Consider the following 115,343-nt stretch of genomic DNA (forward strand, 5'->3'; position numbering starts at 1 on the left):
TCTGTTGGATCGTCTGCTTCAACTCCTGGCCAGCGTCGTTGATCCGTCGTGCCAATACAGCTTTCAGTATCCACTCTGTTGGATCGTCTGCTTCAACCAGCAGACGCCGTGCCTGACGCTTGCTGCTCAGGCGTCTTTCAGTATCCACTCTGTTGGATCGTCTGCTTCAACGAGCCGCTGCTGTCGCCGCGGGGACGCAGCTCAACGCTCTTTCAGTATCCACTCTGTTGGATCGTCTGCTTCAACAGCTGGATTACGAGAGCCTGTCGGCACACCCGATGTCTTTCAGTATCCACTCTGTTGGATCGTCTGCTTCAACCCACCTGTTTCCGGCGCCTGCGCCAAGTGTTCAACTCTTTCAGTATCCACTCTGTTGGATCGTCTGCTTCAACCGTGCCGTCGGCAAGGCCCTGGCCAGAGAGCGTGGCCCTTTCAGTATCCACTCTGTTGGATCGTCTGCTTCAACCTCACGGCTGAATATGCCAGCCGCTCCAATCATATGGTTGCTTTCAGTATCCACTCTGTTGGATCGTCTGCTTCAACCCGCATGCGCGCGGCCTGGGGCACGGTGAGCGAGACCCTCTTTCAGTATCCACTCTGTTGGATCGTCTGCTTCAACGTCAACAACGGCCGCACGAACTGGCCCGTCACCCACTCTTTCAGTATCCACTCTGTTGGATCGTCTGCTTCAACTCCAGCCGCGCTGGATGAGTTCGGCGACGATGGAGGTCATCTTTCAGTATCCACTCTGTTGGATCGTCTGCTTCAACTCGTCCCCGTAGGGCTGGCAGATGCGCTGCTCACTCAGCTTTCAGTATCCACTCTGTTGGATCGTCTGCTTCAACCCCAGCGTTCCGGCTCTTCGTCTTCGCCCTGTTCCTCTTTCAGTATCCACTCTGTTGGATCGTCTGCTTCAACCGCAGGTCCGCGTTGGCCCGGGACATGACGATGGCCGTCTTTCAGTATCCACTCTGTTGGATCGTCTGCTTCAACGGCGGCCCGCTTGGCCGTCAGAAATTCGTCCAGCACTTTCAGTATCCACTCTGTTGGATCGTCTGCTTCAACCGATCCGAATGCCCGGTCCGGTCGCCCAGCTGTCAGCTTTCAGTATCCACTCTGTTGGATCGTCTGCTTCAACCTCCGCGAAGGGCAGCTTGTAGGAGCCCTTGAGTTCCTTTCAGTATCCACTCTGTTGGATCGTCTGCTTCAACCCATCGGAGACGAAACGGTGGACAAGACGCGCCAGGCTTTCAGTATCCACTCTGTTGGATCGTCTGCTTCAACCTACCTGAAGCGCTACCATCCGGCAGCCTTCTACTCTTTCAGTATCCACTCTGTTGGATCGTCTGCTTCAACGCCCGGACGTTCACCGGGCAGGTGCCGGTGTTGCTCCTCTTTCAGTATCCACTCTGTTGGATCGTCTGCTTCAACCCGCTGTACACCGTGGCCCCGGGCAGGACGCGCAACTCTTTCAGTATCCACTCTGTTGGATCGTCTGCTTCAACCGTTCATCGATGGTCCCTCCGCAGACGATGTCCACGTCTTTCAGTATCCACTCTGTTGGATCGTCTGCTTCAACTCGCCGCCCGCAGCCCGGGCCGTGTCCAGGCTGAAGCCTTTCAGTATCCACTCTGTTGGATCGTCTGCTTCAACCCCAGCGCTGGCTGGCCATCGAGCCCCATAGCATCGACTTTCAGTATCCACTCTGTTGGATCGTCTGCTTCAACCACGGCTCCTGGTCGAAAAAGCCCCAGGTGCCGTCGCTTTCAGTATCCACTCTGTTGGATCGTCTGCTTCAACGCAGGCGGGCCGTCAACGTCGAAAGCGCAACTGCCATCTTTCAGTATCCACTCTGTTGGATCGTCTGCTTCAACGCCCCACAGCCCCAAATACCGCAATGCATCTGTAAGCTTTCAGTATCCACTCTGTTGGATCGTCTGCTTCAACTGCTCTTCCGGTGGCCGGAAGAGGCGCCGGTGAAGGCCTTTCAGTATCCACTCTGTTGGATCGTCTGCTTCAACTCGCCTGGTCCTCACGGCCGCCCACTGTGCGGACATCTTTCAGTATCCACTCTGTTGGATCGTCTGCTTCAACTCAGCGCCGCCCAGCGGGAGGCCCTGGCGGAGAGCCTCTTTCAGTATCCACTCTGTTGGATCGTCTGCTTCAACTTGGATCATGGCCGCGGCCGAAAGCTGCGAATGCCTTTCAGTATCCACTCTGTTGGATCGTCTGCTTCAACTTGCCGGTGGTGCAGACCCTGCAGCAGGACCGGCTCTTTCAGTATCCACTCTGTTGGATCGTCTGCTTCAACCCCGGCCAGCCCGGCCTGGGCAATGACGTCCAGCTCGTCTTTCAGTATCCACTCTGTTGGATCGTCTGCTTCAACTCCAGGGCCGTCTCTGTGTCCACGCCCAGGTCTTCCACTTTCAGTATCCACTCTGTTGGATCGTCTGCTTCAACCACCAGGCGTCCCCACATTTTGGAGACCGTGGTCAAGTCTTTCAGTATCCACTCTGTTGGATCGTCTGCTTCAACCTGAGCAGGCCGTTGGTGGCCCACTGCTCACGGCCCCCTTTCAGTATCCACTCTGTTGGATCGTCTGCTTCAACCCCTGGCGGCCACCCCCTGGCGCTGGGCACAGCCCCTCTTTCAGTATCCACTCTGTTGGATCGTCTGCTTCAACCTTCTACCTGGCCGTGTGAAACTGTCTTGACTTTTGGATCTTTCAGTATCCACTCTGTTGGATCGTCTGCTTCAACACCGACCACCGCCTCCTTCCAACACATGCACTGGACATGGACTTTCAGTATCCACTCTGTTGGATCGTCTGCTTCAACCCTCCAGCATATCAACCAAGCCACTGGCTGCTCCGTCTTTCAGTATCCACTCTGTTGGATCGTCTGCTTCAACCGGATGGTGGCGGCGGCGATGGTGGTGGCTGCCTGCCTCTTTCAGTATCCACTCTGTTGGATCGTCTGCTTCAACCCGCATTGCCTGCAACTGACTGGCATTTGGATCTGTCTTTCAGTATCCACTCTGTTGGATCGTCTGCTTCAACGCCGGGCCTCCTGCAGAAGACTCTCGGTCGTCTCCACTTTCAGTATCCACTCTGTTGGATCGTCTGCTTCAACGACATGACAGCATGGCTCACGGCAGCAGGCTATGCATCTTTCAGTATCCACTCTGTTGGATCGTCTGCTTCAACCGATGTCGGTGAACGCCCCAACCGTCTTCGGACTGACTTTCAGTATCCACTCTGTTGGATCGTCTGCTTCAACCATGTCGGCAGGCGCGGTTTTGGCCTCATCCCATGACTTTCAGTATCCACTCTGTTGGATCGTCTGCTTCAACGCGGCTTCACCTTTGACGGCCAGGTGAAGTGGTTGCACTTTCAGTATCCACTCTGTTGGATCGTCTGCTTCAACCTGCGCCGCGTTCAGGCCCTGGAGTCGGCCCTGGGCTCTTTCAGTATCCACTCTGTTGGATCGTCTGCTTCAACGGTAGACCGTGCGCAGGCCCACTTCATCGGCGCGGACTTTCAGTATCCACTCTGTTGGATCGTCTGCTTCAACGTTCGGGAGCGCATTAACGGATTTAAGGAGTGGCTCTTTCAGTATCCACTCTGTTGGATCGTCTGCTTCAACACAGTTGCCAGGCGGTCGGCCCAGTAGTACGCCCGCATCTTTCAGTATCCACTCTGTTGGATCGTCTGCTTCAACTGCCCAGCCAGTGCAGCTGTTGCAACGCCGGTCGGCTTTCAGTATCCACTCTGTTGGATCGTCTGCTTCAACCCATGCCCCGGAAGGAAACCTGGCTGGAAAGCCGCTGCTTTCAGTATCCACTCTGTTGGATCGTCTGCTTCAACTGCCCGGCATCCAGGGCCTCCTGGGGCTGGCCAAACTTTCAGTATCCACTCTGTTGGATCGTCTGCTTCAACGGGCTCCGCGGCCAATTCCATCGTGGCCTACCTGCTCTTTCAGTATCCACTCTGTTGGATCGTCTGCTTCAACTAGCTCCGGCGGCTTTATAACCCTTTACAATGCCCAACTTTCAGTATCCACTCTGTTGGATCGTCTGCTTCAACCCACAGCCTCCCAGGCTGTAGTCCAGGTGCTCTGCACTTTCAGTATCCACTCTGTTGGATCGTCTGCTTCAACGGTATCGCTGTCGCAGTGGACAGTAGCGACGTGACCGTCTTTCAGTATCCACTCTGTTGGATCGTCTGCTTCAACTTACCAGGTGCTGGTCAACGCCCTGTTGTGGACAGACTTTCAGTATCCACTCTGTTGGATCGTCTGCTTCAACCCGCGGATCCGGCCCGGGCAATGCGCACCGTCTGGACCTTTCAGTATCCACTCTGTTGGATCGTCTGCTTCAACGCTGCAGGCCTACCGGCGGGAGGTGCAGGCGCTGAACTTTCAGTATCCACTCTGTTGGATCGTCTGCTTCAACGCGCCGTTGTACTGGCGAAGCAGCGGCCCCAGTTGCTTCACTTTCAGTATCCACTCTGTTGGATCGTCTGCTTCAACCGAAACCGACTGCCCGGCCAACAGGGCCGCCATCACCTCTTTCAGTATCCACTCTGTTGGATCGTCTGCTTCAACTCAACGGAGATGATTTTTCGGTCAGAGAGTTGTTGTACTTTCAGTATCCACTCTGTTGGATCGTCTGCTTCAACAACGGACGACAGCGGTCGGCCCTGCTCTTTCACCTGGCACTTTCAGTATCCACTCTGTTGGATCGTCTGCTTCAACACCTGCGGGCCGGGCCAGGCCTGGAGCATGAGGTAGTCTTTCAGTATCCACTCTGTTGGATCGTCTGCTTCAACCAGGCGGGCCGTCAACGTCGAAAGCGCAACTGCCATCTTTCAGTATCCACTCTGTTGGATCGTCTGCTTCAACAGCTGCCCATGAACGACCGGCTGGCCATCTTCACCTCTTTCAGTATCCACTCTGTTGGATCGTCTGCTTCAACGGGGGACGCAACACGCGCCCGAAATTGGTGAAATTTCTTTCAGTATCCACTCTGTTGGATCGTCTGCTTCAACTAGAGAATGAGCTTTGGAGAGCGGCCCTTTGGGCTGCCTTTCAGTATCCACTCTGTTGGATCGTCTGCTTCAACCCGGGCCCTGGTGCTGGACTCCGGCGCGGCCAGGCCCTCTTTCAGTATCCACTCTGTTGGATCGTCTGCTTCAACCGGTCTCGGAGGGTTTCGCCTACACCGAGCTGACGTCTTTCAGTATCCACTCTGTTGGATCGTCTGCTTCAACGGCTGGTATTTCGATGGCATTTCCTGCTCGATTTGTCTTTCAGTATCCACTCTGTTGGATCGTCTGCTTCAACAGGACGTGATAAGCCCCACAACCCGCCGGGCCAGCCTTTCAGTATCCACTCTGTTGGATCGTCTGCTTCAACTGGATTTGATGTGCATATTGCCTCCTTTTGGTCTTCTTTCAGTATCCACTCTGTTGGATCGTCTGCTTCAACCAGTTGCAGAGCGCGACGGATTGCGTTCTGAGCGGCCCTTTCAGTATCCACTCTGTTGGATCGTCTGCTTCAACGGTTCGAGGATCGGGCGGTCTCCTTCCGGGTATGGGCTTTCAGTATCCACTCTGTTGGATCGTCTGCTTCAACAATTGTGAGCGGGATTCTGGAGCTGCGGGATTTGCTCTTTCAGTATCCACTCTGTTGGATCGTCTGCTTCAACCTCGCATCCGGCCCCTGCCCGGAATGTGGCGGGAACTTTCAGTATCCACTCTGTTGGATCGTCTGCTTCAACAACCGTGAACGAGAAAGCAACCTATCGCAACCATCTCTTTCAGTATCCACTCTGTTGGATCGTCTGCTTCAACCCATTTCATCTATATTATCCATCGCAGCACCTCCACTTTCAGTATCCACTCTGTTGGATCGTCTGCTTCAACACGGCGTGGTGCAGCTGGAAGCAGGTCCGGGTAGCCTGCCTTTCAGTATCCACTCTGTTGGATCGTCTGCTTCAACCATCAGCGAAAGCGTGGAGCAGGCCCTGACGGTGTTCTTTCAGTATCCACTCTGTTGGATCGTCTGCTTCAACCTGAGCCGCAGCGCCCGGGACAACTACCTACGGGCCTTTCAGTATCCACTCTGTTGGATCGTCTGCTTCAACCGGTGCTCCAGCTTTCCCAGGACGTACCTATGGAACCTTTCAGTATCCACTCTGTTGGATCGTCTGCTTCAACCCGGCCCCAGCACCTGAACGTCGCCCTTGCCCATGCCTTTCAGTATCCACTCTGTTGGATCGTCTGCTTCAACGTAGGCCACGCTCTCCACGTCCAGGTCGTTGTAGATGCTTTCAGTATCCACTCTGTTGGATCGTCTGCTTCAACGCATCTCATCTACGATGCGGAGGCGCCCGAACTCAACTTTCAGTATCCACTCTGTTGGATCGTCTGCTTCAACCAGGTAGAGCTGCCGGACGGGCGCACCGGCTGGTGCCATCTTTCAGTATCCACTCTGTTGGATCGTCTGCTTCAACGCCCGGGTTGGCCGGGCAGCGGGTGGACGTCAACGTCTTTCAGTATCCACTCTGTTGGATCGTCTGCTTCAACATGGCCCGGTGGCTGGCCGCTGATGAAGAGGGCCATCTTTCAGTATCCACTCTGTTGGATCGTCTGCTTCAACGGCGCATCCACCCAGATGGTCCCCTCCGGAAGCTCACTTTCAGTATCCACTCTGTTGGATCGTCTGCTTCAACGATGCCCTGGTGGCCCCGGAAGCGCGCTTCATCCAGGCTTTCAGTATCCACTCTGTTGGATCGTCTGCTTCAACCCCCGCCACCGCCCGCACCCCCGCGAAGCCGCACACCTCTTTCAGTATCCACTCTGTTGGATCGTCTGCTTCAACCAAAAGCCCTCGGAGAGCGTCCAAGTTTGCCATCATCTCTTTCAGTATCCACTCTGTTGGATCGTCTGCTTCAACAGAGGTCGGATAGAGGCCCAGTCTTGGCGTCGCTGCCCTTTCAGTATCCACTCTGTTGGATCGTCTGCTTCAACGCAGGAAGATGTATTCGAGGCCCTGGCCGGCGACGCCCTTTCAGTATCCACTCTGTTGGATCGTCTGCTTCAACCTGGCTGCAGCCGGGGACCTACTATATTTTGGCCAGCCCTTTCAGTATCCACTCTGTTGGATCGTCTGCTTCAACGCACGTAGATGTTCATGCCGGCGCGCAAGCTCCACACTTTCAGTATCCACTCTGTTGGATCGTCTGCTTCAACAACATTTGGACTCCCGGCCTGGGCCATCCCGTGTATCTTTCAGTATCCACTCTGTTGGATCGTCTGCTTCAACCAGGGGCTGAAGTCCAAGTTCCAGGAGGTTGTTCAGGCTTTCAGTATCCACTCTGTTGGATCGTCTGCTTCAACTCCTCCTGAGGATCAATTAGGACGGCGCAGAGGGGTCTTTCAGTATCCACTCTGTTGGATCGTCTGCTTCAACCACGCCAGCGCTGCAATGGCGCCTATGACAATCAATATCTTTCAGTATCCACTCTGTTGGATCGTCTGCTTCAACACCTTATCCAGTAAGCGTTCCTGTCGCTCCTGCGGAGCTTTCAGTATCCACTCTGTTGGATCGTCTGCTTCAACTGAACAGCGCCTACCACGACTGCGATTTTGTGCTGGCCTTTCAGTATCCACTCTGTTGGATCGTCTGCTTCAACTTCAGCTGCCCCCGTTGCACCGTTGCCACGTCGCCGCTTTCAGTATCCACTCTGTTGGATCGTCTGCTTCAACCTTGAAACCCCAGCTGGACGAATACATCCGGATGGAACTTTCAGTATCCACTCTGTTGGATCGTCTGCTTCAACTCAATGCCCGCCTGGAGCGGGAACGAGAGTTCTAAAACTTTCAGTATCCACTCTGTTGGATCGTCTGCTTCAACAAATTCGCCCCCCCAGGGCGTCCGAAGCCCTGGGTGTCTTTCAGTATCCACTCTGTTGGATCGTCTGCTTCAACCCCGAAGTTTCGGATCGGGGCAGCGGCCGACAATTTGCTCTTTCAGTATCCACTCTGTTGGATCGTCTGCTTCAACAGGACTGCGAGCGGTACCGCAGTCAGCTCAGATTTTTCTTTCAGTATCCACTCTGTTGGATCGTCTGCTTCAACCTGTGGAACCTGTGGGATGCAGCGAACGGAATCCACTTTCAGTATCCACTCTGTTGGATCGTCTGCTTCAACCGTTGATGTAGGAGTCGCTTAGTATATCAGCCCCATACTTTCAGTATCCACTCTGTTGGATCGTCTGCTTCAACGGCCCAGTACACCACTTTCCATAGTCGGCGATACAGTCTTTCAGTATCCACTCTGTTGGATCGTCTGCTTCAACCAATATCGTTCCACGCCGTTCTGACGATTTCGGTTAACTTTCAGTATCCACTCTGTTGGATCGTCTGCTTCAACGCGGCTGGCCGCCCGCCATGGCCCCTGCTTCTTCCACTTTCAGTATCCACTCTGTTGGATCGTCTGCTTCAACCTGCGTTCCGCAAGTTCAGCGGCAGGCAGATCCACCACTTTCAGTATCCACTCTGTTGGATCGTCTGCTTCAACCCCGGCGGGAACTGCGCCAGGCCCGGATTGAACAGGAGCCTTTCAGTATCCACTCTGTTGGATCGTCTGCTTCAACCTCCATCACCGGGTCATACAGATAAAGAATCGCAACTTTCAGTATCCACTCTGTTGGATCGTCTGCTTCAACCACTTCCTGGGCTGGCACCAAGGTCGGCGTAAAGGTCTTTCAGTATCCACTCTGTTGGATCGTCTGCTTCAACCACACAATCCGGGGAATCAGGAGCCGGATGGCCTCCACTTTCAGTATCCACTCTGTTGGATCGTCTGCTTCAACCGTTCGAGCGCGCGCGGCAGGACCAGTCTGGACGCTCTTTCAGTATCCACTCTGTTGGATCGTCTGCTTCAACCCGGCGGCCTGGAGTACACGGACCGCGAGTTGCTCCACTTTCAGTATCCACTCTGTTGGATCGTCTGCTTCAACCCTTCGGATCAGCTGAGACCACTGCCTTCACTGTGTCCTTTCAGTATCCACTCTGTTGGATCGTCTGCTTCAACCGGCCACAGCGGGCCAGGTAGTCGGGGTCAGCGCTGTCTTTCAGTATCCACTCTGTTGGATCGTCTGCTTCAACCGACGCGCCCCTGCTGCTGGCCGCCTATGGCCGGGTCTTTCCTTTCAGTATCCACTCTGTTGGATCGTCTGCTTCAACGCGAAGCAGCTCGTCCTACAGAAGCGGAAGGGATTCTCTTTCAGTATCCACTCTGTTGGATCGTCTGCTTCAACGAAAGTGCCGTGGATGTAGCCGTGATCGCCGAAACTCCTTTCAGTATCCACTCTGTTGGATCGTCTGCTTCAACAGGTCGGTGCAATGGCGCATCAGGTCATCCTCCTGTCTTTCAGTATCCACTCTGTTGGATCGTCTGCTTCAACGTAGCCACCCTGGCCGGGCAGGTGCCGGTGCTGCTGCTCTTTCAGTATCCACTCTGTTGGATCGTCTGCTTCAACTCCAGACCCCATATTGTTCCTGGCTATCCGTATCCTCTTTCAGTATCCACTCTGTTGGATCGTCTGCTTCAACTGGCCGTGTTGGCGTGGAAATAAAGGATGTATGGCCTCTTTCAGTATCCACTCTGTTGGATCGTCTGCTTCAACCCGCGGCCATGGCCGACCTGCGGCTGGACGCCGAGGATCTTTCAGTATCCACTCTGTTGGATCGTCTGCTTCAACCCTGCCGGCTGGGGAAAATCCTGACTCGTGGTTGCCTCTTTCAGTATCCACTCTGTTGGATCGTCTGCTTCAACGTTGGCCATGTTCGTGTCTGATCGTGATCCTGTCACCTTTCAGTATCCACTCTGTTGGATCGTCTGCTTCAACCGGCGCCTGCCAGAACGAGTTCGAGGCCCGCAACTCCTCTTTCAGTATCCACTCTGTTGGATCGTCTGCTTCAACTCCGCTTCCATTGTGACCTCCTGGCCTGGCTCTGCCTCTTTCAGTATCCACTCTGTTGGATCGTCTGCTTCAACCTATGAGAATGACGATCATGTCGCGTTGGAATTGCTCAACTTTCAGTATCCACTCTGTTGGATCGTCTGCTTCAACCCGCCGCCCGCAGCCCGGGCCGTGTCCAGGCTGAAGCCTTTCAGTATCCACTCTGTTGGATCGTCTGCTTCAACTTGCTGCTCATTTCCTATGCTCCTTCTCCAGCGCCGCTTTCAGTATCCACTCTGTTGGATCGTCTGCTTCAACGGCGCTGAAATGCACACCTGCCTGTTCACGCTCAATCTCTTTCAGTATCCACTCTGTTGGATCGTCTGCTTCAACCATGAGGTCCGCTGCCTCCTGGGACTGGGGGATCAGCCCTTTCAGTATCCACTCTGTTGGATCGTCTGCTTCAACGCGGGTCGAGCTCCGCAGGAATCTCATCCGTGTCGGCCCTTTCAGTATCCACTCTGTTGGATCGTCTGCTTCAACCCCTGGAGCGGATGCGGGAAGAGGCGTAGGTGTATCGCTTTCAGTATCCACTCTGTTGGATCGTCTGCTTCAACCTCGCAGGCGACGAGGGTGGTGCCGGAGCCGAGGAAGCTTTCAGTATCCACTCTGTTGGATCGTCTGCTTCAACCCCTCCCGCCCGGGTTCGTTCGGTGGAGCGGGTGGGCTTTCAGTATCCACTCTGTTGGATCGTCTGCTTCAACCCACCGCCCCAGGGTTGCTGGAGGAATCGATGGCGTCTTTCAGTATCCACTCTGTTGGATCGTCTGCTTCAACTGGCTGGCCCCAGCCGAGCGGCGGAAAAGTCGGAAACATCTTTCAGTATCCACTCTGTTGGATCGTCTGCTTCAACAGAACAAAGTGTACGACCTGAGACAGGTCTACGGCTCTTTCAGTATCCACTCTGTTGGATCGTCTGCTTCAACACTCCTGATAGAAACTGATGGCCGTGCTCCAGGCCTCTTTCAGTATCCACTCTGTTGGATCGTCTGCTTCAACTCCATCAGATCGGAACGGGTGACGGCGATCATGGCCCTTTCAGTATCCACTCTGTTGGATCGTCTGCTTCAACCACCAATCTCCTGATCGTCTGATGGCCGCGATAGAAGCTTTCAGTATCCACTCTGTTGGATCGTCTGCTTCAACACACCACTTCGAACTTCGGTTTGTGATCCCATGTGTCTTTCAGTATCCACTCTGTTGGATCGTCTGCTTCAACCGTAGCGAATAGCAACCAACCGACCACCCGCATACCACTTTCAGTATCCACTCTGTTGGATCGTCTGCTTCAACCGCCGGCAGCCTGCGCCGCAGCGGGCCCGATCGATACTTTCAGTATCCACTCTGTTGGATCGTCTGCTTCAACCCATGGCCGTCAGCTTCTGCGTGAACGTCTCCGCCTCTTTCAGTATCCACTCTGTTGGATCGTCTGCTTCAACTGCGGCCAGGTGACGCCATACCCCCCGTTGGTCCCGGTCACTTTCAGTATCCACTCTGTTGGATCGTCTGCTTCAACCGCTCGCCCAGCTCGGCATCGACTACGCCGAGCTGATCTTTCAGTATCCACTCTGTTGGATCGTCTGCTTCAACCGCGGCGGCCGCCGATGAAGGCGTGCTGGATGCGGCCCTCTTTCAGTATCCACTCTGTTGGATCGTCTGCTTCAACCACATGTGGCCGGACTGCATCGTTCGCCGCTATTCTCTTTCAGTATCCACTCTGTTGGATCGTCTGCTTCAACCCAGGCTTTCCCAGATCCAGCTGAATCTCCAGCGCCGTCTTTCAGTATCCACTCTGTTGGATCGTCTGCTTCAACCCCAAGAATGCCTCGTAAGGATCCGCCTCTTCCTCCTCTTTCAGTATCCACTCTGTTGGATCGTCTGCTTCAACCCGGATGAACCTGTGGAAATATCGTGATTGTCATCTTTCAGTATCCACTCTGTTGGATCGTCTGCTTCAACCTTCCCAGGCGGCCGCTGGCCCCGCCTCACTCGGCAACTCCTTTCAGTATCCACTCTGTTGGATCGTCTGCTTCAACTTGCCACCACGCACCTGCAGATAAAAAGTGGCGCCGCTTTCAGTATCCACTCTGTTGGATCGTCTGCTTCAACACTATGACCGCCTCGACACCTACCCTTCGTCCCCTTCTTTCAGTATCCACTCTGTTGGATCGTCTGCTTCAACCTCGGAGATGGAGGCAACAACGGCGGAAAACTCCTGAACTTTCAGTATCCACTCTGTTGGATCGTCTGCTTCAACCGCTGACTGACGGCGCCTATCGGGTGGTCGCCGAACTCTTTCAGTATCCACTCTGTTGGATCGTCTGCTTCAACTGCCAAATCGTCCTCATACTCGGCGACCAACACCTGCCTTTCAGTATCCACTCTGTTGGATCGTCTGCTTCAACCCAGACACGGAAAAGATTGGGGAATCCTGGCCGAATCTTTCAGTATCCACTCTGTTGGATCGTCTGCTTCAACAATCCACCAACCCGGCCAGTACGTCGCCGGTGGTACTTTCAGTATCCACTCTGTTGGATCGTCTGCTTCAACGAAGGTGCGGGATGCCCAGCTGGACGGTCTAGAGCCTTTCAGTATCCACTCTGTTGGATCGTCTGCTTCAACCAGCCAGCCTCGGACGGCGGCCACGGCCAGCACGACTTTCAGTATCCACTCTGTTGGATCGTCTGCTTCAACGCTTTTCATCAGCTGCCGGCCGCAGGAACGGACGGGCTTTCAGTATCCACTCTGTTGGATCGTCTGCTTCAACCAATCCACCAACCCGGCCAGTACGTCGCCGGTGGTACTTTCAGTATCCACTCTGTTGGATCGTCTGCTTCAACTGGTGGACATGGTGATCAGTGCAGCCAACTGGTTCTCTTTCAGTATCCACTCTGTTGGATCGTCTGCTTCAACCCCCGCGTCAACGCCGCTGTCACCGCTGAGATCCGAACTTTCAGTATCCACTCTGTTGGATCGTCTGCTTCAACTGAGCTGGGCCTGGATGAATTCGGCGATGCCGAGACCTCTTTCAGTATCCACTCTGTTGGATCGTCTGCTTCAACCACGGCCAGCCCCGGGCCAGCCACCCGTCGGGCCACTTTCAGTATCCACTCTGTTGGATCGTCTGCTTCAACAGCAGATAGTCCGTGGACACGTCGAACATCTGCGCCACTTTCAGTATCCACTCTGTTGGATCGTCTGCTTCAACTGTTCATGGAAACCTCCTTCCTGCTAATCGACAATCCGCTTTCAGTATCCACTCTGTTGGATCGTCTGCTTCAACGGACGTGACCGTCTGGCTGCTCACCAATCTACCCGTCTCTTTCAGTATCCACTCTGTTGGATCGTCTGCTTCAACAGTCAGACGCCTACATCCATCTGGATGATTTCGCCGTGTCTTTCAGTATCCACTCTGTTGGATCGTCTGCTTCAACAACCGCATTCTGGCCGGGATCCGTTCTACGGTGCGCCTTTCAGTATCCACTCTGTTGGATCGTCTGCTTCAACTCCCGGCCAGCTCCTTCAGTCGTGTCGGCTTCGGTGCCTTTCAGTATCCACTCTGTTGGATCGTCTGCTTCAACTCAAGGTAAGGAAATAAGAGAACAAATTCACACGCAAACCTTTCAGTATCCACTCTGTTGGATCGTCTGCTTCAACTCGTCCGCCACCTCAAGGTGGGAGCGAACTATCGCTATCCTTTCAGTATCCACTCTGTTGGATCGTCTGCTTCAACCGCCCGTCGCCCCGAATTGCCGCGCCCATGACCGGTGACTTTCAGTATCCACTCTGTTGGATCGTCTGCTTCAACGTGGCGCTGGCCGCCGTCAACCTGCTGGAGGCCCTTGACTTTCAGTATCCACTCTGTTGGATCGTCTGCTTCAACCCCCGTCTTCGCCACACGCACCGGGCAGGCCGTGGACACTTTCAGTATCCACTCTGTTGGATCGTCTGCTTCAACGCACTGGTAGCTGCTGGCCACGGTGTCAGTGCATCAACCTTTCAGTATCCACTCTGTTGGATCGTCTGCTTCAACCCCACGGTCTCCGGATGTTCATGTCCCAACCAGACTTCTTTCAGTATCCACTCTGTTGGATCGTCTGCTTCAACGTGCTCATGCCGGCACCTCCTGGAGCATGGCCGCTTCCCTTTCAGTATCCACTCTGTTGGATCGTCTGCTTCAACGCCCCTCTACCTGCACCAGCAATACGGTGGCCCCTTCCTTTCAGTATCCACTCTGTTGGATCGTCTGCTTCAACGGCCATCTCCACCCCGCTGGCCGCGGTGGCCGGGGCCCTTTCAGTATCCACTCTGTTGGATCGTCTGCTTCAACCGGCGAGGGGGTCAGAATCCACCGAATCCCCGGAAGCTTTCAGTATCCACTCTGTTGGATCGTCTGCTTCAACCATGGCGCTGAGCGATTTCGTCCAGTGGTTCGGAGAGCTTTCAGTATCCACTCTGTTGGATCGTCTGCTTCAACCGGATGTGCTGATCCTGAACCAGGATGCCTGGTTGGAGCTTTCAGTATCCACTCTGTTGGATCGTCTGCTTCAACTCTGGCGCAAGTTCCCGCGCAACATGCTCTTCGCCCCTTTCAGTATCCACTCTGTTGGATCGTCTGCTTCAACTAGTCGCGGCGAGCTCAATCCACCCACGTGCGCGTGGCTTTCAGTATCCACTCTGTTGGATCGTCTGCTTCAACAGGCAATCATGGCCAACAGTCAGTTGGCCGATACCCACTTTCAGTATCCACTCTGTTGGATCGTCTGCTTCAACCGCGGCCTGGAGTATACGTACCGCGAGCTGCTCCACTTTCAGTATCCACTCTGTTGGATCGTCTGCTTCAACCGCTGCGCCAGCCGCTGGCCCTGTACCTGGCGCTTTTCTTTCAGTATCCACTCTGTTGGATCGTCTGCTTCAACACCACCGCCTCCTTCCAACACATGCACTGGACATGGACTTTCAGTATCCACTCTGTTGGATCGTCTGCTTCAACCCTGAGGCCATGTTGGAGGCCGCTGTCGTTATCGTTTCTCTTTCAGTATCCACTCTGTTGGATCGTCTGCTTCAACAAACACAAGACAGTGTTCTCGTTCTACGGAAAAACCACTTTCAGTATCCACTCTGTTGGATCGTCTGCTTCAACCATCCGCCCCCATTGCGGCCTGCTGATTCGGCTCCGCCTCTTTCAGTATCCACTCTGTTGGATCGTCTGCTTCAACCGGAGGAGGGAGGCGAGTCGTGAATCGTTGCAACTCCCTTTCAGTATCCACTCTGTTGGATCGTCTGCTTCAACCTGTCAGAACAAATGGACAACTTGAAATTGTCAGCCCTTTCAGTATCCACTCTGTTGGATCGTCTGCTTCAACCTCCAGGCCATCTGCCTGCGCCATTATGACGGTGACTTTCAGTATCCACTCTGTTGGATCGTCTGCTTCAACTACGGTGGCATCTAACAGAACCAATCCGGATGCGTCAACTTTCAGTATCCACTCTGTTGGATCGTCTGCTTCAACACTACGCCCCCCTCGACAGCCGCAACATTGCCATGTTCTTTCAGTATCCACTCTGTTGGATCGTCTGCTTCAACCGTTGACCGTCAGCCGCTCGTACACCTCCGCGCCCCTTTCAGTATCCACTCTGTTGGATCGTCTGCTTCAACGAATGGCTCACCCGCATTGAAAGAGATAACCCCTCTTTCAGTATCCACTCTGTTGGATCGTCTGCTTCAACTACAACATAAGCGCAGTTATGTTGTAAATAGCCTTCACTTTCAGTATCCACTCTGTTGGATCGTCTGCTTCAACCGGCCAACAACGACGGCGCGCCATCCGCCTACGCCCCTTTCAGTATCCACTCTGTTGGATCGTCTGCTTCAACAACAACTCCGCCTGGTTCGCCGATTTGTTGCGACAGTCTTTCAGTATCCACTCTGTTGGATCGTCTGCTTCAACCATCAAGGCGTGCATCCCCAACCAGGCGCGTGTGCGCTTTCAGTATCCACTCTGTTGGATCGTCTGCTTCAACCTCCGGCCAGTGCTTGTGAAGCACGGCCAGACAATACCTTTCAGTATCCACTCTGTTGGATCGTCTGCTTCAACAGAAGGAGCGCCAGCGCCTGGAGCTAGACAACGTGGCTTTCAGTATCCACTCTGTTGGATCGTCTGCTTCAACCTCGCCCTCTTCGCGCAGCCGACGCCAGTTGAAGCGTTCTTTCAGTATCCACTCTGTTGGATCGTCTGCTTCAACCCTCCTGCCCACGGCTGCCCAAGTTCACGAAGAGCCACTTTCAGTATCCACTCTGTTGGATCGTCTGCTTCAACACCGCGCCACCGAAACGCACGGACCGGCGCAATTTCCGCTTTCAGTATCCACTCTGTTGGATCGTCTGCTTCAACGCGCTGGCCGGACGCCAACGTCGGCCTGGATTGCGGCGCTTTCAGTATCCACTCTGTTGGATCGTCTGCTTCAACGCCGGCCCCGCAGCCACACATGACGCCGGCCCGGCACTTTCAGTATCCACTCTGTTGGATCGTCTGCTTCAACCTTCTCGAAACCTCTGGCCGGAAATGCGCCGCATTGTTGCCTTTCAGTATCCACTCTGTTGGATCGTCTGCTTCAACGCAGCCGGTGCGCCAGTGGCATATCGAGGCCGTGCCTTTCAGTATCCACTCTGTTGGATCGTCTGCTTCAACCGCGCAGACCCTGGGCGTGCGCCTGGGCGAGTACATCAATCTTTCAGTATCCACTCTGTTGGATCGTCTGCTTCAACGTTCTACACGGTGCCGGTAGCCGTCGCCATCTGGTTCTTTCAGTATCCACTCTGTTGGATCGTCTGCTTCAACCTTGTTGAACTCGTACGTGTGGCAGTACGGTTTCGAGCTCTTTCAGTATCCACTCTGTTGGATCGTCTGCTTCAACGAGGAATTCCTTGGCATGTGCGAACGCCCCTATGTCTTTCAGTATCCACTCTGTTGGATCGTCTGCTTCAACACATCATCGGCCCCCTGCAGCGGCTACACCAGCACCTCTTTCAGTATCCACTCTGTTGGATCGTCTGCTTCAACCGACACCCGGGCCAACCTGATCCTGGTGGAACGGGGCAACTTTCAGTATCCACTCTGTTGGATCGTCTGCTTCAACCGCTGCAGATGAGATACCGACGCCCCGGCCCCTGGACTTTCAGTATCCACTCTGTTGGATCGTCTGCTTCAACTGAGCCCGTGTTGACGCCGACCGGTTGGGCTCGCATCTTTCAGTATCCACTCTGTTGGATCGTCTGCTTCAACTCAGGATGGGCTGGATCGCCTGCCACAGGTTCTGCACTTTCAGTATCCACTCTGTTGGATCGTCTGCTTCAACCAGATGCCAGGCGGTCGGCCCAGTAGTACGCCCGCATCTTTCAGTATCCACTCTGTTGGATCGTCTGCTTCAACGAGCGGTGGTTGCCCATGCTGGCGTATCCCCCTTGACTTTCAGTATCCACTCTGTTGGATCGTCTGCTTCAACGAGCAGCAACAGGTGGCCGTCGCCGGCGATGATGCGGTGCTTTCAGTATCCACTCTGTTGGATCGTCTGCTTCAACCGCCTATTACCTGTACCGGCATCCCGACCGTTGGGTCTTTCAGTATCCACTCTGTTGGATCGTCTGCTTCAACCCGATGATGGCGCGCAGGGCCTCAGGGTCCGGGTTACCTTTCAGTATCCACTCTGTTGGATCGTCTGCTTCAACTTCAAATCCCGCCTCCTGCTCCTCCAGCCAGGCCAGCACTTTCAGTATCCACTCTGTTGGATCGTCTGCTTCAACATAGATGCGATTGCGTTCCTCTTCCAGCGCTGCCTCTTTCAGTATCCACTCTGTTGGATCGTCTGCTTCAACTCGTGAGGCGGTGGAGGCGGCCATCGCCGAAGCGACCAAACTTTCAGTATCCACTCTGTTGGATCGTCTGCTTCAACGGTGACCGACAACGCCGGGAGCACCACCTACACCGACTTTCAGTATCCACTCTGTTGGATCGTCTGCTTCAACCCCGCTACCGCGCCCTGTCGGCCTGGTTCGAGTGGCCTTTCAGTATCCACTCTGTTGGATCGTCTGCTTCAACTATGGGGCTCGATGGCCAGCCAGCGCTGGCCGTCCACCTCTTTCAGTATCCACTCTGTTGGATCGTCTGCTTCAACGCCAGGTCGCCCAGGGGGCCGCCGTTCTGGCGCTCCCTTTCAGTATCCACTCTGTTGGATCGTCTGCTTCAACCCCGGCGCAGGCTGTTGGCGATCCGCGGCCCGTTGGGCCTCTTTCAGTATCCACTCTGTTGGATCGTCTGCTTCAACCACGCCCCTCCCCCCGTCCCCGCCGCCACAATCGCCACTTTCAGTATCCACTCTGTTGGATCGTCTGCTTCAACATTGAGACACGCCTTGCGCCGCCTGGCGTTGCTGGACTTTCAGTATCCACTCTGTTGGATCGTCTGCTTCAACCCGCCCACGCACACCACACCAAACCTTCTTTGCAACCCTCATCCTTAAGAAAAAACGCATGTAGAGGCTCTCAACGGCTCCCGCCAACGGCCGATTTCGTTGCATCTTATCCGCTCAGTCCATTTTTTCGCAATTTGCTTTTTGCCCCATTCCGGCCTCCTTTTGCGACACCCCAGAAAGCGGCCCTCCAGAGGCGGATCGTACATGTGTTCCAGATCGCGGCCCAGTGGCGACCCTCCCCCGCATTTAAGAAGCCATGGACGCAGACCGTTTGCGACGGGGCGTGTTCTCATGCGCTTCAGGCCGCTACCGCGAGCGCCCATGATGCACTCCCCCATGCCCCTGGGCTGCGATGGGGCTGCCAACACCAGGGCACACTGTATGGGCGTCGACCAAGAGCAACATGACCATCAGATCGTATCGTTGCAGAACCGCCGAAATTCACAATCCACACACTGCCGCACCGACCGCGGTGGGCCGGGCATGCGTTGCTCCATGATCATCTCCCGGATTTCGGTCACCAAACGAGTTGCCTTCCGCCGCAGGTGCGCTGTGAACGGTACCGAAATGGCCTGCCGGCTCGGAATGAGGTAGATGTAACCCTCCGTCGCTGGTATGCCCCATGCCTCCTCCAGCATCAGGCCATAACAGACCAACTGGAGCCGAAAATGGTTACCCGGCTTCCGCCGGCTCAGCTTGAAGTCCACTGGAATGGCCCGCCGCTCATTGCCACTGCCCGTAACAATGACCATGTCGATCTGACCGCTACAGCCCAGGCGAGTGGAAACCACGGATACGTGGTAGTGGCGCTCCCCTTGCTCCAAACCATAGGCCCGCAGACTGCGGCGATCCTCCAGGCGGGTGACCCGACTCTGTGCTTCAATGCCCGCTGCCATTTTGTAGGTAACCGGCCGTACATCTGACAGGCAGTACCGGTAGTACACCACTCGCGGACAATAGTCAAACTGTTTGAGATCGGTGACTTCCAGCAACCAGGGATCTTCCCAGCTGGGGAGAGCACCGCGGGGATCGGCAGTCCCTTCGGCAGGAGCTCCCCCATAAGCCCCTGTAAGTAGTTGTTTGGATGCCATGACCGCTCACCTCCTCCCGGATCCCGGCTCTTTGCCGTCTACCGCCGGGCCCGATTGCTCGATGGAAAGCCGGCTGCGCCAGTCCTGTCGGCAAATGGGGAATAGTTCCACCTTGCCGGCTGCGTTTCCCAGGCGCTGCTGGATTTTGAGCATTAACTCTTCCTGGTGATTGCTGCTCAACTCGCCGACAAACGCGCTGTATTGGATTCGATCCAGGCCATAGTCCAGGCAGAAATCGGCAATCCGGGTTCGCACCCGGTCATCTGGGATGTCGTAGATCAACAGGCATCTCATGGGCTTACCTCCGAACAGAGCCTACCAGGATGCCACAAACGCCGTGTAAGCGGGCCGTTCTCCACGCAAATATACGGCAAGATGTCGGGCTTGCATCTGGATGATGGCTCGCAACGGGTGCCGCTTGCCCTCAAACGCTTCCGTCGCTTCCAGTCGGTTCAGCACCTTTTCGGCCAGGTTCCGCCGGGTCTCTCCGGTCAATTGCCCCCGCTCGTCCAGCTCCACAGCCATCCCCCGATTGAAAATCGCCATGACCGTCCGATCCACCACCGTCTGTCGAAATTCCTCCACCAGGTCGTAGACCAGGCTGGCCTTGCCCGGCCGATCCACATGCAAAAAGCCGGCGTAAGGATCCAGGCCAGCCAGGACCAGTGCCCGTTCCACCTGGCTGTAGAGAATGCCGTAGCCATAGTTGAGCGCCGCGTTGAACGGATCCCGGGCACCCTGGGTACGTCGTCCCGGCCAACCTACCTCCGGCAGCAGCAGCCGGCCAATGCCGGCCCAATATTTCTGGGCTGCCCGCCCTTCTGCCGAAAGAATTTGGCCGCGACACGCGTCCACCGTATCCCCTGTACACCGTTCCAGATCGGCCAGATGATCCAACACTTCATCGGCCAGCAACCGAACCTCCTGGTAAATCTCCGGCTGGCGGGTTTTACGGTATTTACTCATGTACTTCAGCAGATTGGCCTGGTTGCGGATCTTGCCTGCCGCCACAGCCCTGGCCACATGCAACCCCCGGCCATCGCCCCGAGCCTCCAATTGAGCGCGCCGGGTCTCTACGGTGGCTGCCAGCCCTGCACTGTACAGGCTGCCCAGCGGCTGTCCCCGGGCATCCAAGAAATGGAGGGGGATCCCTGCTTCCACACAGGCGGCCACCACGTCGCTGCTCAGGCTGACACCGCGACCACTGATCAGGACGGTCTCCAGGTGCATCAACGGCGCCTCCACGCGCTTTTCTCCCTGGCAGGTGACCCGCAAACGTCCCTGATGTTTGGCGATAAAGCTGCCAAATTCATCGACGATCAGATGTTGTATGATTGCCATGGCTGGCTCCCGGGGTTAACCCTTTCTTGACACTTCCGAGAACAAATCTACCATTCCCCCGGCTCTGACAGCTTCGTCGCGTCCTGCCCAGAGCCGCAGCGCACCGCACCCCTTCACCACGTTCTTGCCCACATGGATCACGCTGGACCAGAGCAGCCATGGTAACAAGGGTTGCCAGTCTGTGGTCCGGTAAATGGCCCGGCCCACGAGACCGCCCAGCACCTGGGGCCGTTTCAGGCGGCCGGAATAGCCTTTCAGATCCCACCATCGAGTCTGATCCATCACCAGCGCGACCTGGTCGGCGTGGGGGTAAATCTCTCGTTTTAACTGGATATCCGGCCGGCCACCGCCATATTGCGCACAGACGTCCAACACCCGCAGGACGCTCTGTTTGATGAGGGGAAAGAAGTGGGGCGCTTCAACCGTCTGGCGGTTTTGGATGAGGCGCAGCGGGGTCAGGAATTCCACGGACAGGTGGTTATCGCAGGCGGCCAGCTCGTCCAGCAGGCGTGCCGCTGCATCCAACACGTGGTCATGGGTGATGAAGACGGTCGGTGGATCCACCACCTGTCGGCCAGGCCGAAGCAGGGACTGCTCTTCCCCGCTGAAGGGGTTGACCGCGTCGATGGCTTCGATGGTGAAGCGGCCGCGCTGGCCATCCGCAAGTCGGCGCCCCACACCGCCCTGCTCGCCCATGGCCTTGACGGCCAGAACCAGATAGGGCAGGTAGAGCAGATTGTCGCCCAGGAGCAACAAGGTGAAGTGGAACCGCTCGCCGGGGGCATAGCGGGTGGTGGCGTCCAGAGGGGGCTCAATGACGTACGGGCGCCGTACATCGCCGGATGGGCTGTCGTCCTGTTCCAGGCTCAGGATTTGGCAGACCGGGCAGAGGGAACGGTGCAGGGGATCGGTGCCTTCGGCACGCCATTCGGGACAGAAGTGACGGCGCAGGGTCGTGGCAAAGGCGCCCCGCAGGGCGCTGCCCTTGAATTCGTTGAAGACAATAGGCGTCTCGGCCCGCACGGTGAAGCGCAGCCGATGGACGGTGAGGGGAATGGCTGGACCTATGGATGTCGCTGTCATGGTGGTTCTGGGCCTTTGGGAATGGGCTGGCGGACTGGAACGTCCCTTCCGGTCCGCCAGCCGTCGAGACTCACAGTCGCCGGTACAGGGTGTAACCCCGGCTGCTGCGTTCCATCCGATAGGGCAGGATCACATGGCGCAGGATGCGGTCGGAGCCGACCCGCAGCTTGGTGGTGGTGTAGATGTTTACCTGGTCGAAGCGGACGTCGCTCGCGCAGTCATCCATCACCTGGAGGGTCCCATCCAACGCGAAGCCGGCCTCGTTGTCCTGAGTCAGCAGGGTGAAGTCATCCGGCAGCTCGTCGGCCTGGGTGGGCGGGGCTACCGCCTGGATGAATCCCCCACGTTTTCCCAGGTAGTGGATCTGGGTCAGCCAGCGGGCCCAGTCCTTTGCCTCGCTGTCGGCCTGGAACGCGATTTGAAGCTCTCCCTGCCACTGGACATACTCCCGAAAGCCGATGGTGCGGCCCATGACGGGGAAGAGTCCGGTGTCTGGATCGTAGGCTGCCGACCGATTCGGTTTCAGGATCTTGGTGAAGGTGTTGTTGACCACGATCCGCTCCGGTCCTCGGACGGCTACCTGGCCACTGCAGATGGTTGGCCAGAGGGCTTCCCCCAGGTCAACCCCGCCATCCCGGATGACCACGTCCAGCAGGGCCATTTTGAAGGCAAAGGGCGTGGGCAGCAGGAGGGACTTCCCCCCGGTGGAGGTGGCCGTCGAAACCTTCAGCGACAGGAGGCTTACCGGCTGATAGGTCGTGATGAACCACATGGTTCTCACCCTACACCGTCAACGCATGGGGCCGCCCATCCTTGAGCAAGGCCTGCAGGATTTCGGCCAGTTCTGCCAGGGAACCGAAGCTGGCCACCTGCACCCGCCCCTCGTGAATCTGGTTGAGGGCCTGGGCGATCTGCCCGATCTGTTGGTCAAAGCGGCTGTTGAGGGGGCTCACCAGGGGCGCCGGTGCCGGCCCAGTGCTGTAGGCCACAGCCCCCATCACATCCACGATATGCGGGTTCTGGGTATTGCGCATGGCGCCATTGGGCTGGACGAAGGCATAGAGCAGGCTTTCCAGCAGGGCGGCCAGGCGCGCCTGGCGCTCTTCTTCATCGAGGGTGTACTTCTGGCTGATGTCGTTGTAGCCGATGCGGTGGGCTTCCACGTTGCAGACGATGGCGTATTGACCGCTGCTGGCAGGGCGGTGGAAGATGGCCTGGCCCAGGTTACCAGATCGCTCGGCCTTCTCTGTGGGGATTTCCCGCCGGTCCGGGTCATATTTGACGTGGAAGTACTGGTCCGTGGTCACCGCTTCAGGAATACCCACGGCCCAGCCGAATTCCACCACACTCTTGCGGGGAACCGACTGGTTGCCCTCGGTGATCAGGTTGCCTTCCAGATCGTCCAGGGTGCAGGTGAGCAGTCGGTCCACCACCTGGACCGGCGTGGGTTTCTCCGCCCGGATCCACTGCTGGAAATCGGGGTCGGCGGACATCCGGTTGGCGTCGAAGATCTGACATGCCGCGCAGAGGGGCAGGCCCCGCTCCCGGCTGATGTGGTAGAGGTGCTCTGCCTGGATGTGCTTCAGCATGTCCCCGCTGATGGCGTTGACGTTGTGCATGCGCCCATCCTCGCCGATGATGTTGACCATGCGAGTCTGGGTCTGGTTCCCTTCGCCCCCTTCGTTGTTTAAGGAGTGGAGGTTCAGGATGGCCTTGGCGGAAATGGACAGGTTGTAGATGGTGGTCATGGGGATTACTCCATTGCTGTCAGATGAGATTTTGCCGGACGGATAGAATCAAATGGATGATGATCGGCCTGGCTCGATGCCCGTGACGCCGGGGGGAAGGGCGCTCCCAGCCGGCAGCAATGGGCTGCTGAGCGATATGCCGTAGAGGTACCGTTTACGCCTGGGCCACCTCGCCTTCGGGCGTGGCTGTCCCCAGCTCCTCCTCCGGTTTGACCCGAGGATCTCGCGCGTAGCCGAAGGCAACCAGCAGGTTGCAGACGGTCTTGGAGCCATAGGTGTCCACCAGACGCACCACACTTTCAATGTCCTGGGTAGTGACCAGCCGGCGACGGGCGGCTCCCTTGGTCCGCTCGTGGACCCGTAAGGTCTCGTCGTTGTAGCTTTGGATGAATTCGGACAGGGCCTGGATGAAGTCATCCGGATATTGGGCCTTGCGCAAGAGATCCTGTCCCAGTCCATAGCGAACTTCGAAGCGCCGTTGGTTGCGGTCCAGATAGATGGGCGTGACGGTGCTCATGCGAATGGCATAGGCCACGTTGCGGAAGCCTTCATCGGCCAGGATGGGGGATAGTTCCGGGGTGGTCATGTCGAATAACCTCCTTAGATGAAATTCACTGAAAGGACGGACGTAGTAATTTTTCCGATCCAGCGCACTCATTAGGTATTGGCTGTAACCGGCCAGGAATGTGAAAAAGGGCTTGAGGTCGTTGCCGGCGACGAAGTCCCGGTATGCCTGCAGCAGCGCGTAACCTTCGCTGCGATCTTCGTCAATCGCCCGGATCCGCTCCCGGTGCTCCTGCAGGAGGGCAATGTAGGTACGGGCATCCTCGGACGTGCGGATGTGGGGCATCCAGTCTGGCAGGCCCAGGAAGGCCAGGTTCATCATGGTGTACGAGTTGGCACTGAGGAGCTGGTAGGTGGCCACCTCCATGCCGTTCACCACATCGGTGACCCGGCCGTCGTCAAAGATGTCCAGGGCGTCATCTTCCAGGCTCTGCTCCAACAAGACTTCGGTGTAGAGGAGGACGGTCATGATGTCCTGCTTGATCGGCCCCTCGTTTCGGATGCGTTCCCGGAAGCGGCTGAAGACCCGCCGGTGGTAGCGCATCCGCAGCTCCCGGGGGGCCAGGACGTAGGTTTTGCGCAGGTCGGCGTTGGTGGCCCGGGTAGGCACGGCGGCGGCCCAGAGCCCCACAGCCTTCAGGTACTCCAGCAGCCAGAAGAGCTTCTCGTTGCCCATGGAGAGCCTGTTGGCCTTGGGCTGGTTCTGCCCTTTGCCCATGTGGGGGTTGAAAAGCTGGGACGCGGTGACCGTATCCTTATTTTTGAAGTCGCTCTCCTTCACCGCCTTCTTCCAATCCGCGGCGATGGCATCCCAATCTGCCGTGGGCGAGGAGAAGAGCTCCAGGACGGTCCGCATGTTCAGCCCTGGGAACTGTTGGCCTGTACGGAGCCACTGTTCCACCAGGCCGTTGTGGATGTGCTGGGCCTGCATCCGGTAGTCACCCAGGTAGGTGACGATGGTCCAGTCGGGTTCCGGTGCCAGGTCGGCCAGGGCTTGGGCGGCGACATCGTCGGCCTCGACCTGCTGTCGCAGTTGCTCCTGCTGCTCCAGAAATCGGCGGAAGGTTTCCCACGTCTCATCCACGCTGCGGGCTGCGGCAAATTCCAGGCCCTCCGGCACCTTATGTCTTCTTTCATCGGTGACGAATGGGATATGCTGGTGTGCTTCGGCCAGCCACGCTTCCTGGATGGGTACGCCGGTGTCAATGGCGTAGTAGCTGCCCGCATCCCGCAGGATTACCTCGGCTTGTGGGGCGTGGCGCTGCAGCAGCTCCTGGAGCACTGTCGCCACGCCAAAAGCCAGCAGGGCATCGCTCAGGGTCCGGGTGGATTTGGGGATGTAATAGTGCTGGTAGTCCATGACTCCTCTATTCCATTTCTTGTGACAAACCATCACACAACCGCAACACGCGCACGATGTAGAAATAGAGCAAGAGTTGCTCGAACTGTTCCGGTTGGATCAGGATCCGGTCCAGCGGGCCGCCAGGTCCCTTGGTGGTCAGCGGTTTGGTGGGCTGGGAAAGCCCTGCCTGTTCCAGCGCCTGAAGCAGGGCCGGCTGGGCGCCGGGATGGAGCTCATACGGCGTGTAGTCCGCGGTCGTGGGGCTGTGGTGTCGGGCGATGGCGGTCAGCGCGGCCCGAGTCAGGGACGGTTGGCCGCACTGCTCGACGACGATGCGGGCCGCCGCAACCGCACTCTCCCCGGCATGGCGGGGGCGCTTCTGCCGGCGGTCTGCCAGTTGTTTCGCCTCCCGGCAGGCCGGATCCGCCGGATTCCAGTCCGTATGCACCGCCATGAAATGGGCATCCTGGATCGGCTTTCCGATCGCCTCCTGGTAGAGCCGGACCCAGCGCTGCCAGCCTTTGTCCAGCTTGCCCAGGTCGTGGCAGGTGATGGCCAGGCGAATGGCCCGATCCAGGCTGTCGGGCGCCAGGGCCCCGGACTTGCCCAGCCGCTGCTGGATGTAGGCGTAGCTCTCTCGAAGGGATGGCTGCTGGTTGTTGAACGGCCGCTGATAGATCTGGAGCATGCGCTGGATGTGCTGTTGGTAGGATTCCAGGGTGTAGAGATATTCACCTCCCCGGCGGCCGTGGCGAAATTCTCCCGGGGGCGATGCCCAGGGCGAGGCCGTGCCAGGAGGCACGATGCGAAACCCCACCTCCGCATCGTAGGCGCAAAAGGCGCTGTTGATCACCACCACCGAGGAGGCGTTGAGCAGATCGCGGTCACGGATCTTGCGCCAAGCGAAGCGCTCTTCCTGGGCGATGTCCTCCTCTGGGTTGTCCACGGGCTGCGGATAGGCCATCAGCCATGGAAAGTCTTCGAACTCGCCCAGCTCGACCATTTGGCTGTACTCTTCCAGCTCCCGCCAGATGCGGTAAACGCTGCCCCGGTGCAGGCTAAAGCCCTGGGCGGTGAAGGGGTTGCCCACTGCTTCCGGCTGGGGGGCTGCCAGCACGGTGATGCTGTCGATGCGACGAATCAGCTTCTGGCGTTGGCTGGGGTCATGTTCCTCCATGGCGCCGAAGATCTCCCGCCACAGCAGGCCTTGTTGTTGGTCCATGGCTTTGAGCAGTTGCCGGTCCATCTCGGTGTGGACCTCGTCGATGATGGCCTGCTCTTCCTGGAAGTCGATCTCCTGGCCATGGCGTTTTTGAAAGCTCTGCCAGGATACCTCACAGAGGGAAGCGGGATAGGGCAGGTAGTCCGGCTGGGGCTCCCCGTCCCTTCCTGGTCGGGCCGGCACCGGGTAGATGTGGACGTGACCTTCCTCACCGGGATAGCGAGCACATCGACCAGCCCGCTGGAGGATGGCGTTGGCCGGGGCCACTTCCGTGTGGAGGCGGTCGCAGGTGATGTCCAGCCCTACTTCTACCACCTGGGTGGCCACCAGGATCAAACTTTCCACCCTTCGCTCGGAATACGCCTTGCCGAATTCCCGGGCGAGCTCCACCTCTTTTTGTTGCCGATCGGCCTGGGTGAAGCGGCTGTGAAGCAGGCGCACCTGGATGCCCGTGCCCTGGGTCCGTTCCCGCAGGGCCTGGAACAGCTCCTGGGCCCGTCCCACCTGGTTGCAGACCACCAGGGAGCGGCTGACGCCCGGCTCGGCGTGGGCCGACAGGACCGCTTCGGCCGTGAGCGGCTCCTGGTGCAGGTAGTAGTGACGACGCCTCGGCTTCTTGCCGTTGCCGCTGGCGATCTGGAGATATTCGCCCTGGGTGACGGTGATTACCTCGGCATCCAGTCGAGTAGCCAGGTCCGCCAGCATGGTGCTGGAGAAGGTGGCCGTCATCAGCACAAAGGGGACAATCCCCTTCAGCGCAGCCAGAAGTTGCAGGGTGGTCACCAGGGCCCCGCCCGCCCCGCTCTGCGCCTCCACCGGAAAGAGGTGGAACTCATCGAAGACCAGATAGGCCGAGTAGACGGCCGCGGCGTTCATGTTGGCCCGTTTGGGCGAGAGGGAATAGGGGACGGCCAGGGCGCTGCTCAAGGTCTGGTCGATGGTGGCAAAGATCAGGTCTCCGGTCAGCATGGGATCCTCGGGCCGTTCGCCCGTCTGGATCGTCACGGTGAGGGGGCGTCGGAAGCGCCGCTGATACCGCGCAGCCAGCCCGGAAAACTCCTCTTCAAACTGGTTGGCCAGCACCCGCATGGGCACAGAGTAGATGCACTTGCGGGGGAAAGCATGGGCCGGCAGGTCAAAAAAAGCCTCGATGAACGGGGCCAGCGCGGCCCGGGTTTTGCCGGTGCCCGTTGGCGCCTGGAGGATAACCGACCGGCCTGCCTGGATGCACGTTTTGACCCGTTGCTGATAGGGGTACAGCTCCACGGTCTACTCCTGGACTCTTTCTGAATTTTGCCAGCCTGTATTGGTTCTGCTGCACAAAGGTCAAATGAGGACGCTGACCCACGCAGATGAACGCTGATTCAGGTTACTCTCTCCTGCATTTCTTTGCGCCTTTGCACCTTTGCGCCTTTGCGTTGAAAAATGCCCTTTTTGCAGGGGAGTCATGGCTTACTCGGTAAAAAAGTCCGCCAGGGTGGAGGAGGTGTTCGTCCCGCCGGCTGCGGATTGGGCGGAAACGTTCCATCCGTACTGTTCGGCCATGGCTTTGGCCTCGCCGACCAAGGCCTCCCGCAATGTCTCCGGGGCCAATACCTCGCAGTCGGCTCCCCAACCTCGTATCCAGGGAAGCATTTCCTGGGGCTCAGCGATCTCCGCTTGCCAGATCAAATAGCCGTCGGGCAGCTCTTGGACCTGTTCGCTGCGATGCCAACGGGTTTCCTTTACCCGTTGAACCACCCGGGGATGGAACTTCAGCTGGACGGTGACGGGTTCTCTTTCTGCGTACCAGATACCCCAGGCATCTCGCAGCAGATCCCGAGGATCGAAGTCCGGAGGAATGCGGTAGGGTGTCTGGGTCTTTTCGATGCGGAGAATGCGTTCCACCTTGAAGGTAATGGGGTGATCTCGGGCGCCGTGTACCCCCAGAACGTGGATGGTCTGACCCACGGCGTAGGGCTCAATGAAATAGGGCGCAAAATCGAACTCCCGGACCCGGCCATCTGGCCCCCGATACCAGAGGTGGACACGTCGCTCTTGGGCCCAGCTCAGGGTCAGGGTCTCCAACACTTCCAGGAAGCGTGGATCGTGGCGTTGGCTCTCTTGATCCATCACGTCGGCCGAGCGGTTGAGGTGCTCTTGGATTCTGGGCGCCAATCGGCTTAGGGACGAGGCCAGTTTCCGTAGCGCTGCGGCCGCGTGGGGATTATGCTTATCGGTCCGGGTCGCCAGAAGCCGTGCGGCCAGGTGTAGGGCCATGGCTTCGTGCAGGTTGAACCGGACGTTCACGAGATAGCTGTTGAGGTCGATTTTCCACCGGCCGTCATCTTCCAGGTAGATATGGCCGGGCAGGTCGGGCAGGTAACGGGTGATGGTCGAACGGTGGACCTTCAATCGCCGGGCGATTTCAGCGGGCCTGAGCCCTTCTGGGTGGGCACAAAGGAGTGCCTCGATTTCGCCCAGACGTGCCGCTTTGTTGGTGGCTCTGCTCATCTTACACTCTTTCTCCAGTTGGCGTAAAGTTCTGTGTGGCCTTTCTGTTTTTTAATATAGCACAGGCGTTGTCTAAAAGTCGCAACACCCGTCAAAATTCCCCTGGACTCCTGCAACGGCCGGCCCCAGGATCCCCTTTCCTCCTTCAATCTTCTTGCTGAAAGGGCCACAGCCGGCCCTTGTCATCTTCGTATAGGAGAATGCCCGCCTCTTCCAGATTGGGCAGCATGCGGGTTACCGTGGACGGGGCCACATCCAGGTGTCGGGCGATTTCCCGAGCGGAAAGGCCGGGCCGTTCTTCCAGGAGCTGCCGGACGTTTTCGTACGTGTCCATTCGGCTGCGCCAGAATCCCATGGTATACCTCCCATTCATGTTGAAGACATTGGACTCAACCGATGCTCATGATGGGATCCTGACAGATGGGTGTTGCAGGTAACGCAACAGTGCAAACAGAATTCGCGGCCACGGGGGAAGATGATGGGGGGGGCTGTGGACATTTCGCACGTTTCGCGTTTTCGCCCCCTGGTTGACAACCCTCCCCATTCGATGTATTCTGGTATCGGTACCCCAAGGGCGAACGCCTATCTACACACCGGATACAGCTGCCACCCGACCTGTGTCCTGGTCTTGTCGATCCTGTTGGACAATTTCATCATTGCTACATCTCTAGGGAGGAAAACATATGCGCACGAGATGGTTACTACCCCTGCTCCTCGTGGTGTCCCTGGTTTTCGCTGCCTGTGCGGCCCCAGCCGCCACGCCGGCCCCGCCGGAGACAGCCCAGACCGAGGGGGCCCAGGCTGAAGGCGGTCAGGCGGAGACGGGCGGCCTGCCCTTTGAAGGGGTCGAGGTGAACCTGCTCACCTTCACCGGCCCCCAGATCGCCGAGCCCCTCCAGCGCCGGGCGCCGGACTTCCAGGCCCTGACCGGCGCCAAAGTCAACGTGGTCGTCGTTCCCTTCAGCGACCTCTACCAGAAGATCCTCACGGACCTGGCCACCGGGACCAACGCGTTCGACGCCTTCGTCTTTGCCCCCCAGTGGATGGTGGACTATATCGAGCCGGGGTATCTGGAAGATCTGACCGACCGGGTCAATGCGGATCCCGATATCCAGTGGGATGACGTGGCCCCCTTCTTCCGGGAATTCAGCGCCACCTACAACGGCCGCATCTACACCATCCCCCTGGACGGTGATTTCCAGATGGCCTACTACCGCATCGATGTGTTGGAGGAAGCCGGCCTGGAACCGCCCCAGACCTGGGATGACTATCTGCGCATCGCTGAGGCCGTCCACGGCACCGATATGAACGGTGACGGCGAGGGTGACTACGGCTCCTGCATCTCCAAGAAGCGCAACGCCCAGGCCTACTGGTTCATCTACTCCATCGGCGGCGGCATGCTCCAGAGCCAGGGCACGGCCCAGGGCGCTTTCTTCGACCTGGAGACCTTCGAACCCCTGGTGAATAACCCCGCCTTTGCCCGGGCCCTGGAGATCTACAAGGCTACCACCCAGTTCGGCCCCCCCGATGAGCTGAACCTGGACGTGGGTGACACCCGGGGTCTCTTCACCAGTGGCCGCTGTGCCCTTTCGGTGGACTGGGGCGACATCGGCACTCTGGCCATCGACCCGGAGACTTCGGTGGTGCAGGACAAGGTGGGCGCCATCATCCTGCCCGGCTACACCCAGGTGCTGGACCGGGAGACCATGGAGCTGGTGGACTGTGACGAGAACACCTGCCCCTACGCCATCGACGGCGTCAACCATGCCCCCTTCGCGGCCTTCGGCGGCTGGTCCGGCGGTATCAATGCCGCGGCCGACGAGCGGGTGAAGGATGCCGCCTACGCCTTCTTCTCCTACATGAGCCAGCCGGCCCAGTCCAATGTGGATGTGACCATCGGTCGCACGGGCTTCAACCCGTATCGCATCTCCCAGTTCGAGAATATCGATCTGTGGGTAGAGGCAGGCATGAGCGAGGAGGCGGCCCGCAATTACCTGGGCGCCATCAAGGCCAGCCTGGACAGCCCCAACATGATCCTGGACCTGCGCATCCCGGGCAATCAGCGCTACCAGCAGGTGGTGTTGGATCTGGCCCTGAGCCAATACCTGGCCGGCGAGATCACCCTGGAGCAGGCCATGCAGAATATCTACGACGGCTGGGAAGAGATCACCAATGAGCTGGGTCGCGAGTCGCAGCTGGCGGCCTACAAGGCTACATTGGGGATTACGGCTGGCGAGTAACCATGTCGGGACGACAACCGCTGCCGGGCTCGACGATATCGTCGGGCCCGGCCCGAGCTTTCATGGCGACGCGCAGCGCCTGGGCCCAGATGAATCGCTGGATCGAGCAGGTTTCCAGATCGATTTTCATCTGGCCGGCGGTGCTCGTCCTTTTGTTCTTTTCCATCTTTCCCCTGGTTGTCTCCCTCTACCTCTCCTTTGCCAGGGTTCGATTCGCGCGTGGGGGAGTCGAAGTTCAATTTGTGGGCCTGGCCAACTACCATAAGCTCCTATTCGGCAGTGAACAGGCCCACCTGTTGGGTGTCCTGGCGTCACCATCGCCGCTGGGGTGGCTGGTTTTCCTGGCCCTGCTGGCCGGCACGGTCTTCCTGCTGGTCAACTATGCCCGCAGCACCGGCCGCACGGCCCTGGGCCTGGTTTTGCGGACCGCCTTCGCCGTGCTGTTTCTGGCCCTGGCCTGGTTGGCGGTCAGCACCTTGAACCGGGACGGTCGGCCGGGCACCCTGATGGTGACCCTGGTCTACGTCTACGTGGGGATCGCTTGCCAGTATCTGATCGGGCTGGGGCTGGCTCTGCTGACGGCCCAAGACTTGCCTGGTCGCCGCTTTTTCCGGGTGGCCTTTATGCTGCCCATGATGATCACGCCGGTGGGCGTGGCCTACATGTTCCGCATGCTGGCCGATACGGGCCGGGGCCCCTTTGCCCCCATCTGGCAGGCTATGGGCCTGGGCGACTTCTCCTGGGTCAATGATCCCTGGGGCGCACGGGCGGCCGTCCTGATCGGCGATATCTGGCAGTGGACGCCCTTCATGTTCATCGTGCTTCTGGCGGCCATCGAGGGACAGGCCCAGGAACCCATCGAGGCGGCCGTGGTGGACGGCGCCAGCCGCTGGCAGATCTTCCGGCACATTACCCTGCCCCAGATCCTGCCGGTGAGCACGGCCCTCATCCTGATCCGCATGATCGAGGCGTACAAGATCATCGACCTGCCCAACGTGCTGACCAACGGCGGTCCGGGTACGGCCACCGAGTCGCTGACCCTGCATGCCTTTATCGCCTGGCGTACCCTGGACATCGGCAGTTCCGCAGCCATCGCCTACCTGCTCATGGTGCTGGTGACCGTCATGAGCGTGGCTTTCGTGCAGTTCGTCCGCCGGCGAACCACGGAAATCGTCTAGGGGCGACGGCGTACGCGTGATTTGTGGTGCGTGGTGCGTCGAGGAACGGCCAGACGACCTTTCAGGGGGTCAACAAGTTCATGCATCACCAGGCACGATGCACCACATCAAAATATCAGGCCGAAATATCACGCCGAGATATAACATAGAGATACCCGAGCATTGATCTTCGCCATGGTCAAGCGATTTTTTCACCGCACAAGTGCATTTCGCCCTTCACCCTTCGAACGCACCCTGTCGTACCTGGTGTTGGGCTTCTGGTCGCTGGTGGTCCTCTTCCCCCTCTACTGGCTGCTGGTGACCTCTTTCAAGTTGCCCATTGACGTCAATACGGGGCCGAAATATATTCCCTTTGTGGACTTCCAGCCCTCCCTCCATGCCTGGCGCTACATCTTCGTCGACGTCTGGAATGACACGGCCCGTCCCTATGCCAACACGGTCATCGTCGGAATTACCAGCTCGGTGTTGGCGCTGGCGTTGGGAGCCTCGGCCTCCTATGCCCTGGTTCGTTTTGAGTACCGGCCGCGGCTGGGGATCATCGGCCTTTTCATCGGCTGTGTGCTGCTGGCCATCGTCTTTGTACGCATGGGGGTGTCCTGGCCCCTGGCCACTGTGGTGGCTATCGCCCTCTTCCTGTTGTTGGCCCAGACCATCGGCCGCCGTTTCCGCCGGGCCCTGGCCAACAACGACATCGCCTTTTGGATGATCTCCCAGCGTATCCTGCCACCGGTAGCTGTGGTGATCCCGGTCTACATCCTCTTCCAGCAGCTGCACCTGCTGGATACCCGCATCGCCCTCATCGTGACTTATCTGGCCGTCAACCTGCCCATCGTGGTCTGGCTGCTGCGGGACTATTTCCAGTCCATCCCCATCGAACTGGAGGAGTGCGCCGCCATTGACGGTGCTTCTCGACTCCGCATCTTCTGGGCCATCGTCCTGCCCCTGTCGGTGCCGGGGCTGGTGGCGACCTTCCTGTTCGTCCTGGTCTTCGCCTGGAACGAGTATCTGCTGGCTCTGTTCCTCTCCAGCGCCAACGCCCAGACCATGCCCCTGACCGTGGCCGCACAGAACGCCACCCGCGGCCCCCAATGGTGGTACATGTCCGTCCTGATCCTGATCATGATTCTGCCGGTGATCGTGGCGGCCATCGTACTGGAGCGCTTCATCGCCCGGGGGCTGCTGGTAGGCGCCATCAAGGGATAAAGTACAAAAAGACACCGTTGCACTACTACCCCATCTTCCACCATACCGCGGATTGAGACCCATGACGACGACCATCCATTTGACCCCAGAGCTGTTCACCCGGCAGGAGCACCTGCTGGTGGAACACGGCTCCCTTTCGGCGACCACCTTTCGGTTCGAAAGCGGCGTCAGCGCCGTCCGCCTGCGGAGCGATACAGGCGAGCTGGTGATGCTCCCCTTCCAGGGGCAGCAGATCTGGTCCGCCGTTGTCGCCGGCCGCAACCTGACCATGAAGTCCATGTTCGATCAGCCCCGGCCCACCCGCCAGTACCTGGAGACCTACGGCGGTTTCCTGCTCCATTGTGGCGTCACGGCCATGGGGGTGCCTGGCGAACAGGACACCCATCCCCTCCACGGGGAGCTGCCCAACGCGCCCTACCAGAAGGCCCATGTGGTGCTGGGGGAAGATGAGCAGGGGCTCTACATCGGGCTGGGCGGCGAGTACCAGCACACCGTGGCTTTCAGCACCAACTATGTGGCCCGGCCGCTGGTCAAGCTCTACGCCGATCGGCCCCGCTTCACCATGGGCCTCCAGTTCACCAACCTCAAGCGCACGCCCATGGAGTACATGTACCTGGCCCACGTGAACTTCCGGCCGGTGGACCACGGGCGGCTGGTCTACAGCGCCCACGCCACGCCGGAACATGTCCGGGTGCGCCGGAGCATCCCCTCCCACGTGCGGCCCGGCCCCGGCTATGTGGAGTTCCTGCAGGAGCTGGCAGAACACCCGGAGAAGCATCACGTCCTGGCGCCGGAACTGGCCTTCGACCCGGAGGTCGTCTTCATCATCGACTACCTGGCCGACGCCGACGGCTGGGCCCACAGCATGCAGGTCCACCCGGACGGCAGCGCCGACTACCTCCGCCATCGGCCGTCGGAGCTGGACAAGGGCGTGCGCTGGATCTGCCGCACGCCGGACCAGGACGCGCTGGGGCTGGTGTTGCCGGCCACGGCCGAGCCGGAAGGCTATACGGCTGAGAAGGCCAAGGGAAATATCCGCACCCTGGGCCCAGGCGAAAGTTTCCAGTGTGAAATGGAGGCGGGCGTCCTCTCGCCCCAGGAAACGACAGCCATGGCTGCCCACATCCAGCAGATCCTGGAGCAGTCCGCCTGAGCAATGAACAATGGAGAATGGAAAATGGAGAATGGAAAATTCGAAATTTCCCTTCTCGATGAATAATTTACTCTGCCGTCCCCATCAGGCCTGTCATCGTTATTTTTACCATAATGAATTTCAAGGAGAACGTTCACATGGCCAACATCCAAAACATGGTGGTCAACCCGCCCCAAAATCGGCTCATCGGGGAGATGCCCAAGATCGGCATCCGTCCCACCATCGATGGCCGCCTGGGCGGTGTCCGGGAATCCCTGGAAGAACAGACCATGGCCATGGCCCGGGCCGTGGCCAACCTGCTCAGTGAAAATCTGCGCCACTACAACGGCCTGCCCGTAGAATGCGTCATCGCCGATACCACCATCGGCGGCGTGGCCGAAGCCGCCCGGACGGCCGAAAAGTTCCGCCGGGAAGGCGTAGGGGTTTCCATCACCGTGACCCCTTGCTGGTGTTACGGCTCTGAGACCATGGACATGGATCCGCTGATCCCCAAGGCTGTCTGGGGCTTTAACGGCACTGAGCGCCCTGGCGCCGTCTACCTGGCTGCGGTCTCCGCTGCCCACAACCAGAAGGGCCTGCCCGTCTTCAACATCTACGGCCGAGATGTCCAGGACGCGGGTGACACCTCCATTCCGGAGGATGTACAGGAGAAGCTGCTGCGCTTTGCCCGGGCCGGGCTGGCCGTGGCCAACATGCGGGGCAAGTCCTACCTGGCCATGGGCGGCGTCTCCATGGGCATCGCCGGCTCCATCGTGGATCACGCCTTCTTCGAACGCTACCTGGGCATGCGGGTGGAGACGGTTGACATGGTGGAGTTCGTGCGGCGCATGGAGCGGGGCATCTACGATCCCGAGGAGTTCCAACGGGCCCTGGCCTGGGTAAAGGAGAACTGCCGGGAAGGGAAGGACTACAACCCGCCGGAGAAACAGCAGAGCCGGGCCGAGAAGGATGAAGCCTGGGCCACCTCGGTCAAGATGGCCCTGATCGCCCGGGATCTGATGGTGGGGAACCCCCGTCTGGCCGAGCTGGGCTACGGCGAGGAAGCCCTGGGCCACAACGCGCTGGCCGCCGGCTTCCAGGGGCAGCGCCAGTGGACCGACCACCTGCCCAACGGTGACTTCCTGGAGGCCATCCTCAACTCTTCCTTCGACTGGAACGGCATCCGGCCGCCCTACATCGTGGCCACGGAAAACGATGCCCTCAACGGCGTCTCCATGCTCTTCGGCCATCTGCTTACCAACGCCGCCCAGGTCTTCGCCGATGTTCGCACCTATTGGAGCCCCGCGTCGGTGAAACGGGTCACCGGCTACGAGCTCACCGGCCGGGCCGCGGGTGGCATCCTCCACCTCATCAACTCGGGGCCGGCCGCGCTGGACGGCACCGGCGAGCAGAGCATCGACGGCAAGCCGGCGATGAAGCCCTACTGGGAGATTACGCCCGAGGAGGCCGGCAAATGTCTGGATGCCACCACCTGGCACGCGGGCATGCTGGAATACTTCCGGGGCGGCGGCTGGTCCACTCGCTTCCGCACCCGTGGGGATATGCCTGTGACCATGTGCCGCCTCAACCTGGTCCAGGGGCTGGGGCCGGCCATGCAGATCGCCGAAGGGTGGACGGTGGAGCTGCCCGACGAGGTGCACACCATCCTGGACGAGCGCACCAATCCCACCTGGCCCACCACCTGGTTTGTTCCCAACATCACCGGCAGCGGCCCCTTCCGGGATGTCTACACGGTGATGAACAACTGGGGCGCCAACCATGGGGCCATCAGCTACGGCCACATCGGCGCTGACCTCATCTCCCTGTGCGCCATGCTGCGCATTCCGGTGTACATGCACAACGTGCCGGAGGAGCGCATCTTCCGCCCCAGCGCCTGGACGGCCTTCGGGGCCAATGAGCCCATGGGCGCGGACTTCCGGGCCTGTGCCAATTTCGGCCCCCTCTACGGCTGAGCCAGGCCTGCCGCCAGGAAAGCTCACCTTCTGAATCGAAAGGCCCCGGTCCAGCTGGGTACCAAACCCTTGGACTGGGGCCTTTCGCGCGCGGCGCCTGGGGCTTGCCGGCTGGCCGACTTGTCCGTACAATGGCCAACCGGATCTGGGTTGGATCCCCAGATTTCACAGATGAACACAGAGTCAGTACTGCGCGATGGTGGCCCATTGGCGGAGGGAGCATCCTCAGATGGGACGCCGTCCCGTCTGGCCCGACTTCTGCGGATGCCGACTCCGCGTCGAAATCGTGAAAGACAGGGATGTGTTTTCAGCTCTCTCTGTGTCATCCGTGTCATCTGTGCCAATGTGTGAAATCTGTGGTTTCTACAGTGGCGTCATTTCAAACCGATTCGGAAAAAACGATCGCGAGGACAGAACATTGTGAGCGCCGTATTGTGGGATCTGGACGGCACCATTGCCGACACGGAGATATTGCATTTCCGGGCCTGGCGCGATGTCATGGCGCGCCACGGCGTGGCTTACGACTTTGCCACCTTTCAGGCCGGTTTCGGGCGGCCCAACAGTGAAATCTTGCCGGAGTTGCTGGGAGAGGAAGCCACGCCGGAGCGGGTGGCCCAGATCAGCGCGGAGAAGGAACGCCTGTTTCGGCGTCTGCTGCAGGAGGAAGGGGTGGAGCTGTTGCCGGGCGTCCAGGAGTGGCTGGAGCGCTTTCAGGCAGCCGGGGTGGCCCAGGTGATCAGCTCGTCGGGGCCCATGGCCAACATTGTGGCCACGGTGGCGTGCCTGGATATCGGGGACTTCTTCCGGGCCCTGTTGACCGGCGCAGTGCTGCCCCGGGGCAAACCGGACCCGGCCCTTTTTCTACTTTCCGCCGCGGCCGTGGGGGCGGAGCCCCAGGAGTGCCTGGTGCTGGAGGACAGCATCCACGGCATCCAGGCAGCCCGCCGGGCCGGCATGGCCAGCGTCGCTGTGGGAAAGCTCACCGCCACGCCAGAGCTGGCCGCCCTCCTGGAAGAGGAAGGGCCACCCACCCTGGCCGTGGCCAGCCTGGCCGATCTGACGTGGGAGCAATGCCAGCAGTTGTGGGCAGCGGCCCGTCTGGAAAAAGGCCCGGGGCGTCAAAGCGTCGGCTGATAAAGCCAATCGCCTAATCACCCAATCCCCATCACGTATTCCGATACGCGTACGTCCGCCGGTAGCCATAATCGGTGCTGAAGCTGCCGAAGGCCTTCTTCCCCACCTGGCTGAGGGGATAGCGCCACAGGGAGCGCAGTCCCCGGCGGGCAATCTGCCAAGGGCTGTAGGTCTTGCGGCAGAGCCAGTCGTAGGCCTCCCGGAGCTCGTCCACGGTGAAGTTCTTGGGCACAAAGGTCACGTGGGCCGTGTCGTAGTACTTCCACGGCATATCCAGGAGCCGGTTTTCCTGTTCCAGCTGCTTGCGGAAGGGCGTCTCTGGGAAGGGCGTCAGGATGGTGATGCTGACGCTGTCCAGCTCGCTGGTGCGGATGAAGTCCCACATGGCCTGGAAGGTGGCCGGCGTGTCCTCGTCAAAGCCCATGACAAAGAGGCCCACCACGCCCACGCCGGTCCCCCGGATGATGCGGATGGCCTCCTCCGCGCCGCTGGCCAGCCCCTTGGACTTGCCGCCCAGCTCCCGACGGTTGTCCGGGTTGACGCTCTCGAAGCCGATGAAGTGCTTGTCCAGGTGGGCGGCCCGGCTCATTTCCAGCAGCTCGGGATGCTTGGCAATGCTCATCTCCGACTGGCAGGTCCAGCCCTGGAGATCCAGCTTGCTGAGGGCCTCGAAGAGTTCGGCGCAGTAGTCCGGCGCGGTGGTGAAGTTCAGTCCGAAGTTGTCGTCGGTGAGGAAGAAGCGCTTGATCCCGCGGCGCTGGATCTCGTCCACCACCTCCTCCACCGGGCGCAGGCGCATTCGCCGGCCGCTGACCCGGATGGCCGTGCAGAAGGAGCAGTTGCGGGGGCAGCCCCGGGTAATCTCCAGGTAGGGGGTCCAGTAGTTTTTGTTTTCGTCCACCATCTGGATAACCCGGTCGGTGATGGTGGCGATGCCGTCCAGGTTGGCCCACTCTTCGTCCCGGTAGACGGGCTTCATCCCTTTGATGCCCTCGGCGGCGAAATCCTGGATGAGCTGCTGCCAGGTGAAGTAGCCTTCACCCACCATGGTGCTGTGGGCAAAGGTCTGGACATGTTCCGGCAGCAGCGTGGCGTGGACGCCGCCGATGGCGACGCCGGCCCCCTGCTGCATGGCCCGGCGGGCGATGACCTCGGCCCGGTCGATGTCGGTGGTCATGGCCGAGATGCCCACCAGGTCGCCCTCCCGCAGGGTGTCCAGTGGCAGATCGTAGAGGTTTTCATCCCAGATTTCCACGGGGATTTCCTCGGGCACCAGCGAGGCCAGGCGCATCAAGGTGTATGGGGAGCCAGGGGCCTTGCCGAAGATGCGGCCATCACGTTTGGGTCGAATTAAGACAACACGTCGCATAATTCCTCCACTGTCGCTACGATTGCGCAATTGACCACGAACGGTGATATGCCCGACGAGCACAATACTCACCGCGACAGGGATGCCCACCAACTTGCGCTGGTGCCCATCCTGTGTTTAAAAAAATAAAAGAGACCTTCCCTTGCCGCGCGCCAATCAGGTGCCCATCATACCATAGAGAGAATGACTGGCCAAGGATTAATCTGAATTGTTTGATAAAAATTCCCGGCCGTCACCTGCCCCCGGCGAAGTAGGGAAGGACCAACAGGGTGTAGACAAAACCCAGGATAGCCCCCACGATGACCTCGGTGGGGGTGTGCCCCAAAAGTTCCTTGAGCTCCTGTTCGCTGATAGGCTGACCGCTGAACAGCTCCCGCACGATCTGGTTGACCACCCGGGCCTGTTTGCCACTCTCCTGGCGGACCCCACGGGCATCGTACATCACGATCAGGGCGAAGACGGTGGAGACGGCAAAGAGCGCGCTGTCCAGCCCCTCCCGCAGGCCCACGGCCGTCGCCAGGCTGGTCACCATGGCCGAGTGGCTGCTGGGCATCCCCCCGGTGCGCACCAGCACGTGGAGGTCAAAGTCGCCCTCCCGGATCCACTCGTAGATAAATTTGAACAGTTGGACCCCGGCCATGGCGCTGATGGGAATCCACAACATGGGATTGGCCCAGAGCGCGTCGACCACGGTGTTCAGCTCTCTTGCCATTCTTCCAACGGGACTGTTTCGTCGTTCGGCTGCCACTGGCGAACCCGCAGCTCCGCTTCGTCCAGTTTGCGGGTGCAATACGCGGCCAGGGTCGCGCCCAGCTCGTAGAGGGACAGGGTCTCTTCCAGGGGCAGATCGCCGTTTTCCAGCGCCGCCAAAATCTCTTCCAGGCGGGCAAACGCCTCTTCGTAGGTGGGTTCAGATTGTGTTTGACTCATCGCTGCTCACTAGCCTTCCTGGCTCCCGCCATGGGGTCTTGGTTTCCCGGTCGCCTCGCCCTTCAACGGATATATGCTTCTGCATGTCAAGATCAGTATACCAAAAGAGCAGTATACCAAAAGAACGTGCAAAACCAGGAACCCTGTGGGGCTGATTCCATCGCGGGGGCGGGGGAGTTGTGCGCCAGGTTCGCCTTGTGTTACGGTATACTTGTCGTTACGCTGTTTGCTGCACGTGTGATCCGATCTGACTGTTGCCGGGAGAAATGCCCATGTGCCCATCCCAGCCATCCCACCAACGAGACACCGCTAGAGATGACCGGCCAGCCGGCCAGGATGAGGCCGCGTCCACTTTGCCGCCGGCTCCTCCGCCGACTGTCGTCTGCCTGGAGCCAGATCTCTTCTTCGCCGCCCGGCTGGAGGATGTGATCCGGGCCGCGGGGGGAAAACCGGTGACGGTGGAGACGCCCGAGGCCTTCGTGGCAGCCGTGGACCGGACCTTTCCCGTCCTGGCCCTGGTGGATCTGAACACACCCGGCGACTGGTACCGGGCCATCGAACGCTGCAAGATCCGCCCCCACACCCGCCAGGTGCCCATCTACGCCTTCGGCAGCCATGTGGATGTGGAGACCCTGAAGGCCGCCCGGCGGGCCGGCGCCGACCACGCCTGGGCCCGCAGCCGCATGATGGAGCAGCTGGTGGACGTGGTCACCCGGCACGTGCAGCCGCCCGTGCGCTACCCCGAAGGCTGGGACGATGTGCTCCCCGAGGAAGCCCGGGCCGGGGTGGAAGCGTTCAACCAGGGCCACTTCTTCGAGCAGCACGAGCACTTTGAGGAGGCCTGGCTGGCCGAACCCCGACCGATTCGGGAGATGTATCAGGGGATCCTTCAGGTAGGAGTAGCCTTTCTCCTGATCCAGCGGGGCAAATGGAACGGCGCCCTCAAGATGTTCCGGCGGGGATTGCCCCGCCTGCGAGGCCTGCCCGACGTCTGTCAGGGCATCCACATCGGCAAGCTACGGGCCCAGGCAGAGGCCATCCACCGGGAGATCACCGCCCTGGGGCCGAAGCGCCTGGCCGAATTCGACCCGGCCCGCTTCCCGAAGATCGAGCTGGTGGCGCAGGCCGGCCCGGAGTCCACGTCCACCGCCCCGGAATCTCCGCCCGCCCAGGGTGAGTAGGCCCGTTCCTGCTGCCCAGGCGGTTATCCCTGGGCCAACAGGCCGTAGCCCCCATCGATCTCGATGATCTGCCCCACGATCATGGCGGCCTGGTCACTGCACAACCAGGCCACCACCTGCCCCACATCTTCCGGCGTCACCAGACGGCCTGCCGGCGTGGCCCGGACCGCCCTCTCCAGCATCTCATCCTTGTTGGGAAAGAAATCCAGCGCATCGGTCTCCACGAAGCCGGGGCTGACCCCGTTGACGGTGATACCGTCTGGCGCCAGCTCCACGGCCAGGTAGCGGGTCAGGGCCTCCAGCGCGGCCTTGCTGATGCCCACCACGCCGTAGTGGGGGATCACCCGCCGGCTGCCGGCGCTGGTCACCGTGATGACCCGGCCCCAGCCGCGCTGGCGCATGGCGGGCGCCGCACTCTGAACGGCGGCCAGGACGCTGCGTACGTTGATGTTGAACGTCCAGTCCCAGGCCTTGGCCTCCAGCTCCAGGGCCGGCCGTAGGGTCCCGCTGGCCGCATTGGCCACGAAGATGTCCACGCTGCCGAAGCGATCCATCACCTCGGCCACCAGCTGGCGGGCCGCTTCCTCCCGGGCCAGGTTGGCCCGAAAGGCTGCGCTCTGGACGCCGTGGGCCATCACCGCCTGGACTGTCTCCTCGGCCTCCGGGCGCCTGCGGGCGAAGTGGACGGCCACATTGCAGCCCTGGGCGGCCAGGGCTAAGGCGATGCCCCGGCCGATGCCCCGGCTACTGCCGGTGACCAGGGCCGTTTTACCGTCAAGGGGCGCTGTCGATGGTGGCATGGCATTCCACTCCCTTCAGCCCAGCCTACCAGTCCAGGGCCAGCAGGCGCAGGAGCTCCTGGGGCGTGGTGGTTCCCCGCACCCGGACCCGGCGCAGTTCGAAAAGGTTGTCGCTGCGGTGGGTGGCTCCCTGGATGGTGGTGAGGCCGGCCCAGTAGTTGGCGCTGCGGAAAATGTCGATGGTCCGCTGATCGTAGTCGCCGGCCGGGTAGGAGACGAAGCGAGGCCGGACGCCCAGCTCGTACTCGATGGTCTCCAGGCTCCCCAGCGCCTGCCAGACCAGGTAGTCGTCATCTTTGCCCTTGAGGCTGATATGGTTGCGGCCGTGGGACTCGATGGACATGCCCGCCGCGTACATTTCCCGGGCCATGTCCCAGGTCAGGTACTCGGGGCGCTGTTCATCGATGAAGTCGGTGACCACGAAGAAGGTGGCGATCATGCCCCGTTCCCGCAGGCGGGGAAACGCGTTTTCGTAGTTGTCCCGGTAGCCGTCGTCAAAGGTGAGGATGACCGGCTTCTCTGGCAGGGGAGCGCCCTGGGTCAAGTGGGCGATCAGGTCATAGAGGCTGATGGTGGTGTAGCCGGCCTCCTGGATGGCGTCCAGGTGGGCAGCGAAGTCCTCAGGCTTCACCGAAAGATCCTGCCGGTAGATGTCTGCGCCGGGCGGTGGCACGCTGATGTAGTGGTACATGAGGATGGGCACCCGGACTGTGCGCACCACGCCGTCTGGGGTGGGCTCCATCGGGGGCGTGGGCGATGGCAGGGGCGTCGGGGTGGGCGTGGGCAACAGGACGACTGTCGGCGGCGTGGGGTGACCAGGGACTGGGCTGGCCAGGGCCGTGGCCACCTGGGGCACCGCCAGCTGGAGCAGCGCAGTCAACGGCAGGGTAGCGGTGGTGCTGGCGGTGGCCGTGAGGGGGCTGCCGGCGGCAAGGGAGGGTGTGGGTAGCGGCGAATCTGCCACATGGGTGGGGGTGTCGGCAGGCGCTGTCGCTGCCGTTGCCGTCGGTGTCTGGGTCGGCCTGGGTGTACGGGTCGGCGTGGCGGACGGCCGGGGCGTCCTGGTGCTGGTCGGCGAGGGCGTTGCCTGGACCTGGGCCGAGCGGGCCGGCGTGGCGGTTGACCTGGGCATGGCAGCCGCCCGGGAGCCACAGCCCGCCATCAACAGGGCTATGGCCAGGAAGAGCACGGGCACGAGCATACGCCGGCGCCCACAGTCCAGACCTTCGGATTGGATGGATCTTCCAGAATATCCCTGTGCCATGGCTGCAATGGTATCATGGGGGACAGGCTTGAGCAATTTCAACGTCCAGTTTTCGATGGCAAGATCCGGATGCCCGCCGCTCCTGCGGGCGCCCTCGACAATCTATTGTTCATTGGTGGCTTGGGTTGACATGGCAGATTGTCTAAACTATACTGGTTGGACAATTCAGTGCACTTCCATGGCAGTTTACCGGCCCTTGGGCGATGCGGTTGACTGCCATGCCTTTTGTATTGCGCACCGTCTACGCGACGAATTGCTCGCCCGCCCGCCGGGATTGGCCGGCATCTGGTAAATCCCGGCAGAAATGCGCCAGAGCGTTTCCACCAGAGACCGGGTGGCCGCATCTCCACACTTCTGCCAGGGGATTTACGCCAGGCTGGCCAGAGGGGGGGCCCGTCGACCATCATCGTTCCGAAGCAATTCAAGTCTGACCAGTTGGATTTGGGGGATCCATGTACAGGGAAAAGATCCGCGAGTATTATGATCACCTGAGCCGCAGTTACCGCAAGGTTGCCGATTTCATCCTGAGCAACTACTACGAAGTGTCGTTCATGACTGCGGCCCAGTTGGCATACTCGGTCGGAGTGGATACCACAACCGTCGTGCGCTTTTCACAGCGGCTGGGCTACAACGGTTATCCGGAGCTGCTGAACGACATTCGTGAACAGGTCAAGGCGGAGATTTACGCCGCCTACGAACCTCGAGCCCTCTCGCCGGAGGATCCGGCCAGCGCCTTTAAAGATCGGGCCGAACAGGAGCAACACAACCTGAAACAGATGTTGATCCACAATCCCCCTGACCACGTACGACGGGTGGCTGCCATGTTGGAGCAGGCCCGCCATATCGTGCTCATCGCCGAGGGCTACGCCAACACCGTCGCCGAAATGGCTGCCGAGCAGCTCCGCCATCGGGGCATTTCGGCCGAGGCCGCCGCGGACGATCCGGTGCGGCTGGCTGGGACGCTCCTCAGCCTGACGCCCGACATGCTGGTGGTGGGCATCAGTGCCACAGAGTACGGTGAAAATGTGGCCAACGCCCTGGCCTACGCCCGCACCCGAGGTTGTGCCACCCTGGGCATCGTGGGCTCCCTGGCCAGCCCCGTCAACCGCATGTCCGACCAGGTGATGTACGCACCCACCGATGTGGCCGGCCCCTTGCCCAGTATCGTCGCTCTGGTGGCCGCCCTTTCCGCCCTGGTCCAGGTGGCCAGCAAGGACAGCCCCCAGTCGGTGGATGCGCGCCTGGAAGAGTTCAACCGGATCTACGAATTTTTGACCCGCCGGGAAGTGGAGCTGGACGCCCTGGAGAGTGAGCAGTAGCGGCCGGTTCATCCTCGGTGGGGCGCACACACGTTGGCCCAGAGCAGCAGGCGCCGGATCCTACGATCCGGCGCCTTTTCTTTGGGGCATTGGCGGGATCCTTCCTGGCGGTGCTGTTTCCCGTGCCTTTGCCGGCGTTGGCCCGGCGGCCATCCAGGGCTCCTCCCGGGCCAGGATGCCCACCGCCAGGAAAGCCAGGATGTATCCCAGGTAATTCTCGTTGAGGAAGCGGCTGACGTAGAAGAAGCCCAAGAGGAACAGCCCGTAGTGCCAGCACCCCTGGGCCAGGGTGTTGTCCCGCAGCTGCCGGTGGATTAGCCAGGCCAGGAGCGGCACAGCCACCAGCAGCTCTGGAATCCAGAACGGCCAGTACGCAAAGCGATCCGGGACCAGCCCTAGCGCCAGCACGAAGTTGCTGGCGCCCCAGCCCCAGATCTGGTAGCCGGTTTCTCCCTGGCCGCTGCTCCAGCGCCACACGTCGTCGTAGAGGGCAGCGGCGTCCCACGCCAGGTAGGGGACGATGAGCAGCCCGAAGATCGCCAGGGCCGGCGCGGCCCGCCGAAGCAGGGTAGGGATCGCCCGTAGTACCTCTCGCCAGCCGCCCCCTGTCACCTCGGGCCCCACCAGCAGCAGCCCATAGAAAGGGGCCATGAACCAGGCCGTGGGTTTGCTGGCGCAGGCCAGCCCAAACAGGATGGCCGACAGGGCTACCAGCCCAGGCGCATGGACGCCGGCCCGCTGGCGCTCCTGCCAGCGATGCCAGGCCACCAGGCTGAAGAGGAGCCAGCTCAGGACAAAGACATCGTTCTGGCCAAAGATGACGTCCAGGGCCATCATGGGGTTGAGGCCAAGGAGCGCCACCAGGGCCAACTGCCGCCGGGGTGTACTGGCCAGCCGGGGCGCCAGGGCCAGGGCCAGGGCCAGCAGCGCCAGATAGACCAGCCGCTGGTCATACAGCCCCACGGCCCACCCCAGGGCTGCAAAGGGCGTGCTGAAGATGAAGGTCCAGGGCAGGTAGGGGTAGTGGTAGAGGGCGGTGCGATACTGGCTGAAGCCCCACTCGGCCATGGGCGTCTCCACGTAGTCCTCCCGGTACGGGTTTTTGCCCTGCCAGAAGTAGGTGATGGCCGCTTCGGTCTGGATGACGCCGCCGTCGTGGGTGTAGCTGGCCGGGCCATGGGCCGCGCGCAGGGCAATCAGCTTGCCCGTGGGGAGGAACACGGCTGTGGCCAGGATGGCCACCAGCAGCATCCACTTCAGGCGTACCTGCACCCGCCCCCGGGCTGCCAGATCCACCACCAGATAGCCCAGCAGGAAGCCCAGGGTCAGCGCGTGCAAGAGTAGACCCACCGGATCGCCCGGTCGCGGCCCGATCTCCCCCATGGCCTGCTTGCCCGCCTCGGGGAGCAGGCGCCCCAGCAGGGGGTGCTGCCACACGTCCTGGACCCGGTTGGGCAGGGCTGCGGCTTCGGCCAGCCCGGTGATCTGCAGCAGGGCAATGACCAGAAGGGCCAGCAGCAGAGCATCCCAGCCGGGCAGCCCCTGGCGCGCCGGCCCCTTCGTCTCCGTGGGTTGGCTCATCCGTTTCCTCGCAGTGCGTAAAGACCACCGTCCGTGCCCGGGATGAAGATCCACGCGCCGCTGATGGCCGGGGCATTGCTGACCGTGGAGGCCACAATGGCGCTGTGGATGGGGCTGCCGGTGGTCGCGTTGAAATATTGCACTTCCCCCCCCTGGGTCACGGTGATGACCATGTCCTGACCCACCAGGGGGCCGCCCAACACCGCGCCGGCCACGTTGTTGCGCCAGAGCTCGGCCCCATCCAGGCGAGAGAGCGCCACCACATAGCCGTTGCCAGCCGCGTAGACGGCTACCGGGCTGACGGCCAGGCCGGTGATGGGCTGGCCCAGCGCCCGATTCCAGAGCTCGTCGCCCGTGTTGGCGTCCAGCGACCGGACGACGTTGTTGGCGTCGGCCACATAGAGCTCGGCCAGCCGCCGGACGCCCGGCCGGTGATACACCGGCGGCGCGGTGACACTGGCCACCGCCGGCTGCGTCCAGACGACCTCAAAGTCGCTGATGTCCAGGGCCTGGATGGTGTTGGCCCCCAGGTAGACCAGCTGGTCGCCCACGGTGGGGTATTGGGGAGGGGCACCTGCCACTTCGTGGGCGTACGTTCGATTCAGGTTACGCAAATCCAGGGCAAAGAGCCGCCAGGAGCTCTCCTGGCCCACCCCGACCAGCAGGGTATCGCTGATGATGTTGATGCCCGTGACGGGGGGAGCCGGCAGGGGATATTGGTTGATCTCGCGAGCCTGGTTGCCCTGATCCTCCAACATCCGCAGCTGTCCCAGGCTGTCCGCCACGTAGATCACCCCCTGGTGGATGGCCGGAGCGACGGAGGCCACCGCCTGTCCCAGGTTGAAGCGCCAGCGCTGATTGCCGTTGATTCGGTCGAAGCTGTAGAGGTGGTGATCGTTGCTGGCCACCATTACACTGGAGCCAGAGACCAGGACCGGTGAGCTCAACGTCTGGGCCGCCTGGGCCAGGACTGGCCAGGCAAAGCTGACGGGCGGATTGGGGACCCGGGGCAAGAGGCCGGTGGCGTGGGCGTCGTAGCGCCAGCGGGGAAAGTCGTTTTCAGGGATGGCCGTGGGCGTGGGCAAGGGATAGAGGAAGGATGGCGCCGGCTGGACGTTCAGCCAGCGCACGTCCTGCACGTCCGCGTCTTCAGGCGCGCCGGGGCCCAGGTCGGCGTCTGCTGGAATGTCCACGTACGCCTGGCGGACCCAGCCAGGTTCGTTGTTGGCGACACAACAGACGTAGACCCATTCACCGCTGGGGCTTCGGCCCAGCAGCCGGATCTCCTGGTTCGCGACCAGGGTGCCGGTGACGGTGTAGATGTTGCTGGGGCCGATGCGCAGGCTGGTATCCTGGCTGCGAACCCGGGCTGGGAGGCTGGCCACGGTGAACGGCACCGGCGTGGGCGAGGGGGTCGGGGTGGCCGTGGGCTCCACGATGGCCGGTGTCGGCGTGGGCAGCTCTGGCGTTGGGGTAGGTGTCGGCGTCCAGGTGGGCTCTTCTGGCGGGGGCGTGGGCGTCTCCACCGGCGAAGGGGGCGGGGTGGCCGTGGCGACGATACCGCCCGATTCGTTGGAGATGACCGGCAAGATCACCTGGTTGGCCGGCGTGGGGCTGTTCTCCGGGAGCGGCAGGGTGGCCGTTGGCGACAGGGTCGGCGTGGCACCGTCGGAGGAGATGACCGGGATCATGAGCTGGACAGTGGTGGGGGTGGCTGTGGCCACAGGGGACGTGGCTGGCCGGGTCCCGGCCAGGGCCGCCTCGTAGGCCACCTGGGTCAGCAAGTCCTGGGCCAGGTTGGTGGCCCGGAAGTCCGGTGTGGGGGTGGCGGGTGGGCGCCGGGTGGCCGTGGGGGTGGGCGTGGGACCCCACACCAGACGGGATTCCACCGCCCAGAGCATGGCGCCCAGGCCGGCCAGCACCAACAGGGCCACCAGTACGCTCACGGTGAGGATCTCCGCGGTGCGGTCGGGTGGTCGGGGACGCCGGCGTCGTCGGCCTTGGGGGCGCCTTTTCCCTTCCGGCGTGGGTGCACCGGTGGGCGGACGATAGGGATCGGTGGTCATGATGGCATTGTAACCAGAAACAGGAGGCTGGCAAAACGGCGGCCATCCACCCAAAATTTGCCGACGGCTTGCTTTTTCCGCCATGCGGTTTATAATGGAGCCCGAGAGGGAGCCGTTTCACAGGATGCACTGCACCCCCTGGCGTAAGGTGGGTCACAGAGGGACCACTCCCTTCTGTAGTACGCTGCCGCCAGTGACAGTGATGTAGATTACGCATCTTTGCGTGATAGAGATCCAGGCACCTCTGGCACACACTCGAGCATACAACGGTGCAACCAGACCTACTGTGCGTGGTAGGGGCGCAGTTCCTGTGAGGAGATTCGATTCGCATGGCACAAGAGCGCAGCGGATGTGCGCATGGGTCGCGGCAGGAGGTGGACGAGGGTGGGGTGGATCGGGAGGCCGTTTCCTCCCCGGCGGCTGAGGGCCCATCTGCCGACATCCTGGCAGGCGAGCCCCATCTCGGCCGCCGGCCCGTTTTCGTAACGATCTACGTGGCGGAGCACTGTGAGACCTGTCACTATGCCCATGAAGTCGCCAACCTGATCCGTACCCACTACCCCCAGGTCACGTTGCGGGTCGTGGATATTGAGCATACGGACGAGGTCATCCCGGAAGCGGTGTTTGCCATCCCAACCTATCTGCTCAATGGCAAAGTCTGGTCGTTGGGCAATCCCTCCACCGAAAAGGTGATGGAGACGTTGAATCAATTGGTCCGATAGATCGTAGATCCTGGCAGAAACCGGTCGATGGCGTCCGTGATTTCGTAGATCCGGTATGGAAACCGGATTCACATGGAATCGTGTCATTATCCGGGAGTAACCCGTTGTGACATGCAGGAGCAAAGGGTGAGCGTGAAAAGCGATGAAAAATCCGTGGTGACACAACCCGCGGAAAAGATGCGTTACCTCTCCGAGCTGACGGTCTTTCAGGATCTGACGCCCCGAGAGATGGAGGAACTGAACCGGATCACCACCATGAGTACGGTGCCTCGGGGACGGGTCTTCTACCGGCCCGAGGAGCCGGGGGAAGTGTTGTTCATCCTCAAAGAGGGGCGCGTCCAGCTCTACCGGATCAGCCCGGAGGGCAAGAAGCTGGTCATTACCACCCTGGGACCCCACACCCTGTTTGGGGAGATGGCCCTGCTGGGCACCAAGATGCACAACACCTTTGCCGAGGCGGTGGACGACTGCCTCATCTGCGTCATGAGCCGGACGGACCTGGAGCGTCTGATCCTGAACAAGCCCCAGGTTGCCCTGCGCCTGTTGGAGATTACCGGCAAGCGCCTGCGGGAGGCGGAAGAGCGCCTGGAAAACATGGCGTTCAAAGGGATTCCAGCCCGGCTGGCCAGCCTGTTGCTGCGCCTGGCGGAAGAGCAGGGCAGCAACGAAATCGTGGGTCTGACCCACCAGGATCTGGCCGAAAGTGTGGGCACCTATCGGGAGACGGCCACCCAGGTGCTCAACGAGCTCAAATCCCAGGGACTGATCGAGATCGGGCGCAAGCGGATTAAGATCCTGGACATGGAAGGGCTGGCCGAAGTGGCCGAGTCGTGAATGGAGGCTGGATTGGCGAAATTTTGCCCAGACAGTTGACAATTGCCAGAAAGCCAGTTACAATCGAAGCCATATCAGTTTGTGCAAAGTGTAACAGAGTCCCTTTTTGATTACACTTGCAAACCAGTGCCGGTGTTCGATAGTTGCCGTTGCCTCGACCCTTTGAAGCCTGACCAGGTGCGCCCTCGCGGCGTCCCTGCCATCGAGCCGTAGCCATCGGTCACTCTTCCCTCTTGGGACATTGTTGTGGCGGATGGCAGGTGGCCGAAGTGGCCCTGGATGAAACGCTCCTGAGGGATGGGCCCAGGCGCCGTGGGGGGATGGACAGGGCCCCGTTGAGCAGCAGCAATGTTCGCCAACCACGTAACACAGGAGGTTTCTTAGATGACCCATGTGATTTTCGATCTGTGCATTCGCGATGGCGCATGCGCGGAAGTGTGCCCGGTGGAGTGCATCGTCCCCGGCCAGCCCGAGGACGAATGGCCCTGGTACTACATCGATCCGGAAACGTGCATCGACTGTGGCGCCTGTGTGCCCGAGTGCCCTGTGGAAGCCATTCTGCCTGAAGAGGACCTGCCCGAGGAATACGCCTACTGTGCGGAGCTGAACGCCCTCTTCTTCACCGAAGGCCCCGGCTACGCCGCCCTCGAAATGGGTTCCTGACCCAGGCTGATTTCCATGTCCGTCAACTGAATGAAAAACCTCTGCCAAGGCGGAGGTTTTTTTTTGGACATCACCAACCGTCACAACAGCAGGAAGGGAAACAACCAATGGCTGAAAGTGCGTTGGGAAAGCCAGACTGGTCCAATGTGCAGCGGGCGCTGGTGATCATGGCCCACCCCGACGACCCCGACTTCACCTGTGCTGGCACGGTGATCCAGATGGCCCGCCAGGGCATCGAGGTCACCTACATGATTCTGACCAACGGCGACAAAGGCAACCATAACCCGGAGATCACCCGGAACCAGCTCATCGCCATGCGCAAGATCGAGCAGCGCAACGCGGCCCAGCTCTGTGGCGTCAAACAGGTGCTCTTCATGGGGGAAGAGGACGGCTTTCTGCGCCCCACCCGCTCCATCCGCAAACGGGTCACCCGGGAGATCCGGCGGATTCGCCCCGAGCTGATCATCTGTCCCCACCCGGATCGCTACCTGGTGGGCGAAGGGTACATCAACCACCCGGATCACCGCAACGCGGGCCTGGTGGCGCTGGAGGCCATCTTCCCGGCAGCCGACAACCCCATGTTCTACCCGGATATGGCCGACGAAGGCTACCTGCCCCACAAGATCAGCCAGCTCTATGTGGTGGGCCACGAACAGCCCAACGTGGAAATCGACATCACCGACGACATCAACCAGAAGATCCAGGCCATCCTGTGCCATACCAGCCAGATCGCCAATCCAGAGGAGGCGCCCCAGCGCTGGCGAGAACGGTGGGGCGAAACCCAGCCCGATGGTTCGGTGCGCTACTTCGAGCGTTTTCGGGTCATGCGTTTTGACCGTTGAACGATCATCGCAGGGCATGAAAAAGCGGGGGCCGGTCGACCGGCCCCCGCTGCGCGTGTAGTGTCGATTCTGGAAAGTGTCCCCTACTGCTGCAGGCCTTCCATCTGTTCGGCCAGGATGGCGTTGGCCTCTTCGTTGGCCTCGGCCAGGGTGGCAGCCACATCGGCGCCGTCCATGATGGCAGCCATCTTTTGCTCGATCATGTCGCGCACGAAGTCATAGCCGGGCACCGGCGGCTCCGAGACGCCGTAGGGCAGCAGGTCGAAGGCTGCCTTGTAGGCCGGCTCCGCTTCGAAGTAGTCGGCCATGGACTCGGCCACGCTCTGGCGCACGGGGAAGTAGTTGCTGGCCTTGGCCCAGGTGGCCTGGACCTCGGGGCTGGTGTAGTACTTCACAAAGAGCCAGGCTGCCAGCTCCTGCTCATGGGTGGTGCGGGGGATGCTGACGCTGGCGCCGTAGATGTTCATGACCGGGTCCGGGGTGGTGTGGGGCAGGGGGCCGACGCTCCAGTTGAACTGGGCGCCCTCGTCCACCACGCTGCGGTAGAAGGGCAGGCCGGAGCTGGAGCCCACGGTGAAGAGCAGGCGGCCGTTGCCGAAGTCCGTCTGGTCGCCGTACTGCTCGGCTACCAGGGTGGCGCAGCCCTCGTTGAAGAGGCCCTGGAGGAAGGTCATGGCCGCCTGGGCCGCCTCGCTGTCGTAGGTGAAGCGGTTGTTCTCATAGTCGAAGATGTCGCCGCCGAAGGCAAAGGTCCAGCTGGCAAAGCGGGAAGCATCCACGCTGAGCTGATAGCCCATGCTGGGAGCATCCCCCACGCCCTTGCTGAAGGGCTGTTCCACGGCACGGCAGGCGGCTTCCTTGAACTCCTCAGGAGTCTGGGGCGGACCGTCAAAGCCCAGTTCCTGTAGCCAGTCCAGGTTGTAGTACATCACTTCCATGGAGCGGTTGGGTGGGAAGCCCAGGCGCTGGTTGCCGAAGCTGGGGAAGATGTCGGAATTGAAGAAGCCGGGGAAGAAGTCCGCCTGCTCCTCTTCACTCAGCCCCCACTTCGGGCTGTTGACCAGCGGATTCATGTCGATGAGGCCGTTGGCCAGCTGGTAGGTCGCTGCCTGGTTCTGGTAGGCCACCACCAGGTTGGGCGCTTCGCTGGTGTTCAAGACATTCAGCATCTTGTTGAAGATATCGCCGTAGCCGCCCTGGTACTCACCCACCACGGTGATACCCCACTCGTTGGTCTCGTTGAAGTCGGCGATGATCTGCTGCAGGGCCTCTTCCCGTTCCTGGGTGTGTTGGTACCAGAAGGTGACCGTCTGGCCGCTGGGATCCACGTTCTCCCAATCCACCTCGGCGGTCGCCTCGCCGGCCCCCTCCTGGGCTGGCGCTGCGGCCTCCTGGGCCGGAGCTTCGGCCGCGCTTTCGCCGCCTGTCTGGGCAGCCGGCTGGGCAGCCGGGCAGGCGGCCAGAAGGAGCGCGGTGATGATGAGCAGGGCAAAGAGCCAGGTTCGTTTGTGGAACATATGTTTACTCCTTGTTTTCTCTGGTTGAAATTTTCGGATAGCAGCTCTGCGAGCTGGAATCCACGGACGGTACACGATGGGTGGCGCAGGTATCAATCAGGCCTGATGAACCCGGCCCGAAATTTCCGGACCGGTGGTGATGTCGTTCTTTTGGGCGCATCGCTCCGACGTAAACCTGGATGGTTCTGTGGGAAGCGGTGGCCGCGTCCACGGGAAAGATGGGCCTATCCCTTGAGGCCAGAAGTGGCGATCCCTTCAGTAAACTGGCGTTGGGTCAGGAAGTAGAGCAGCAGGATGGGCAGGATGGTGATCACCGAAGCGGCCATGATGAGTTGCGTTTCAGGCCCCGCCTCCGACTGGAGGGTCCACAGCCCCACCATGAGGGGGCGCCAGGTGTCCCGGGTCGTTACCAGCAAGGGCCAGAGGAAATCATTCCAGGCGCCGATGAAGCCGAAGATCGTGACGGTGAAGATGGGCGCCTTGCTGATGGGCAGCACAATCTGTACCAGGAAGCGGAGGTGACTGGCGCCGTCCATGCGGGCTGCATCCCACAGCTCCCAAGGGATCTGGGCGAAGAACTGGCGCAGCAGGAAGATGCTGAAGACGCTGGCCATGTAGGGGACGGTGATGCCCTGCAGGGTGTTCAGCCAGGAGCCGCTGCCGTCCAGGGTAGGCAGCGGAACCAGTCCGCCCCGGATGATCAGAAAGTTGGGGATCATGGTGACCATGCTGGGGATCATCATGGTACTCAACAGTACCCCAAACAGGAAATCCCGCCCCCAAAACTTGATACGGGCAAAGGCGTAGGCCGCCAGGATGGACGTGGTGAGCTGACCGGCCAGGGTGGTGGCGGTGATCACCACGCTGTTGGTGAAGTATTTGTAGAACTTGGCTTCGTTCCACGCCTCCACATAGTTGACGAACTGGGGCACTTCCGGCCACCAGCGTCGGGTCGCGGTTTCGCCGTAGGTCATCAGAGAAGCCGAGATCATCCAGAAGAAGGGCAACATGGCCACCGCCATCCCAAGGAGCAGGATCAGGTACATGACCGCTCGGATGGGCGTCGTCTGGACGGTGGATGCTTTCCGCGGTGCGGCAGCCATCGGGCGGGGCGCACTGGTCTCCAGGGGCTGGATGATCTTAGCCATAGAACACCCTTTCGCCGAAGATCTTGGTCTGCACAAAGGTTAGGAACAGGATGATGGCGAAAAGCAGCATGGCTTCGGCTGTGGCATAGCCGAATTGGCTGGCCTTAAAGAAGGTGTTGAAAATGGCGACGCTGGTGGTCTGGACCGTGTTTTGGGCGGATGGCACCTGGAGCACGTAGATGTGGTTGAAGGCTTTGAACGTGCCGATGAAGCCCACCAGCGACAGGTAGAAGGTCACCGGCGAAAGCAGGGGTACGGTGATATAGCGGAAAAGTTGCCACTGGTTGGCGCCGTCGATCTCGGCCGCTTCGTAGAGGGTGCTGGGAATATTGCCCAGGCCAGCCAGGAAGATGACCGTGTTGTAGCCCACATAGGTCCAGATGCCGAAGAGGATAATCGAGACCAGGGCCAGGCTCGGGCCCGCCCAGAAGCCCTGGAGCTTCCACCCCAACAGGGTATCCCCGAAGATCAACTGCAGCACCGGCTTCGGCTCAAAGAGCCATCGCTGGGCTTCAATCCCCACTATCTCCAGGAAACGGTTAGCCAACGAGGTGGGCCGGGGGCTGAAGATGGTGCGAAAGACCAGCGCGGTGGCGATCACGGGCGTGATGTAGGGGAGGAAGAAGATCATGCGGAAAAATTCCTGCCCTCGAATTTTCTGGAACAGAATGTAGGCCAGCACCAGGGCAATGGCTAATTGCACGGGCACAGAACCCACCGCGTAGTACAGGGTGATGGGCAGGGACTCCAGGAAGGCGGGATCCCCGGCGGCCATCATGCGGCTCCAACCCAGGTTAATAAAAACGCCGCTGCCCAACAGGATCAGGGCAACGGTCGCTTTACCCGCCAGTCCCCGGTTGTTTTGGGACTCAAAGGCCAGCACCCAGACGTAGTAGGCGCCGATGATCAACAGCAGACCCACCACAAACAGCAGGCCCCCCATCCAGTCGCCGATGGCTTTCTCGTAGTTGGCCAGGCCAACAAAGCCCCGGTCTACCACCCGCCAGCGGCGCAGGCTCATGTAAAAGGCATAGCCGATGGGAAAGATGCCGAAGAAGGCTACCAGGAAAAACGCTGGAAAGATGAAGAGGTAGCCGGTCAGCTGTTCCCGCCAGTCGATGCGGCGTCTCCGGCGGGCGCGAATCTCCGTCGCCGATAGTGCTGCCACTGCCTGGTAACCCCTTTCTCCGCCGTCTGCGTCTATGTCTCGCTATCCGGTTGTACGGGCGAGGTCCCATTCTCGATGGACGCCCCAGGCGAATTTCGCTGGGACCGACTGAATTTAGTATACATGACCCCAGACGGGGCGTCAACGGTTGGGGCGGATGTGTTATCCCTTTTCGCTGCCCCGGTTTTCTATTCTGGCACCGGCATGTTAACGGACGAAGGACACCAGGTTAACGGGCCGTTAGTGTGGAGCGTGCTTTGCCGGTTTCACCGCACCAGCCGTGTCCCGGTCTCCCCGTGCAGGGCCCGCTCCAGGTTTTCCGGATTGGTAATCAGGGCGTAGGCGTCGGAGTGGGGGGCCTGGTCTAGAAAGGCGAGGCAAGCTTCAATCTTGGGGCGCATACTGCCGGGGGCAAAGTGCCCTTCGGCCAGGTAGCGGCGGGCCTCCTCCCGGTTCATGCGATCCAGGGGGCGTTCCTGGGGCTGGCCGAAGTAGAGCATGACCTTTTCCACGCCGGTGCTGATCAGGAACAGGTCGGCCTGGAGCTGGCTGGCCAGCAGGCCGCTGGCCAGGTCCTTGTCGATCACGGCGGGGACGCCCCGGAGCTCGCCCCGTCGGTTGCGGGCCACCGGGATGCCACCACCCCCCACGGCGATGACGATCCAGCCGGCCGCCACGGCCTGGCGAATGGCCTCGATCTCGATGATCTCCTGGGGCTTGGGCGACGCTACCACCCGGCGCCAGCCCCGGCCTGCATCCTCTATCACGGGCCAGCCCTCCGCGGCGAAGCGGGCCGCGGCTGCCTCGTCCAGAAAGCCACCGATGGGCTTGGTGGGATGCTGGAAGGCGGGGTCGTTGGCATCCACCCGGACCTGGGTCACAATGGTGACGCACTGGCGCTCAATCCCACGCTGATAGAATTCATTGTTCAGGGCCTGTTGCAACATGTAGCCGATGCTGCCCTGGGTGTCGGCCACGATGACGTCCAGGGGGGTGGTGTGTACTTCGTGCATGGCCAGCTCGTTGCGCCGCAGGATGAAGCCCACCTGGGGGCCGTTGCCGTGGGTGATCACGGCCCGCCAGCCCGCCTGGATCATGTTGGCGATGTGACCTGCCGTCTCCCGCACCGCATCCCACTGGTGGTGAACTTGTGGCTGGCTGCGGTCTTTGATCAGGGAATTGCCGCCGATGGCAATCACAGCCAGGGGCGTGGCGTCGTTCTGGGAAGGCGTCATGGCCGGGAAGGTCTCCTGAAAGGGAACTGGTCCATCCCCGGCGACAGGCCGGTTATGGCCGGGTGTGTGCCGCCAGGATGGCCGGAAGCAGCGCGTAAAATTCGGTGGCCTTGACCACGTCCGCCAGCAGGACACTGTCCTGGACGGTGTGGGCCGTCTCTTCTTCGCCGGGGCCAAAGCCGATGGACGGGATGCCGGCCTTGCCCATCCAGTAGATGCCGTTGGTGCTGAAATTCCACTTGCCGGGGGTATGGGCCGGCAGGCCGATCCGTTGGGCCGTCTCCAGGCCGGCCTGCACCAGGGGATGGGACTCCTCCAACGCCCAGGCGGGGAAGTACTTGTCCACCGGGAAGACGAAGCCGGTGTAGCTGGGCTCTTCGTAGCGCAGCATCTCCACCCACACATCCCCTTTTTGCCGGTGTTCCGGCGGAATCAGGGCGCGTACCTGGTCCAGCGCGGCTTCGGCGCTCTCGCCAAAGGTAAGGCGGCGGTCGATGTAGACAGTGCACTGGTTGGGCACTGCGTTGATGCTGGGTGTCTCCACATGGATGTCCGTGACGGTGATCTTGCCGTGGCCCAGGAAGGGATGATCGCCCAGTTGGGGCTCCAGCTTGCTGATGCCGTCGATGATGGGCAGCACTTTGTAGATGGCGTTGTCGCCCAGGTGATTGCTGGCGGCGTGGGCACTTTTGCCTTTGGCCACCACCTTCATCTCTACCCGGCCCTTGTGCCCCCGGTAGATCTGCATGTTGGTGGGCTCGCCGATGACCACAAAGTCTGGCCGCAGCCCCTCATGCTCCACCAGCGCGTGGCAGGCAATGCCATCGCACCACTCCTCCATGTTGCCGAAGTAGTAGGCCGTCCAGCCCTCCAGCAGGCCCAGCCGGTGGGCAATAGCCAGGCCGTAGATCATGCCCGGCGTGCTGCCTTTTTCGTCACAGGCCCCCCGGGCGTAGAGCCGGCCATTTTCCAACTTGCCGATGAAGGGATCCCAGGCCCATTCGGCGGGATCGCCGATGCCCACAGTGTCGATATGGCTGTCGTAGAGGAGTTTGCGGGGACCGTTGCCAATGCGCCCCACGGTGTTGCCCATGGAGTCGAACCAGACCTGGTCAAAACCCAGCTTCTTCATCTCCGTCTGGGCCCGCAGCCCTACTTCTCGGATCTGGGAATCCATGGAGGGGATGGCGACCAGCTCCCGCAAGAAGGTGATGATGTCGTCCTGGTGGGAGGCGGTGGCAGCCTGGACGGCTGCGACGTCGATTGCGGCCATGGTGAACTCCTTCTGCTTTCAGGTAAGGGTGGGCGGATTGGGGCGCCGGCTCCTATTCCACCCGCTGGATGTGGGCGCCCAGGCTGCGCAGGGTCTCGTCGATGCGCTGGTAGCCCCGGTCGATCTGCTGGACGTTGCCGATGGTGGTGACTCCCTGGGCGGCCAGGGCTGCCAGCACCAGGGCCATGCCGGCGCGAATGTCCGGGCTGGTGACCGTCTGGCCCACCAGCCGGCTGGGACCCACCACCACCGCGCGATGGGGGTCGCAGAGGATGATCTGGGCCCCCATGGCGATGAGCTTGTCCACAAAATAGAGCCGGCTCTCGTACATCTTCTCGTGGATGATCACGGTGCCCTGGGCCTGGGTGGCTACCACCAGGGCGATGCTCATCAAGTCGGGGGGGAAGGCCGGCCAGGGTGCATCGTCGATCTTGGGCACGGCTCCGCCGAAGTCAGGCGTGATGCGCAGCTCCTGCCCGTCCTCCACCACCAGGGTGGTGGCCTCGTGGGGCGGAGCGGTGGGGTCGTGCTCCAGGTGCATCTGGACGCCCAGGCGGTGGGCGAAGACCATTTCCACCATGCGCAGGTGTTCTGGCACGACACCCTGGATGCGCAGCTCGCCTTCGGTGATGGCGCCCAGGCCGATGTAGCTGCCGATCTCCACGAAGTCCGGGCTGATGTGGATCTCGCCGCCCCGCAGCCGCTCCTGACCGTGGATGGTGAGGGTGTTGCTGCCGATGCCCTCGATGGGGCAGCCCATGGCCACCAGCAGGTGGCAGAGGTCCTGGACGTGGGGCTCGCTGGCGGCGTTGCGCAGGATGGTGGTGCCCCGGGCCAGGGCGGCGGCCATGATGCCGTTCTCTGTCGCGGTGACAGAGGCTTCATCCAGCAGGATGTCCTGACCGGTCAGGCCCCGGTCGGCCCGCAGCTCGAACCTGCCGTTGTGGCAGAGCTGCGCGCCCAGGGCCTGGAAGACCTGCAGGTGGGTATCGATGCGCCGCCGGCCGATGTCATCGCCGCCGGCCGATTTGCCCACAGCGAAATGGCCGTGGCGGGCCAGCAGGGGCCCCATCAAGGTCAGGGAGCCCCGGATCTGGCCGAACAGATGGGCGTCGGGCTGCGTACGGTCCACGCCCCGGGCGCAGAGGGTGACGCTGTGGCCCTGGCGGTGGATCTCCACGCCCAGGCCGGCGAGGATCTGGAGCATGGTTTCCACGTCCCCGATCTGGGGCACATTGTGGAGCGTCACCGGTTCGTCGGTGAGCAGGCAGCTGGCCAGCAGGGGCAGGGCTGCATTTTTGTTGCCACTGGGGCGGACGGTCCCCTGGATTGGATGTCCTCCCTCGATGATAAACGAAGTCATGTTGAATACCTCTGTTGATGGACGGGCGCGCGCTCCATAGGGGGAACGTCAAGGACACTTCAGTCGTTGTCCTTGGCGGGTCTTGTATGGCCCCCGAGGAGGGCATCCCCTGACGGACGGACGTTTTGATCAGGCGTCTCGGGCAGACGTCTTTCCGCCGTTGTGGGGCCCAAGGCGACTGGGTTGAGCCGCCCCGGCTGGCAGCCGCGGCGGGCGTCTGCACATTGCCCGGGGGGACTAACGTAGTCTCCTGGCTTCCGGTTCCCCTGGGCCGCAAACAGTAGCCGGCCAGGCGTGACACCAGCCTGGAAGAGGTACCCTCTGCGCCAATGCCCCGGCCATCCAGGGAATTGGCCTGATTGTAACGAACCTCGGGTTCGCCGTCAATTGGGCCTGAAAACAAAAATGAGTCCATCGCAGGAGCCACAGATTGCCCAAATGAACACAGATTTTACCCGATTGCTATCTGAAAATCCTTGGCGTCGTGGCGCCTTTGCGTTGAAGAATGCCCTTTTCGTCGGGAGCCCAAAATGGGGGGAAAGGGGGTTTGGCTACGAGGCGAACAATTGTTCCAACCGGTAGGTTGTCCAAATTCCCTTTTCGAGGCAAATATGGTAAAATTCGATAGGTTTAAGAAACTGTTTGGCCTGGCCACAGCAGGGGTGGCATGGGATGGCACCCCCGCTGGCAGGCGGGAGATCGCGGAGGGATCCGCGCGGACCCAATCTCGAAATCAACCGTGAGCTTCATCGAACCCTTTTGAGGTGGATTGCTTTGGGCGTTATCGACAGTTTGTCAGCCGGCTATCGGTTTCTGGGGCGTCGTTTGGAATTGTTGCTGTTGCCGGTTTTGTTGGACTTATTGTTGTGGCTTGCCCCTCGCCTGAGCATCAACCCGCTCTTCATTCAGGTGGCCGATTTCTATGGCCGCGCGGCTTCCATGGAAGGGATGCCGCCGGACATGGCCCAGATGGCCGGCCAGGCGGCTACCCTGTTGGGAGAGATCGGCCGCAACTCCAACCTGCTGGACCTGTTGGTCAGCAGTTCGTTGCTCCACGTGCCCAGCCTGCTGGTGGCCCTGGGGCCGCTGCCAGGTGCCAGGGTGGTTGAGGTGGACAACCCCTGGGCCGCAGCCGGGTATGCCGGTATCCTGGGGTTGTTGGGCCTGTTGATCGGGGTGATCTACATCAACCTGCTGGCCAGGCGGCTGCCCCTGGGAAGCACGCCCAAGTGGCTTTCCCCCCCGGAGTTGTTCAAGGTGGCCCTGCGTCAGTGGGGGCGGGTGGTGGCCTACGTGTTGGTGGTGGCGGTGGGCCTGGGTACTGCCGCCATCCCCATGTTGATGGGCACCGCCATCCTGACCCTCCTGAGCCCGGCGCTGGGATCCCTGGTCATGTTGCTGTTCAGTGGCATGATCATGGTGCTGTTTTTCTACCTGTACTTCGTCACCGTCGGGCTGGTCATGGACAACCTGCCCCTGCACGTGGCCATCATGCGCAGCTTTTTGTTGGTGCGCCGGAATTTCTGGGCGACCCTGGGGTTCGTCTTTCTGACCAACCTGATTACCCTGGGCTTTGCCCTGATCATGAGTCGAATCGCCACCTACCCCCCGTTGGGGACGGTGGCGGCCATTGGTATCAACGCCTACATCGGCAGCGGTTTGACCATGGCGCTGCTGGTGTTTTACCGGACCCGGGTGTTGCACACCCTGGAGGGCAACCAGGCCAACGGGGGCCTGGGAGAACTCTGAGCGGGAGAAGAACCCGCCGGAGAGCAACAGGCCGATGGGCATCCCAGGGCGGGGAGCGCCTCGCCTGAGAGCCCGTTGTTGACCGTATATGGAGGATTTTGTGGCCAATCAACGCAAACAAGACTACGTCTACAGTGCAGATCAGATCCAGGTCCTGGAAGGGCTGGAAGCTGTCCGCCGCCGCCCTGGCATGTACATCGGCGGCACCGATGCCAAGGCCCTTCACCACATGGTATACGAGGTGGTGGACAACGCCATCGACGAGGCCATGCAGGGCCGCTGTGACCGCATCCGCATTACGATTCATAAAGACGAGAGCGTCACCGTGGAGGACAACGGCGCCGGCATCCCGGTGGACATCCAGAAGCAGACCGGGTTGCCCGCGGTTACCGTGGTGATGACCAAGCTCCATGCCGGCGGTAAGTTTGGCGGCGGCGGGTACAAGGTCTCGGGCGGCCTCCACGGCGTGGGCGTCAGCGCGGTCAATGCCTTGAGCACCTGGATGGAGACGGTGGTCAAGCGGGACGGCAAGATCTATCGTCAGCGCTTCGAACGGGGCGTTCCCGTCACCGAAGTGGAGGTGATCGGCGAGTGCGACCCGTCGGACACGGGTACCATCCAGACCTTCCTGCGGGATGACACCATCTTCCAGGTACTGGAGTACAACTGGAATACCCTGGCCACCCGCTTCCGGGAGATGGCCTTCCTCACCCGGGGCGTGGACATTTCCTTTGTGGACGAGCGGCCGGAACAACCCCGGGAGATCAACTTCTACTTCGAAGGGGGCGTGAAGTCCTTCGTCCGCTACCTCAACAAGAACCGCAACGTCCTGCATTCGCCCATCTACGTGGACATGGAGGTGGAGTCCACCCATGTGGAGGCGGCCATCCAGTACACCGACGGTTTCGCCGAGTCGGTCTTCGCCTTTGCCAATACCATCAACACCCCGGACGGCGGCAGTCACCTGACTGGTCTGCGCACCGCGGTGACCCGGATGATCAACGACTATGCCCGCAAGCAGGGGTTGCTCAAGGACAACGATCCCAACTTCACCGGCGACGACACCCGCCAGGGCATGACCGCCATTGTCAGCGTGAAGGTGTTGGAGCCCCAGTTTGAGGGGCAGAACAAGCTGAAACTCCTCAATAATGAGGTGCGCTACCACGTGGAGCAGGCGGTGGCCGAGGCCATGGGCCAGTGGATGGAAGAGAACCCTCGGGACGCCCGCCAGATCGTGGAGAAGGCCCGTACCGCCTATCGGGCCCGGGAGGCAGCGCGCAAAGCCCGGGACCTGGTGATCCGCAAGAGCGCGCTGGAGAGCCTCACCCTGCCGGGCAAGCTGGCCGATTGTTCCAGCCGGGATCCCAAGGAGTGTGAACTCTACATTGTAGAGGGGGACAGCGCCGGCGGCACGGCTAAACAGGGGCGGGATCGACGCTTCCAGGCCATTTTGCCCTTGCGGGGGAAGATCCTGAACATCGAAAAGACCAGCCTGGACAAAGCCCTGGCCAACAAAGAGATCCAGGCCCTGATCACGGCCCTGGGCACCAACATTGGCGAAAACTTCGACCTGTCCGGCCTGCGATATCATCGTATTATTTTAATGACCGACGCCGACGTCGACGGCGCCCACATCCGCACCCTGTTGCTTACCTTCTTCTTCCGTTACATGGAGGAGCTCATCGACAAGGGACACCTCTACATCGCGCAGCCACCCCTCTACCGGGTGACGGTGACCCGCACGGAGAACGGCAAACGTAAGCGCAGCAGCGAGTACGTCTACGATGACAAGGCCCTGGAGCAATTGCGCCAGGAGCTGGGCGAAGAGAACGTGCGCATCGACCAGCGCTATAAGGGCCTGGGCGAGATGAACGAAGAGCAGCTCTGGGAAACCACCATGAATCCCGAGAACCGGACCCTGCTCCAGGTGAGCATCGAAGATGCAGCCGAGGCGGACCGGACCTTCGACATGCTCATGGGCAGCAGCGTACCCCCCCGACGGCGTTTCATCCAGACCCACGCCAACCAGGCCCGGCTGGACATCTAGCCGCCATCCTCCTGAGCCGGGCCTGGTGCACCTGCGCCGCCCGATATCAGGCAGACGTGTATACACGCTACCAGAAGGGCCGCCCCAGGGCGGCCTTTCCCTTTGCCCAGCCCGGAACTACCCAGCACCGGGAAGCCGGCTGGGCCTATCCGCTGAAACGCGCGCCGCCCTTCCGGATTTTTGAGCTATCCCGGGCTGGTTGACACGCTCCAGGCATTCCAGTATACTTCTGGCCACTTCAGGGCGCTCTCAGCCCGCGTCAGAAAGCCCACCCCGTGGGCGTTACACATCGCAGCCTCTCGAAATTCAAGCACCCTTTGACGCATCGGGCTGTACCATCGACGTGTAGGACTCTTGCAACCAGGAGATATTTCCCGCTGCCCCCCATGGGGATTCGAGGTGTTTTTTGCGGGCACTTCCCAGCAGAAATTCGCCGGAGGCTTCCAGCAGGGGGAGTACCGCCAAATTTCTGCCGTGGTATTGCCCCGTGGTATTGACGAGGCCAGGCCGGACTAAGGGGCGTTTCATTTGCTCAAACGTTTGTCTTGCCTGTTTTTCCTTGCCTTCTAGGACCGATCCGCACCAGGCTTGCAAGGATCGGGCCTCGGCTTTCGAAGGATCAACCTGCTACCGACCTTTCCATTTCCCATCTATGAAGGAGGTTGTCATTGTGAACAAAGTCAACATACGGCTGTTGGTGGCTGCTGCAGCCACGCTGCTGCTGCTTGTCCTGGCGGGCTGTTCAGCCCCCGCGCAACAGGCAGCGCCGGCGGAGCAAGGCGAACAGGCAGCCCCGGCTTCCGCAGAAGGGTCAGCGCCGGCGGCCCAGACGGCCAGCGGCGAGAAAGTGCTCATTTTGGGGCTATACCAGGAACCTGAGCTGTTGAACCCCCTGATCCGCACCCAGACGGCCGCAAACCTGGTGGCCGGCTTTGTGGAGGAGGGATTGGTCGACGTGGATCCCGACGGCGAGTATTACCCGGTCCTGGCCAAAGAAGTGCCCTCGGTTGAAAATGGCCTGGTGTCGGAGGATGGCCTCACCGTTCGCTATAACCTGCTGGAGGACGTGGTCTGGTCCGACGGGGAGCCCTTCACCTGCGACGACGTGCTCTTCACCTGGGAAGTGGCGGTCAACCCGGACAGTGGTGCTGTGAACACCACCGGCTTTGACAAGATTGCCTCCATCACCTGTGAGGACGACCACACCGCGGTGGTCCAGTTCAGCGAGTTCTACGCCCCCTTCAAGGACATTTTCACCTTCGTCCTGCCCCGCCACGCCACCGGCGATCCCGCCCAGATGCAGGAGTGGGAGTTCAACTGGAATCCCATCGGTACCGGTCCCTTCAAGCTGGAAAGCTGGACTTCCGGCGACAGCCTGGTCTTCGTGGCCAACGAGAACTACCGGGGCCAGCCGGATAAGCCCCACCTGGACAAGCTGATCGTGCGCATCATCCCCAGCCGGGAGGTGGGCAAGGCGCTGATCACCTCCGGGGAAATCCATTTCCTCTGGGATCTGACCGAAGCGGATGTGCCCGAATTCCGAGACAACCCGGACATCACGGTCAACTCCGCGCCGGGGCCGGGCACAGAGCGGCTGGTGCTGAACCTGGCCGATCCTACCCTGGACGCCACCGACGATCCCCTCAACAACCCCCATCCGCTGTTGGGGGACCTGCGGGTACGCCAGGCTATCCAGTATGGCATCGACAAGCAGTTCATCGTGGACGAGCTCCTCTACGGCGCCACGACCGTGGGTGTCAGCGAGCTGAGCCTGGGCTGGGCCAAGTGCGACATCCCACCGTCTGAATACAACCCGGACAAGGCCCGGGCGCTGTTGGAAGAAGCGGGCTTCATTGACCAGGACGGCGACGGCATCCGAGAATGCCATGGCTGTCTGTATGCGGAGGAAGGGACACCCCTGCGCCTGAAGTACCAGACCACCTCCGGCAACCAGCTGCGGGAGGAATCCCAGCAGCTCATCCTGGAGATGATGGCCGACATCGGCATCGAATTCTACATCGAAAACGTGCCCAGCTCGGAGCTCTTTGGCAGTTGGGCCAGCGGCGCCTTCCGCAAGCATGGCCAGTTCGACGTCTTGATGTACACCACCAGCGACAGCATCGACCCCCACTCCCAGATGGACGGCTATTTCCACAAGGATAAGATGCCGACCGAAGCCAACGGCGGCAACGGCTTCAACTACAGCCGTTGGGTCAACGACATCGCCAGCGAGGCCATCGACCGGGCCGGCGCCAGCCCGGATCCGGCCGTGCGCAAGGAGAACTACCAGATCGCCTGCGAGCAGATCGCTGCCGAGCTGCCTCACATCTACCTCTATGACCGGGCCGAGATCCACCTGACCCGCAGCAACGTCAAGGGGTATCAGGTGAACGTCTGGAGCCCCCATGACCAGTCGTGGAATGCAGCGGACTGGGACATCGAATAGGCGAGGACGTGACCGTTCCCGCGGGCCGTCTCGGGCACGCAGCATTGGGGAGTGGCGCCCACGCGCCGCTCCCCAATGGCCGGGATGCCCTGCCGGAACTCCCCGTACCTGTTCGTTTGTCGCTCTGCTTCATTTTGCCGTCGTACCCTTCTTACCGACTACTGACTACCGGCTACTGAACCACTCTCTGCTGAGCTACTGTTTACCAGGTGTAGGATGACCGCGTATATCATTCGTCGTCTTGTGCAGGCCATTCCGTTGCTGGTGGTGATCAGCATGCTGGTTTTCGGCATGATCTCCCTGGCGCCGGGCGGCCCCATGTCTGCCTTCGAGGAAAACCCCAACCTGACGGCCGAAGATCTGGCCCGGCTGGAAGAGCAGTTGGGATTGAATAAGCCGGTCCACGAGCGCTATCTGGCCTGGGCCAGCCGCATCATCGTGGGGGATTGGGGCTACAGCAACGCGACCCGGCGGCCTGTGCTGACCGAGATCGGCGAACGGCTGCCCAACACGCTGCAGTTGATGCTGGTTTCTTTTGTGGTCACCCTGCTGATCGCCATTCCCATCGGCATCCTTTCGGCCATCAAGCAGTACTCCCTTTTTGATCACGTGGCCACCTTTTTCGCCTTTGTGGGGCAGGCCATCCCCATTTTTTGGTTTGGCCTGATCCTGATCATCGTCTTCAACGTGATCCTCAAAAATCCGGTCAGCCCTTCTGCCGGCTTTGCCTGGTCCCATTTCCTGGACTGCCGGGATTGCGCGCCGTTGATGCCTGGCGGTGGCATGGCCCCCTATGGCGTGGATCATCCCACCCTGGCCCAGCGCATTCAGCACATGATCCTGCCGGTGACCATGCTGGCCCTCTTCGGCGCAGGCACCTACACCCGCTACATGCGGGGGCAGATGCTGGAGGTGATCCACCTGGACTACGTGCGTACCGCCCGAGCCAAAGGGCTTCCCGAAGGCAAGATCATCTGGCGCCACGCCATCAAAAACGCCATCACACCGGTGGTCACCATCATGGCCCTGGATCTGCCCAGCCTCTTTGGCGGCGCCCTCTTCACCGAGACCATCTTCTCGTGGCCCGGCATGGGGCGCCTCTTCTTTCGCTCCGCCCAGCGGGTGGACTTCCCCTTGCTCATGGGAATCGTGATGATTAACGCCGTGCTGATCATCCTCTTTAACCTGCTGGCGGACATTGTCTATGCGTTCCTGGATCCCCGGGTACGCTACGAGTAGTAGCGAGGGGCGTAAATGCGCCCAGAGAGCCGGTGGTGCGTAGACGGGTTCATGTCCCCCACCGTAGGTCCGGCCGAGAGGCCGGACAGGGGTGCCTTCACCTCTGTCACGCAAGGATACGTGACCTACATGCTATGCACGGCCAGCATCCGGTGATCTATTGGCGCCGAGCTGTAGTCGCCAGCCGTTGCTACCGTTCATATTCGCTTGTTGACCTGGTATTTTGTTCGGAAGATCCAAACGGATCCAGTTGATTGAGGACGTGGGATGCAGACTACTGTCAACCCTTCGGGTTCATTGACCCTTCAGGCTGCCCATTTTCAAGAACGCTCCGCCCGTAGCCTGGTTTGGAACCAGTTCCGTCGCCATCGTATGGCCCTGGTGGGCACGGTTATCCTCCTTCTCCTGATCCTGGGTTCCACCTTCGTCTCGGTTGTCAGCCCCTACGACCCTGAGAAGAGCAGCATGCGAGAGCGACGTCAGCCTCCGAGCCTGGCCCATCCCATGGGAACCGATACCCTGGGCCGGGACATGCTGACCCGGTTGCTCTATGGCGGTCGCTTTTCTCTCACCATTGGCCTGCTGGCCACCCTGGTGGGGATCTCCATCGGCACGACCGTGGGCGCCATAGCCGGCTACTACGGCGGCGCCGTGGATAATGTGCTCATGCGCCTGACCGATCTCTTCATCGCCCTCCCCAGGCTCTTCATGCTGATTCTCATGACCCTACTCTTGCGCAATCTGGACGTGCCCTTGCTGAAGGCCAATGGCGGGGTGGGAGGGATTGTGCTGATCTTGGGGCTGCTTTCGTGGACCGGTGTGGCCCGTCTGGTTCGGGGACAGTTCTTGAGCCTGAAGGAAAAGGAGTTTGTGGAAGCAGCGCGCACCCTGGGCGTGCGGAATCTGCGCATCGTCTTCTTTCACGTCCTGCCCAACACGGCCACGCCCATCATCGTGGCCGCGACCCTCTTAGTGGCCGCCACCATCATCTCAGAATCCGGCCTGAGCTTTCTGGGCTTCGGCGTCCAGCCGCCGACCCCAACCTGGGGTAACATGCTCAATGGCGCCCAGGACGAGATGCGCAAGGGAAACTGGTGGATGGCCGTCTTCCCCGGCCTGATGATCTTCCTGACCGTGATCTCCATCAACTACATTGGCGACGGCCTGCGGGATGCCCTGGATCCCCGCCGGCTGCGCTAGCTCGAATCGACGGAGTTATTGACCATCGTGAACGCCCACAAAACCGAGGAACTGAAAGCCCGTGTCCAGGAATACCTGGACGAGATCGCCGATCGGCTGATCCAGATCAGCCAGACTCTCCATGCCAATCCCGAAGTCGCCTTTGAAGAGTATCAGTCCATGGCCCTCCTGGCCGACACAGCCGAAGCCCACGGCTTTCAGGTGAAACGGGGCGTCGCAGGCCTGGAGACCGCCTTCGTCGCCACCAGCCGGGGGAAGCCAGAGCGCCCGGCCATCGCCTTCATTGCGGAGTATGACGCCCTGCCCGGTTTGGGACACGCCTGTGGCCACAACATCATTGGCACGGCCGCCACCGGCGCTGCCCTGGCTCTGCAGGCCATTCGGGATGAGATTCCCGGCACCATCAAGCTCATCGGCACGCCGGCGGAGGAGCGGGGCGGCGGTAAGGTGATCATGGCGGAGCGGGGCGTTTTCGACGGCCTGGACGCGGCTATGATGGTCCACCCCGGCACCAAAGCCATGACCACCCGGGGCACGCTGGCCTCCAACAAGTTGCGTTTTGAGTTCTTCGGCAAATCGGCCCACGCCGCAGCCGCGCCCGACAAGGGGATCAACGCTCTGGATGCCTGTATTCAGACCTTCAACAACATTAATGCCCTGCGCCAGCACCTGACGCCGGACGTCCGCATCCACGGCATCATCACCCACGGCGGTGAGGCGCCCAACATTGTGCCCGAATATGCCGCTGCCGAGTTCAGCGTCCGGGCCGCGGATTCGGACACCTCTTTCCAGGTGGTGGAGAAGGTCATCCGGTGCGCCCAGGCCGGCGCTCTGGCTGCCGGCGCGGAGCTCAAGTACACCCATCTGACCCACTACGCCAACCGCATCGCCAACCCGACCCTGGCCCGTCTGTTTGAAGAAAACATCTCCCGGCTGGGCGAAAAGGTGGAGGAGCCCTCACCCAACGAACGGATGGGTTCCAGCGATATGGGCAACGTCAGCCAGCTGGTGCCGGCCATTCACCCCTACGTGGTCATCGCGGATCCAGGCATCGCCGCCCACACGCCCGAGTTTGCCCAGGCTGCGGCCAGCGAGCGGGGAAACCAGGCCCTGTTACGGGCGGCCAAGGCCATGGCCATGACGGCTGTGGACCTGTTGACCCAGCCGGAGCTGGTGGCCCAGGCCCATGCGGAGTTCCGACAGAGCATTGATCCCAACGCGGCCTGGCGGAAGCTGCGCTTTTTCAGTTGAGGAGCGGCCAGAGGGCCGGCCCCTGGGCTGGCCCTCTACCGGTTGGTTTTGGTATCGGACAAAATTGGGGAAAAATGTCCCAGAACGGGGTATGACGCCCTAAAAAAGGAGGTTGCCAAGGGAAAATAGGTTGTGATATACTGTCATCTAGTCACACCCCACATGGCAGACGCCATGCAAGCAAAACTATTCTGTTCAAATTCTTTCGTGTTCGCCCAAAGGAGAAAAAACTAAATGGCCAGTGTAACTTACGATCATGTCTACAAGCGTTTTGGCGACGTGGTTGCGGTGAACGACCTCAACGTTCACATCGAAGACAAGGAATTCCTGGTCTTCGTCGGTCCTTCGGGGTGTGGCAAAACGACCAGCCTGCGCCTCCTGGCGGGCCTGGAAGAAATCAGCGAAGGCAACATCATGATCGGCGACCGCATCGTGAACGATGTGCCCCCGAAGGATCGGGACATCGCCATGGTGTTCCAGAGCTACGCGCTCTATCCGCACATGAGCGTGTACGACAACATGGCCTTCGGCCTCAAGCTGCGCAAGACCCCCAAGTCCGAGATTGACCGCCGGGTGAAGGAAGCGGCCGAAATCCTGGACATCGGGCACCTGCTGGATCGCAAGCCCAAGCAGCTCTCGGGTGGTCAGCGCCAGCGTGTCGCCGTGGGGCGGGCCATCGTCCGTGAACCTGCGGTCTTCCTCTTCGACGAGCCCCTCTCCAACCTGGATGCCAAGCTGCGGGTCCAGACCCGTGCCCAGCTCACCCGCCTGCACCAGCGCCTGGCCACCACCTTCATCTACGTGACCCACGACCAGGTGGAAGCCATGACCATGGCCTCCCGCATTGCGGTCATGAAGGACGGCATCCTGCAGCAGATTGACACGCCGCAGCACCTCTACGATCACCCCCACAATGTCTTCGTGGCCGGCTTCATCGGCAGCCCCAGCATGAACTTCTTCGATGCCACCCTGGTGGAGACCGATGGCAAGCTGGAGGTGAATACCGGTGGCTTCCGGGTGGAGGTGCCGGAGGAGAAGGCCAAGGAGTGGCGCCAGTTCAAGGGCCGTGAGGTCATCTTTGGCATCCGCCCCGAGGACATCCATGCCAAGCCCTTCGTGCCACCGGGCATCCTGGAGTCCGACATTCGGGCCACGGTGGATGTGACCGAGTTGATGGGCAACGAGATCTTCCTGTACATGGTAACCAAGGACAACAAGCAGTTCATCGCCCGGGTCGATCCTCGTGTCCAGGCTCACCCCGGCGAGGAGCTGGAGATGGCCATCAACATGAGCAACGCCCACATCTTCGATCCCAAGACCGAGGTCTCTCTGGCGGGTTAATTCCGACAGAGCAAAGCACTGAAACAGCCGGGCCGGCAGATGCTGGCCCGGCTGTTTTTCTGTTACAATGAGGGCTGACCCGCGTTTCCGCAGGGAAGCCTATGAACAAGCGCAAAGATAGCGATTGACGCAAGGGCATTATAAGGAGCTATCGATGATCGTTTTTACCGAGCATGACATGATGAAGGACCTGCAGCAGCCAGGCGGCAAAATTGTCCTCCTGGTCATGGATGGCCTGGGTGGCCTGCCCATGGAGCCGGGCGGCCCCACCGAGCTGGAGGCTGCCAATACCCCCAACCTGGATCGCCTGGCCGCAGAGGGCAGCACGGGCCTCAGCGTGCCCATCCGCCCCGGCATCGAGCCCGGGAGCGGCCCTGCCCACCTGAGCCTCTTCAGCTATGACCCTGTCCGCTACGAGATCGGGCGTGGCGTGCTGGAGGCACTGGGCATCGGCTTTCCCCTCACGCCCAACGACCTGGCCGCCCGGGGCAACTTTGCCACTGCCGACGCCGACGGCGTGATCGTGGATCGGCGGGCCGGCCGTATCAGCACCGAGGAGTGTATACGCCTGTGCGAAAAGCTCCAGGCCGCTACCGGCGACGCCCTGCCCGGCTATGAGGTCTTTGTGAAGCCGGTCAAGGAACATCGTTTCGTCCTGGTCATCCGGGGAGAAGGGCTCGGTGGCCAGCTTACCGAGACCGATCCCCTGGAAACGGGCAAAAAGCCATTGCCCGTCACCGACGAAAGCGGCACGCCCGAGGGGAAGCGAACTGCTGAGCTGGTGAACCAATGGGTGGAGAAGGCCCGGGCTGCCCTGGCTGATGAACCCCGGGCCAACAGCCTGAACCTGCGGGGCCTGGCCAAGGATCCAGGTCTGCCTCGCTTCCCGAATATCTACGGCATGCGGGCCGCCGCCATCGCGGTCTACCCCATGTATCGGGGCGTGGCTTCCCTGGTGGGCATGGAGGTGATCGAGTTCGAGGGAGACCGGCCTGAGCATGAGGTGGATGCCCTGGCCCGGATCTGGAACGACTACGATTTCTTCTTCATCCATGTGAAGAAGACGGACAGCTACGGCGAAGACGGCAATTTCCAGGCCAAGGTCCACGAAATCGAAGCGGTGGACGCGGTCATCCCCCGCATCCTGGAGCTGGAGCCCGGGGCACTCATCGTCACCGGCGATCACAGCACCCCCGCCCGGCTGCGCAGCCATAGCTGGCATCCGGTGCCCACCCTGCTCTGGAGCCCCACCGCCATGCCCGATCAGGTCCAGCGCTTCGGCGAGCGAGCCTGCGCCAGCGGCCACCTGGGCGTCTTCCACGCCACGACCCTCCTCCCCCAGGCCATGGCCCACGCCGGCCGGCTGAAGCGCTTTGGGGCTTAAGGGCTGCCAAACCTGGGCAGATGGATCACGACTTGATTGAACAGGCCGCCAGGCAACTGGCGGCCGCGAATCACACCTTCTGTCTGACCGGCGCAGGGGTGAGCGCGGAGTCCGGCGTGCCCACCTTTCGGGACGCCCGGACGGGCCTCTGGGCGCGCTTCGACCCGGCCCAGTTGGCGTCCCAGGAGGGTTTTGCCACAGATCCGGGACGAGTCTGGCGCTGGTACATGGACCGGTTGGCCATGGCCGAAGCCGCGATCCCAAACCCGGGGCATCGGGCACTGGCCCGGCTGGAACAGCTCTTGCCCACTTTTGTCCTCTTTACCCAAAACGTGGACGAGCTCCACGAACGGGCCGGCAGCCAGCGCGTCTACCACCTCCACGGCTGTCTCGCCCGTTTCCGCTGTAACGATTGCGGCCGCCTCCACGAGCTTCAGCCCCAGGAGCGGAAGGCCCCTTTGCCCCCTCGTTGCTCCTGGTGTGGTGGCTGGATCCGCCCTGATGTGGTCTGGTTTGGGGAAAATCTGCCCCCGGCCGTGTTGGACGCAGCCTGGCAGGCCCTGGAGCGGTGTGACGTGATGTTGGTGGTGGGCACCAGCGGCGAGGTCTATCCCGCGGCCCTGTTCCCGCAGGTCGCCAGGGAGGCCGGCGCCCGGGTGATTGAGATCAACACCCAGGCGACGGCCATCACCCCTGTGGCGCATGTTTCCCTGCGGGGAACCAGCGGCCAACTGCTGCCGCGGTTGTGGGAACGGGTGGTCAGCCTCCGCGAGGGGCGCGGATGAGGGAGCGCTCTTTTGCTCCGGGCGCCGGCCAGGTGTAGCGCCCCCGGGTTACGGTGACGATCGTCTTCTGGCCGTCCACCTGGATGGTGACGGGCAGGGGGGGCGACCCAGCCTGGCGACGAATGGCCAGGGTGTAGTTTTCCGGCGTCAGGTCCGGAGGCAGCCGGTAGGTGAAGGTGACCGTGTGACGGCTGCCCGGCAACATGACGAAGTAGCCGGCGAAGAGCTGGGTGTTGTTCTCGCCCCGCTGACTGACCACTGAATCGGTCTCCACGCCTTCCACCTCCAGCAGCTCGCTGCCCGCCGGCACATACAGCCGCACATAGTTGAAATAGCAGCGCCGCAACATGTCGTCGTAGCCCGAGCCATAGCGGGGCGTGTTGTCGCACTGATGCCCCGGCACAGCCAGGGGATGCTCATAGGTGATCACCGCCTGGGCCAGGGGGGGCTCACCCGCCGTTGCAGGCCAGCTGACCGTGTATTGGACTTCCCGGCGAACCACGGCGTCCACTTTGTTGTATCCCATGTTGGTGTCGACCAGGGCTAGGAAATCCCCCTGCGCCGGCGGACGCAGGCCGCCGTCCCAGTCCATGCGGGCCAGCTCGGCCGCCAGGATGGGTTCCTCCACCCAGATCTGGATGGCCCGTTCGTCCAGGGCCGTATACAGGGCGTTGGCCAGCTTCAGGAAATCGAACTGGCCCCGCTGGAGCTTGTCCAGGAAGGCCTGGGCCAACATGGGCATGAAGTCCTTGCGCCGTTCCCACCACTCCCAGAATTGCCCCCCCTGGAGGGTGGCCTCCGATTCCGGCGGCCGATTCCAAAATTCCTTGATCTGATCCACCACATTATCCGCGGTCAGCGGTTCTGCTGCTGCCGGCACCGTCAGGGGCTCCAGCGCGCCCACCAGGAGCTGAACCGCGCGCAGGTCCAGGGTGATCACCCCGTCCACCAGGTTGCCAGTGTCCTGCTGGTAGATGGCCCGGGCCAGTTGGGCCGTGGTGGGCAGGTCGGGCGACCAGTTGGCATCCCGCAGGAAGAGCAGATCAATGCCCATGTAACGCTGCATGGGAGGCGGCGCCCAGGGGTGTTCCACATCGTCCCGACCAATGTCGTAGCTGTCCACAAATTCCAGATGGGTGATGGCGCCATTTTCCAGGCGGAGGGTGCCGATGCCGCTCAGAAAGCCGCCGGTAGCCCGCAGCTCATGGTTGTTCTGCACCAGGATGAGGTAGGTCCGCGCTCCCTGAAATCCCAACATTTGGGGGAGTACCGGGGCCGAGCGCAGGGCTGGCGTGGCCAGTTGTAAGACGGCCTGCAGGTTGCCCAGGGGACCGGCGAGCGCCGGTGGGAAGCTGCCTATGGGCAGTTGATCCAGCCGGGCTTCCACCTGGGCCAGTCGACCGGCCAGGGTCGGATCCTGGTGCGACAGGGCCTCCAGGAGGGCCAGCAGGGCGGCGGCGTCGCCGTGGTCCACCGCCGCGGCCAGCTGGGTCGGCGCGAGGGTCAGCGCGTCCCGGGCCACGGCCAGGAGGTCGATGCCCATGCCCACCAGCTCCGGCCCCGCCGCCAGGGCAGGCCCGTAGCCTGGCAGCGGCCTGGCCATCCGCAGGAGCGGGTAGAAGATATCCAGTTCCTGATCCAACCCGGCCATGACGGTGGACAGGCTGGCCAGTTGGCGCTCCGCCTGCCCCAGCTTCTCGGCTGGGGTCAGGGAACGGGTGCGCAGTGTCTGAAGTTCGACCACATCCTGATAGGCGGCTACGCCGTAGAAGGCCGCGCGCATGCCCTTGTAGGCCACCACCAGCAGCAGGGTCAGCACGAAGAGGCGCAACAACAGGCGGAAGTGAGCGTTCCTCTGGGGGTGGCTTCCGGTCAGGCGCCGGAGGCGAAACCGGAAACGAAACGGAAACAGCGTGGGAGAAGATCTCATGATCTTGGTGCTTTGCATGCCCATGGTCACCATTGATTCACTCTGGCGTAAATATCACGGCGGAAATCGATTCACTCAGCTCGGGACGTCACGTCCCACCACAAGGGTCCCCTGGCTGCCAGCGTATCCTCCGGCACGATGGGAAGGGGTTCGCTGAAATAGATGGCGCGGATTGGCCGGTTGGCCGTCAGCAACGTGTCCCACGACTGCCCCAGGGCGGGCACGTCGGGATATAAATCTTGTAACAATCGACGATACCACGGATATTGGTAAAGGGCATAATTGACCAGGACCACATCCGGGGCGTTTTGGAGCAGTTCGCCGCTGGCCCATGCACCATACCAGAGGGCGAATGTTTCCGCGTCGCCGTTGCTGATCACCAGGCTTTGGGGTGTCAACACCGCCTGAACCTGGTGCAGATAGTAGACGGCCGCCCAGTCCTGGCGAAGGGCCAGCGCCGGCCAGCGTACCCCAGCCAGGGCCACCAGGCCGGCCAGACAAAGGCCCACCAGCCAGCTCGCTGCTCGTCCTGGCAGACGGCGCAGGTATCCCGTCTTTTCCGCCCTATTGTTGACCCAGTCGATGGCCACGGCCAGCCCTCTGGCCAGCCAGATGGCCTCTAGCCAGATGACCGGCAGCAGGTAGATGTCGCTGTCTACGGTGTTGTAGGCCATGGCATAGAGGCTGACCGGCAACATCCAGAGCAGGCCAAAAGTACGTCCCTCTGGCCACCTCTGATCCCACTGGGCCAATCCCACCAGCGCCAGGGCCAGGCCCAGCGGCGTGAACTGGCTGGTCAGGGTGTAGGCCCAGGTGGCCAGCCGCCCCAACAGCCCGGATAGCGGCATATCCAACAGATAGGACCGGTAGGCGGCGCCGCTGACCAGCCACCAAAAGCCGGACCAGTTATCCGCGTACCCCCAGTTGACCGGTGGCGGCCCTCCCGCGGCGCCGGCTGCCAGGGGGATGCGCAGGTAGAGGAGCGCGCCCAACAGGCCACCCATCACCAGCACCTGCAGCGAGACACCGGGCGCCGATTCCCCAGGGCGGAAACGCCACCAGCCATAGAGCGCTGCCGGCAGCAGCAGGAGAAAGGTCAGGTGGTGGGCGACCCCCAGGGCCACCAGGGGGATCAGGTAGCGGGCCCGGTGATGGCCTGTCAGGGTGGCCCACCCCAACAGCGCCATCAGCAGGGCGTGCAGCCCGTAGACCTCGGTAATGACGGCCTGGCTCCACAGCAGCGGGCTAATGGCCCACGCACCTCCGGCCACCCAGGCCAGCCAGCTCCCATCGCTACGTTCGGCCAGCAGCTGACGGACGGTGACCACGGTCACCCCTACACTCAGGCCGGCACAGACGGCGCTCAGGAGATTGCCCAGCCACGCCAGCCCACAGCCCGGGCACAGCCCCTGGCCCAGTGCCAGCCATCCCTGGAGCAGGAGGATGTAGAGGGGATAGCCCGGTGGGTGGGGCACCCCGTTGCTGACCGCCGCGGCCAACAATTCTCCGCCATCGGCGCCGTGATGGGCCCAGGTCAGATCCGGCGCGGCAGCCAGGGCATAAAACAGGACGGCAAGGCCGGTGGGCACCCCAAAGTGTAGCCAAATCTCCGGGGGAAAGCCCCATCGGCCCTGCCGTCCTGTCATCCCGGCGGGAGAAGGCCCCATGCCGGAAGTGGATGGGCCCTCCCACCGGTGGATCTGCCGGGACATGGAGGCTCAGGAACGGCCTGGCTCAAGGCGCAAAGGGCAGGTCGGCCGGGGGCAGGCCGATGGTGAGCGCGGCCGTCACGCTGGGCGCGTTCCGGGCCACGGCGGCAGCCAGGTTGTCAAAGACGCTGCCGTCGGGCAGGTCTGGCGCCACGGTGACGGTGACCGTAGCCGAGGCGCTGGCTCCGGCGGCCAGGCGTGGCCAGGTGATAACGAACGCGTCGGTCCCCTGGGCCGTGGTCTCATGGGTGAGCTGCCCACCCTCCGAGACACTGGCGTCCACAAAGGTGAGCATGGGCGGCAGCTCGTCGCTCAGCTCCACCCGTACCGCGTCCACGTTACTGGTGTTGGTGACCGTCAACTGGAGCGTCAGGGTCTGCCCCTGCCAGACGAACGCCGGGGACTGGCTCATGGTCAGGGCCAGGGCCGCGGTTTGGGGGGTGGGCGTCGCGGCCGGCGTCGCCACAGCCACCGGCTGCGCCTCCCCGAAGAGCGGCAGCAGATCCATGGACTGGCTGCGGTCAAACAGGGGCTCGACCAGTTGAGCACTGACCCACCCTTCCTGGTCGGTGCCTGTCACGCAGCAGATGTACCACCAACTGCTGTCTGTGTTGCGGGCGAGGACCGTCAGTTCGTCATTCAGCCGCACCTGGCCCAGGATGGGATGATTGGTGCCCGGGCCGGCGCGCACGTTCAGGAGCGTCACCGTGACGCGGGCCTTCAGGGCTTCCGCTTGGGTCGGTGCAAACAGCTCAGACAGATCATTTTCGCCGGCGGGTTCTTCATCGGCCGGCTGGGACGGTGCCGGCGCCTGCTCTTCCTCGTCGTCCTCATCGGGCTGGGAGGGGCGGGGCGTGGCGGTGGGCACCGGCTCGCCGGACAGGGTGGGCGTGGGGCGAGGGACCGTCTGATTCAGGGGGGCGGCCACGGGTGCAGCCCAGGCCGGCGTGCCCACAATCAGGACCAGGATGGCCAGGCCGGCGACGGTCAACACCAGCCAATGGCGGCCCAGGCGGCGGACCAGGTTCCCCTTCTGCACTGCGTTCTTCTGGTGGACTTGCATGGGTCTTGCGCCTCCATACGGTTCGAATCATCTGGGTTTCACCCGTGACTGCGCGGATGAATTTCTGTCAGTAGGCACCGTTGCCGCGCCAGATGGCCGGAAAGGTGCGGAAGATGATGACAAAATCGCGCAACAGGCTGTAGTTGTCGATGTATTCCAGTTCCAGTTCCAGTCGTTCACTCAAGGTGAGGTCGCCCCGGCCGTTGATCTGCATGGGGCCGGTCATGCCCGGTTTCACGGCCAGCCGGCGCCGGAACCGGTCGTCGTAGAGGGCCACGATGCGGGCCTCCTCGGGCCGGGGCCCCACCAGGCTCATGTCGCCGATGAGGACATTGTAGAATTGGGGCGTTTCATCCAGACTGGTGCGGCGCAGGATGCGCCCCACCCGAGTCACCCGGGGGTCGTTGGCCAGCTTGAAGACCGGTTCCCGCAGTTGGTTCAGGTCCACCAGCTTTTCCAGCTGCTGGTCGGCATCCTGGACCATGCTGCGCAGTTTGAACATGCGGAAGGGCCGACCGTTCTCACCGATGCGAGTCTGGCAGTAGAAGACCGGCCCCGGCGAATCCAGCTTGATGGCCAGGGCAGCGATGGCCACCAGGGGAATGGAGAAGGCCAGGCCGATCAGCGCCCCCACGATGTCAATGATGCGCTTGCACAGCCGCTTCCAGCCCGGGATGACCGGCTGCCGGGCGCCGGGAACCGTGCCGGCGAAATGGATGGTGCCCAGCAGGTAGCCGGCACCCAGGGCCACAGCCCGGGTGACCAGCATGGGGATCCCCACCAGGGCCAGGAGCCAGGAGTGGCGGGCCAGCTTGGCCAGAAAGGGCAGGGCCGTGGCCAGAAACAGCAGCGCCACCAGAACCAGCGCCCCGCCAAACCAGCGCAGGGGCGGCCAGGCCAGGCCCAAGAGGGCCAGGGGCAGGCAGGCCAGAAAGAGGCCCGCCAGCACAATCTGGATCTTGAGCACCTGGGGCGTGTGGCTGTCCTGGACCATCCGCTCCGGATGCCATCGGGTTAGCAGCGCCTTCCAGAAGCCAATAAAATACTTGCGGCGTGCATACTCCCCCAGGTCGCTGTCGTGGAGATGGCGGACCCGGGCCCGGGGTTCAAAAACCAGCCGGTATCCCTTTTGGGCCAGGCGAAAGCTGAATTCCTGGTCCTCGACGCTGGCAGTGGTGAAGATGGGGTCGAAGCCGCCGTTCTCCAGGAAGATCTCTCGCCGGTAGCCGGCCGAGTAGGTGTCGATGAAGTCGATCTGGGCCAGACCCCGCATGCGGTCGTAGCGGTCCTCGTATTCGGCCTGGACGAAGCGGGGCACCAGCCCCCGCTGATCGGTGAGATACGCGCCTTTGACGCCCACTACCTCCGGATCCTCAAAGGCGGCCAGCATGGTTTCCACCCAGTCGGGCATGGGCGCGCAGTCGGCATCGGTGAAGAGCAGGATGGGCGCCTGGGCCATCCGGGCTCCGTGATTTCGGGCGGCCGCCGGCCCGGCGTTCTCCTGGCGGAGCAGGCGGATGGGGCGACCGGGGTGGCGGGCCATCCACTCGTTCACCTGCTCTGCTGTGTCATCCCTGGAGCCGTCATCCACGACGATGATCTCGTAGCGGTCGGGCGGTATCGTCTGGGCGGCCAGGGCATCCAGACAGCGGGTGATCACCGATGCGCCGTTGTAGACCGGCACAATGATCGAACAGCGAAGGGAACAGCCCTCCGGGGCAGGAATCGAACCAACGGGTTGCTGCATAGGTGACTTGCCACTCTACTCCTGAAGGACACCGACGAAGGAAGCCACCACGAAGATTCGATGGGTGGTGGTGAAATCAGGCCAGCCGGTCATCAGGGTGAGGCGCGGGCTGTCGCTGGCGGCAAAGTAGGCCGCTGCCTGCTGGGCCTCTTCCGGGGTGGCCCCGGTGATGGGGATGGGCTCCGAGACTTCCTCCACTCGATAGGCAAAGGTGATGCCGTCCGCGTCGGTCACCAGGATCTCCTGGCCGACAGCCACATTGCCCAGGGCCAGGGGGGCGAAGACGGGCTGTTCCCCGTTCTGGACACCGACGATGATGGTGTTGCCGGCCGCGCCGGCCGGCGCACTGTTGATGGCCCAGCCAGCCGCATCCGTGGGCACATCCCACTGGGTTACCCGCCCCTGCGCAGTACGGACAACCTTCCAGCCCATGGGGACTACCGACACATCCAGCCCGATTTCCGGGATGCGCAGGCGGACCGGGGGCGCTGCCTGTTCTGGCGCCAGGGGATCCACCGGGGCGAGCCCCTGGGTCGGCGTGGGCGTGGCAGTGACGACGGCGGTCGGGGCGGCTGCCTCCGGGGTGACCGGCTGACAGGCACCGACCAGCAGGACCACGAGGATGAGGCAGGCACTCCAGAGGGTGCGCTGCCGGGTCAGGCGTTTTACTCTCGACATGAAGATACCTCGGTCACTCCTGTCTGACATGAATCCTTGCTCGAAAAACATTCTTACAACATGACCCGCACACAACATAAGGCATTCTAGCGAACGGCTGGGGTTTCGGCAAATGGAGCTGATTCATCCCTGGCAGGAATCCAGGATTCTGCCAGAACAGCTGTGTTATAATAATCCGGTAAATTCCGGCAGAAATTCGTCGATAGTTTCCACCGGAGGGAGTGCGCCCAGAGGGCACCCGGAATTTCTGCCGTGGTATGTACGCCAGACTGTACTGCTGTCGGTTTCCATAGTCTGAATACGCCAGAGACCACCCATTTGATACGATCGGGATGTGCGACGGCACGGCGGCGTCAAACTTCTGCTGGGATCTACCACTGTGACCGGCTTACCCCTTCACCAATCGCCCAGGAGGCTTGCATGGCCAATCAGATTTATGCGCTCTTAGTCGGTATTGACCGATATGCCAATCCCAGCCAGGCGCCCCACCTGCGGGGATGTGTCGCAGATGTGGAGGGCACGTACAGCCTGCTGGTGCAACAGTTCGGTGTGCCGGAGGCGCATATCCGCCTGCTCACGGCCCGGATGGACGGGCGTGAGCCCCCGGAACGACTGGCCACCCGGGAGAATATCATCCAGGGTTGGCGCACCCATCTGAGCCAGGCCGGCCCCGGCGATCACGCCTTTTTCCACTACAGCGGCCACGGCTCCCAGGCCCGCAGCATCGACCCCAATGAACCGGATGGCTACGACGAAACCCTGGTCGCCCACGACAGCCGCACCCCGGGCGTCTACGACATCATCGACAAGGAACTGGCGGCCCTGATCCGGGAGGTGGAGCAGCGGGGCGCCCAGGTCACCGTCTTCCTGGACTGCTGCCATTCGGGCAGCGGGACCCGCCTGGCGCCGTCCGAGTCGGCCCCCCGGGTGCGCCAGTGCCCGCCGGACCTGCGAGAACGGCCCTTCGAAACCCTGCTCCCCGGGCTGACCCCTGGCAGCGGTACCCGAGGCACCCGGTCGCCCAGCGGGTGGGTGCCCCTGGGCAATCACCTCTTGTTGGCCGGTTGCCGGGACGAAGAGCTCAGCCACGAGTACCAGGTACCCACCACCGGCCAGTGGCAGGGGGTCACCAGCTACTTCTTCCACAACGCCCTGGCCAACCTCCATCCGGACATGACCTGGGCCGACCTGCATGACCGGGTGCAGACCCAGGTGCGGGCCATCTATCCGTCCCAGTCGCCGCAACTGGAGGGGCCAGGCCACCTCACTATCTTTGGCGGCCTGGGGCGGGTGGTGGAGCGTTATCTGTTGGTGACCCAGGTGGAGGGCACGGACTACATCCAGGTGAACGGAGGGGCGGCCGTGGGGCTCACGCCCGGCAGCCGGCTGGCCATCTATCCACCGGCCAGCACCCTGGAGGGGGAACCCCTGGCGACTGCCCTGGTGGAAGAGGTCAAGGTCGCCCACGCCTGGGCCCGGCTGGATCGGGCTGTGCCGGTGGAGCCGGCCAGTCGGGTTCGCGTCACAGCCTGGGGTCCCGGCGAGGCAAGCTACATCGTGGGGGTGGATGCGGAGCCAGTGCGCCAGGCCATCGCCACCCTGGCCGACGGTCAGCCTTCTCCCTTCTTACAGGTGGTCTCCCGGAACGCTTCCGGACCGGCGCCGGAGGTCCAGGTGGTCTCCCGGGAGGGGCGCTACTGGATCCTGGACCCGGCAGGTGCCCCCCTGGTTCGGACGGCTTTCCCTGTCACCCCTGAAGGTGCCCGCCAGGTCGCCGCTGCCCTGGAACACCTGGCCATCTACCGGAACGTGCGCTTCCTGCACAATCCGGCTGCCCATTCGGCCCTGGCCGGTGCCGTCCAGGTGGATGCCGTCACCTTCACCCAGTTGGGCCGCAACTACCGCCCGGTGGATCCGGCCCCCATCCGCGGCGAGGGCCACGAGGCGGTCATCCGCTCCGGCCAGAACCTGCTCCTGACCGTCACCAACCGTTCCCCCGAGACCCTCTACCTGGCGGTCCTGGAGCTGACGCCGGATTTCGCCATTCGGCGCCTCTATCCGCCGACGCGTCCCCACCAGACGGTGGCCGCCGGCAAGGCGGTACCCATCCCCCTGCGGCTCACCCTGGACGATCCCCAGCAGGAGAAGGCGGTGACCATCTACAAGGTGCTTGCCACCCGGGAGCCCACCTCCTTCGACGTCCTGCAGATGGGCGGCCTGCAGGAACCGGATACCCGCGGCGGAACTCGTGCCGCGGGGAACACGGCCCTGGCCCGGCTGCTCAACCGGATGCGGCACGACGGCACCCGGGCCTCGGAGCTGCTCCTGGATGACACCGACGACAGTTGGACCACGGCCCAACTGGAGGTGACGGTCCTCTCCGCTGCCCAGTCCCGCGCCCTGCCCCCGGGGCAGACCCGCATCACTGTGGCGGAGGCCCGGGAGTTGGTGCTGGAGAAGCCGGCCGGCCTGGAGGGCACCCTCTGGATCAGCAGCCTGGAGCAGGCGACCCGGGGCCTGGAAGGCAAAACCGGTCTCCAGTTGCCCCCCGGCCTGGCCAATCCGTCCGCCGCGGCCTTTTTCCGGCCGGTGACCCTGGGGGATGGCACCCGGGCCACCGATCCATCCCCGGCCGTGCTGGCCATCGCCGCGGAGAGCGCCGGGCTGGCCCAGGTTTCGCCGGAGCATCCCCTTCGTCTGGAGTTGACGGTGGACGACGAGCCCGGCCTGGCCGGCCTGGTGCCGGTGGCCTTCGATGGTGAGTTTTATTTCCTGGCCGGCCGACCCGCCGCCGTCCAGAGCCGGTCTGCCTCCAGCGGACAGCGGCGCCTGGCGGTCACGGTGGAGCAGCTTCCGCCCCCGGTGGAAGAAGAGGCGGATACTCGCGACCTCAAGCGCACGGCCCGGCTGTTCCTCTACAAGATTTTCGCCGGGGATCTGCCCGCGGATGCCGGGCTCCGTCGGGCCACCCTGGAGCAGGAGCAGGCCCGTTTCGACCCGATCCGGGGCGACGAATTGAGCCAGGCCCGCCGGGTGGCCCTCATGCTCCACGGCTTCACCGGCGATTCCCGCTGGCTGGTGGAGAAGGTCTGGCGTTGGGTGCAGAACAACGGGAACTACGACCTCTGCCTCACCTATGACTACGAGAGTTTTGGCACGGGCATCCGCCGTAACGGCGAGTTGTTGGCCCAGGCCCTGACGGGGCTGGGCTTTGGGCCGGACGATGGCGTCCACCTGGACATCTACGCCCACAGCATGGGCACCCAGGTAGCCCGGGCGCTGGTGGAGCTTTACGGAGGCGCGGCCTACGTGGATCGGGTGTTCATGGGCGGGCCGCCCAACGCGGGTTCCCCCCTGGCCCGGGCCCGGGTGCTGCTGCCCTGGCTGGGCAACATCCTGGTCAACCTGGCCGGCTCTGTGCCACCCGCACTCATCGCCCACTGGCTGTTGGGCCGGCTGAGCGAATCAGCCCAGGGCCTCCTGGATCTGGAGCCCGATTCGGACTTCTATCGGGCCCTCAATGACCCTGCGCGGCCGCCCACATCGGTGCCCTACTTCGTCCAGATCGGCGACAATTCGGCCTCCTTCCAGGACTGGCGCAAGTTTTCCAGCAAGGTCATGAAGGGGGTGGATGTGGCCCTGGATCTCTTCTTTCAGGACGACAACGACCTGTTGGTTTCCCTGGCCAGTGCCCGTGCCCTGGCAGACCGCTGGCCCAACTACCAGGAGGCAGTCCTGGGCATCAACCATTTCCAATATTTCTATTCGCCGGAAGGGCAACGGGTCCTGGCCCGCTGGCTGAGCTGAACCGGGGAAAGTGACTCCTGTTTTTGCTCCTGGCTGGTGGATTCTGTACAATGGTGGGCGGGAAGGCATGTGTCCCGGTGGATGCCCTGGTCTTCAAAATCAGTGGCAGGCGGCGCAGAGCCGGCTGCGGTGGGTTCGACTCCCACGCCTTCCCGCTTTGAATTTATGGCTGGCTCCCCTGCAAAAAGGGTGTTTTCACCGCGGAGACGCAGAGGAGGCAGCTGAAGTCCAGAGGGAGCTCAGAGAAAACCCGGCGTGCTCTGCGCCTCTGGGGTCTTTGTGTGGTCGAGTCATGGCTCGAATCGAAATTGCGCAGCGAACGTCGGTGACTGTGAAACGGTGAGTGCTGGATGGAAATTCCCCTTTTTCAGGAAGATGAGTCGCTCCGCTTCGAGCGGATGGTGCTCTATCCCTATCCCGATCTGACCCGGATCTGGACCCGGATCTGGCTGACCGCCGTGCCGGATCAGCATCCCAACGTGGAGGTACGGGTCCTCAACCCGGATGGCACCGAGAACAACAGCGTCTTCTTCCTCTCCCGCACCGAGCAGCGTATCGAGACCACCCTCCACATGCGCAACCCGGTGCCGGGGGCCACATACCGGGTGGTGGCGGAACTGACCCTGGGCCTTTCTCAACCGCCGGAGCTGATCGACCGTCGGGAGTTCGACCTGGTGCTGGAATTTCGGGATCCAGAAAAGGGAGAGGCCGGCTTCGGTTTCGGCGTGGACTGGGATGAACTACGGCAGCGCGCCCAGAGATAGGCAGGCGCATCCATGAGTCAGGTCAAGAAAATCGGCCTCCTGGTGGGCAGCGAATGGAGCTTTCCGCCGGCATTTTTGGAAGAGGTGAACAGCCGGGAGACCGATGTGGTGGCCGAGTTCGTCCTGCTGGGTGGCATCCGCATGGACGCAGCCTGCGAGTTCGCCGTCCTCATTGACCGTATCAGCCACGAAGTGCCCTACTACCGCACCTACCTCAAACACGCCATGCTTCAGGGCGCGTACGTGATCAACAACCCCTTCTGGTGGAGTGCGGATGACAAATTCTTCCAGGCCAGCCTGGCCCATGCCCTGGGCGTGACCATCCCCAGGACGGTGCTCTTGCCCATGAAGGCATATCCCGCCGGGGTGACGGGCGAGAGCCTGCGTAACCTGGCCTACCCCCTGAACTGGCAGGAGATCGTGTCCTATGTGGGCCTGCCTGCCGTGTTGAAGGATGTGCAGGGGGGGCTGACCCGCATGTACCGGGTCGACAGCCTGGAGGAGCTGATCCAGGCCTACGACCGAACGGGCCAGGCCTGCATGATGGTGCAGCAGTACATCACGGATGCCGACTATGTGCGCTGTCTCTGTATCGGTCCCGAAGAGGTGTTGCCCCTGCGCTATGATCCCGAAGCCCGCACCTACCTCACCGACGCGTCCCCCTTACCAGCCGAGCAGGAAGCGCAACTCCGATCCATCGCCCACCGCTTGAACCAGGCCCTGGGCTACGACGTCAACTGTGTAGAATTTGCCATTCAGGACGGCCAGCCCTACGTGGTGGACTTCATGAACCCCGCGCCGGACCTGGGTATCAACCACCTGACGCCCTCCTACTTCCACCGGGCGGTGAAGGCCCTGGCCGACTTCGCCATCGCCATGGCCCAGACCCCCACCCCCCAACCGCGAGAGTTCCGCTGGTCCGCATTGTTGGGCTGATGAACCTACGAGCAAGGCCATGTCAACCACCGTGTACACTGTCCATCCTCGATATCGACTGTGGGCCGTCGGCGCATTCCTGCTGGCCGGCCTCTACGCCTGGGAGCTGCGCCGCGGGTTCGATCTGGCCATCCTCTTTTTCTTCCTGATCGCCCTGGCCGTCCTGGCCTGGGCATTGCGCGCCTTGTTGAGTCGGGTGCAGGTGGAGGATGGCGGCGTAACCCTGCGCCCTCCCTTGGCGACGCCCACGTCGGTGGAGTATCGGCAACTGATCAGCGTCAGTCAGGACGGCCGCTGGAATCGCTCCATCACCCTCATCTACCACCCGCGGTTGGAAAACGGCCTGCTGGACCTGGAGCAGGCCCGCACCCTGGCGCTGCCCAGCCTGGTCAACCAGGAGGAGTTGTTGGCCACCCTGATGGCCCGGATGCCCCAATGATCCCGTTTGCACCGGAGTTGACCATCCGCCCTGTGGATGCGGGCGACGTGGAGCGGCTGTTGCCCCTGTTGGCGTCCCACCTGGCCCAGACTCCCTATTGTACCGCCCTGGAGGCTGCCACGGTGGTGGAGCAGATCCTGGCGCCCGATCCTCCCACCGTTTTCCCCGTACGCTGGCTCCAGCGGAGCCAACTGGGCGCATGGCGGGCTCGCCAGCTGGTCGGCTTTGTGGATGTGGCTGTGGGCCACGACAGCGAGAGCCTGGCCCGCTCCGAATATCGACCGTTGGGGCTCCTTCGCTTCATGGCCCTGCCCCAGGATCCATCCCTGGCCACCGAGGTAGCTGCTGCCCTGTTGGAGGCTGCCGAGCACTTCTGGCGCACCCAGGGGGTGGGCTATGTCAGGGCCTTCCACATTAGCACGGGGTATCCGGTTTTCCAGGTCGGGGCCGGTATCCTCCCGGGGAACTGGCATCACCATATGCGGGCCCTGACGGCAGCGGGTTTCCAACTCTGTGAACGATATTACTGCCTCTACCGCCCCCTGGCTCGCCCCCTGGAAGAGGTCACGCCCCTGGCCCTCCTCAGCCTGGTCTACCAGGGCAATGCCCGGGACCGCACCTATCAGGTATATCGGCGGACCGACTGGGTGGGCCGGGCCCGCATGGTTCGGGCCGTGGTGGATGAGCCCCGGGGCGGCTCCATGTCGGTGGCCTACGTGGCGGACCTGTATGTTGACGCCCCGTGGCGACAGCAGGATATCGGCAAATGGCTGCTTCGCCGCCTCATCAACGACGCCACCCTGCAAGGGTATGTGCAGATGGTCGTCCACCTGGCCCATGGCTGGCATGCGGCCATGAACCTCTTCATCCAGCAAGGTTTCCAGGAATTGGACTATCGCGGGTACACTTTGGAAAAGGTGCTGACACGGTAAAGGTGCTGACACGGTAAAGGTGCTGACACGGTAGGCGTATCGCTCCAGCCAGAACGGAGGCTGCTTCGATTGCATGTTCTGTTTGTTACCGGCGAATATCCACCCATGGCGGGCGGCGTGGGCGCCTATACGGCCGCCCTGGCCCACGCTTTGGAGACGCTGGGGCTTCAGGTGAGCGTGATGACCTCTCGCCAGGCTCGTCCCTCGCCGCCAGGAGAAGGTGTGGCGGTCTATCCCTCTGTCCGCCGCTGGGATTGGCGTATCTGGCCCGGCATCGCGCGTCGGGCCAGGGAAGTGGGCGCGGACTGGATCCACGTCCAGTATCAGACGGGCGCCTATGGCATGCACCCGGCCGTCAACTTCGCCCCCCGCTGGTGGCAGCGCGCCGGCCTGCGGGTGGCGTGGACATACCACGACCTCCTGGTGCCGTACCTCTTCCCCAAGGCAGGTGCCCGCCTGCGACGCTGGGTGACCGAGTGGCCGGCCCGGACCAGTGACCTGGTGGTGGTGACCAACGAGGGAGACCGCATCCGCCTGGCCGGGCGAATCCACCCCCGGCGCCTGGCTCGCATCCCCATCGGGAGCAACATCCCCACCCATCCCATCACAGAGGAGGCCCGCCGGGCGCGCCGCGAGTCCTATGGCTACCATGAGGAAACCCTGGTGGTTGGCTATTTCGGTTTTCTCAACCGCAGCAAGGGAGGGCTCACCCTGGTGCGGGCCCTCCATGCCCTGGCCCAGCGGCACCCCGACGTACGCCTGCTGATGATCGGCGAGCGGGTCGGCGCCAGCGACCCCACCAACTATGCCTATCTCCAGGAGGTGGAAGCCCTCATCCGGGAGCTGGACCTGGCTGAGCGGGTTCACTGGACCGGCCACCAGCCCGATGGGGAGGTCAGCGCCGATCTGGCTGCCTGTGATGTGTTGCTCATGCCCTATGAGGACGGCGCCAGCCTGCGCCGGGGGACCCTGATGGCCGGGCTGGCCCACGGCTGTGCCATCGTGACCACCACGCCCCAGGATCCGCTCCCGGAGCTGGTCGATGGCCGGGATCTGATCTACGTGCCCCCTGGGGATCCGGAGGCGGCTGCAGCAGCTGTGTTGCAACTGGCTGCCCAGCCCACCTGGGCTCAGAACCTGCGGGCCAACGCCCGGGCCAGAAGCGACCTGTTCCGTTGGGAGGCTATTGCCGCTGAGCATGTCCGTCTTTATCAAAGCTAGAGAGACCTTTTGCGACTGATGACCGCCACTTCGCCGCGCCCAGCCAGGTTGTTTCGGCCGGCTCTGATCGTTTTCCTGCTGCTGGCTTTTGGCCTGCGCGCCTATCATCTGGACTTCCAGAGCCTTTGGAGCGATGAGGGAATCAGTCTGTTGCGCAGCAGCCAGCCGCTGGGGGCCATGTGGCAGGCCATGCCGGTGGAGCACGTTCCCGGCTATTTCACGTTGCTCCACTTCTGGATCGGATTGACCGGTGAGAGCGACTATGCCCTTCGCTTCTTCTCCCTCTGGCCCAGCGTCCTGGCGCTGGCCCTGACCTATCTCCTGGCAGCGGATCTGGCCAGCGCCCGCATCGGCCTGATCGCCGTGGCCCTGCTGGCCACCAACGGGTTTCAGGTCTGGTATGGCCAGGAGGCACGGATGTACAGCTGGCTGCTGGCCGGCGGACTGCTTTCCACCTGGCTCTTCTGGCGCCTGCTGTTTCAGGAGCGAACGGGTCGACGGACCGGTCTGGCAGTGGCCTATGCCCTGGCCACTGCGGCGACAGTCTATTTTCACTATTTTGGCTTCCTGATACCCATGGCCCATGCCGTGGTGGCTGGTGGGTGGCTGGTCGTGGAGCGCCGTTGGCGTGGGATCCTCCCCTGGATGATGGGCGGGCTGTTGGCCTTTCTGCTGTTTCTTCCCTGGCTGTCCCGGGCCTGGCAGGTCTTGCACTTCACCGGCTGGCGAGAGCCGCTGGATCCCATGAATGTCCCGTGGATGATGTGGACGGCCTACACGGTGGGCGATACCATGCCGGCGCCTCTGGTGAGCTACCTCCCCTGGCTTTACCTGGTCCTGGCCGTTGTGGGCATTGGGGTATGGATGCATCAGCGCCGGGCGGCCGGCTGGTTTCTGCTGGCCATGGTGGCCGTTCCTGTCCTGGCCATCCTGGCCCTGGTGCTGCGCAATCCCGATTTTCATGTGCGCTACACCATCTTTCTCAGCAGCGTGGCCATTTTGCTGGCCAGCGGAGGTGTGGAGGGGTTTCACCTGGCCAGCGGCCAGCGCTGGTGGGGCCGGGGGCTTTCCTGGCTGGTGGCGGGCAGCCTGATCGCCGCCAATGGGGTGGCCCTCCAGCGGCTTTACTACGACACCTCTCTCCACAAGCCCGATTTCCGTTCTGCGGCCCGGTATATCGAAGCCCATGAGAGGCCCGGCGACGTGATCCTGGTGGATGGGCCGAACCCGGACATCATCTTCGCCCACTACTACCGGGGAGCGGCCCCGGTCTACGACCTGCGCTTCCTGGAAGAGGCCAATTTTGAAGAGGTGGATCGGGCCCTGACGGACATAACGGCCGGCATGGAGCGAGCCTGGGAGCTGCTTCTTTTTCGCCAGCCAGGACCCATCCAGATGTGGCTGGCCACCCGGGGATGGGCGGCCGCGCCCACCTATCACAACGACATCCGCGTCTCCCTTTATGGGCTGCCGGGAACCGCCATGGAGCGCCGGACCTTGAACCTCCCCTTTGGTTCAGAGCTGGAATTGGCCGAGGTGGAGGTGAGCGCCACTTCGTTGAAGCCGGGCGACATGCTCCGGATTTCGACCCACTGGCGGGTGTTGGCCCAGGCGCCCAACTACAAGTTCAGCCTGCGCCTGGCTGACCCTACTGGCCAGCCCCTGGCCAACTGGGACTATGTGCCCCAGAACTGGTTCGCCCCGACCCATGTCTGGGTGGTGGGCAGCATGGCCACGGACCAGCATGCCCTGATCGTGCCGGCTGAGCTGGCACCGGGCCGCTATCAGGTCACCCTGCGCCTGTACGACCCGGCTAGCGGCGCAGCCGTCTCGACGCCGGCCGGTCAGGACGTCCTGTTGGCAGAAGTCGAGGTGTCCCGTTGAGCGACAAGATAATGGATCGCGCTGCTGTCTCTCTACGCAACTCCGGGGAGCGCCCGGTTCACCTGCGCCGGGGCCTGCTGCTGGCCCTGATCCTCCTGGCCTTCGCCCGCCTCTGCTGGCACCTGGATGCCCATAACCTCTGGTGGGACGAAAGCCTGAGCCTCCAGCGAGCCGAGTCCGGCTGGCTGGCCCTCCTGCAAGGGCATCTGGTGATGCGGGATGGCATCTCGGAGCTCCTGACCATCGACCAGCATCCCTTTTTCTACTTTGTGCTCCAGGGGTTGCTGCTGCGTGGGGCCGGCATCGAAGAATTCGTCCTGCGTTTCCCCTCGGTGATGGCCGCCACCCTGCTGGTGCCCGTCCTTTGGGCGCTGGGCAGACGTCTGGTGGCCCGGGGGGTGCTGGCTGCGGGCTCGGCCGAGTGGGCAGCCCTGTTGGCAGCGTTGAACCCCTTCTTCCTTTGGTACGGTCAGGAGGCCCGGCCCTATGCCCTCTGGGCCATGCTGGCGGTGTTGAGCACCTATCTCCTGCTGCGGGTGACCGAGGAGGGAGCTCCATCCCGGCCCTGGCTGGTGGGCTACCTGGTCACCCTGCTGGCCTTCCTGACCACCCACTACTACGCAGCCCTTCTCCTGCCCGTTCACGCCCTTCTCTGTTTCGGGTGGCTCCGCCGCCGGGCGCCCCAATGGGCGTGGGTGGCGGCTTTCGGCCTGCTGGCTGTGGGTGGGGTTGTGGCCGGCGCAGGCGCCTGGCTGATTTTGAAACAGGGCGGCGGCGAGAACTTTCGCTTCGTTCCCCTGCGCATCATGCTGCCGGACCTGCTCAACGCCTTCAGCATGGGCCTCAGCGTGGACATCGACCAGGTCTGGTGGCTGGACCTGGTCTTCGGCGCTCTAGCCCTGGTGGGTATCGGATGGGGGCTGCGCAGCCGGAAAAGCATGGCCGCAGGGGGCTGGCTGCTGCCCACCTTCCTGGGTGTCCCCATTCTCCTTTTGCTGGCCGTCAGCCGGGTTCAGCCGGCCTACATGAACGCCCGCCATCTGAGCCTGTTGAGCGGCGCGTTTGTCCTGCTGGTGGCGGCGGGCCTGGCCGCAGTGGCACAGCGGCAACGTTGGGCCGCGGCCGGTCTGGCCCTCCTGCTGGTGGCGGGGGTCGGCTACAGCACGGCCAACTACTTCACCCGCCCCGAGTACGGCAAAGATGACTACACCGGCGCCGGCCACTACCTGGCCGAGCGCCTCCTGCCCGGCGATCTCTTGCTCCTCAACCCGCCCTTTTCCTGGCGCATCTTCGATTACTACCTGCCGGTGGATCTGGTGGAACAGGGGGCACGGGAGGGCAAGGGGACCGCTGTCTACGGCGTGCCCTTCCTCCATCAGGGGTGGGAGGAGATCGAAGCGGGGCTGGAGCGGCTGCGGGGCCAGTACCGGCGCATCTGGCTGGTCACCTCCGGCACCCATCCCTACCTGGACCCGGAACGCAGGGTCAAGGCCTGGCTGGAGCAGAACACGGTGCGCCTGAAGAAGGAGAGCTTCTACAGCCCCACCTCGTTTCTAGACGTGGAGCTGTTCCTCACCCAGGTGCCCGTCTTCACTCGCGTGCCGGCAGATATGGAACACCCGGCCGACGTGGTCTTCGGCGATCAGATTCGGCTGGTGGGCTACAGCGTCGGGCAGCGGCTGGCAGCCGGCAGTGCCCTGCCGGTCACCCTCTACTGGCAGACCGAACAGCCGACCGATGTCCACTACAAGTACATCCTGCGCCTGCTCCAGCCCGCCCAGGACGGCGAACCCCAGGTGCTGGCCACCACCGAGCGGGAACCCTACGACGGCGTGATTCCCACCATCTACTGGAAGCCCGGCGAGATCATCATGGAGTACAGCGAGTTGCCGCCTGCGCCGCTGGCCGACGATGGCCGTTACCTGCTCGCGCTCCAGATGTACCACGCCGAAACCCTGGAGAAGTTGCCCATCACCCAGGCGCCCGCCGACGCCCAGATCGATGCCGATGGCGTGACCCTGCTGCTGCCCTACACCCCGGCCCACTGACCCGACCATGGACGAGAGGATCGCCCGCATTCCATCTCCACCCGTCAACAGCGGACGACAGCGCTGGCCGACTCGCTTCCCGGGGACACCCCGGACCTGGGCCGCGGCTGTGTTGGCCGTCTATTTCCTGCTGGGGATCTGGTTCAGCCTGGCCGTGCCGCCCTTCGAGACGCCGGACGAAATTTACCACTATGCCTTTGCTCGTCACCTGGCCCAGGGAAACGGTCTACCCGTCCAGGCAGCCGAGCCCACCGGCCCCTGGGAGCAAGAGGGCAGCCAGGCCCCGCTTTACTACCTGATTGTCGGGCGGCTGACCGCCGGCATCGACCAGCAGGACTGGGGAGACCTCAACGTGGTCAATCCCCGGGCCAACATCGGCGACCCCCTCTACCCCGGCAACAAAAATGTCATGCTGTACAGCGCCGCGCCGCGCCCCCTCCAGGGGGTCAACCTGGCCCTCCACGTGGGACGCTGGTTCTCCCTGCTGCTGGGGGGGATCACCCTCTGGCTGATCTACCGCACGGCCTGCCTGGCCTTTTCAGAAAGCTCCTGGCTTCCCGTGGCGGCCATGGCCCTGGTGGCCAGCATCCCACAGTTCATCTTCATCAGCGCGTCCTTCTCCAACGACAGCCTGATCGTGGCCACCAGCACCGCCGTCCTCTACTGGCTGGCCCGCCTGTTGCAGCGGGACGATGCCCGACCCATTCGCCTCTGGGAGTGGGCGGTGTTGGGGATCTTGCTGGGGCTGGCTGCCTTGAGCAAGCTCCAGGGGGTAGGGCTGCTGGGCCTGGCAGCGGTCACCGTGCTGGGGCTGGCCTGGTGGCGTCGGGATGCACGCCTGGTGTGGCAGGCAGCCGCGCCGGTGGCGCTGCCGGTGCTCCTCATCGCCGGGTGGTGGTACTGGCGCAACTACGTCCTCTACGGCGACTGGACGGGCGTCCGCTATCTCATCGCCATCAACGGCTTGCGCACCGAACCGCTGAGCTGGGTGGATTTTTGGGACGAGTTTCGGGGGCTGCGCTATTCGTTCTGGGGGCTCTTTGGCTGGTTCAACATTCTGTTCCCTCCCTGGATTTACCGGGTGCTGGATGGCGTGACCCTCCTGGCTGTGGCCGGCTGGCTGCTGGGCGGAGTGCCGACCCCGGGACGCACCGGCCGGCGCATCGTCGGGCTTTTGGCCCTGTGGCTGGCCCTGGTGTGGGTGTTGTGGCTGGCCTGGACCTGGCGGGCCACGGGGAGCCAGGGGCGGCTGCTCTTTCCGGCCCTCTCGGCCATGGGCATCCTGGGGGGGATGGGGCTGGCGGGCTGGCGGCGGCTGTTGCCGGCCCGGTCCCATGGGCCGCTGTTGGCTGCCCTGCCCCTCTTCCTGCTGGCCTGTAGCCTCTATGCCGTCTCGGTGCTGGTGCCGTCCAGCTACCGGGCACCGGGTCCGGTCGCCCAGGTACCGCCTTCAGCCCAGCCGGTGGGCATCGTCTACGGGCGGGAGGACCGCTTCGAGCTCCTGGCCCTGGAGCTTCCCCAGCGACGTTATCGCCCCGGCGACGGGGTTCCCGTGACCCTCTACCTGCGCGCGTTGACTCGCCCCCGGGCGGACTATCAGCTTTTCGTCCAGCTGCTGGATGAAACAGGGAAGGAAGTGGGCAACCTGACCTCCCACCCCGGCTGGGGGCGGAATCCCACCAGCCTGTGGGAACCCGGTGCCATCTATGTGGACCGCTACCGGGTGCCCATCAGTCGGCCTATCGACCCGTGGGCGCCCCTGCTGGCCCGGGTGTACGTTGGTTTTGTGGACCCGGCCACCGAGGAGCGGGGTCGCCTGCCGGTGCCGGCCTACAACGCCGGTGGCGAGGAGATCGTGCCTTTTGTGGCGTCGGTGGTGATCGAGCCGGCCGTGCAGCCGGAGCTGTCGGACTACGGCCTGGAGCCGGTGGGCAGCCGCTTCGGCCATGTGATCGAGCTGGCCGGTGCGTCTCTGCCCGAGGCGGTGAGCCTGTCTGCCACCGATGTCTTCACCGTGACCCTGCTTTGGGAAGCCATCGGAACGCCGCCGGCCGATTACACCGGCTTCGTACACCTGCTGGATGCCGACGGCAACCGGGTGGCCGGTTTCGACCGGGCACCCGCGGGCGACCGCTTCCCCACCCGCTACTGGCAGGCAGGCGACCGCATTGTCAGCCACTTTGTGGTGCCCCTGCCGGCCGATCTGCCGCCGGGCCGCTACCAGGCCTGGGTCGGCCTCTATGACGCCACCAGCCAGGGGGCGGCCCGCCTGCCCGTCACCGAAGCTGCGGGTCGGGAAGTGGCCCACGAGCTGGTGCTGCTGGGGACGGTGACCATCCGCTGAGGGAAGCGGGGACGCGCCTACGGCACCACCAGCGTGGGCCCCACGTGCGCGCTGAGCAGGAAGGAGCGTTCGCTGGGGAGGACCAGGGTGCCGCCGTTACCTTCCTGGACTGCGGCCAGCAGGTTGTCGGTTTTATCCACCCGCACCAGGCGCACCTTCACCTGCTGATCGGCCGCCAGCTGTTCCACCCGCTTTTGCAGCCGCTCAGCGGATTCTGTCTGGCCCTCGCCGGCCCAGATGAGGACGCGCAGCTCGCTGGGGGTGCGCTGGGTCAACTGGATGGCCAGGCGCAGGGCCCGGTCCGCGGCTGGAGAGCCGGTGTAGAGCACCGTGAGGGGATACTTGAGCTGGCCCTCTTCATCCAGAATCAGGACCGGGCGAGAAGTGCGGCTGACCACGGACTGGACGGTGGAGCCCAGGCTCTTGCGCCGGCGCCGGCCCGCCCTCCCCATGCTCAGCAGCAGGGCCGCTTCTGCAGCCGCCAGCAGCTCGGCCGTGACCGGGCCGCGGGCCACCTGGAAGGACCAGCGCACATGGGCCTGGTTGGCTACTTCGGCCATGGCCTGGCGGATGGCCCGGGCGATGGCCCGCATCTGGCGTTCCATGCTGCTGTTGTCCAGCCGACGCCGGCTGGCCGTGTAGGAGCCCACCTCCTGGGAAAAGGGGAAATGGGCCAGCTGGATCAGGTTGATGTCTTCTACGAAGAGCCCCTGGAGTTCAGCCCCCATGAGCGCGGCCAACTGGGCTGCGGCCCGCAGCGCGGCCACGCTGTGGGGCGAGGCGTCCAGGGCCACCAGGATCCGCCGCACGTTCTGTTCGGTGGTCGATAGGTCGGTCATTTTTGCTCACTTTCGTCCCGCCGCTCCGTCTCATCCCGTCGATCAAATTCCTTGCGCTTTTCGGCTAGCTGGGCCAGCCGTGTCTCCACCCGCTGGTTGATGGAGCCCTCGGGGTAGTTGCCTTCCTCGTCCCGCTCGCCTGCAGGCACGCCGGTGAGGATTTCGATGCCCTGGTCCACGTGTTCCACCGGGTAGATGTGGAACTTGCCCGCGGCCACCGCGTCGACCACGTCCTGGCGCAGCATCAGGTGCTGGACGTTGGAGGCCGGGATCAGGACGCCCTGGTCGCCCGTGAGGCCCCGGCTGTTGCAGAGGTCGAAAAAGCCCTCGATCTTTTCGTTGACACCGCCGATGGCCTGGACCCGGCCGTGCTGGTCCACCGAGCCGGTGACCGCCAGGGACTGCTTGATGGGCACCTGGGCGATGGCCGAGAGCAGGGCGTAGAACTCGGCCGAGGAGGCACTGTCGCCGTCCACGCCGCCGTAGGATTGCTCGAAGACCAGGCTGGCTCCCAGGGAGAGGGGCCGGTCGCTGGCGTAGCGGGAACGCAGCAGGCTGGCCAGGATCAGGACCCCCTTGGAGTGGATGGGCCCGCCCATGGCCACTTCCCGCTCGATGTCGATGACTTCGCCCCGTCCCATGTGAACCGTGGCGGTGATGCGGGAGGGGCGGCCAAAGGCGAAGTTGCCCAATTGCAGCACGGAGAGCCCGTTGATCTGCCCGACCCGTTCGCCTGTGGTCTCGATGTGGATGGTCTCCCGCAGGGTTTCCTCCAACATGCGCTCCCGCAGCCGGTCGGCCCGGAAGATCTGGGCGTCGATGGCCTGTTGCACGTGCTGGGCGCTGACCACCTCGGCGCCGGCCTGCTGGGCCCAGTGGTCGGCCTCTTCCAGCAGGTCGACGATGGTCTGCAGCTGCGCGGTGAGTCGCTCCGAATCGCTGACCAGCCGGGCGGCATGCTCGATCACCCGGCAGACGGCGGAGCGGTCGAAGGGCCGCAGCTGCTCCCGGCGGACAATGGCCGCGATCAGTTGGGCGTAGGCCTGCTGGCTTTCGGCATCCCGCTTGAACTCGTCGTCGAAGTCGGCCGCCACCTTGAACAGCTCGCTGAAGTCGGGATCGTACTGGGAGAGCAGGTAGTAGAGCAGGCGGTCGCCCATCAGGATTACCTTGACGTCCAGGGGGATGGGCTCGGGTTCCAGGGAGACGGTGCTGGTGAGGCTGAGCATCTGCAGGGGCGACTCAATGCGGATGGCCTGGAACTCCAGCACCCGTTTCAACCCTTCCCACGCGTAGGGGTTGGCCAGCACCTTGAGGGCGTCCAGGATCAGGTAGCCGCCGTTGGCCCGGTGGAGTACGCCGGGCTTGATGAGGGTGAAGTCGGTCACCAGCGCGCCCATCATGGCCATCTGTTCAATGCGCCCGATGAGGTTGAGGTAGGTGGGGTTGCTCTCGTAGATCACGGGCGCCCCCTGGACGTCGCTGGAATCCACCAGTACATTCACCTGGTAGCGGCGCAGGGCGGGGTTGATCTTGAAGCTGTCTGGCAGGGAAAGGGCCAGGGCGGCTGTCGCGCCATCCTGGCCTTTGCTTTCTCCGCCGCTCAGGAAGGCTTCCAGGTTCTCGCCCACATCCCGCTGCACCGCGTGGAGATATTCCACCACCGCGGGCAGGTCGGCGTACTTTTGGAGCAGGTCATCGATCAGGTCTTTCACCACGAAGGCGGAGATTTCCTGGTTCAATTCCCGCAGACGCCGGCGGAATTCCCGTTCCCAGCGGGGAACCTGGTACAGTACCTTCTGGAGCTGTTCCTGGAGCTCTTCCACTTCGGCCTGGATGCGCTTCTGTTCCTCTTCGGGCAGCTTCTGGAACTCCTCGGGCGGCATCACCTCGCCGTTGCGCAGGGGGGCGAAGGCCAGGCCCGAGGGGGTGCGCAGGAGGGTGAAGCTTTTCTCCCGGGCCCGCTCCTGGAGCTCCCGCAGGCTCTCCTGCTGCTGTTCCTGGAATTCCTGCTCCAGCGCCTGGCGCCGGTTCTGGTACTCCTCGCTCTCGAAGGCCGATGAGAGGGCGGTCTGGAGATCTTCCACCAGGCGCATCATGTCCCGCTGGAACTCCCGAGCCCGCCCCTGGGGAAGGCGCAGGGCCCGGGGCCGGTAGGGCTGTTCGAAATTATTGACGTAACACCAGTCGGAGGGGGGCGGCTCGTTGCGGGCCCGCTCTTCCACCAGCTTGCGGATCAGGGTGTACTTGCCGGTGCCCCGGGGCCCCAGGGCGAAGATGTTGTAACCCTGGCGCTGGATGTTGATGCCCAGTTGAATGGCCTGGATGGCTCGTTCCTGACCCAGCACCTCCGGCGCTTCGACCAGGTCATCGGTGGTTTCAAAGGAAAAATCGGCCGGGTCACAGCGTCGGTAGAGTGCTTCTGGGGGGAGGGGTTGAACAGTATCCACGGCTCTATCCTTTCTGCGCGATGCAATCTGGGATGGGGTTTCTGGAGATCCATTATACCAGCATCAGCCGATCCGGGCAGTTCACGCTTGAGCAGTTGAGCAGTTGAGCAGTTGGCTCATCTCCCCAATGGGTGCGAACCTGTTTGGTTCCCTGCGAAATTGGGGTGGGTAGCGCGCATTTGTGGTCGATGAGCCGAGCAGCTCACGGCGCGCCAAACCAGCGGGCTTCCAGCTCGGCCAGGGTGCCGTCGGTGGCCATGGCCTGCAGGGCCTGGGCGACTTTCTCCTGAAGCTGGCTGGCCGGGAGGGGTAGCACAATGACGTAGGGGTTGCTCTCCAGGGCTGGCCCGACGGCAACGATGGGCGCACCCTGCCCCTGGGCTTCCCGCAGGGTGACGTTGTCGATGAGGAGGGCGTCGATGGTGATGTCGTTCACCAGCGCGTCCACCGCCTCCTGGGGGGTGGCGTACGGCACCAGCTCCATGGCAATGTCCTCCCGTTGGAGGTGGCGGCCCACCATGTCCCCCAGGCTGCCCCACTCCACCGCAACCCGGCGGCCGGCCAGATCGGCCACGGCCTGGATGGGAGAGCCCTGGCGGACCACCAGGCGCACGCCTGCCTCGAAGTAGGGCTCGGAAAAGGCAAAGTCCTGGGTCATCCGGGGATCGTAGGGGATGGCGCTGATGGCGGCATCCACCTGGCCGGCTTTGACTGCGTCCAACAGGCTGTCGTAGCCCATGGCCGCGATCTCCAGGCGTAGACCCCACCCCTGGGCCAGATGCCGGGCCAGATCCACATCAAAGCCTGTTGGGTTGCCCTGCTCATCCAGGAACTCAAAGGGGGGGAAGCTGGGATCCATGCCCACCCGCCAGCTTCCCCGGGCCTGCATGGTCTGCCAGGTGTGGTCCTGGCGCAGGAAGAGGAAGCCGGGTCCTTCGGTCAGCCGGACGGCCAGGAGGACCAGCAGGAGGAGCAGGGCCAGGCCAGCCACGCCCCAACGCAGCCAGCCCACCCGTTGCTGGTGCCTACGGCTGGTCTGGCTCACGACGTATCCCCCTGGGCATAGCGCTGGACTTCCTGGTAGATGGGTTTGGGTTCAAAGTCGGTGCGCACGAAGGTGAAATAGTCCTGGTAACTCTTGGCATCCCACGGATAGCGGAAGGCCCAGAAACAGACCGCGTCCAGCCAGGGCCATTCCTCCAGCGCGATCTGATAGGCGCGGATGGTGTATTCGATGCGCTGGCCGGGGCGCACGGCCCGGGTCCAGCGGGGGTGATCGTTCCAGCCGCCCTCGGTGATCATGGCCTGCTTGTGGCCGTCGCCGTTTTCGACCATGATCTGGCGTAGCAGCTCGCTGCGGCGGAAATTGACCACATCGGCCGCGGCCGGCTCGTCCGGGTCGAAGGTCCAGCCGTAGGCGTGGATGGCCAGCACGTCGAAGTAGTCGGCGGCGCCGGCGTCGTACATGCGCTGGAGGTACTCCAGGTCGTTCATGCCCCATTCGCTGCCGGGCGGGGCCAGGGTGGGTGCCAGCGCGCCGGCCAGGACCTGGACGTCCGGGTTGGCGGCCTTGATCATGGGGTAGACCACCTTCAGCATCCGGACGTACTTTTCCGGATCCACCGGCTGGTAGCCCCATTCCAGGGCCAGGTTGGGCTCGTTCCAGATGATGACATAGTCCACCAGGCCGGCATAACGTCGGACGAATTGGGCGGCATAGTCGCCGAAGTCGGCGAAGTGCTCATCGTCCAGGTACAGAGGGGTACTATCCTTGGGGCGGGCCCACTCTGGGACGTAGCCCAGGCGCGCGATCACGGTCAGGCCCTGGCGATTGGCGTGCTGGATGACCAGGTCGGTATGGTTCCAGTTGTAGCGGCCTTTTTGGGGTTCCACATAGGCCCAGGGGAAGTACTCCACGATCCAGGGCGCGCCCATCTCCCGCACCATCTCCAGGGTGCGCTTGATCTTCCACGCTTCCACCTCGTCGGTCAGGCGGGTGTGGACGCCGATTTTGGGGTTGCGGGTCTGGACCGTGCGCTGGGGTCCCAGGGGGACCGTGTTGCTGTTGAGACGGAGCCACCAGAGGGCAGCCAGGGCCGTGAGGAAGGCCAGGGCTGCCATCAGCAGCCATCCTTTCGACAGGCTTCCTCTAGCAGGCAGAAATGGGCGCAGGCGTTTGATGAAATCCCGACAGAAATTCGCTGAAGCTTTCCACCAGCGGGAACGCCGTCGAATTTCCGCCGCGGTATTGATGTCAGAGTGTACCAGGACAGCCATTAGGGCAGATCATAATCTGGTGGGGGGGATTTGGCAACTCCGCGCGAATCGGGTATGAGTTCACTGAAGAAGCACAGAAAAGCACAGATTTGTATCATCCGTGGCTTTGGGCGGTCGATTTAGCTATCGGGGCTCTGTGGCCGAGCAGAGGGCGGGAAGACGCCAGGTTGGCTGGTTATTCGTGAAAGACTTGTCGCCATGCTATAATTTGGCCGGCTTCAAAGTTCTGGCCGTCCACAGGACGTGGGCGGGCCTGGGGCAGGGATGCGCGATTCCTGCCCGGTGTGGTTGGCAGAAAGGGATTTCAGGAGATGTATCGAGGCAGCGGGGGGCGGGGTTGGCAAGCCCTGACCACAAACCAGAAGATCGCCGTGGTGGTGGTTGGGCTGTTGGTTTTGTACGCCATTGTGGCCAGTGGCAGCGGGGGCTTGTTGAGCCCGGCCCGTCTATTGGCGGTGGCAACCATCGTCCTGGTGGCCTTGCCGGTCCACGAGTTCGCCCATGCGGCGACGGCGGTGGCCCTGGGCGATGACACACCCCGGCGGCAGGGCCGTTTCACCTTGAATCCCCTGGTCCACATCGATCCGCTGGGGGCATTGCTGATCCTGGTGGCCAACTTCGGCTGGGCGCGGCCGGTGGAGTGGAACCCCCGATACATCCGCATCGACCGCCGCCTGGGTTCCATCCTGGTGGCTGCGGCGGGCCCTTTCAGCAACCTGCTGTTGGCCTTCCTGGGGATTTTGCTGCTGAAGAGCGGCATTGGACTGCAGGGTCCGCTGCCGGCCTACTTTGTGGTGCAGTTCCTGAACTTTTTCGTCAACATCAACGTGTTGCTTTTCGTGTTTAACTTAATCCCGGTGCCGCCGTTGGATGGCTCCCACGTGTTGTTTGCCCTGTTGCCGGGCGATACCTATCGGCTGCAGATGCAGCTCAGCCAGTATGGATTTTTGATCCTGATGGCCATCATTTTCCTGGCACCGGGCCTGATTCGCATTCCCACAGGGATCATCCTGCGCGCCCTGTATTCTTTCGTGTAGTTTGTTGGCATGGGTGATTTCGTTCAGGTGAATCAGCGTGGCAATTCGCATAGTGTGAGGATTTCGGGGTTGATTCACCCCTTGTCTGCCTCGCTTCATGGGCCATGGTACCGGCGGGCGGCCTACCGGATCGGGCAATTTTGGCGGGGGTTCCGGGCGCGGGTGCAGCCGGCGGAGCTGGATCAGGCCCGGGCGCTGTTACCGCCGGATGCGGCCAGACTCTTTCTGCGCATGCCCCGGGATGCCCAGCGCCACAGTTTGAACGTCTGGTCCACCCTGCAGGACGCGGGCTACCGGCACCCGGATCTGGCCGTGGCTGCACTACTACACGATGTGGGCAAGCTCGCGGCCGAGGAGGCGGGTCTCCGTTTGGGGCTCTGGCTGCGGGGTCCCCTGGTTCTGTTGGAGGCCTGGGCGCCGGCCCTTTTGGCGCGCTGGGCCAGCCCTGATCCTCGCCAGGGATGGCGTTATCTCCTGCATGTGCATCGAGCGCATCCGGCCATTGGCGCTGCGTGGGCCCGGACGGCGGGGTGTAGCGATCTGGCCTGCTGGCTGATCGCCCATCACCAGACCTGGCCCGTTGAAGCTTCCTCCGAGGTGCTGGAACTGCTGGCAGCCCTGCGTTGGGCGGACAGCCAGCATTGACTGGGGGCATAGGTGGCCTGAGTCTGTTGGGCTGAGTGAATCGGAAGAAAGTGGCATAATCCATGGCAAAACCCAAGATTACCATCATCGGACTGGGCCTGATTGGGGCCAGCTTTGGTCTGGCCCTGCAAAAAGAGGAAGCCGATTTCGAGATCGTCGGCCACGACAAGGAACCGGAGGTGGCCCAAGGGGCGCGGCGTACCCAGGCCGTCCATCGTACCGAGTGGAATTTGCATCGGGCCTGTGAACATGCGGACATGATCCTGTTGGCCGTCCCCCTGAGCGAATTCGAGGATCTGTTCCGGGAGATTGCTGAAGATTTGAAACCGGGCTGTTTGGTGCTGGCGGCCACCCCGGTACTGCAGCCGGCTATTGAGCTGGCCGATCGCCACCTGCCTGGGCATGTCCACTTTGTGGCCGGGCATCCTGTGTTGGCTGGCGTGGGGGGGACCCTCTCGGTGCGGGCAGACCTCTTCGACGGTGTGGTCTTTTCCCTGGCGCCGGGCCTGCAGACCGAGCCGGCCGCGGTCCAACTGGCCAGCGATTTTGTGGAACGTATCGGCGCCACGCCCCTTTTCGTGGATGCCCAGGAGCACGACGGCATCATTGCCGCGGTGGAGCAGCTGCCCCAGGTGATGGCGGTGGCCCTTATGCGCCTGAGCAGTAGTTCGGCGGGCTGGCGGGAAGCCCGGCGGCTGGCTGGGCGGCAGTTTGCCCAGGCTACCGAGACGGGCGCCGGCGCGCAGCAGTTGTTCAGCACCCTGACCGGCAATCGGGAAAATATCCTGTTGCGGATAGAGCAGTTGCAGCAGGAGCTGGCCGAGTGGCGGGAGCTGCTGCTGGCGACGCCGGAGCCGGACGAGAAGCATCCCCTGTTGGCCGCTCTGGAGGAGGCCATGCATGCCCGGACCCGCTGGGAGGCCCAGGCTCTCTTGAAGAATTGGGAAGAAAGCCCGGGGACGGGGCAGTCCCGAGAGGCTGAAGGCGCGGGCATGTTCCGACAGATGTTTTTGGGTGGGTTTATGGGAAGGCGCCCCAGCCCAGGTTCCAGGAAAGATTGATCCGAATTTCTGTTGTGGTATTTACGCCAGACTGTATACGCTAGACTTTAGTGGCGACGCAACAAGCTGGGGTAGGGTAAAGCGTCTTGAAATGTATCATCCAGATCCCTTGCTATAACGAAGCGCAAACACTACCGCAGACGGTGGCGGATCTCCCTACCTCACTGCCAGGCGTTGATATCGTGGAATACCTGGTGATTGACGACGGCAGCAGTGACGGTACGGCGGAAGTGGCGCGGCGGCTGGGCGTGCATCACATCGTGCGCCATCCGCGCAATCTTGGCCTGGCGCGTGCCTTCCGCACCGGCCTGGATACCTGTCTACAACTGGGTGCAGATATTATCGTCAACACCGATGCCGATAACCAGTACGTTGGCGCCGACATTGCCCTGTTGGTGGCGCCGATTGTGACAGGAGAGGCGGAATTGGTGGTTGGCGATCGGGGAGTGGCGCATGTTGAACATTTCTCTCCGTTGAAGCGCGTGTTACAGCGGCTGGGCAGTTGGGTGATCTCGCAGGCTGCCGGCGTGCCGGTGCCGGACGCCACCAGCGGTTTCCGTGCCATGACGCGTGAGGTGGCGCTGCATACGTTGGTGCTTAGTCCCTATTCGTACACCTTGGAGACCTTGATCCAAGCAGGAGCGCAACGTCGCCTCGTTCGCTTCGTGCCTGTGCGCACCAATCCTCCGACGCGACCCTCTCGCTTGATGAACAACCTACCACACTATCTGGCGAATTCAACCGTAACCATCGTGCGCGCCTATGCCTTCTACCGGCCGCTGCGCGTGTTTACGACCATCGGGGCAATCTCACTGCTGGTGGGTATACTGATCGGTGTACGCTTTTTAGTCGCCTATTTCTCGCAGGGTGGGGCCGGTCATGTGCAGTCGTTGATCCTGGCGGCGGTGCTGTTGATCGCTGGCTTTCAGACGCTGCTGATTGGGCTAGTGGCGGATTTAATCGGCGCGAATCGGAAGATTATGGAGGAAGTGTTGGTGCGGTTGAGGCAAAGGGAGGATGAGGATAGTCTCCAGCGTTATCCCTCTAAAACACAAAAAGTTCATGAAAGATAATCATACATCGGCTCCAATTCAGCCGTTAAAAATTTGTTTTATCACTTCAAGTTATCCAGTTGATGCAAACGATGGCTCTGCCCGCTTCATTCACTCCATGGCGCAGGCGCTGGTTGATCGAGGGCATCATGTGGATGTTGTATTGCCCTATCAGGCTCGTCTGAAGAAATGGCCGGATAAGGTACGTCTATTTCCTTTTCATTATATATGGCCTGCTTCACTGGCGATCATGGGATATGCCCAAGCAACTCACAGCGATAAGAAGCTTCGCAGGCTTGCCTATGCCCTTGCGCCTGGATTCGCTATGCAGCAAATACGTACGCTCTTACAACTTCATAGAAAGTTCCGCTACGATGTTCTCCATGGTCACTGGGTAATACCAAACGGTGTTACTGCGGCTTGGGTTTCTAAGCACATTAAACGTCCACTTCTCATTAGCCTCCACGGCTCTGACATCTTTTTTGCCACAAAACATCCATTACTAAAACGAGCCGCTCAATATGCATTTGCTCGGGCTAGCGCTGTGACGGCGTGTAGTCCCAGCCTATATAATGGCGCCTTAGCGCTAGGCGCACAAGTGGAAAGGATGCATTTACTGCCATATGGTGTGGATGCAGAACGTTTCCACGTTGTTACCGCAGAGGAACGGGCAATCGTACGTCAGCAGCTTGGGATTGCATCGAGCCAAATAGTGGTTTCTTTTATCGGAAGACTGGTGGAAAAGAAAGGTGGAGAATATTTAATCAAAGCGCTGCCCCTGGTGAGATCTTGTTTGCCTGATATACTTTGCCTGATTGGCGGAACAGGGCCAGAGTATTCAAGGCTTTGTGGGTTAGTGGAAAGGTATGGTCTAAGGGATTCGGTGCGTTTTCTGGGAAATCTTGAATGGAATCAGGTAGCAACTTTGCTCAAAGCTACAGACATATTTGTAGCCCCCTCCATTCATGATACTGAAGGCAATGTGGATGGCCTTCCCAATACCATATTAGAGGCGATGGCCTCGGGCTGCTCTATTGTTGCAACCAATTTGCCCGGAATCTCCCTGGCGATTTCTGATGGTATTCATGGGCGGCTTGTCGCCGAACGAAACCATGAGGCACTTGCTAGAGCGATTATACAGCTAGGGCACGACGGTGGCTTGCGAGCAACACTCGGCGCAAATGCAAGATACCGGGCTATCCAAAAGTTCAGCTGGAATGTTGTAGCTGCAAAATTGGCAACATTCTATGCAGGGGCATTAGCAGAATCTGGTATCTCAATTTGATTATCATGCAATGACTCCAGATGAAAATCATCTAAGTATAAGCAATTTGGGAGCATGCAAACAAACTAATAGGCCAATTCGTGTTCTAGAACTAACAGCCGGACTGGCTGTCGGTGAGCCCCTTGGTGGCGCTGCACGATTTGTAATTGAATTGACCAAAACTTTTGATAGGACTCTGATAGAGCCTTTCTTGGTTTGTGTATGGAAGTACGAAACTCTCCCTGAAAAACATTGGCAGTCGATTATAGAAGCCTGTTCGATTCCATATTATTTGGGAGGGCGATGGCGTTCAGAATATCTTCTCCAGAGCTGCATCGCTGGTCTACGTGGTTTATGGAATTTACAAGGTTATCAGCCGGACATCATTCATAGCCACGGGGAATTCACCGATATTGCCGCGATCTTGTTGAAATGGAAACTTGGTGCCCGTTATCTTGTGCGCACCCGACACAGTCTTATTGAATGGCCAAAACGTCCGGCATTGGGTCGTATTTTTGGCCACTGGATCTACCCTGCAGTGTTTGATATGGAAGTAGCCGTGTCACGCGGCGCCACCGACGCGCTAAATCGGCGTATGCTCGCGCGCCTTCGACGACAACGGGCTGTCTACATCGCAAATGCGATTGACTTTACTCGTTTCAAGTTTGAAGCGACAGATTCTTTGCTCATTAAGAGGCAGTTTAATCTCCCTGAGGATGCTCTTATAGTCGGCACTATCGGTTCATTATCGAGGGTGAAAGGATACGATGTGCTTCTGAATGCTTTTCAGCAAGTCGTGGCACATATTCCACACGCCTACCTGGTCATAGTCGGGGACGGTCCGGAACGTGCTGCTTTGTCCATACAGGCTGAATCATTGGGGATTCAACATTCTATTCGTTTTCTTGGATCTCAACGGCATGTAGAGCAAATTTACAACATCTTTGACCTTTTTGTTTCTAGCTCTTTCATTGAAGGTCTCCCTACGGTGTTGCTGGAAAGCATCGCCTCTGGCATTCCTGTCGTTGCGACGAATATCCCGGGATCCAGGGAAATTATCGAACATGATGTAACTGGTTTACTCGTACCTCCAGGTGATCCAATCGCTCTGGGGAAGACATTGATTCAGGCCCTGCACTCCCCTCAGAGGATGAAATTGCTGGCGAAGGAAGCATTCAGGAGAGCTAGGGCTCGATTCTCCATTGAATCCATTGCTGAACAGTATACAACTCTCTTCCAACACTTGGTCGCCGCTCCACCTAATGCACCACTCTCCTCCCATTTCGACTAATCGATGAATAGGGATATTTCGCTAGAGCGACGCCGATTTGCACTTAACTACGGAGCTCTCTTCACCGGCACTGCAATTGCTCGTGTTCTTGCAGGCATTTCCTTAATCTTGGTCGCACGTCAAATCGGTACAGCACAGTTTGGTCAGTTCACAGCCAGTTTAGCTTTAACAAAAATTACCTCTGTTGCCTTTGCTCTAGGTCTAGAAGGGTGGCTCTTGGGTAACGGCTTCCGAGAGGGAAATCACCAACTCCTCTCACAACGAAGCACATCGGTATTGCTAATTACCACCGGGTTTGGGTTGCTATGGCTGGGTGCTTATATTCTCATTGGGCACTGGCTCAATCCTGACATTTTCCCCTATTCTGTAGTTCTTCTTTGTGCACTTTCTGTATGGTTTGAAGAAATATTGAATGTTGTTGCCACGACATTTAAGACTGCGCTCCATAACTTTATTACATTTTGGATCATTACCGGTTCACAATTTTTGTTAATTACCCTGATTTTTATCCAGGCAATATCCGGTCAAGATCAATTGCTGCCCTTTCTTCAATTTCGGGTTCTTGGAATGGCGTTTTCTGCCGGAGTGGCATTATTAGTAATGGAGAAATTCATTTCATTTCGAGTGGCCCGAGACGAAATAATTAATACACTGAAGGCGTGTCCACCCTTTGCACTCTCGCTCACGCTAAACCTCGTTTATGAACGTATCGATGTGGTGATCGTTGGAGCCTGGCTGGGAAAAGAGTTGGTTGGTATATACACACCGGCAACAACCATCTTGATAGCATTATTTCTGATTCCCGGAACGCTTTATGGCATTATTTCACCGCTGATGAGCCAATTAGCCGTACAATCGTTTGTACGCTTGAAGCGCTTTTTTTACCGAACTCTTCTGGGAAGTGCTGGTCTAGGGTTTTGTTTAACGCTCTCTCTATATTTTGTAGCGCCGCACTTGATTCTTTGGCTGTATGGGCCAGATTATCAACAAGCAGGAGTTTTACTCGCAGTTCTCAGTGGTGTCTTGTTTTTCCGTAGTCTGACCTTCCCTTTAGCTGCGTTTTTAATTGCGGTGCGCTGGCAAACAAAACGCTTGTTGCCTCAAACGCTTTCTGCAGCTACAAATTTAGTCCTCAATCTGTTGATTGTTCAAACACGAGGCGTCCGAGGGGTTGCATGGGTGTATGTATTGTCAGAGGCTATACTTATGATTGGTCATCTACTTCTGGCGACCGTTTGGCTATTCAAGGCAAGGGAAAAGGGTCTCCGAACATTGTGAATATTCTGATTACGAACGTTCATTCAGTACGGAATGCAGGCGATGCAGTTCTTCTCGAAGTCACGCTGAGCGAAATTGGAAGTATCTTTCCTGAGGCGAATATTACTGTATCTATGAACGATCCTGATGATTATAGACCTTGGGGAAGAGAGAAGGTTGTTGGATCATTTATCCAGTGGTTCAAGTCAGGTGTTGGTAAACGTGGAGATTGGAAAATTGGGCACCTGCTGCTCGCTCCATATTGGCTTGGGCGGGCTATTTTGGCGGCTTTGGTTTTCCGGTGGACAGGTCTCCCGTTGTTCTTGCCACGCAACCCTGAGCGTCGCCGCCTGTTAATGGCCTACTTTGATGCGGATTTGATCATTAGTTGCCCTGGGAATTTCTTTTTAAGCGGCTCTGGCTTAGGGTTACCCCTCTTTTTGGCTGTGTTTTCGCTTGCGTACGGATGGCTAGTAGGCAAGCCTTTGTACATGATGCAGCAGTCTGTTGGGCCGTTGCGACGCTTCATTGATCGGGTAGTTGTAACTTGGCTGTTGCGAAGGCTTCGGATAATCTTTTTGCGTGATAGCCGCTCCATGGAAACGCTGCGATCATTAAATTTTGAGCATCCGCGCTGCTTTGTCATTCCAGATGTGGCGTTTCTTTATCAGGGGGACGGTGATGTAGGACGATTTCTTGAAATCCTTCAAACGACTAGGGGGATGCAGCGCCCTTTTATCGGTGTCACTGTCATTGATTTCGGAACGCAGAATCGGTTTTTTTATCGACAAAAGAGCTATGAAAAGGCGATAGTTGATGCGCTTAGTTACTTTGTGCGAAAACACGGCGGGTCAATATTTGTATTCCCACAGGTTTGTGGTCCGAGCGAAGCTGAAGACGACCGAATTCCCGGCCAGCGCATCGTTGAAGCTCTGATAAAAAAGAATATCCCAGCTATCTGGATAGACACGCCATGGCGTCCGAACGAGCTACAAGCTGCTTATGGACAAATGGACATGTTTGTTGGAACACGGCTTCACTCGAATATTTTTGCAATGACAGCTGGTACCCCAGTCATTGCTATTGCGTACTATTATAAAACCTATGGAATCATGCAAATGCTCGAATTGTCCGAATGGGTGCAGGATATTCAAACCGTTGATTCAGAGAAACTTGCAAACCTCCTAGAAGAACTATGGAAGCGTCACAACGCTATTCGGCGTCATCTGGGCTCCCGCTTACCAACAATCCGTGAGCAGGCGCACTCCGCAGTGCAGTTCATTCAAAGCGACTTTAGGCTGCTTAGCCGATAAAATATGTTAGTTCCTCGTTTGCGAGTTGTTCAGCTAGTCAATGGAATCGCTCTCAACACAAAAATGGGAGGCGCTGAAAGGTTCGGTGTCGAACTGGCGCGCCATTTTGATCAAGCGCGCATTGAACCGGTCGTCGCTGCACTATGGGAGTGGGATCGCGAGCATGAACAGGTATGGCGGAATCGCCTAGCTATCGAGGGGGTAACGACCGTTATTGGTCCACCTAAACGCGAGCGACAAGCATTCAAGAATTTTCTAGAGTCCATTGTCTCGCTCGGACGGCAGCTTGAAAAGCCGGTTGATGTAATACATAGTCAATGTGACTTTGGCGATGTGGCTGCGTTGTTATTGGCGCGACAATTATCAGTAAAATTGCTTGTTAGGACTGCACACAATGAATTGGAATGGGCGAAGCGTCCCTGGCGCCGCTGGATTTTTGTAAATAGTATTTATCCTCTTGTCTATGACATGGAACTAGGTGTGTCACAACGTGTTGTCGATACTCTCAATCAACGGCCTATGGCGAGATGGCTGCACAAAAAGGCGCTTGTATCATACAATGCCATCGACGTAGCACGATTTACCAATGGGATACCTGATACATCTCAATTTATTCGTGAAAAACTAAATATCCCTCCTACAGCTCCTGTTATCGGCTCTGTAGGACGTCTAACGAAGCAAAAAGGCTATCACCACTTTTTAGAAGCTGCTGCAATCGTTTCTGCAACTATCCCATCTGCCAAGTTTCTACTCGTGGGTAGCGGCGAAGAAGAGGCCAACTTAAAGCGGATGGCTCAAGATCTTCAACTGCAAAATCACGTTATCTTCGCTGGTGCCCAAGCCCATGTCGAGCCGTTCCTATCGATTATGGATGTTTTTGTGTCTTCTTCACTGTGGGAAGGGTTGCCCACAGTCATTCTTGAAGCTTTATTAGTGGGGGTGCCCGTTGTGGGGACCGCTGTTTCAGGGACTGAGGAATTGGTAAAGGGAAGCGAAATAGGGTGTTTAGTTGAACCCGGAAATCCTCGCGCGCTGGCGCTAGGTATTCTTGCTATGCTCAGTCACCCACCAGATGCAGCGGCACGCCGACGCGCCAAAGATTTCATCAAACATCAATTTTCTATTACCTCGATTTCATCTCAGATGGAACAGTTGTATCTTCGTTTGCTCCGACAAAAAGATAATGGCGGAGTCATCTAGATTTAAACTCGTAAAATGTGCAAACGACTTTTCATAATGAATTGAAAACCCTGTTGCCGATTGGCAAAATAGTCATCTACAGCTTGCCTACAGCCGCTCCAATGGGCATAATCATCAATAATTAATCTCCCGCCCACAGAAAGATACGGCACGATTCGCTCAAGACAAGTCATCACAGAGTCATACCAGTCGCAATCGATATGGGCCAGCGCCACGGCCTGATCTACATACAGTGTCTCCTCATAGTAGCCTTGAACAAGACTTACTTGGTGAATGGAAACAGGATAGCCGAATCGCGCAAAATTGTGTTTGACTTCTGCTATCAGATTGGTCCGATAGCCATAGTATAGCGTCCCTTTTAGCCCTACCGCCTTCTTGCATTGGATGAGGGCATAGCGCTGATGAGCATCTTGACCATCACGTTCTGAAGGCGGGGGTATCGTCTCAAAAGCGTCGAATATCAGCAATGGTCGCCTTGAATGCTTGGCCGCTGCCATGACAATGGCCGAACCTCCCAGTGCAGTTCCGGCTTCAATGAGAACGCCAGGAATCTGCCGGGATTCCACATCTTTGACAGTCTCATATAAATCAATCAGCGCAGACATATCTAGATAGGTGAGCCTTTCTGCACGTATTCGTTTCAAAAGGCTGAAACCAATAGGATCTTTAAGAAAAAACTTTGCCCAATGGATGAAATGATGAATCCCTTGAGGGAAACTCCGGAAATAATTTAAAAAAACTTGCTGGCGTGTTACCATGGGGTAGCTCTGCACAATAGCGTGGTGTCATGTACACCACTGTTCGATGGTGCGCTGGCGGGCCTTGGAAGGTCTGCCCCGGCATTTGGTCGGTGTCCATAGAGGTGGAGGAACCCGATAGGACCAAAGCTCTTCCATGCTCCATGGGTGGTCGGTGAGGCCGGTAGCCATAGCGAGTGTACGTGGCACCCAACGGAAACCCCGGCTGTCCACCGAGAGGCGGATGCGGAGGCTCTTGTGGGTTTCACACAGGTTGTAGACACATCCGATGATATACATGCCAGCCGTCAGAGTTTCTGTTTGGCGAGCCAGATGTCGAGTGCGACGTCCCAAGGTCGAGAGCCGCTGGCGGAAGCATTCAGCCGCTCGATGTAAGTCGTGTGGATGCACACACCGCCCTGGCTCAAGGCCAGCAGTTGCGTCACCAAAGCCTGGCCACCTTGGACGATGCGGCGCTCGATAGTCAATCCGGAGGCGGCACGGTGCTTGACCACCTGGACAATCCCGATGGACGGCCAGGGGATGAGACGAGGTCGCCCCACCTGGCCGTAGCCAGGCAAGGGAGAACGAATGGTTCGCGGAAAGGCCTCCACATAGCTGGACAAGCCGTCCACCACCAAGAGCAGGGGGCGACACAGGGCCACCTAACGGATCTTCTGGGCCAGTTGCCGGATCAGGTGCTTGTCCCGCTACTCGCCCACCACACCCCCCAGCCACAGTCGGCTGGAAACCATCAGGGCCATGGCCATCCAGGCTGAGCCGCCCTGGGTCTTGACCTTGATCTCATCCGCCTGGACATGCCCCAAGTCCAGCCGGCTCTGGCCCACAATTTGCTCGTGGACGGCCTCACAATGCTCGCCTGCCCGACGCTACCACTTGCGGATGGTGCGCTCGTCGAAACCAAAGGCCTTGACGATAGCCACGGGGCGGACATCCGTAAGCCAGCAAAGTGAGCACGAGCATCACGGTGACGCTGTCCGTCTTCAGCCGGTAGAACAGACTCCCTTTGGTGGCACTGAATGTCTTGCCGCAGACGTGGCACCGATACCGCTTTTCTACCTGGCTATAGACCTGAATGTTGCCTTTGCCCTACGCCCTACTTGCCCTGCTGTCCTCTTGCCGGACAATCGATGTTGGGGCAAATACAGTCTGTGGGTTCATGGATGCACCTCCTTGGGGTTCGAGTCAGGAGGATTGTGTTCATGAACCCTTCTTTCGTCAATTTCGTCGCTACTCCGTCGGTGAACCGCTTTCCATCACGCTATTGTGCGCTCCTACCGTTACCATAGCAATGCTAATCAATGTTTTGACGCAATTACAACATAATTCTTAGGATACCCGGCAACGGTATACTTGTGCCGGAGCTCGAGACGATGGAACACCATTGACAAAGAGAAAAAAAGCGCCTTCATTCCAATCATCCAGGGAGGAAAAAAGATACGTTCCCAAGTTTGCTGAAAATTGTGTGGTGTCCAAGGCAAATAGCGGCCTATCCGGTTCAACTGATAACCAATTGTACCGTAGAATCCTTCCAGCCAATCTATCCGTTCGATTGAGAAACCCGCTTTCTCGATCAAATACCGCAATCCATATTGGGTATAGCGATAAAAATCATAAGGTTCTTCATGTTCCTCGTAGAAAAGAGGCCCCGTGATCAAGATTTTACCCCTTGGCTTTAATAGACGTCGCAACTCAATTAGCACGTCCAGTGGTTCAGGAAGATGCTCAATCACTTGTGTAAGGAGAATATACTCATACCATTCGTCAAGCACCGGAATGGCTGCCAGATCACATACATAAGTGGGAGCTGCGTACAGTTTATCTACTTTGGTAAAGTCTGCTGAGTGGTATTGCGCATGTTGAAAGAGGGCTCGATAGGGGGCCTCGCCAGCCCCAGCATCAAAAACCTTTGCGCCTAGAGGAATTTGAGACGCAAAATCGGCTATCACCAGATACAAACGGGCACGAGAAGAATTAAAATTGACAGTTTTAGTTAATTGCTGTTGGATCCGTCGAAGCATCGAAAGTGTCCTTGATTTTCCACAATTTTTTCAAGAGATCTAGCCACCCATCACTTTAGAGGATAATAAAAGAAGAGGTTGGTTTGAGACGTCTGATACACTGTTTGTAAGCCAACAAACCGTATCAAGGAGCGTCCTATGCAAACCAACCTCCATCTGTATCATAACGTATTGGCGCGACTTGGCCAACTGCTGCCGAGGGAACGGATCACGCGACGGCGAAATATGGCGTTGCTGGTGGTCGGTCTGTATCTGAGCCGGTCGGTGCATCTGTCGCTGGTGGTGCGCAAGTGGCCGAGTGCGAGCAAGGAGCCGAGTCTGGTGAATCGGCTGCGCAGGTTTCTGATCAACCGCCGTCTTGAGGTGCGGCGCTGGTACGAGCCGGTTGTGCTCGAATTGCTGAGGTCGGCGGCGGGGTCGCCCATCCGTCTGGTGATTGACGCCACCAAGGTGGGACAGCACCATCGGCTGCTGACCATCGGTCTGGCCTACAAGCGGCGGACCTTGCCGCTGGTGTGGAGCGTGCATCGAGGCAGCCGAGGACACACCTCATCGGTTAGGACTGGATCGAACGTTGTATCAGGCTCGGACAACCCGTCCCTATTCGTTTCACGACTTACTTCCCAAAGTGATGTGTGGCTAGTCAAGAGATTAAAAAGACGGTGAGAAGCAGCCATGCAGCTACCTCTCACCATGCCCTCAAACGACCAATTCAGAAGATACTGACTAAGCGTCGAATGCGCTTGACTTCGCTCCATTCAGCTACTGAATCGGGATCCCGTTGTAGTCTTCGGCCACACTGCCGGAGCCTGGAACTGCTGTCTGAATACGAACGACAGCAATAAGCTGGCTACCAGCTGGTCCTTTGATAATGGCACCACCACCGAAACCACCACCCGGATTGGCCTCAGGATTGCCAAATTCCAGCAATTTAGCCGTATCCCCTGAGGCGAGCGTGGCGTTTGAGTTTGCTTTGGCGCCAGGATCAATCGAAGAAATAGTGTGTGTACCGATCAAATTTCCGAGCTTATCGCGATATTCGACGACCACGTTATTGACTGTGCTAGAGCCGACATTCTGAATAGCAATGAAGGCCCGCTGGCGTGTTCCTGTTGCAAAGTTGGCATCACTCGTGTAGCGAACATAAGGCAGCGCCAATGTGCTGGCACCACTTGCCTCGCCCAGGAACGCTGTACTGAACGACGGGGCAGCAAATGCCTTCGCAATGACGACAATCGGCTGAGAGCTTGTCACCGTAGCAGCGCCGCTGTAATTCACGGGATTTTTGTCGCAAGCCAGGAAGCTTGCCTTGGCGCCAGGCTGAATCGTCTTCGTGTCAGTGGCGCCGCCGGGACTATAGGTCACGGTCACACTCGCTGCACTAGTTCCTACGTTCTGCACAGCGTACGCGGTAGAGGCGTTTGTTCCAGAAAGCTGGCAGAGTGCTGTAGCAACGTAGACTGTATTGGCACCTGCAGACACACCCTCAAAGGCTGTAGCCTGAACACTGTTGGTCGAAAGCTCCAAAACTGAGCCGACAATGTTTGCCGGAGTAGAAGTGCCTGAACGTACAGCCGTCACTATTGCTGAGCCGTTCAGAGAGGCAGGCAGGCCAGGTAGTGTCCCCATGTCATAGTACTTAGCGGCACCTGCCGGGATATTGGTCTCAGTGAGTGTGGTCAGCGGACTACCTGGGTTTGCAGCATCGAAAATCTGCAACGTGACATCGACGGGTACAGACTCCGTGTTCTGGATAGAAAATTTTGAAGTGGTATTGAACTGATTCTTCAATACGGTTGCAAGTAGCACATTCGAAGTGGCGTTACTAAAGCCGTTGGACAAAGGGCGGTTTCTTACCGTTGTAGACTGGGGTATCTGCACCAATGTGGCTACAATAGGTTGGTCTGACCCCATGACGGCCGAGCCCAAGAAGTTGGAGGGTAACGCTTCATCGCCGGTCAGTCCGCCAACGAACATAGAGTCACTAGCACCAGCGTTGAGGGTTCGCGTTACAGTAATGGGCGTGTCCGATTTCTCATTATAGAATTGAAACTGGATTGTGGCAGTGCCAGTTCCAACATTCTGATAAGTAATCGATGTCACAAACTGGGTATTGTAAGCAGGATCTTGTGCTGTTGCAATACCAAACGATGTGATTAGCAATGCAATAGCTGTGAATATAGCTATATTCAACTTAAGATGTTTCATAGGTCTTCTCCCTTTCTCTACGACAAAGTCTTCGTTGCTCGTTCCCCTCTAAACAGATGAACTGTCTATGGTTAATAGCATAATAACCCATAGTGTTTTTGGCAATACCTCGTAGGTAGTATTTTGCCCGTAGCTTAAGATCTTCAGAGAGAAAGGCCAGCTAGGATGTCCTAGATCCGGTCGATATTTATTTGAGGTGAATCAGTG

General features: G+C 60.8%; 78 protein-coding genes, 1 tRNA gene and 1 CRISPR repeat array. Of the genes, 41 read left to right on the plus strand and 38 right to left on the minus strand.

The genetic code is table 11. The features are described 5' to 3' along the window. Nucleotides 1-60: 60 nt before the first annotated feature. Nucleotides 61-18,500: direct repeats of the CRISPR family, unit length 37 nt; unit sequence CTTTCAGTATCCACTCTGTTGGATCGTCTGCTTCAAC. Nucleotides 18,501-18,910: 410 nt separating this feature from the next. The 10 genes from cas4 to FKZ61_RS15550 form a co-directional block, all read right to left on the minus strand. Next, complete coding sequence (gene cas4, locus FKZ61_RS15505; protein ID WP_141611043.1) at nucleotides 18,911-19,591, minus strand: CRISPR-associated protein Cas4; 681 nt, start codon at nucleotides 19,589-19,591, stop codon at nucleotides 18,911-18,913. A gap of 6 nt (nucleotides 19,592-19,597) precedes the next feature. Continuing rightward, nucleotides 19,598-19,885, minus strand: a complete 288-nt coding sequence (gene cas2 / locus FKZ61_RS15510) for a CRISPR-associated endonuclease Cas2 (RefSeq protein WP_141611044.1) — start codon at nucleotides 19,883-19,885, stop codon at nucleotides 19,598-19,600. 21 nt (nucleotides 19,886-19,906) lie between these two features. After that, nucleotides 19,907-20,932, minus strand: coding sequence for a CRISPR-associated endonuclease Cas1 (gene cas1 / locus FKZ61_RS15515; protein WP_141611045.1), 1,026 nt, complete (start codon nucleotides 20,930-20,932; stop codon nucleotides 19,907-19,909). 15 nt (nucleotides 20,933-20,947) lie between these two features. Beyond that, nucleotides 20,948-22,015 carry a CRISPR system precrRNA processing endoribonuclease RAMP protein Cas6 gene (gene cas6 / locus FKZ61_RS15520; RefSeq protein WP_141611046.1) on the minus strand — a complete coding sequence of 356 codons (1,068 nt, stop codon included), beginning with the start codon at nucleotides 22,013-22,015 and terminating at the stop codon, nucleotides 20,948-20,950. 70 nt (nucleotides 22,016-22,085) lie between these two features. Then, the gene (locus FKZ61_RS15525) at nucleotides 22,086-22,787 is read right to left on the minus strand and encodes a hypothetical protein (RefSeq protein ID WP_141611047.1); all 702 of its coding nucleotides are present in this window, start codon (nucleotides 22,785-22,787) and stop codon (nucleotides 22,086-22,088) included. Nucleotides 22,788-22,797: 10 nt separating this feature from the next. Beyond that, nucleotides 22,798-23,763 (minus strand): DevR family CRISPR-associated autoregulator, encoded by a 966-nt coding sequence (locus FKZ61_RS15530; RefSeq protein WP_141611048.1) that lies wholly within the window; start codon nucleotides 23,761-23,763, stop codon nucleotides 22,798-22,800. 154 nt (nucleotides 23,764-23,917) lie between these two features. Then, entirely contained in the window at nucleotides 23,918-25,687 is a 1,770-nt protein-coding gene (locus tag FKZ61_RS15535; RefSeq protein ID WP_141611049.1) for a hypothetical protein, read from the minus strand. 7 nt (nucleotides 25,688-25,694) lie between these two features. Further along, on the minus strand, nucleotides 25,695-28,157 hold the full coding sequence (gene cas3 / locus FKZ61_RS15540; protein ID WP_141611050.1) for a CRISPR-associated helicase Cas3': 2,463 nt from the start codon (nucleotides 28,155-28,157) through the stop codon (nucleotides 25,695-25,697). 186 nt (nucleotides 28,158-28,343) lie between these two features. Then, a complete protein-coding gene (locus FKZ61_RS15545; protein ID WP_141611051.1) occupies nucleotides 28,344-29,384 on the minus strand; it encodes a helix-turn-helix transcriptional regulator in 1,041 nt (346 codons plus the stop codon). 145 nt (nucleotides 29,385-29,529) lie between these two features. After that, the gene (locus FKZ61_RS15550; RefSeq protein ID WP_211358586.1) at nucleotides 29,530-29,718 is read right to left on the minus strand and encodes a helix-turn-helix domain-containing protein; all 189 of its coding nucleotides are present in this window, start codon (nucleotides 29,716-29,718) and stop codon (nucleotides 29,530-29,532) included. A gap of 349 nt (nucleotides 29,719-30,067) precedes the next feature. On the opposite strand from FKZ61_RS15550, the gene FKZ61_RS15555 reads away from it, so the two are divergent. Further along, complete coding sequence (locus FKZ61_RS15555) at nucleotides 30,068-31,624, plus strand: ABC transporter substrate-binding protein (protein ID WP_141611053.1); 1,557 nt, start codon at nucleotides 30,068-30,070, stop codon at nucleotides 31,622-31,624. On the opposite strand, the gene FKZ61_RS15560 is transcribed toward FKZ61_RS15555, so the two are convergent. Continuing rightward, entirely contained in the window at nucleotides 31,608-31,790 is a 183-nt protein-coding gene (locus FKZ61_RS15560) for a hypothetical protein (RefSeq protein WP_229964277.1), read from the minus strand. The genes FKZ61_RS15555 and FKZ61_RS15560 overlap by 17 nt on opposite strands. Between FKZ61_RS15560 and FKZ61_RS15565 the strand changes: the two genes are divergently transcribed. The 5 genes from FKZ61_RS15565 to FKZ61_RS15585 all read left to right on the plus strand — a co-directional run bounded on the left by FKZ61_RS15565 (nucleotide 31,777) and on the right by FKZ61_RS15585 (nucleotide 38,244). After that, nucleotides 31,777-32,802 (plus strand): carbohydrate ABC transporter permease, encoded by a 1,026-nt coding sequence (locus tag FKZ61_RS15565; protein WP_229964278.1) that lies wholly within the window; start codon nucleotides 31,777-31,779, stop codon nucleotides 32,800-32,802. The two genes, FKZ61_RS15560 and FKZ61_RS15565, sit on opposite strands and share 14 nt — an antisense overlap. Nucleotides 32,803-32,976: 174 nt before the next feature. Next, the gene (locus tag FKZ61_RS15570) at nucleotides 32,977-34,005 is read left to right on the plus strand and encodes a carbohydrate ABC transporter permease (protein WP_141611055.1); all 1,029 of its coding nucleotides are present in this window, start codon (nucleotides 32,977-32,979) and stop codon (nucleotides 34,003-34,005) included. A 61-nt stretch (nucleotides 34,006-34,066) separates the two neighbouring features. After that, the gene (locus FKZ61_RS15575; RefSeq protein WP_141611056.1) at nucleotides 34,067-35,158 is read left to right on the plus strand and encodes a DUF4432 family protein; all 1,092 of its coding nucleotides are present in this window, start codon (nucleotides 34,067-34,069) and stop codon (nucleotides 35,156-35,158) included. Nucleotides 35,159-35,313: 155 nt separating this feature from the next. Then, nucleotides 35,314-37,110 carry an L-fucose isomerase gene (locus FKZ61_RS15580; protein WP_141611115.1) on the plus strand — a complete coding sequence of 599 codons (1,797 nt, stop codon included), beginning with the start codon at nucleotides 35,314-35,316 and terminating at the stop codon, nucleotides 37,108-37,110. A gap of 420 nt (nucleotides 37,111-37,530) precedes the next feature. Beyond that, nucleotides 37,531-38,244 carry an HAD family hydrolase gene (locus tag FKZ61_RS15585; RefSeq protein WP_170199805.1) on the plus strand — a complete coding sequence of 238 codons (714 nt, stop codon included), beginning with the start codon at nucleotides 37,531-37,533 and terminating at the stop codon, nucleotides 38,242-38,244. 31 nt (nucleotides 38,245-38,275) lie between these two features. Here FKZ61_RS15585 and FKZ61_RS15590 read toward each other — a convergent pair whose 3' ends face one another. The 3 genes from FKZ61_RS15590 to xseB form a co-directional block, all read right to left on the minus strand. Continuing rightward, nucleotides 38,276-39,613 carry a B12-binding domain-containing radical SAM protein gene (locus tag FKZ61_RS15590; protein WP_141611058.1) on the minus strand — a complete coding sequence of 446 codons (1,338 nt, stop codon included), beginning with the start codon at nucleotides 39,611-39,613 and terminating at the stop codon, nucleotides 38,276-38,278. Nucleotides 39,614-39,845: 232 nt separating this feature from the next. Continuing rightward, nucleotides 39,846-40,325, minus strand: coding sequence for a divergent PAP2 family protein (locus FKZ61_RS15595; RefSeq protein ID WP_211358587.1), 480 nt, complete (start codon nucleotides 40,323-40,325; stop codon nucleotides 39,846-39,848). Continuing rightward, nucleotides 40,310-40,543 carry an exodeoxyribonuclease VII small subunit gene (xseB, locus tag FKZ61_RS15600; RefSeq protein ID WP_141611059.1) on the minus strand — a complete coding sequence of 78 codons (234 nt, stop codon included), beginning with the start codon at nucleotides 40,541-40,543 and terminating at the stop codon, nucleotides 40,310-40,312. The genes FKZ61_RS15595 and xseB overlap by 16 nt, the downstream gene beginning before the upstream one ends. A gap of 272 nt (nucleotides 40,544-40,815) precedes the next feature. On the opposite strand from xseB, the gene FKZ61_RS15605 reads away from it, so the two are divergent. After that, entirely contained in the window at nucleotides 40,816-41,724 is a 909-nt protein-coding gene (locus FKZ61_RS15605) for a DUF309 domain-containing protein (RefSeq protein WP_170199807.1), read from the plus strand. A 23-nt stretch (nucleotides 41,725-41,747) separates the two neighbouring features. On the opposite strand, the gene FKZ61_RS15610 is transcribed toward FKZ61_RS15605, so the two are convergent. Both FKZ61_RS15610 and FKZ61_RS15615 read right to left on the minus strand, forming a co-directional pair. Continuing rightward, nucleotides 41,748-42,524, minus strand: a complete 777-nt coding sequence (locus FKZ61_RS15610; protein WP_141611061.1) for an SDR family oxidoreductase — start codon at nucleotides 42,522-42,524, stop codon at nucleotides 41,748-41,750. A gap of 25 nt (nucleotides 42,525-42,549) precedes the next feature. Further along, nucleotides 42,550-43,725 (minus strand): polysaccharide deacetylase family protein, encoded by a 1,176-nt coding sequence (locus FKZ61_RS15615; RefSeq protein WP_141611062.1) that lies wholly within the window; start codon nucleotides 43,723-43,725, stop codon nucleotides 42,550-42,552. A 515-nt stretch (nucleotides 43,726-44,240) separates the two neighbouring features. Here FKZ61_RS15615 and FKZ61_RS15620 point away from each other — a divergent pair. Continuing rightward, complete coding sequence (locus FKZ61_RS15620) at nucleotides 44,241-45,107, plus strand: MurR/RpiR family transcriptional regulator (protein ID WP_141611063.1); 867 nt, start codon at nucleotides 44,241-44,243, stop codon at nucleotides 45,105-45,107. 60 nt (nucleotides 45,108-45,167) lie between these two features. On the opposite strand, the gene FKZ61_RS15625 is transcribed toward FKZ61_RS15620, so the two are convergent. Both FKZ61_RS15625 and FKZ61_RS15630 read right to left on the minus strand, forming a co-directional pair. After that, nucleotides 45,168-46,688 (minus strand): hypothetical protein, encoded by a 1,521-nt coding sequence (locus FKZ61_RS15625; protein ID WP_141611064.1) that lies wholly within the window; start codon nucleotides 46,686-46,688, stop codon nucleotides 45,168-45,170. Further along, complete coding sequence (locus FKZ61_RS15630) at nucleotides 46,685-48,754, minus strand: outer membrane protein assembly factor BamB family protein (RefSeq protein ID WP_211358588.1); 2,070 nt, start codon at nucleotides 48,752-48,754, stop codon at nucleotides 46,685-46,687. Before FKZ61_RS15630 ends, FKZ61_RS15625 begins: the two co-directional genes overlap by 4 nt. 329 nt (nucleotides 48,755-49,083) lie before the next feature. Here FKZ61_RS15630 and FKZ61_RS15635 point away from each other — a divergent pair, with 329 nt between their 5' ends. The 4 genes from FKZ61_RS15635 (at nucleotide 49,084) to FKZ61_RS15650 (ending at nucleotide 51,815) form a co-directional block, all read left to right on the plus strand. Then, nucleotides 49,084-49,476, plus strand: coding sequence for a thioredoxin family protein (locus FKZ61_RS15635; RefSeq protein WP_141611066.1), 393 nt, complete (start codon nucleotides 49,084-49,086; stop codon nucleotides 49,474-49,476). Nucleotides 49,477-49,629: 153 nt separating this feature from the next. Then, on the plus strand, nucleotides 49,630-50,310 hold the full coding sequence (locus FKZ61_RS15640) for a Crp/Fnr family transcriptional regulator (RefSeq protein ID WP_229964279.1): 681 nt from the start codon (nucleotides 49,630-49,632) through the stop codon (nucleotides 50,308-50,310). 384 nt (nucleotides 50,311-50,694) lie between these two features. Next, the gene (locus FKZ61_RS15645) at nucleotides 50,695-50,973 is read left to right on the plus strand and encodes a 4Fe-4S dicluster domain-containing protein (protein ID WP_141611067.1); all 279 of its coding nucleotides are present in this window, start codon (nucleotides 50,695-50,697) and stop codon (nucleotides 50,971-50,973) included. Nucleotides 50,974-51,080: 107 nt separating this feature from the next. Further along, entirely contained in the window at nucleotides 51,081-51,815 is a 735-nt protein-coding gene (locus FKZ61_RS15650) for a PIG-L deacetylase family protein (RefSeq protein WP_141611068.1), read from the plus strand. Between the two features lie 83 nt (nucleotides 51,816-51,898). Here the strand turns inward: FKZ61_RS15650 and FKZ61_RS15655 are convergent, their stop codons facing one another. From FKZ61_RS15655 to murA, 6 genes are all read right to left on the minus strand, one after another. Continuing rightward, nucleotides 51,899-53,332 (minus strand): ABC transporter substrate-binding protein, encoded by a 1,434-nt coding sequence (locus tag FKZ61_RS15655; RefSeq protein WP_141611069.1) that lies wholly within the window; start codon nucleotides 53,330-53,332, stop codon nucleotides 51,899-51,901. Nucleotides 53,333-53,556: 224 nt separating this feature from the next. Then, nucleotides 53,557-54,480 carry a carbohydrate ABC transporter permease gene (locus tag FKZ61_RS15660; protein WP_141611070.1) on the minus strand — a complete coding sequence of 308 codons (924 nt, stop codon included), beginning with the start codon at nucleotides 54,478-54,480 and terminating at the stop codon, nucleotides 53,557-53,559. After that, nucleotides 54,473-55,648, minus strand: a complete 1,176-nt coding sequence (locus FKZ61_RS15665; protein WP_141611071.1) for a carbohydrate ABC transporter permease — start codon at nucleotides 55,646-55,648, stop codon at nucleotides 54,473-54,475. Before FKZ61_RS15665 ends, FKZ61_RS15660 begins: the two co-directional genes overlap by 8 nt. 266 nt (nucleotides 55,649-55,914) lie before the next feature. Further along, nucleotides 55,915-56,883: a carbamate kinase gene (gene arcC, locus FKZ61_RS15670; protein WP_141611072.1), complete on the minus strand. Its 969-nt coding sequence runs from the start codon at nucleotides 56,881-56,883 to the stop codon at nucleotides 55,915-55,917. 52 nt (nucleotides 56,884-56,935) lie between these two features. Further along, nucleotides 56,936-58,156: a YgeY family selenium metabolism-linked hydrolase gene (locus FKZ61_RS15675; protein ID WP_141611073.1), complete on the minus strand. Its 1,221-nt coding sequence runs from the start codon at nucleotides 58,154-58,156 to the stop codon at nucleotides 56,936-56,938. A 52-nt stretch (nucleotides 58,157-58,208) separates the two neighbouring features. Beyond that, nucleotides 58,209-59,519, minus strand: a complete 1,311-nt coding sequence (gene murA, locus FKZ61_RS15680) for a UDP-N-acetylglucosamine 1-carboxyvinyltransferase (RefSeq protein ID WP_141611074.1) — start codon at nucleotides 59,517-59,519, stop codon at nucleotides 58,209-58,211. A gap of 825 nt (nucleotides 59,520-60,344) precedes the next feature. On the opposite strand from murA, the gene FKZ61_RS15685 reads away from it, so the two are divergent. The 9 genes from FKZ61_RS15685 (at nucleotide 60,345) to FKZ61_RS15725 (ending at nucleotide 72,961) form a co-directional block, all read left to right on the plus strand. Beyond that, entirely contained in the window at nucleotides 60,345-61,268 is a 924-nt protein-coding gene (locus tag FKZ61_RS15685; protein WP_141611075.1) for a hypothetical protein, read from the plus strand. Nucleotides 61,269-61,356: 88 nt separating this feature from the next. After that, nucleotides 61,357-63,315: a DNA topoisomerase (ATP-hydrolyzing) subunit B gene (gene gyrB / locus FKZ61_RS15690; protein ID WP_141611076.1), complete on the plus strand. Its 1,959-nt coding sequence runs from the start codon at nucleotides 61,357-61,359 to the stop codon at nucleotides 63,313-63,315. Between the two features lie 670 nt (nucleotides 63,316-63,985). After that, complete coding sequence (locus FKZ61_RS15695; protein ID WP_170199811.1) at nucleotides 63,986-65,761, plus strand: peptide ABC transporter substrate-binding protein; 1,776 nt, start codon at nucleotides 63,986-63,988, stop codon at nucleotides 65,759-65,761. Between the two features lie 216 nt (nucleotides 65,762-65,977). Further along, entirely contained in the window at nucleotides 65,978-67,000 is a 1,023-nt protein-coding gene (locus FKZ61_RS15700) for an ABC transporter permease (RefSeq protein ID WP_141611078.1), read from the plus strand. A gap of 267 nt (nucleotides 67,001-67,267) precedes the next feature. Beyond that, nucleotides 67,268-68,200 carry an oligopeptide ABC transporter permease gene (gene opp4C / locus FKZ61_RS15705; RefSeq protein ID WP_141611079.1) on the plus strand — a complete coding sequence of 311 codons (933 nt, stop codon included), beginning with the start codon at nucleotides 67,268-67,270 and terminating at the stop codon, nucleotides 68,198-68,200. A gap of 27 nt (nucleotides 68,201-68,227) precedes the next feature. Further along, on the plus strand, nucleotides 68,228-69,451 hold the full coding sequence (locus FKZ61_RS15710; RefSeq protein ID WP_211358589.1) for a M20 family metallopeptidase: 1,224 nt from the start codon (nucleotides 68,228-68,230) through the stop codon (nucleotides 69,449-69,451). A gap of 234 nt (nucleotides 69,452-69,685) precedes the next feature. Then, nucleotides 69,686-70,792 carry an ABC transporter ATP-binding protein gene (locus FKZ61_RS15715; RefSeq protein ID WP_141611080.1) on the plus strand — a complete coding sequence of 369 codons (1,107 nt, stop codon included), beginning with the start codon at nucleotides 69,686-69,688 and terminating at the stop codon, nucleotides 70,790-70,792. Nucleotides 70,793-70,946: 154 nt separating this feature from the next. Next, nucleotides 70,947-72,176: a 2,3-bisphosphoglycerate-independent phosphoglycerate mutase gene (locus FKZ61_RS15720; RefSeq protein WP_141611081.1), complete on the plus strand. Its 1,230-nt coding sequence runs from the start codon at nucleotides 70,947-70,949 to the stop codon at nucleotides 72,174-72,176. Between the two features lie 20 nt (nucleotides 72,177-72,196). Continuing rightward, on the plus strand, nucleotides 72,197-72,961 hold the full coding sequence (locus tag FKZ61_RS15725; protein WP_141611082.1) for an SIR2 family NAD-dependent protein deacylase: 765 nt from the start codon (nucleotides 72,197-72,199) through the stop codon (nucleotides 72,959-72,961). Here FKZ61_RS15725 and FKZ61_RS15730 read toward each other — a convergent pair. The 5 genes from FKZ61_RS15730 to FKZ61_RS15750 form a co-directional block, all read right to left on the minus strand. Then, nucleotides 72,936-74,891 (minus strand): DUF4012 domain-containing protein, encoded by a 1,956-nt coding sequence (locus FKZ61_RS15730; RefSeq protein WP_170199813.1) that lies wholly within the window; start codon nucleotides 74,889-74,891, stop codon nucleotides 72,936-72,938. The two genes, FKZ61_RS15725 and FKZ61_RS15730, sit on opposite strands and share 26 nt — an antisense overlap. Nucleotides 74,892-74,962: 71 nt before the next feature. Continuing rightward, nucleotides 74,963-76,537 (minus strand): protein O-mannosyl-transferase family, encoded by a 1,575-nt coding sequence (locus FKZ61_RS15735; RefSeq protein ID WP_229964282.1) that lies wholly within the window; start codon nucleotides 76,535-76,537, stop codon nucleotides 74,963-74,965. A gap of 88 nt (nucleotides 76,538-76,625) precedes the next feature. Beyond that, nucleotides 76,626-77,663, minus strand: coding sequence for an SH3 domain-containing protein (locus FKZ61_RS15740; RefSeq protein WP_141611085.1), 1,038 nt, complete (start codon nucleotides 77,661-77,663; stop codon nucleotides 76,626-76,628). Between the two features lie 67 nt (nucleotides 77,664-77,730). Continuing rightward, complete coding sequence (locus FKZ61_RS15745; protein WP_141611086.1) at nucleotides 77,731-79,410, minus strand: sugar transferase; 1,680 nt, start codon at nucleotides 79,408-79,410, stop codon at nucleotides 77,731-77,733. Nucleotides 79,411-79,425: 15 nt separating this feature from the next. Continuing rightward, nucleotides 79,426-80,088, minus strand: coding sequence for a class F sortase (locus FKZ61_RS15750; RefSeq protein WP_141611087.1), 663 nt, complete (start codon nucleotides 80,086-80,088; stop codon nucleotides 79,426-79,428). A 420-nt stretch (nucleotides 80,089-80,508) separates the two neighbouring features. On the opposite strand from FKZ61_RS15750, the gene FKZ61_RS15755 reads away from it, so the two are divergent. From FKZ61_RS15755 to FKZ61_RS15800, 10 genes are all read left to right on the plus strand, one after another. Further along, on the plus strand, nucleotides 80,509-83,895 hold the full coding sequence (locus FKZ61_RS15755; RefSeq protein WP_141611088.1) for a caspase family protein: 3,387 nt from the start codon (nucleotides 80,509-80,511) through the stop codon (nucleotides 83,893-83,895). A 59-nt stretch (nucleotides 83,896-83,954) separates the two neighbouring features. Next, nucleotides 83,955-84,051, plus strand: a tRNA-Sec gene (locus tag FKZ61_RS15760). Nucleotides 84,052-84,245: 194 nt separating this feature from the next. Then, a complete protein-coding gene (locus tag FKZ61_RS15765) occupies nucleotides 84,246-84,659 on the plus strand; it encodes a hypothetical protein (RefSeq protein ID WP_141611089.1) in 414 nt (137 codons plus the stop codon). Between the two features lie 12 nt (nucleotides 84,660-84,671). Next, complete coding sequence (locus FKZ61_RS15770; RefSeq protein ID WP_141611090.1) at nucleotides 84,672-85,595, plus strand: ATP-grasp domain-containing protein; 924 nt, start codon at nucleotides 84,672-84,674, stop codon at nucleotides 85,593-85,595. 19 nt (nucleotides 85,596-85,614) lie between these two features. Next, nucleotides 85,615-86,034, plus strand: coding sequence for a hypothetical protein (locus FKZ61_RS15775; protein ID WP_141611091.1), 420 nt, complete (start codon nucleotides 85,615-85,617; stop codon nucleotides 86,032-86,034). After that, on the plus strand, nucleotides 86,031-86,966 hold the full coding sequence (locus tag FKZ61_RS15780) for a GNAT family N-acetyltransferase (protein ID WP_141611092.1): 936 nt from the start codon (nucleotides 86,031-86,033) through the stop codon (nucleotides 86,964-86,966). The genes FKZ61_RS15775 and FKZ61_RS15780 overlap by 4 nt, the downstream gene beginning before the upstream one ends. Before the next feature lie 69 nt (nucleotides 86,967-87,035). Then, nucleotides 87,036-88,187: a glycosyltransferase family 4 protein gene (locus FKZ61_RS15785; RefSeq protein ID WP_141611093.1), complete on the plus strand. Its 1,152-nt coding sequence runs from the start codon at nucleotides 87,036-87,038 to the stop codon at nucleotides 88,185-88,187. Nucleotides 88,188-88,205: 18 nt separating this feature from the next. Beyond that, entirely contained in the window at nucleotides 88,206-90,071 is a 1,866-nt protein-coding gene (locus tag FKZ61_RS15790; RefSeq protein WP_229964285.1) for a glycosyltransferase family 39 protein, read from the plus strand. A gap of 11 nt (nucleotides 90,072-90,082) precedes the next feature. Beyond that, the gene (locus FKZ61_RS15795) at nucleotides 90,083-92,119 is read left to right on the plus strand and encodes a glycosyltransferase family 39 protein (RefSeq protein WP_229964283.1); all 2,037 of its coding nucleotides are present in this window, start codon (nucleotides 90,083-90,085) and stop codon (nucleotides 92,117-92,119) included. Between the two features lie 7 nt (nucleotides 92,120-92,126). Beyond that, on the plus strand, nucleotides 92,127-94,463 hold the full coding sequence (locus FKZ61_RS15800; protein ID WP_141611096.1) for a DUF2142 domain-containing protein: 2,337 nt from the start codon (nucleotides 92,127-92,129) through the stop codon (nucleotides 94,461-94,463). 17 nt (nucleotides 94,464-94,480) lie between these two features. Here FKZ61_RS15800 and FKZ61_RS15805 read toward each other — a convergent pair whose 3' ends face one another. The 4 genes from FKZ61_RS15805 to FKZ61_RS15820 all read right to left on the minus strand — a co-directional run bounded on the left by FKZ61_RS15805 (nucleotide 94,481) and on the right by FKZ61_RS15820 (nucleotide 99,873). Beyond that, nucleotides 94,481-95,302: a universal stress protein gene (locus FKZ61_RS15805; RefSeq protein ID WP_141611097.1), complete on the minus strand. Its 822-nt coding sequence runs from the start codon at nucleotides 95,300-95,302 to the stop codon at nucleotides 94,481-94,483. Then, complete coding sequence (locus FKZ61_RS15810; RefSeq protein WP_141611098.1) at nucleotides 95,299-97,752, minus strand: Lon protease family protein; 2,454 nt, start codon at nucleotides 97,750-97,752, stop codon at nucleotides 95,299-95,301. The genes FKZ61_RS15805 and FKZ61_RS15810 overlap by 4 nt, the downstream gene beginning before the upstream one ends. A gap of 202 nt (nucleotides 97,753-97,954) precedes the next feature. After that, on the minus strand, nucleotides 97,955-98,797 hold the full coding sequence (locus FKZ61_RS15815; RefSeq protein WP_141611099.1) for a substrate-binding periplasmic protein: 843 nt from the start codon (nucleotides 98,795-98,797) through the stop codon (nucleotides 97,955-97,957). Continuing rightward, the gene (locus FKZ61_RS15820; RefSeq protein ID WP_141611100.1) at nucleotides 98,794-99,873 is read right to left on the minus strand and encodes a beta-galactosidase; all 1,080 of its coding nucleotides are present in this window, start codon (nucleotides 99,871-99,873) and stop codon (nucleotides 98,794-98,796) included. The genes FKZ61_RS15815 and FKZ61_RS15820 overlap by 4 nt, the downstream gene beginning before the upstream one ends. A gap of 467 nt (nucleotides 99,874-100,340) precedes the next feature. Here FKZ61_RS15820 and FKZ61_RS15825 point away from each other — a divergent pair, with 467 nt between their 5' ends. From FKZ61_RS15825 to FKZ61_RS15865, 9 genes are all read left to right on the plus strand, one after another. Continuing rightward, entirely contained in the window at nucleotides 100,341-101,066 is a 726-nt protein-coding gene (locus tag FKZ61_RS15825; protein ID WP_141611101.1) for a site-2 protease family protein, read from the plus strand. 81 nt (nucleotides 101,067-101,147) lie between these two features. Further along, nucleotides 101,148-101,711, plus strand: coding sequence for an HD domain-containing protein (locus FKZ61_RS15830; protein ID WP_170199817.1), 564 nt, complete (start codon nucleotides 101,148-101,150; stop codon nucleotides 101,709-101,711). A gap of 62 nt (nucleotides 101,712-101,773) precedes the next feature. Continuing rightward, on the plus strand, nucleotides 101,774-102,772 hold the full coding sequence (locus FKZ61_RS15835) for a prephenate dehydrogenase (RefSeq protein WP_141611103.1): 999 nt from the start codon (nucleotides 101,774-101,776) through the stop codon (nucleotides 102,770-102,772). Nucleotides 102,773-102,858: 86 nt separating this feature from the next. Beyond that, entirely contained in the window at nucleotides 102,859-103,845 is a 987-nt protein-coding gene (locus tag FKZ61_RS15840) for a glycosyltransferase family 2 protein (protein WP_141611104.1), read from the plus strand. Further along, nucleotides 103,835-105,109, plus strand: coding sequence for a glycosyltransferase (locus tag FKZ61_RS15845; protein ID WP_170199819.1), 1,275 nt, complete (start codon nucleotides 103,835-103,837; stop codon nucleotides 105,107-105,109). Before FKZ61_RS15840 ends, FKZ61_RS15845 begins: the two co-directional genes overlap by 11 nt. A gap of 10 nt (nucleotides 105,110-105,119) precedes the next feature. Next, nucleotides 105,120-106,379 carry a glycosyltransferase gene (locus tag FKZ61_RS15850; protein ID WP_141611106.1) on the plus strand — a complete coding sequence of 420 codons (1,260 nt, stop codon included), beginning with the start codon at nucleotides 105,120-105,122 and terminating at the stop codon, nucleotides 106,377-106,379. A 3-nt stretch (nucleotides 106,380-106,382) separates the two neighbouring features. Then, nucleotides 106,383-107,657 carry an oligosaccharide flippase family protein gene (locus tag FKZ61_RS15855; protein ID WP_141611107.1) on the plus strand — a complete coding sequence of 425 codons (1,275 nt, stop codon included), beginning with the start codon at nucleotides 106,383-106,385 and terminating at the stop codon, nucleotides 107,655-107,657. After that, nucleotides 107,555-108,949, plus strand: coding sequence for a polysaccharide pyruvyl transferase family protein (locus FKZ61_RS15860; protein WP_141611108.1), 1,395 nt, complete (start codon nucleotides 107,555-107,557; stop codon nucleotides 108,947-108,949). The genes FKZ61_RS15855 and FKZ61_RS15860 overlap by 103 nt, the downstream gene beginning before the upstream one ends. Nucleotides 108,950-108,952: 3 nt before the next feature. After that, a complete protein-coding gene (locus tag FKZ61_RS15865) occupies nucleotides 108,953-110,149 on the plus strand; it encodes a glycosyltransferase (protein ID WP_141611109.1) in 1,197 nt (398 codons plus the stop codon). A 2-nt stretch (nucleotides 110,150-110,151) separates the two neighbouring features. Here the strand turns inward: FKZ61_RS15865 and FKZ61_RS15870 are convergent, their stop codons facing one another. From FKZ61_RS15870 to FKZ61_RS15885, 4 genes are all read right to left on the minus strand, one after another. Continuing rightward, nucleotides 110,152-110,907, minus strand: a complete 756-nt coding sequence (locus tag FKZ61_RS15870; protein WP_141611110.1) for a TylF/MycF/NovP-related O-methyltransferase — start codon at nucleotides 110,905-110,907, stop codon at nucleotides 110,152-110,154. 287 nt (nucleotides 110,908-111,194) lie between these two features. Then, a complete protein-coding gene (locus FKZ61_RS15875; RefSeq protein WP_141611111.1) occupies nucleotides 111,195-111,512 on the minus strand; it encodes a hypothetical protein in 318 nt (105 codons plus the stop codon). 84 nt (nucleotides 111,513-111,596) lie between these two features. Further along, the gene (locus FKZ61_RS15880; RefSeq protein ID WP_170199822.1) at nucleotides 111,597-111,734 is read right to left on the minus strand and encodes a hypothetical protein; all 138 of its coding nucleotides are present in this window, start codon (nucleotides 111,732-111,734) and stop codon (nucleotides 111,597-111,599) included. A gap of 471 nt (nucleotides 111,735-112,205) precedes the next feature. Continuing rightward, nucleotides 112,206-112,928 carry a class I SAM-dependent methyltransferase gene (locus FKZ61_RS15885; RefSeq protein ID WP_141611112.1) on the minus strand — a complete coding sequence of 241 codons (723 nt, stop codon included), beginning with the start codon at nucleotides 112,926-112,928 and terminating at the stop codon, nucleotides 112,206-112,208. Between the two features lie 138 nt (nucleotides 112,929-113,066). Between FKZ61_RS15885 and FKZ61_RS15890 the strand changes: the two genes are divergently transcribed. Continuing rightward, nucleotides 113,067-113,594: a hypothetical protein gene (locus FKZ61_RS15890; protein WP_141611113.1), complete on the plus strand. Its 528-nt coding sequence runs from the start codon at nucleotides 113,067-113,069 to the stop codon at nucleotides 113,592-113,594. 96 nt (nucleotides 113,595-113,690) lie between these two features. Here FKZ61_RS15890 and FKZ61_RS15895 read toward each other — a convergent pair whose 3' ends face one another. Beyond that, a complete protein-coding gene (locus tag FKZ61_RS15895) occupies nucleotides 113,691-115,136 on the minus strand; it encodes a hypothetical protein (RefSeq protein WP_141611114.1) in 1,446 nt (481 codons plus the stop codon). Between the last annotated feature and the right edge of the window lie 207 nt (nucleotides 115,137-115,343).

Source organism: Litorilinea aerophila, from assembly GCF_006569185.2.
Taxonomy (GTDB): Bacteria; Chloroflexota; Anaerolineae; order Caldilineales; family Caldilineaceae; genus Litorilinea; species Litorilinea aerophila.

Coding starts and splice junctions, on each gene's coding strand:
- cas4 (WP_141611043.1), bottom strand. CDS start 19,591: ATGGCATCCAAACAACTACTTACAGGGGCTTATGGGGGAGCTCCTGCC.
- cas2 (WP_141611044.1), bottom strand. CDS start 19,885: ATGAGATGCCTGTTGATCTACGACATCCCAGATGACCGGGTGCGAACC.
- cas1 (WP_141611045.1), bottom strand. CDS start 20,932: ATGGCAATCATACAACATCTGATCGTCGATGAATTTGGCAGCTTTATC.
- cas6 (WP_141611046.1), bottom strand. CDS start 22,015: ATGACAGCGACATCCATAGGTCCAGCCATTCCCCTCACCGTCCATCGG.
- FKZ61_RS15525 (WP_141611047.1), bottom strand. CDS start 22,787: ATGTGGTTCATCACGACCTATCAGCCGGTAAGCCTCCTGTCGCTGAAG.
- FKZ61_RS15530 (WP_141611048.1), bottom strand. CDS start 23,763: ATGACCACCATCTACAACCTGTCCATTTCCGCCAAGGCCATCCTGAAC.
- FKZ61_RS15535 (WP_141611049.1), bottom strand. CDS start 25,687: ATGGACTACCAGCACTATTACATCCCCAAATCCACCCGGACCCTGAGC.
- FKZ61_RS15545 (WP_141611051.1), bottom strand. CDS start 29,384: ATGAGCAGAGCCACCAACAAAGCGGCACGTCTGGGCGAAATCGAGGCA.
- FKZ61_RS15550 (WP_211358586.1), bottom strand. CDS start 29,718: ATGGACACGTACGAAAACGTCCGGCAGCTCCTGGAAGAACGGCCCGGC.
- FKZ61_RS15555 (WP_141611053.1), top strand. CDS start 30,068: ATGCGCACGAGATGGTTACTACCCCTGCTCCTCGTGGTGTCCCTGGTT.
- FKZ61_RS15560 (WP_229964277.1), bottom strand. CDS start 31,790: ATGGAAAAGAACAAAAGGACGAGCACCGCCGGCCAGATGAAAATCGAT.
- FKZ61_RS15570 (WP_141611055.1), top strand. CDS start 32,977: ATGGTCAAGCGATTTTTTCACCGCACAAGTGCATTTCGCCCTTCACCC.
- FKZ61_RS15575 (WP_141611056.1), top strand. CDS start 34,067: ATGACGACGACCATCCATTTGACCCCAGAGCTGTTCACCCGGCAGGAG.
- FKZ61_RS15580 (WP_141611115.1), top strand. CDS start 35,314: ATGGTGGTCAACCCGCCCCAAAATCGGCTCATCGGGGAGATGCCCAAG.
- FKZ61_RS15590 (WP_141611058.1), bottom strand. CDS start 39,613: ATGCGACGTGTTGTCTTAATTCGACCCAAACGTGATGGCCGCATCTTC.
- FKZ61_RS15595 (WP_211358587.1), bottom strand. CDS start 40,325: ATGGCAAGAGAGCTGAACACCGTGGTCGACGCGCTCTGGGCCAATCCC.
- xseB (WP_141611059.1), bottom strand. CDS start 40,543: ATGAGTCAAACACAATCTGAACCCACCTACGAAGAGGCGTTTGCCCGC.
- FKZ61_RS15605 (WP_170199807.1), top strand. CDS start 40,816: ATGTGCCCATCCCAGCCATCCCACCAACGAGACACCGCTAGAGATGAC.
- FKZ61_RS15610 (WP_141611061.1), bottom strand. CDS start 42,524: ATGCCACCATCGACAGCGCCCCTTGACGGTAAAACGGCCCTGGTCACC.
- FKZ61_RS15615 (WP_141611062.1), bottom strand. CDS start 43,725: ATGCTCGTGCCCGTGCTCTTCCTGGCCATAGCCCTGTTGATGGCGGGC.
- FKZ61_RS15620 (WP_141611063.1), top strand. CDS start 44,241: ATGTACAGGGAAAAGATCCGCGAGTATTATGATCACCTGAGCCGCAGT.
- FKZ61_RS15625 (WP_141611064.1), bottom strand. CDS start 46,688: ATGAGCCAACCCACGGAGACGAAGGGGCCGGCGCGCCAGGGGCTGCCC.
- FKZ61_RS15630 (WP_211358588.1), bottom strand. CDS start 48,754: ATGACCACCGATCCCTATCGTCCGCCCACCGGTGCACCCACGCCGGAA.
- FKZ61_RS15635 (WP_141611066.1), top strand. CDS start 49,084: ATGGCACAAGAGCGCAGCGGATGTGCGCATGGGTCGCGGCAGGAGGTG.
- FKZ61_RS15645 (WP_141611067.1), top strand. CDS start 50,695: ATGACCCATGTGATTTTCGATCTGTGCATTCGCGATGGCGCATGCGCG.
- FKZ61_RS15650 (WP_141611068.1), top strand. CDS start 51,081: ATGGCTGAAAGTGCGTTGGGAAAGCCAGACTGGTCCAATGTGCAGCGG.
- FKZ61_RS15655 (WP_141611069.1), bottom strand. CDS start 53,332: ATGTTCCACAAACGAACCTGGCTCTTTGCCCTGCTCATCATCACCGCG.
- FKZ61_RS15660 (WP_141611070.1), bottom strand. CDS start 54,480: ATGGCTAAGATCATCCAGCCCCTGGAGACCAGTGCGCCCCGCCCGATG.
- arcC (WP_141611072.1), bottom strand. CDS start 56,883: ATGACGCCTTCCCAGAACGACGCCACGCCCCTGGCTGTGATTGCCATC.
- FKZ61_RS15675 (WP_141611073.1), bottom strand. CDS start 58,156: ATGGCCGCAATCGACGTCGCAGCCGTCCAGGCTGCCACCGCCTCCCAC.
- murA (WP_141611074.1), bottom strand. CDS start 59,519: ATGACTTCGTTTATCATCGAGGGAGGACATCCAATCCAGGGGACCGTC.
- gyrB (WP_141611076.1), top strand. CDS start 61,357: ATGGAGGATTTTGTGGCCAATCAACGCAAACAAGACTACGTCTACAGT.
- FKZ61_RS15700 (WP_141611078.1), top strand. CDS start 65,978: ATGACCGCGTATATCATTCGTCGTCTTGTGCAGGCCATTCCGTTGCTG.
- opp4C (WP_141611079.1), top strand. CDS start 67,268: ATGCAGACTACTGTCAACCCTTCGGGTTCATTGACCCTTCAGGCTGCC.
- FKZ61_RS15715 (WP_141611080.1), top strand. CDS start 69,686: ATGGCCAGTGTAACTTACGATCATGTCTACAAGCGTTTTGGCGACGTG.
- FKZ61_RS15720 (WP_141611081.1), top strand. CDS start 70,947: ATGATCGTTTTTACCGAGCATGACATGATGAAGGACCTGCAGCAGCCA.
- FKZ61_RS15725 (WP_141611082.1), top strand. CDS start 72,197: ATGGATCACGACTTGATTGAACAGGCCGCCAGGCAACTGGCGGCCGCG.
- FKZ61_RS15730 (WP_170199813.1), bottom strand. CDS start 74,891: ATGAGATCTTCTCCCACGCTGTTTCCGTTTCGTTTCCGGTTTCGCCTC.
- FKZ61_RS15735 (WP_229964282.1), bottom strand. CDS start 76,537: ATGACAGGACGGCAGGGCCGATGGGGCTTTCCCCCGGAGATTTGGCTA.
- FKZ61_RS15740 (WP_141611085.1), bottom strand. CDS start 77,663: ATGCAAGTCCACCAGAAGAACGCAGTGCAGAAGGGGAACCTGGTCCGC.
- FKZ61_RS15745 (WP_141611086.1), bottom strand. CDS start 79,410: ATGCAGCAACCCGTTGGTTCGATTCCTGCCCCGGAGGGCTGTTCCCTT.
- FKZ61_RS15750 (WP_141611087.1), bottom strand. CDS start 80,088: ATGTCGAGAGTAAAACGCCTGACCCGGCAGCGCACCCTCTGGAGTGCC.
- FKZ61_RS15755 (WP_141611088.1), top strand. CDS start 80,509: ATGGCCAATCAGATTTATGCGCTCTTAGTCGGTATTGACCGATATGCC.
- FKZ61_RS15765 (WP_141611089.1), top strand. CDS start 84,246: ATGGAAATTCCCCTTTTTCAGGAAGATGAGTCGCTCCGCTTCGAGCGG.
- FKZ61_RS15770 (WP_141611090.1), top strand. CDS start 84,672: ATGAGTCAGGTCAAGAAAATCGGCCTCCTGGTGGGCAGCGAATGGAGC.
- FKZ61_RS15775 (WP_141611091.1), top strand. CDS start 85,615: ATGTCAACCACCGTGTACACTGTCCATCCTCGATATCGACTGTGGGCC.
- FKZ61_RS15780 (WP_141611092.1), top strand. CDS start 86,031: ATGATCCCGTTTGCACCGGAGTTGACCATCCGCCCTGTGGATGCGGGC.
- FKZ61_RS15790 (WP_229964285.1), top strand. CDS start 88,206: ATGACCGCCACTTCGCCGCGCCCAGCCAGGTTGTTTCGGCCGGCTCTG.
- FKZ61_RS15795 (WP_229964283.1), top strand. CDS start 90,083: ATGGATCGCGCTGCTGTCTCTCTACGCAACTCCGGGGAGCGCCCGGTT.
- FKZ61_RS15800 (WP_141611096.1), top strand. CDS start 92,127: ATGGACGAGAGGATCGCCCGCATTCCATCTCCACCCGTCAACAGCGGA.
- FKZ61_RS15805 (WP_141611097.1), bottom strand. CDS start 95,302: ATGACCGACCTATCGACCACCGAACAGAACGTGCGGCGGATCCTGGTG.
- FKZ61_RS15820 (WP_141611100.1), bottom strand. CDS start 99,873: ATGGCAGCCCTGGCCTTCCTCACGGCCCTGGCTGCCCTCTGGTGGCTC.
- FKZ61_RS15825 (WP_141611101.1), top strand. CDS start 100,341: ATGTATCGAGGCAGCGGGGGGCGGGGTTGGCAAGCCCTGACCACAAAC.
- FKZ61_RS15835 (WP_141611103.1), top strand. CDS start 101,774: ATGGCAAAACCCAAGATTACCATCATCGGACTGGGCCTGATTGGGGCC.
- FKZ61_RS15845 (WP_170199819.1), top strand. CDS start 103,835: ATGAAAGATAATCATACATCGGCTCCAATTCAGCCGTTAAAAATTTGT.
- FKZ61_RS15850 (WP_141611106.1), top strand. CDS start 105,120: ATGACTCCAGATGAAAATCATCTAAGTATAAGCAATTTGGGAGCATGC.
- FKZ61_RS15855 (WP_141611107.1), top strand. CDS start 106,383: ATGAATAGGGATATTTCGCTAGAGCGACGCCGATTTGCACTTAACTAC.
- FKZ61_RS15860 (WP_141611108.1), top strand. CDS start 107,555: ATGGGTGTATGTATTGTCAGAGGCTATACTTATGATTGGTCATCTACT.
- FKZ61_RS15865 (WP_141611109.1), top strand. CDS start 108,953: ATGTTAGTTCCTCGTTTGCGAGTTGTTCAGCTAGTCAATGGAATCGCT.
- FKZ61_RS15870 (WP_141611110.1), bottom strand. CDS start 110,907: ATGGTAACACGCCAGCAAGTTTTTTTAAATTATTTCCGGAGTTTCCCT.
- FKZ61_RS15885 (WP_141611112.1), bottom strand. CDS start 112,928: ATGCTTCGACGGATCCAACAGCAATTAACTAAAACTGTCAATTTTAAT.
- FKZ61_RS15890 (WP_141611113.1), top strand. CDS start 113,067: ATGCAAACCAACCTCCATCTGTATCATAACGTATTGGCGCGACTTGGC.
- FKZ61_RS15895 (WP_141611114.1), bottom strand. CDS start 115,136: ATGAAACATCTTAAGTTGAATATAGCTATATTCACAGCTATTGCATTG.